Below are 113058 nucleotides of genomic sequence, written 5' to 3'. Positions count from 1 at the left end.
GCTCAATACGCTTAAGCACCTGCGGCGCATCCGGAGCCATATCGGGTGAAAAACGGGCGATAATGTTACCCTGTTTATCGACCAGGAACTTCTCGAAGTTCCACAGGATATCGCCGGGTTCTGCCGGCGCCCGGCCTTTCGCTATCATACGCTCAAGAAAACCGCTCTCCTCCGGACGTTCAGCTTCCGGCTGGGCGCTGACCAGCGTGCGATAGAGCGGATGGCGCTGCGCGCCGTTAACGTCCGTCTTATCAAACAGAGGAAACGTCACGCCATACGTGGTGCTGCAAAACGTCCGGATCTCTTCGTTAGTGCCCGGCTCCTGCTCCAGGAACTGGTTGCAGGGAAAGCCCAGCACGCTAAAGCCCCGCGCCTGAAACGCTTTATGGAGTGACTCAAGCTGCTCATACTGCGGCGTCAGTCCGCAGCGGGAGGCGACGTTCACTACCAGCAGTACGCGGTCACGCCAGGCCTCCAGCGTAGTGGCGGTACCATCAAGGGTTTTCAGCGGGATCTGATACAACGTCATGGTGTTCTCCTGTGTCCGTCAGATAACGCCAGCCGCAGCTAGCGTGAAGATTTTACTAAAAGCAGAATAAACAGCGGTGCGCCCAGCGTCGCGGTCACCACGCCTATCGGCAGCTCAGCAGAGGTCAGCAGCAGCCGCGCAAGAATATCCGCCGCCAGCAGCACTGCCGCACCCGCCAGTGCTGCTGCAGGCAGCAGATAGCGATGATCGCTGATGCCGCTCAGCCGCAGAAGATGCGGGACAACCAGCCCGACAAAGCCGATCGCCCCCGCCAGCGCCACGCTGACGCCTGTCAGCCAGCCCATGGCCAGCACCAGCAGGTTACGCCACAGCTGCAGCGGTAAGCCGAGCTGCCGCGCAGACGTCTCGCCCAGCGCCAGCAGATTCAGCGTGCGCGCACTGCACAGCAGCGCGGCGATTACCGGCATCAGGCTGAGTATCAGCCAGCCATAGCGCCAGTCAACGCCGCCAAAGCCTCCCATCATCCAGTACATCAGCTGACGCAGGTCGAGCGTGGTACTGAAGTAGACTGCCCACGTCATCACAGCGCTGCAGATAATACCCAGCGCCACACCGGTAAGCAGTAAGCGACTGCTGGCGAGCTGACGATGGGCAAAATGCAGCAGGATCAGCGTAATTGCCAGGGCGCCAGCCATCGCCGCCAGCGCCAGGCTCCACAGGGAGCCGCTGCCGAGCAGCACGCCCAGTACTACTCCCACGCCGGCACCGTTAGAGACGCCGAGCAGTCCCGGCTCAGCCAGCGGATTTGTAAACAGCGCCTGCATAACGGTACCGCAGAGCGCCAGCGCGGCGCCTGTCGCAATAACGGCCAGCGTACGCGGCAGACGGATCTGCCAGACAAACAGCTCGCCCTGCGGGGTAAACCATTCGGCAGGCAGCAGCCAGCGCTCGCCGGCACACAGGCTGAGCAGGCTGAGCAGCAACAGCAGCGCGGCGAGCAGCAGCAGTGTACGCCGGCTACGGCGACCGGTCTGACGGGCAAGCTGATCGAGCAGAGTCATAAGCGAGGCAGTTAAGCAGGAGAATGTCACGATTGTAGAGGGATTATGGCAAAAAGAAAGCCATCCCCTGCAGGCTGGCACAGTAATAAAAAAGGCCGCTGAGCGGCCTTTTTATCATACTGAAATCAGTCAGCATCCTTCGGTGACGCGTTTTCAACGCGGCTTTTCAGCTTTTGCCCCGGACGGAAGGTCACCACACGGCGCGCGGTGATAGGAATATCCTCTCCCGTTTTCGGGTTACGGCCCGGACGCTGGTTTTTGTCGCGCAGATCAAAGTTACCAAATCCGGACAGCTTAACCTGTTCTCCATTTTCCAGCGCGCGGCGAACTTCTTCGAAAAAAAGCTCGACCAACTCTTTGGCGTCGCGTTTGCTCAACCCGAGTTTTTCAAACAGATATTCTGACATTTCAGCTTTTGTAAGCGCCATAGGTTCAATCCCTCAAGGTTGCCTGGAATCGCTCTTTTAATGCTGCTACACATCTGGCAACGGTCGCAGCAATCTCCTCTTCTTCGAGTGTCCGGCTGGTATCCTGCAAAATCAGGCTAATCGCAAGGCTCTTTTCGCCTTCGTTCACGCCTTTACCACGGTACACGTCAAACAAGTTTACGCCAACTACCTGATTTACGCCAACTTTCTTACACTCTGCGATGATATCTGCTGCAGGGACGCTTTCTGCCACCACAACAGCGATATCACGGCGGTTAGCCGGGAAGCGTGAAATCTCACGCGCGTCAGGCAGGACGCGGTCTGCAACCTTATTCCAAAGCAGTTCAAACACTAAGGTACGACCGTTGAGATCCAGCTTGCGTTCCAGCTCCGGGTGAACCACCCCGATAAATCCGATTTGTTCATTGTCCAGCCAGATAGCCGCTGTTTGTCCGGGATGCAGCGCCGGATTGGCAGCCGCGCGGAATGAAATCGCTTCAGATTTGCCGGTTAATTCCAGCAGCGACTCTAAATCGCCTTTCAAATCATAGAAGTCAACCGGCTGACGCGCCAGATCCCAGTGCTCTTCGTCACGATGACCGCTGATTACGCCCGCCAGCATAAGATCCTGGCGAATGCCGAGATCGGCCTGCGTATCAGGCACAAAGCGCAGACCGCTCTCGAACAGGCGCACACGCCCCTGCTGGCGATTCTGGTTGTAAACCACTGAGCTGAGCAGACCGGTCCAGAGTGACAGGCGCATTGCTGACATATCGCTGGAGATAGGGCTTGGCAGGATAAGCGCCTCTTCCCCCGGATGCAGCAGCTGCTGCACTTTAGGATCGACAAAGCTGTAGGTGATCGCTTCCTGATAGCCTTTGTCTGTCAGCAGCGTTTTCGCCCGCTTCAGCGACAGGCTGGCTTCACGATGCTGCGTCATAATCAGGCTGGCTTTTACCGGCACATCAGGGATGTTGTTGTAGCCGTAAACGCGGGCAACCTCTTCAACCAGATCTTCCTCAATCGCCATATCAAAACGCCAGCTCGGTGCCACCGCTTTCCACTCGCCTTCGCCCTGCGTGACCTCGCAGCCGAGACGGGTCAGGATATCTGTCACCTGTTCGTCGGCGATAACATGGCCAATCAGGCGATCGAGTTTTGTACGGCGCAGCGTAATCGTGGCGCGCGGCGGCAGTTTACAGGCATCAGTCTGATCGATAACCGGACCGGCTTCACCACCGCAGATATCCAGCAGCAGGCGGGTCGCACGTTCAATCGCTGTATGCTGCAGCGCCGGATCGACACCACGCTCATAGCGATGTGACGCATCAGTATGCAGTCCGTGGCGGCGTGCGCGGCCGGTAATGGCCAGCGGATCAAAGTAGGCGCACTCAAACAGCACGTTACGTGTCGCTTCATTTACGCCTGAGTGCTCACCGCCAAAAATACCGCCCATCGCCAGCGCCTGCTGGTGATCGGCAATAACCAGCGTGTCATTCTGCAATTTTGCTTCGGTGCCATCCAGCAGGGTCAGCGTCTCATTCTCCTGCGCCATACGCACCACAATGCCGCCGCTGATGCGGTCGAGATCGAAGGCGTGCATCGGCTGACCCAGCTCAAGCAGCACATAGTTAGTGACATCGACCACCGGGTCAATTGAGCGAATGCCGCAGCGGCGCAGTTTCTCACGCATCCAGAGCGGCGTTTCAGCTTTGACATTGATACCTTTAATTACGCGTCCCAGGTAGCGCGGACAGGCGTCGGTAGCGTCGATGCGGATTGGGAATGTATCGGTAATGGTCGCCGCAACCGGTTCTGCTGCAGGCGCCGTCAGCGGCAGTCCGTTAACCACGGCCACATCACGCGCCACGCCGGCGATGCTCAGACAGTCCGCACGGTTTGGCGTCACGCTGATCTCGATAGTATTGTCATCCAGCTTCAGGTAGTCGCGAATGTCGCATCCTACTGGCGCATCGGCTGGCAGTTCGATAATACCGTTGTGATCGTCGGAAATACCCAGCTCTGAGAAGGAGCAGAGCATGCCTTCAGAAGGCTCGCCGCGCAGTTTGGCCGCTTTGATTTTGAAATCACCTGGCAGTACGGCACCCACGGTAGCCACTGCCACTTTCAGTCCCTGGCGGCAGTTAGGCGCGCCGCAGACGATATCCAGCAGACGATCGCCGCCGACATTGATTTTGGTTACGCGCAGTTTATCCGCGTTCGGGTGCTGGCCGCACTCCACCACTTCACCCACGACTACGCCATGAAACGCGCCGGCAACGGGATCAACACCATCAACCTCAAGGCCTGCCATGGTGATCTGTTCAGACAGCGCAGCGCTGTCCAGGGCTGGATTTACCCATTCGCGTAACCAGAGTTCACTGAATTTCATTGGATAACCTGCCCTTATTTAAATTGTTTGAGGAAACGTAAATCATTTTCGAAGAAAGCACGCAGATCGGTGACGCCATAGCGCAGCATGGTCAGACGTTCCATTCCCATACCAAAGGCGAAGCCGGAGTAAATTTCCGGATCGATGCCGACGTTACGCAGTACATTCGGATGCACCATGCCGCAGCCCAGTACTTCCAGCCATTTGCCATTTTTGCCCATTACATCCACTTCCGCTGAAGGTTCAGTAAAGGGGAAGTAGCTCGGGCGGAAGCGGAGCTGCAGATTCTCTTCAAAGAAGTTATTCAGGAAATCGTGCAGCGTTCCTTTCAGGTTGGTAAAGCTGATGTCTTTATCGACAATCAGGCCTTCCATCTGGTGGAACATCGGCGTGTGGGTCTGATCGTAATCATTACGGTAAACGCGGCCCGGCGCGATAATGCGGATCGGCGGCTGCTGATTTTTCATGGTGCGGATCTGCACGCCTGAGGTCTGCGTACGCAGCAGGCGCGTGGCATCAAACCAGAAGGTGTCATGATCGGCGCGGGCCGGATGGTGACCCGGAATATTCAGCGCGTCGAAGTTATGATAGTCATCTTCAATTTCCGGTCCGGTCACCACGGCAAAACCCAGCTCGCCGAAAAAGTTTTCGATGCGGTCAATGGTGCGCGTTACCGGATGCAGACCGCCGTTTTCGCTGCGGCGTCCGGGCAGTGAGACATCAATCGTTTCTGCCGCCAGGCGCGCATTCAGCGCCGCACTCTCCAGCGTATTTTTACGGGCGTTAAGATGATCCTGTACCTGCTGTTTTGCTTCGTTAATCACCGCACCTGCCGCCGGGCGCTCTTCAGCCGGCAGTTCACGCAGGGTGGTCATCTGCAGGGTAAGGTGCCCTTTTTTACCCAGAAATTCGACGCGTACAGCGTCCAGAGCGGCGATATCCGACGCCTCGTCGATGGCGGCCGTGGCACGGGCCACCAGGTCTGCGAGTTGGGACATGATTTCCTCTTCTTCCAGCCGGGCTGGTCAGTTCTTGTTGGGATCCGGGATCCGATTAAGTCTCGCCAGAAACAAAAAAGCCTCCACGAGGGAGGCTTTCAGCGCGATTTTTCGTTTCTTTTCTTATGCGCACAAGCCCCTGATGTTCAGGCGCTAAAGTAAAAAAAGAAACGGAAAAGAGCAGCGTGCATGCTTGCATTACCTTGAGAAAATTAAAAACCGCCCTATTGAAATGCCCGGCGGCGAAAATGTCAATCTTTTGCGTGAGTTGCAGGTAATAAAAAAGGGAGCAAGCTCCCTTTTTTACCTGACTTACGCCAGAGCTGATTTCGCTTTTTCTACCAGAGCAGCGAAGGCTGCTTTGTCGAATACAGCGATGTCAGCCAGGATTTTACGGTCAATCTCAATGGACGCTTTTTTCAGGCCATTGATGAAACGGCTGTAAGACATACCGTTCTGACGCGCCGCTGCGTTGATACGCGCGATCCACAGCTGACGGAACTGACGCTTACGCTGACGACGGTCGCGGTAAGCATACTGACCAGCTTTGATAACAGCCTGGAAAGCAACGCGGTAAACACGTGAACGTGCACCGTAGTAGCCTTTAGCTTGTTTTAAGATTTTTTTGTGACGTGCGCGAGCAATTACACCACGTTTTACGCGAGCCATGAGCTCTCCTTAATCATATTCTGTTTTGCCGGTGCTCTGCTGGCGATAAGCCTTACAGCGCGACGGGCGAATTAAAAAAAATTTACTTATGCGTACGGCAGGCAGGCAATAACCAGACCCAGATCGCCTTTAGACACCAGGCCTTTTGGACGCAGGTGACGTTTACGCTTAGTAGACTTTTTGGTCAGAATATGACGCAGGTTTGCGTGCTTACGCTTGAAGCCGCCAGAGGCGGTCTTCTTGAAGCGCTTAGCCGCGCCACGTACAGTTTTAATCTTTGGCATTTTTACAAATATCCACTTCGCATTGTTAAAAAAATGAACCAGACAGGCGAATAATCCCGCACAGCGCGAACGCTGCGCGGCATCATTACTTGAAAGCCTACTGTTTCTTCTTAGGTGCGAGCACCATAATCATCTGGCGGCCTTCGATCTTCGAAGGGAAGGACTCGACCACTGCCAGATCGATATCTTCACACAGATCTTTACGGACGCGGTTAAGCACTTCCATACCGATCTGCTGGTGCGCCATCTCACGACCGCGGAAACGCAGCGTGATTTTGGCTTTATCGCCCTCTTCCAGAAAGCGCATCAGGCTGCGGAGTTTTACCTGATAGTCGCCATCATCGGTACCAGGACGGAATTTAATTTCCTTAACCTGGATAACTTTCTGCTTCTTCTTCTGTTCCTTAGAAGACTTACTCTTTTCATAAAGGAACTTGCCGTAATCCATAATACGGCATACCGGCGGTTCGGCGTTCGGGCTGATTTCAACTAAATCTACGCCAGCTTCTTCAGCTTTCTCAATCGCTTCGCGTAGAGAGACAATGCCAAGTTGCTCGCCGTCAACGCCAGTGAGGCGCACTTCGGTGGCTCGGATTTCGCCGTTAATACGGTTTGGACGCGTCGGTTGTACTCGTTTTCCGCCTTTAATAACCTTATTCCTCTAATTGGTGAAGATGTCGGCTGCGAATCTCTTGTTGCAGCTTCTCAACAAACACATCTACGTCCATGCTCCCGAGGTCTTTACCACGGCGGGTGCGCACGGCAACTTTGCCTGCTTCCACCTCTTTCTCACCGCAAACCAGCATATAAGGGACGCGACGCAATGTGTGCTCGCGGATTTTAAAGCCTATCTTCTCGTTTCTCAAGTCTGCTTTGACACGAATGCCAGCATTTTGCAGTTTCTTTGTCAGTTCACTGACATATTCTGCCTGACTGTCAGTGATATTCATCACTACAGCCTGTACCGGTGCCAGCCAGCTCGGGAAGAAACCAGCGAACTCTTCAGTCAGAATACCGATAAAGCGCTCCATAGAGCCCAGAATCGCACGGTGAATCATCACCGGTGTCTGACGGTCGTTGTTTTCACCCACATAGGTGGCATCAAGACGTTTTGGCAGAGAAAAGTCTAGCTGAACCGTGCCACACTGCCAGGCACGATCGAGACAATCATACAGGGTGAACTCGATTTTCGGGCCGTAGAATGCCCCTTCACCCGGCTGATACTCAAAGGGGATATCATTCTCTTTCAATGCTTCGGCCAGGTCAACCTCTGCGCGATCCCACATCTCATCGGTACCGATGCGTTTTTCCGGACGGGTAGACAACTTCACGACGATTTTTTCAAAACCGAACGTGCTGTACATGTCGTACACCATACGAATACAGCTGTTTACTTCGTCGCGCACCTGATCTTCAGTACAGAATACGTGAGCATCATCCTGCGTAAAGCCGCGTACGCGCATCAGACCATGGAGCGCACCCGATGGCTCGTTACGGTGGCAGCTACCGAACTCTGCCATACGCAGCGGCAGATCGCGATAGGACTTCAGACCCTGATTGAAGATCTGCACGTGACCCGGGCAGTTCATCGGTTTAATGCAATATTCGCGGTTTTCTGAAGAGGTGGTAAACATCGCCTCTTTGTAGTTTTCCCAGTGGCCGGTTTTTTCCCACAGCACGCGGTCCATCATAAACGGACCTTTTACTTCCTGGTAATCATACTCTTTCAGTTTGGTACGGACAAAAACTTCCAGCTCGCGGAAAATCGTCCAGCCGTCATTGTGCCAGAACACCATGCCCGGCGCCTCTTCCTGCATATGGTAGAGATCGAGCTGTTTACCAATTTTGCGATGATCGCGTTTTGCTGCTTCTTCCAGGCGCTGCAGATAGGCTGACAGCTGCTTCTTATCTGCCCAGGCCGTGCCGTAAATACGCTGCAGCATTTTGTTATCGCTGTTGCCGCGCCAGTAAGCGCCCGCAATTTTCTGCAGCTTAAAATGGTGGCAGAAGCGCATGTTCGGCACGTGCGGACCGCGGCACATATCCACATACTCTTCATGATGATAGAGGCCAGGACGATCGTCGTGACTGATATTCTCATCAAGGATTGTGGTTTTATAGCTTTCGCCACGCGCAGCAAAGACGTCGCGCGCTTCCTGCCAGCTGACTTTTTTCTTTACCACGTTGTAATTGGTTTCAGCCAGCTGGTGCATACGCTTTTCCAGCTGTTCCAGATCTTCCTGCGTCAGCGTGTGGTCGAGATCGACGTCATAATAGAAGCCGTTATCGATGACCGGGCCAATCGCCATTTTGGTATCAGGCCACAGCTGTTTAATAGCATGGCCCAGCAGGTGCGCGCAGGAGTGCCGGATAATCTCCAGACCCGCTTCATCTTTTGCGGTGATGATTGCTACCTGAGCATCGTCGGTGATGGGATCAACCGCATCTACCAGCTCACCGTTTACGCGACCGGCGATACAGGCTTTCGCCAGGCCGGGACCAATATCCAGCGCAATATCCATTACGCTGACCGGGTGGTCAAAAACGCGCTGGCTGCCGTCAGGAAGAGTAATTACTGGCATTTTATATCCTTAAATTGCAGTGGTAAGCCACACGAAAGCCTACATGCAACACTGTGTTTGGTGTGTGTACCCGGCGTGATGTCAGACCCACATTGTCGGAATGACGCCAGGCGCATAAAGCGGCAAATATGATAACAGCTTTCACCCTGCAGCAAAACCCGCCTTGCGGGCTAATTCTAAGCAAACACAAAAAAAACCGCCGTGCAGCCTGAGCCGGACGGCGGTTTTCTGGTATGGCAGTTACATTGCGTAGGAGAGCTGAATCGTGGTTTTGGTATCGGTACGATCGGGCGCGGACTCTGGCGGATTGTTGTTCCAGGTCACGTTGTAGCCCATCTTCAGCGCAAAGTGCTCATTGATGGCGACCTGCAGGGCCGTTTCTGAGTTCACCGTAGTATCTTCGCCGAAGCTGCTCAGCACGGATACACCCTGAATGAATTTCGTGGTATCCGTCAGCTGCCACTGATAGCTGACTGCGCCATAGCCCAGCGCTTTGGTCTCATGCCCGCCGTCGTGAAAGTCGTCGTAACGTACGCCCGGACCAAATTCCGCGCGCAGAGAGTGCACCGGACCGTTGAGGATCTGGCGACCATAACCGGCCGTCAGGACGTCGCGGGAATCGTAACCATTCAGACGATCGCTCAGCCAGCTGGCCTGACCAAACAGATAATCAGCGCTGTTCATGTTGTAGCGGCTGCGGCCACCGATATTGTAGGTTTCAGATGAACGCTCATCGTTGGATGAGGTGTTCGCCGCGTTGCCCCACAGGCTGTAAGCCGTTGAGGTCTGATACCAGGTCATGCTGGTTGAAGCCGTCAGCGAAGAGCTGGTGGTGTTACCGGTTTGCGCCAGGTAACCGGCTGATGCGCTGCCTTCAAACGGCTGTTTGGCCGTTGAAGGATCATCCATTGAGGTGAAGACAGCGTTATCAGCAAAAGCCTGGTGACAAAATGCTCCGGCAGAGAGCAGAAAAATAGCGGACAGCTTATTAAGAACTTTCATTAAAGGGTGATCCGTGCGGCAATTTAAAAACAGGTGAGTCTGCAGCGTTTTTACCGGCAATCAATGCAATTTACTGTAAGTTTTGTAAAAAATTATGAGGCGGCATCAGGCCGTTCCCTGCATCAACCAGCATGATACGTTGCAGACGCGTTCACTAACGGCGCGCATTATAGGTGCCGTTCAGAGAAATAACAGCCCGCAATTATCAGGAATTTTGCCGCTGCTGACACAGCCTTAGGCTGCAACTGAACAAAATTCGCTCTCAGCTGTGGGGTGGACTACGCTGAAATCTGTTTGGTTACAGTGAGGTGAGAAAATGAGCACGCTGGACGTTATGAGTTACGTTGTCACTTTCCACTATCAGGAGTCGGGGCTAAGCGATCTTCAATCGCTGACCAGCGCTATGGTCAATAGCGGATATAGCACCACCCTGCACGATGCTGAAGGACATCCGCATGAACTGGGAACCAACAGCTTCGGCATTGTCAGCACGCTGACGCCTGAAGCGGTTTCGGAGCAGGCTGCGCGTATTGCAGAGGTGGCATTGCATCAGTCTCCGCAGACAAAGGTTACAACGCTGCAGCAATTTTTGCAGAACCCTGTCTGAGGCCGCCGGTAAAACTGGCCTTGCCTATTTTTTGCGCACTACAATTGCAGCGATATCGCGATTAACGAGGAGCCCGCCATGTGGTCAGCCATCAGCCGCCTGTTAAGCGAACAGACCCAGCCAGCAGAGATTACGCAGCGCGAGCCCCTGCCCGGCGGGGATATCCATCCCGCCTGGCGTATCCGCTACGGCGATATGGATGTCTTCGTCAAGTGCAACACCCATGACCGGCTGGACCTGTTCCGCTGGGAGGCCGATCAGCTCAGTCTGCTGGCGCGCACGCAGACAGTCCGGGTGCCGACCGTCTACGGCGTCGGCAGCACGCGCGACGCCAGTTTTCTTCTGCTGGAGTATATTCCGCCGCAGCCGCTCAGCGCGGAAGCGGGTTATCAGCTCGGGCAGCAGCTGGCGCGCCTGCATCAATGGAGTGAGCAGCGCCAGTTCGGACTCGATTTCGATAATAATATTACCACTACCCTGCAGCCCAATAGCTGGCTGCGGCGCTGGTCGCTGTTTTTTGCGGAGCAGCGTATCGGCTGGCAGCTGCAGCTGGCAGCGGAACGCGGTGTGACCTATGGTGACATGAATCATATTATTGACAGCGTTCAGCAGGCGCTGGCTCATCATCATCCGCAGCCTTCGCTACTGCATGGCGATCTCTGGCCTGCCAACTGTGCAGATAGCAGCAGCGGGCCATGGATTTTCGATCCTGCCTGCTACTGGGGTGACCGCGAATGCGACCTGGCGATGCTGAGTTATTACCATGAACTGCCGCGTGAGATCATGCAGGGCTATCACGCAGAGTGGCCGCTGGCAGAGGGATTTTCGCAACGCCAGCCTGTATATCAGCTCTATTACCTGCTGAACCGCGCGAACGTTTTTTCCGGCCAGTGGCAGGAGGAGGCGCAGTTTGCCGTCAGTCAGCTGCTTAGCGACGACAAACTGGCGCAGGATCGGGCCAGACCGGCCTGATGATTTAAAGCATGCCCAGCAGCGTCAGTAAAAAGTAGCCGGCAACAGCAATAATTACTGGCAGGATATAGAGCGGAAAAATCTGCAGCAGAATAGTGTGGTGCGGGACGCGGATTTTTTCCTCAAGCTGCGCGCGCGTGCGGCCTTCGCTGCCCTTTGCCTGCTCCAGAATCAGCTGATCTTCAATGCCCTCTTTAACATGCCGCGACTGGCGCCACATGCGCGCACCCGATGCCTGTAAAGCCATGCCGATAAAAATCAGCGCATAAACGATCCAGAAACCGATATTTGCCCCGCCGTGAAAATCGGGCACCGGCGAGTTGTGCCAGAACGGATTGAGAAACGACGTATTGAATTTAAGCATGTCCACCATGACATGGATAAAATCCAGCAATACGGCATCCAGTCCGGGCTGCTTTACGCTGTGCTGATATAAATAACCGAGCATGGAAACAATTGTCGACAGCAGTGCCGGAATGAAAATGATCCAGCCAGCCACGCGCTTAAGGATGGCGACCTGGCCAGCCTGTTGGTATGTCATGCAGACTTCCCTATACAGATAATTATTTTGCCCTAAGTCTACCTGCAGTCGGCGATTTTTTCCTGAAAAATGCGTTACCTGTCGCGTCCTTGTTTTCGCACTCTGGCGTGATAAGGTGGCGCAAACCGCTAAGAAGGATATTGTCATGCGCTATCGTCGTCCGGTGTACGCCGCTATTTTTGATATGGATGGTTTACTGATTGATTCTGAACCGCTGTGGGATCAGGCTGAGATGGAGGTACTGGCAAGCCTTGGCGTTGACGTCAGTCGTCGCGCGGAGCTGCCTGACACGCTTGGCCTGCGCATCGATCAGACCGTACGCATGTGGTATGAGGCACAGCCGTGGCAGGGTGCGACTCAGGCCGACGTCACGGCGCGTATTATCGATCGTACGCTATCGCTGATCGAAGCGCAGCAGCCGCTGCTGCCCGGTGTCGATCAGGCGCTGCGGCTCTGTCAGCAGCAGGGGCTGCGGATTGCGCTCGCTTCCGCTTCGCCGCTGGCCATGCTGGAGCGGGTGCTGGAGATGTTCCGGCTGCGGCCCTGCTTTTCCGCCCTCGCCTCTGCTGAAGCGCTGCCGCTGAGCAAACCTCATCCGCAGGTCTATCTGAATGCGGCAGCGGCGCTTGATATCGATCCGCTTAACTGTGTGGCGCTGGAAGACTCCTTCAACGGCATGATCGCCTGTAAAGCGGCGCGCATGCGTTCTATTGTGGTGCCTGCGGCTGCACACTACGCGGATGCCCGCTGGGCGCTGGCAGATGTGCGGCTGCCGAGCCTGACGGAACTGCGCGCAGAGCATCTGTTTAACTGACCGCAGGGTGTATGGCGCAGTCTGATACAGCGGTCAGCCAGCGCGAAAATAATTCACTCTTCGTTACAGCGTCACCGTTCTCATTTACTGGATAAATCCCTATACTGGATGCATTGACAGTTTTGTATCCGGATTTAATCATGACGGCCGAAGGCCATATAATTTTTGCTATCGCCAGCGCTATTTTTGCCAAGCGTGCTGAGCTGACACCGGTTCTGGCTGCAGCGGACTGGTGGCATCTGGTTCCCGCTACGCTGCTGACCTGCCTGCTGCCGGATATCGACCACCCCCGATCCACGCTGGGCCAGCGTTTTCGCTGGCTCTCTCAGCCCATCGCGCGGGCGTTTGGACATCGCGGTTTTACCCACAGTTTGCTGGCAGTGGCTATCAGCCTGTGGCTGTTTAAAGTGAACGTGCCGGCAGACTGGTTTCTGCCGGCGGATGTGCTGCAGGGACTGACGCTGGGCTACCTGAGCCATATCGTGGCTGACATGCTGACGCCAGCTGGCGTTCCGCTGCTGTGGCCCTGCCGCTGGCGCTTTCGTCTGCCTATTCTCAGAAGCCAGAGCGGTAATCAGCTGGAGCGGATACTTTGTCTGGGACTGGTGGTTGCGGCGCTCTGGTTTCCGGCTGGCATGCCTGCTTTTGGTGCAAACGGCTGGCCGCAGCAGCTGTTTGATACACTGCAATCCAGCGTGAACCGGTTAATTAATCCGCTAAACGGCTAATAATTACGCCATATTAAACAAAAAGTTATAACCCATACTTTTTGGGTATAAGCCTGCACTTAATTGTGCTGCTAACATCCCTGACATTCTCTGATAGAAATTTACGTTACGCTATGCCGCCTGCACTTTGCAGGACGGCATCTTTCTGGAGTTAAGTATGGATTTCCCTCTTATTATCAACATAGTGGTCTTTGCCGCTCTGCTGGTGCTGCTTAACCGCATTGGCAACCAGAGCTGGAGCCTGTCAAAGCGCGTACTGACCGGCCTGGTGCTGGGCGTGCTGTTTGGCCTGGCGCTTCAGGCGGTTTATGGCGAAAACAGCGCAGTGGTTAAGGATTCGATCGGCTGGTTTAATCTGGTCGGTAATGGCTATGTACAGCTGCTGCAGATGATTGTTATGCCGCTGGTATTCGCCTCAATACTGAGCGCGGTGGCGCGTCTGCATAACGCCTCCTCGCTGGGCAAAATCAGCGTGCTGACCATCGGTGTACTGCTGTTTACCACGGCTATCTCCGCGCTGGTCGGCGTGATGGTGACCGGCCTCTTCCACCTCAGCGCTGAAGGGCTGGTGCAGGGTGCGCAGGAGACCGCGCGTCTGAATGCTATTCAGAGCAACTATGCGGGTAAAGTCGCCGATCTCAGCACGCCGCAGCTGCTGCTCTCTTTCATCCCTAAAAACCCGTTTGCCGATCTGGCAGGCGCGAACCCGACCTCCATTATCAGTGTCGTTATCTTTGCTGCTTTCCTCGGCGTCGCTGCACTGCATCTGCTGCGCGATGATAAAGTGAAAGGTGAACGCGTACTGGCCGCGATTGATACGCTGCAGTCCTGGGTGATGAAACTGGTGCGCCTGATCATGAAGCTGACGCCATATGGCGTACTGGCTCTGATGACCAAAGTGGTCGCCGGCTCTAACCTGCACGATATCGTTAAGCTGGGCAGCTTTGTTCTCGCCTCCTATCTTGGCCTTGCGATTATGTTTGGCGTGCATGCGCTGCTGCTGTCGATCAACGGCATCAATCCGCTGCGCTTCTTCCGCAAAGTATGGCCGGTGATCACTTTCGCTTTCACCAGCCGCTCCAGCGCGGCCAGCATTCCGCTGAATGTGGAAACGCAGACGCGCCGTCTCGGCGTGCCGGAAGCGATTGCCAGCTTTTCCGCCTCCTTCGGTGCCACAATTGGTCAGAACGGCTGTGCCGGGCTCTATCCGACAATGCTGGCCGTGATGGTTGCTCCTACTGTCGGTATTAACCCGTTTGATCCGGTCTGGATCGCCACGCTGGTCGGGATCGTCACCCTGAGTTCCGCTGGCGTAGCCGGTGTGGGCGGCGGTGCTACCTTTGCTGCGCTGATTGTGCTGCCGGCAATGGGGCTGCCGGTGACGCTGGTCGCGCTGCTGATTTCCATTGAGCCGCTGATTGATATGGGCCGTACCGCGCTCAACGTGAACGGTTCAATGACGGCCGGTTCGCTGACCAGCCGCTGGCTGGGTCAGACCGACAAAAAAATCCTGGAGAGCGATGAGCACGCCGAACTGGCGCATCGCTAAGCGCTGACTTCAGCATGAAAAAGGGCCCGTCTCAGACGGGCCCTTTTTTATTCAGCAAAAAAGAGTTACTGCGCAACCTGCGGATCGGTGTCGTACTCTTTGCAGCTCTGGAAGCCGTAGTTCATCACGCGACCGGTATCGTTGTAGCTGACAAAATAGGTCTGCATTTTGCCATCGCGCTCGCCGATAACGTAAGTCTGGCAGGTGCCACGCGCGTGCGCCATGGTCACTTCGGTCGAAGCCGGACCCGCAATCTGACGCACCTGTTCACGCGTCATGCCTTTTTTAACATCTTTTACCACCGGTTTGGTGACATAACTTTCCGCGCGATCGTAAGTGGTACAACCAGACAGAGCAGCCAGCGTCATAGCGGCAGCGATACATCCCAGCACTTTATTCATTTTTTGTTCCTCATACTTTGTCCATGTCGGAATAAGCCTGGAACACAAATTCAGATTTATCAACCTGGTGGCGACGCTTTTAGATGCGTTCATCGCAATATATCCGGAGTAAAAAAGCTGTGCTGCTGCGCCCTGCTCCGTATAATCGCGCGGTTAACTTTTTACCCGGCTCAGAGGCCCCATGACATCTGCACACCCTAACCGGCTGGTTTACGCCATCACGCTCGGACTTCTGGCGGCGCTCGGACCGCTCTGTATCGACCTCTATCTCCCCGCGCTGCCTGAACTGGCGCGCGATCTGCACACGCAGACCTCCACCGCTCAGCTCAGTCTGACTGCTGGCCTGCTGGGCCTCGGGGCGGGACAGCTGCTATTTGGTCCCATGAGCGATAAATTTGGCCGCATCCGGCCCCTGCTGCTGTCGCTGCTGCTGCTGTTTATTGCCTCTGTCGGCTGCGCGCTGGCAAAAGATATCCATTCGCTACTGATTGCCCGCCTGTTTGAGGGGCTGGCTGGCGCTGGCGGTGCCGTGCTGTCGCGCGCTATCGCCCGGGATATGTATAGCGGACACGAGCTGACGCGCTTTTTTGCGCTGCTGATGCTGGTCAACGGCCTTGCACCGGTGGGAGCGCCGGTACTGGGCGGCGCGCTGATGACAATCATGAGCTGGCGCGGCATTTTTCTCGTACTGGCGGCGATCGCCATTCTGCTGATTCTGCTGGCGCGCTGGCAGCTGCATGAGACGCTGCCGCCTGCACGCCGTAGCCAGGGCTCTCTGTTTTCCGCCTGGGCGGCGCTGGGCCAGGTCGTTACGCATCGGCCCTTTATGGGTTTTTGCCTGACGCAGGGCTTTATGATGTCAGGCATGTTTGCCTATATCGGCGCCTCACCGTTTGTGCTGCAGCAGATCTACGGCCTCTCGCCTCAGGCGTTCAGCCTCTGCTTTGCTGCCAACGGGTGCGGCCTGATTATCGCCTCACAAACCAGCGCACGGCTCTGTCCGCTCTGGGGCGAATACCGGGTGCTTAAGGGCGGGCTGACGCTGGCATTTGTCGCCTCCGCCACCCTGCTGACCGCCGCGCTGAGCGACGCCGCCCTGCCGGTTATTCTGGTGGCGCTATTTTTCTCTATTGCCAGTAACGGTGTAATCGCAACCACCGCCGCATCGCTGGCGATGCAGAGTCAGGGGCACCGCGCCGGCAGTGCTTCTGCGGTTATCGGCGTCACCATGTTTACGCTGGGCGCCATCAGCGTGCCGGTTAGCGGCGTGGGCGGGACCTCGGTTATCAGCATGAGCGCCACCATTTTCGGCTGCTTTATGCTGGCAATCCTGATGTTTACCCTGCTGGCGCAGCGGCCTGAAAGCGCCTGATTCAGCAGCAAACCGTCTGCGCCAGTCGCCGTTTGGCTTGTTGTTTTGCGGCCAAGGCGTTAGCTTTAGCTGATGTTACGCATCATGCCGTCAGGCTTCTGACTTGAGGAGAGGTTCATGTCACTGCAGCAGGAAATTATTCAGGCCCTTGGTGTTAAACCCGCTATCGATCCGCAGCAGGAGATCCGCGTCAGCGTCGATTTCCTGAAAGCGTACCTGAAAGCGCATCCTTTTCTGAAAACGCTGGTGCTGGGCATCAGCGGCGGGCAGGACTCAACGCTGACCGGTAAGCTGGCGCAGATGGCGGTCAGCGAGCTGCGTCATGAGACCGGCGATAAAGAGTACACCTTTATTGCCGTGCGCCTGCCGTATGGTAAACAGGCCGACGAGCAGGATTGTCAGGATGCGCTGGCGTTTATTCAGCCCGATCGTACCCTGGTGGTGAATATCAAAGAGGCGGTGCTGGCGAGCGAGCGCGCACTGCAGGAAGCGGGTATCGCGCTGTCAGATTTTGTCCGCGGTAACGAAAAGGCGCGTGAACGCATGAAGGCGCAGTACAGCATCGCCGGCATGACCAAAGGTATCGTGCTGGGCACCGATCACGCGGCGGAAGCGGTGACCGGTTTTTATACCAAATATGGCGATGGCGGCAGCGACGTGAACCCGATCTTTCGCCTTAACAAAGGCCAGGGTAAACAGCTGCTGAAGGCGCTGGGCTGTCCGGAGCACCTCTGGATGAAACATCCCACGGCCGATCTTGAAGACGATCGTCCCGGCCTGCAGGATGAGGTGGCGCTTGGCGTAACCTATCAGCAGATCGATGATTATCTGGAAGGCAAAACCATCAATGCCGAATCGGCAAAAATTATCGAGGGCTGGTACACCAAAACCGAACATAAGCGCCGTATGCCGGTGACTGTGTTTGACGACTACTGGAAAAAGTAGCCCCTCCCTGCGACTCTCCCTCTGCGGAGAGAGAGTCGCGCCTCGCTTGCCACTGGCGATAAAATCAGCACGCTGATACACTGTATACAAAACCAGTAAGCGGAGCATTCTTTGGTCAGACGAGCAACCAGCCATCGCCTCGACTTTGACGCGGCGGCAATCTATCAATATCCCGAACACCTGCGCCAGTGGCTTGAAGGGCTGCCTAAAGTGCCCGGCGTCTATACCTTTCACGGCGAGAGTGAAAATCTGCCTCTTTATATCGGCAAAAGCATTAATTTGCGCAGCCGGGTGATGGCGCATTTTCGCACCACGGATGAAGCGAGCATGCTGCGTCAGGCGCGGCGCGTAAGCTGGATCCCCACCGCCGGCGATATTGGCGCGCAGCTGCTGGAAGCGCAGATGATTAAAACGCAGCAGCCGTTATTTAATAAGCGCCTGCGCAAAAATCGTCAGCTCTGCTCACTTCAGCTGGGAGAAGGCGCGCCGGAAGTGGTCTATGCAAAAGATGTCGATTTCTCTCGTTCACCCGATCTCTACGGGCTGTTTCGCAGCCGTTTTGCCGCGCTGGAGAAGCTTAAAAGCATGGCCGATGAGCTGCAGCTCTGTCACGGCCTGCTTGGGCTGGAGAGCCTGCGGCCAGGGCGCGGCTGCTTTCGCGCAGCACTGAAGCGCTGTGCCGGCGCCTGCTGCGGAAAAGAGAGTGTTGAAGCGCACCAGCAGCGGCTCCGCGAGGGGCTGGAACGCTTTCGCGTGGTGTGCTGGCCGTGGGAAGGCCCGGTTGGCATGGTGGAGCGCGGCGCTGAGATGACACAAATCCATGTGATCGATCACTGGTTCTGGCTGGGTTCTGTTGCCACTGAAGCGGAAGCGCGCCAGCTGCAGCGCGCGCGCCAGGGGTTTGATCACGACGGCTATAAAATTCTCTGCCGTCCGCTGCTTTCCGGCGAGTTCCCGCTGATAGAGCTATAAAAAAAACCGCCGACGCTGTTCAGGGCGGTACTCTGCCCTGAACAGCGCCGGCGGTCTTAATCCGGATCGATCACGGTGTGTGTTTACTCACCGTCAGCAGGCGGTGGTGGCATTTTACCATCGTGTGGCGCTTTTTCCGTCAGGCGCGTTTCGAAATTGGCGTTGTACTGCTTTTTCTGTTCCGGCGTCAGTACGTTGTAGATTTTGTTCTGGGTTTCCATCATGCGTACCGCATTCTCTTTGGCGTTTGCGGTCATCTTCTCAGCCTGTGCTTCCGCTTTGCTGCGATCGAAGCTGTCGGCGGCAATAATGGCATGGTTCGCGCGGCGCGCCTCCGGCGACGGGCGCTGCATCTCTTTATGACCATCCTGCATGATGGTGCGGATCTGTGTTTTCTGCGCATCGGTCAGAGTAATGCCTTTGAACATCTCCATACCGTGATGACGCATCGGCTTATGCATCGGCTTTTCAGTGCCGGCCGGCGGTGGCGTCAGGTTATCGGCCGCAGCGTGGACGATATTGGCGGCACCCAGTGCCATTGCGGTAGCCAGAAAAACAGAAGTCAGTTTACGCATAATATTGTCCTTTCTTGTCAGTTATATGACGACAGCCTGTGTCGCGTCTTCGGAAACAAGCATACGACGCTGAACGTCAACTACTCAGAACCTGAGTAAAGCCCTGAAAGCATAGAAGATAGATATCGTGCGATCGTGGAGAGATTGCGAAGAATTACGTGAGAAAATGCAAAAAAGTATGACAATAGCGGGAAAATGGCAGGAATTAAGGAGGAGTGTAATGAGTTTGCCCGCGCCGGGAAAGCAAAATGTTAAGCGATCGCTATCAGCATGGCTGACGCCATCAGGCGTCAGCCATGCTGCAGCCGTTTATTGCGCCGGCATCTGTGCGTTCTCTTCCGTCAGCATCAGCCCGGCGCGTAATCCCGGCGCCACCTGCGGATTGGGAAACAGTACATATTCCCGCGCCTGCTGTACGTAATAGCGAGTGTCGCCCTCTTCTGCCAGCAGCGTGCCCTGGGGAAACGCGGTGAAATTCAGCGTGTCCGCGCTCATATGCAGCGTAAATCCCTCTCCCTGACGGGTGATTTGTTGTGAAACGTGATAGCGCCGCGGCTGCGTATGCGGCTGCGGCCACGTTTCGCCCTCCAGCAGCGCAGCGAGTGCCCGCTGCACTGCCCTGAACTGCGTGAGATCATTTTCACCAAACGGCAGCGCCTTACCCAGTTCCAGCGTCGAACTCGCCGCATGATGATGCTCACAACTATAGTGGGTGAAGGTGCCGCCCGGCGCACGATGAAAAACCAGCGCCTCCAGCTCAGCTGCGGCCAGCCACTGCATAAACGTATCCGGCCACGGTCGCGCGTTCGCGGGCATAACGGCAAAGCGTGGATAATAAGAGCCACGAATAGCGGTATGCAGATCAAGATGCCAGCGCGACGTCTGCCTGTGGCAGCTGCGCCAGAATCGCTCCATCACCTGTTCCAGCTGCAGGGCGCGCTGTGCCTCACTGGTTTCACTGACCCGCTGCCAGCGGCCACCAAACAGCCGGTTGAGATCGTACTGCTGATAGCGACGGCCGCTGCGCAGCGCCGCCGGATTACCCAGTATCACCAGCAGCCGCACCGCCAGCGGTTTTTCTCCGCTAAGCAGCGGCGCCAGCAGCTGCTCCACTATCTCCACCGGCGCGGTTTCATTGCCGTGGATCCCGGCTGACAGCACCAGCGCCCGGTCGCAGTGCGTCAGCGGCGTCAGCGAGAGGATCCCTTCCGCCTGCCACTGCCAGCGCAGATAAGCTGTCTCGCCCTGCGTGACGGCAGGCGGCGTGCCCGCCAGCGTCTGCTGTAAAAAACTGCGCATATTTTCTCCTTAATCCTGCCTCAGCCTCAGCGCTGAAAGGCGTAGACGCTGCCCAGCTTCAGCAGCTGCGTCAGCGCATCCAGAGCGTCACGCCCCTCCTGCAGCAGCGCCGGATCGGCTAAATCCGCCTGCGTGAGATAGTCGCGATAGTGGCGTTCTGCCCACTGGCTGAGCTGCGTAAACAGCTGCTCGTTCATCATTACCGCCGGGTTGACCGCCCGCTGCTCTTCTGCCGTCAACACAACCCGCAGGCGCAGGCAGGCTGGCCCGCCGCCGTTGCACATGCTTTCACGCAGATCGAATACCGTGAGCTCCCGAATCGGTCCGCCGCTCTCTGCCAGCTCCGTCAGATAAGCCCAGACGCCCGGATGCTGCCGTGCCTCTTCGGGCAGTATCAGCCGCATACCGCCATCGGGGTGCTGCAGCAGCTGACTGTTGAAGAGATAGGTCGCCACCGCGTCGCTGACGGATACGCGCGCGCGCGGCACCACGATGGCGGTAAACCCCGGCACCCGCTCTGCCAGCTGCTCCAGCAATGCAGGCTGATTGACGAAAGCCTCTTCGTGACAGAACAGCACCTGCTGATTACTGACGGCAATCACGTCGTTATGGAAAACGCCCTGATCGATCACCGCCGGGTTCTGCTGCACGAAGAGCGTGCGCGCCTCGTCAAGCTGATGCAGACGCGCGACCGCTCTGCTCGCTTCCAGCGTCTGGCGCGCCGGATAGCGTTCCGGCGTGATGCCGGCGTGCTGCCCTTCGCGCCCATAGACGAACAGCTGCAGGCCGGCGTCGCCGTAGCGCGCTCCGAAGCGATTATGATTCGCGGCCCCTTCGTCACCAAACAGCGCCACCTGAGGCAGCGCGTCATGCACGCAGAAACGCTGCGGGTCGCGGAAGATCGCCCGCAGCAGATCAGCCGTTTCCGGTGCTTCAATGGACCGGTGAAACTTATTATTCAGATTGGCAACGGTAAAATGAACGCGTCCGTCACCGCTGTCTGCCGAGGGCGATACGGTGGCCGCGTTGGCAACCCACATCGCCGAGGCTGAACTGGCGGCTGAGAGCAGCTGCGGCGCCTGCTGCGCAGCGCGCGCCAGCACCTGCGCGTCACTGCCGTAAAAACCGAGCTGGCGCAGCAGCGGCAAATTAGGTCGCTCGTGCGGCGGGATCACGCCCTGCAGATAGCCGAGATCGGCCAGCGCTTTCATTTTGCGCAGTCCCTGCAGCACCGCCAGTCTGGGATTAGAGGGCTGCAGCTGATTGCGGGTTGACGCCTCATTACCAAATGAGAGGCCCGCGTAGTGGTGCGTCAGGCCAACCAGTCCATCAAAATTGACTTCAGCTGCGTTCATGGCGCGCTCCCTGAGCAGAGAAATCGAGACCCGGCGAGAGCGTATCGGGCAGGGCCAGACTGCTGCTCTCCAGGGTTGCCATCGGCCAGGCGCAGTAATCCGCAGCGTACCAGGCGCTGGCGCGGTGGTTGCCGGAGGCGCCAATGCCGCCAAACGGCGCGGTGCTGGCCGCACCGGTCAGCGGCTTGTTCCAGTTGACAATACCGGCGCGCGCCTCCAGCAGCAGCTGATCAAACTGCGCCCGCTGCGGTGAGATCAGACCGCATGAGAGGCCATAGCGCGTGGCGTTAGCCAGCGTAATCGCCTCACTGTAGTCGTCATAACGGATGATTTGCAGCAGCGGTCCGAACACCTCCTCATCCGGCAGCGCACTTACATGGGTCATATCGATAATGCCTGGCGTAATAAGTGCGCGCTGGCGATCCGGCCACTGCATATTCAGCAGCACTTCACCGCCCAGCGCCACGCGCTGCTGCCACGCCTGATAGATCTGTCCGGCCGCCGCAGGCGAAATGACGCTGCCCATAAATGGCTGTGGCTCAGCATTCCACGCTGCGGGCTGCAGCCGGGCGCTGACAGCCACCAGCCGCTGCAGAAACGCGTCCCCCGCCGCGCCACGTTTTACCAGCAGGCGACGTGCGCAGGTGCAGCGCTGCCCGGCAGAAATAAAAGCTGACTGGATGGCGATATGTACGGCGCCATCAATATCGGCCGGATCTTCCACAATCAGCGCATTATTGCCACCCATCTCCAGCGCGAGCATCTTCTCCGGCTGGCCGGCAAACTGCCGGTGCAGGTGATACCCGGTAGCCGCGCTGCCGGTAAACAGGACGCCATCAATCTGCTCTGCCTGTGCCAGCGCCTGGCCGCTTTCCCGTCCGCCCTGCACCATATTGATGACCCCCGCCGGGAGCGCTGCCTGCTCCCACAGCTGCACGGTGCGTTCCGCCGTCAGCGGCGTCAGCTCGCTCGGCTTAAACACCACGCAGTTTCCTGCCAGTAGCGCGGGCACAATGTGGCCATTTGGCAGATGCCCCGGAAAATTATAGGGCCCGAATACCGCCAGTACACCGTGCGGACGATGGCGCAGTGCGCTTTCACCCGACTGCTGTTCGCCGGTACGGGCGTGATACGCTTTCACTGAAATGGCAATTTTATTGATCATCGCCTGCACTTCCGTCAGCGTTTCCCAGCGCGGCTTGCCGGTTTCCTGTGAGATGATCTCCGCCAGCTCCACCTTATGCTGCTCCAGCAGCGCGGTAAAGGTTTCAATCCCTGCCTGACGTGCCGTGAACGGCAGGCGCGCCCAGTGCGGGAACGCTGCGCGGGCTGCCGCACAGGCGGCGCTGACCTGAGCCGCAGAGGCGGCGTTGCCCTGCCACAGCTGTTCGCCTGAGACCGGATCGGCTTTTGTGAAGAGGTCACCGTCGCCGCGCAGCCACTGATTATTAATAAAGTGCGTCATGCCTGTTTCTCCTCACGGCAGAGTGTTACAACCCGTAGCGCATCACCATATTCACAGCGCAGCGCCTGACGCTGGCTCTCACTGAGGCAGACGTGACCGGCGGCGATATCCACCGGCAGTAGCGTGGCGCGAAACTGCTGATAGTTGCTGTTAGCGACCAGGCAGAGCGGCCAGTGCGCCTGCGCGTCACCGGCGCCTGCCGGCAGCAGCGTACTTTTGCGAATGGCCCGGATACGATCAATTTCACACTCCAGCGTCGGTCCGCCATCAAAGATGTCGACATAGTTCTGATAGCGAAAACCTTCCGCTTCCAGCACCGCGCGCGCCGGCGCCGTTTTCGGGTGTACTTCACCAATGACGCGCTGCGCTGCCTCGCTGAGATAGTGAATATAGAGCGGATGTTTCGGCATCAGCTCTGCGATAAACGCTTTCTGACCGGTACCGCTGAGAAAATCAGCCTGGCGAAACGGCATAGAGAAGAAATGGCTGCCCACGCTCTCCCAGAAAGGGGAATGACCGCTGTCATCACTGACGCCGCGCATCTCTGCCACCACGTTGCGCATAAAGCGATCGCGGAAGTTCGCCATAAAAAGAAAGCGTGATTTAGAGAGTAAATAGCCGTTTCTGCCGTCGCGGTAGTCGGGATCGAGAAATAGCGTACAGAGTTCGCTGCTGCCGGTGTGATCGTTGCTGAGCGACAGCACTGGCAGGCTGGCATACACGTTCAGCTCTCTGGAGGCGTGTACCTGCGTGCCAACCCGGAAGTTGTACCACGGCTCCTGCAACCCGACCGCCACTTCAATCGCGCAGATCCCCACGGCCCGGTTATCGTCACTGTCGGCCAGCACAAAGACGTAACCCTGTTCAGCGCGCGGCAGCGCCCCCTGCCAGGTCAGCAGTGAACGCTCAATACGCGCCTGCAGCGTGGCGCTGTCTTCCGGCAGCGAGGTAAGGCCGCCGCCGGTTTTACCCGCCAGCAGAAGCAGCTGCGCCAGGTCATCATGTTCAACCGGGCGGATCACCATCATGATGTGGCTCCTCTGAGAATACGTTCACAGGCGCGCTCAAAACGCGCCAGCCCCTGCTGCACCTCCTCCTGGCTGATGTTTAGCGCGGGCGCAAAGCGCACGACGCTGGCACCGGCAATCAGGACCATGACGCCCTCTTCGGCGGCCGTCAGGTTGAACTGTTTGGCTTTTCCGGCGAAATCGTCGTTGAGTACGGCGCCAATCAGCAGCCCGAGGCCGCGAATAGTTTTAAACACTGGCAGCCGCTGGTTAATCGCCTGGAGCCGATCAACAAACCACTGATGCCGCTCGGTCACGCCAGCGAGGAAAGCGGGCCGGTTGACCAGCTCCAGTACTTTACCCGCTACCGCGCCTGCCAGCGGGTTACCGCCATAAGTGGTACCGTGGGTGCCCACCCCCATTACCTGCGCCAGATCCTCACGCGTCAGCATGGCACCAATCGGAAAGCCGCCGCCCAGCGCTTTTGCGGTACTCAGCACATCCGGCGTAACGCCATAGTGCATATAGGCGTAAAGCGATCCGGTGCGTCCCACACCGCTCTGCACTTCATCAAAAATCAGCAGCGCCTGATGGCGGTCGCACAGCTCCCGCAGGCCGCGCAGGAAGGCTGCATCGGCAGGTAAGACGCCGCCCTCGCCCTGAATCGGTTCAACAATCACGGCGCAGGTGCTGTCATTAATCAGCGCGGCGGCCGCTTCCAGGTTATTAAACTGCGCATGCTGAATGGCCGGCGGCAGCGGCGCAAAGTCGCGCGAATAGGCGGGCTGGCCGCCAGCCGACACCGTAAACAGGGTGCGGCCATGAAAAGCGTTAGTGAACGCCACAATGCCGCTTTTTTGATCGCCGAAACGGTCGTGTGCCACTTTGCGCGCCAGCTTAAGCGCAGCTTCGTTCGCCTCAGCGCCGGAGTTGCAGAAGAAAACGCGGTCGGCAAAGGTGGCATCAATCAGCTGTTTTGCCAGCCGCAATACCGGCTCGTTGGTATAGCCATTGCCGGTATGCCACAGCTTTGCCGCCTGCTCTGTCAGCGCCTGCTGCAGCGCCGGGTGTGCATGACCCAGCGCATTCACTGCGATCCCGCCAGCAAAATCGATATACTCTTTGCCCTGTTGATCCCACAACCGCGATCCTTCAGCCCGTACCGGTATAAAGGTTGCGGGTGCATAGACCGGCATCATCCATTGATCAAAATCGTGACGTGTAACCTGCAGTGACATAGCCGGATCTCCTGCCTCACCCCGGGTGAAGCTATTGTTTTAAAATTGTTAAGAGTGCGTAATCAGCAGCCCGACTATAAGGTGCAGCAAGCGTGCCAGCCAGAGGGAATAATGCATAAAAGGGAGTCAGCGACGAAATTTCAATGGGTTACGGCAGGCTGCTATTCACTTATTTTGCATAAAAAGTGAATATTACGGTTGCGCCGCCGCTAAGGCAGCAAATTATTTAGCGGATTTATGCATTTATGGAAGGAAATGTTGCTTTTGTGATCGCACAGCAAATATTTCGCCATAACAGGGCAGATGGCGCGCGCTGGCAGCGCAGCACGCGCTATCGTGGTGCGAAAAAGCGCCTTCGCGCACGGGGGCGATCAGGGCGCCATGATATCGAAGCTGTCCTGGTTTTGTGGCGCCAGTGCCACCGGCGGCTGCAGCTGAAGATCGATCCAGTTTGACGTCACCCGCTGCTGTTTGCTGTCTTCAACCGTTACCGACAGACGATAGTGATTCGTTGCGCCTGGCGACGTGTCCCAGGCGGGCATAATAATACTCCAGCCCTGCGGATCGTCAGGCCGGGTCCCCGGCGTCAGGCTCAGCGCCTGCGTGTCGCCCTGCCAGCTTACTTTACGTACCGGATTCGCGCTGCGGATCTGCACTTTCAGCGACAGACTCTCACCAGGATTCAACTGCCACGGCGGCGTGGCGAGAAAAACAGAGAAGGTTTTTCGCTGGCGAAAAGCCAGAACCGGCGTCGAGCTGCGCGTCACCGTATCGTAGCGGCTGCCGCGCAGCGAACGGGTGGCTGCAACGTTATCCGGGCTGAGCTGCTGACTGAGCGCCACGCCGAACCGGTAGTTAAGGTGCAGCCCGAGCTGATCCTGACTCTCCCCTTCGCTGCTGGTTTTGTGGCTGGCGGAAACGGTGACCAGCGGCACTGGCGTATAAGAGAGGCCCAGCGTCAGCGCAGAGGGGTTGTGATACGTGTTGCCGGAGTTAAACAGATCGACATTGTTGCCCAGATACTGCTGCCAGCTAACGGAGACGCCCAGCTGACGATAAAACGGCAGATAGCCGCGCGTGGTAACGTCATAACCGCGCGCCAGCCGCTGCTGCTGAAACGGATTGCGGTTGCGCCAGCCTGAGAGCGGCGTGTAGTAGTTGGCTGAAAAGCGCAAAAAGTCAGACCAGGCCTCCGTACCCACTGATGCCCGCTGCAGCCCGCTGTCGAACATACGATCGACAAATCCGTTATAACCAAGCAGCCAGTTGCCCGCCACCCAGCGCTGACCCAGGCCAGCATTACCAATCAGCCCGTCATCCGTCTGATGCACGCCCAGCTCGCTGAAGGTCAGATAGTTATAGCGATCGGCCCACGGCGTCAGCAGCGACGCCCCGCTGCCGCTGAAGTTACCTTCCATGTCGACATTAAGATCGATCTGCGCCTGACCGTAAGGCGACAGCAGCAGCTGGCCTTCATCCGCCACCCGGGTGGCCACCTCATCGCGAAAGTGATTAAACGCCCAGATCCCCGCCTGCTGCCCGAGCGACGTCTCACTGTCACCGTTCTGGCTCGCTTCGCCGATGCTCTTTGCGATGGTCGCCAGTTTTTTACTTAAGACGTCGCTATCAGCGTTATAGCCCAGCGCCGGCAGGTCATCGGCCATTTGCCGGAAGTGAGCGGGATCGGTAAAGGGCGCGTCAGCCACGCGGGTAGCGGTCGTCAGCGCCAGCGCAGGCAGCGCTACGCCAGTCAGGCAGAATGGCAGAAGTGTGCGGATAAGCAGTGGCAACATAAAATCAGCTATCGTTTCGGTAATAAAGTAGACGGCGATCACAAAACGGCAGATCTAACCTTATCACACTCTGCTGATTCTGCAGGCAATTTAGGAGGATTTACGGAAAGCGGTGCGGGCGTATGGCAGAGCAGTGCAGAGACAGACCGGGTGCCTGTCTCTGCGCTGCGGTTAAAAACCTAAGCTGTCCAGCAGATCATCAACCTGATCCTGACTGGAGACCACGCCAGGGGCATTAGCGTGGATCTGCGGGCCGTTCAGCAGGCTGGTGGCCTCTTTGCGCGCCGCCGCGTTTGCCTCTGGCATGTTCTCCAGCAGCACCATCAGCAGCTGCCGTTCAATTTCCTGGATGACATCCATCATGCGCTTGATCACCTGACCCGTGAGGTCCTGAAAATCCTGCGCCATCATAATATCCAGCAGCTGCTTGTTGGTGAATGACGTATGCTGCGGCACCTCAGCGAGAAACTCACGCGTATCCGAAACCAACTCGCGCGCATCAGCAAGCTCAATCGGGTTTTCAAACCACGCATCCCAGCGCCCTTTTAACTGCGTGGCACCCGCTTCCATCTTATCCTGATGCGGCTGTGACGCTTCCACGCTGTTCAGCGCACGTTCTGCTGCCTGCGCCGTCATCTGTACTACATAATCCAGACGATCGCGGGCATCCGGGATCGCTTCTGCGGCTTCGGCAATCGCCTGATCCAGCCCGAGTTCACGCAGGCTGTCGCGCAGCATACGCGTCAGCGAGCCAATTCGGACAATAATGTCGTGTGCCGAGGCTTCTTCAGTTGATTTCGGAAGGTCGCTCATCACATCTCCTTACATGCCCAGTTTTTCGAATATTTTACCCAGCTTCTCTTCCAGCGTGGCGGCGGTGAAAGGTTTCACTACGTAGCCGCTGGCGCCAGCCTGAGCGGCAGCAATAATGTTCTCTTTCTTCGCTTCTGCCGTCACCATCAGCACCGGCAGCTTGCTCAGCGTGGCGTCGGCGCGAATGGTCTGCAGCAGCTGCAGGCCATCCATGTTTGGCATGTTCCAGTCAGAGACCACGAAGTCGAAGCCGCCTGCGCGCAGTTTATTCAGCGCATCAACGCCATCCTCGGCTTCTTCAACGTTATTGAAACCCAGCTCTTTCAGCAGGTTGCGGACGATGCGACGCATGGTGTTAAAGTCGTCCACTACCAAAAAGCGCATATTTTTATCAGCCATATCTACTCCTGTGTTGTCTCGTCCGGCAGGACGGGCTCGTTAAATTCGCAATGCCTGTCCGGCGCTAATTTTTGCCAGCATATGCTGGCTGATGTGGCCCAGATCGACCACTTCACTGGTGCCGCCCATCGCTATTGCTTCGCGCGGCATGCCAAATACCACACAGCTGGCTTCATCCTGCGCGATGGTCCAGGCGCCTGCGCGATGCATTTCCAGCATCCCGGCCGCGCCGTCATTTCCCATCCCGGTCAGAATGACGCCCACTGCATTTCGTCCTGCATTGACGGCCACCGAGCGAAACAGCACATCCACAGAGGGTTTGTGCCGGTTAACCGGCGGGCCATCATTAAGTTTTACAACGTAGTTCGCTCCGCTACGCCCCAGCTCCATATGCATTGCGCCTGGCGCGATATAGGCGTGACCCGGCAGAATACGTTCGCCATCCTCCGCCTCTTTCACGGTGATCTGGCAGAGCTTGTTCAGCCGCTCGGCAAACGAGCGGGTAAATCCCGGCGGCATATGCTGCGTGATCAGCAGCGCCGGACTGGTCGCCGGCAGCGGCTGCAGTACATGGCGGATCGCTTCCGTACCGCCGGTGGACGAGCCGATCGCAATCAGCTTTTCACTGCTGAGCAGCGGACCCGCTTTCAGCGTGACCGGCGCCGGCGACACGGTGCGTGTATGCAGCTTCGCCCGCGCCGCGCCGCGAATTTTGTCGGCGATCATCTGGCTGTAAGCCAGCATGCCCTCGCGGATCCCCAGCTGCGGTTTCGTGACAAAATCCACCGCGCCCAGCTCCAGCGCGCGCAGCGTGACTTCCGAACCCTTACCGGTGAGAGAGGAGACCATCACCACCGGCATCGGCCGCAGACGCATCAGTTTTTCCAGAAAGTCGAGGCCATCCATACGCGGCATCTCAACATCCAGCGTCAGCACCTGCGGGTTGTACTGTTTGATTAAATCCCGCGCTACCAGCGGGTCCGGTGCCGTCGCAACCATCTCCATATCGGGATGGCTGTTGATGATCTCCGTCATCAGCTGGCGCATCAGCGCCGAGTCATCCACGCACATCACGGTGATTTTGCTCATCGTCTTTCCTTAGTCAGCCCATACACGGTCTGCCCGCGCAGCCAGAACTCTTTGCTGATCTGGCTGAAGTTTTCTGAATGCCCGGCAAACAGCACTCCGCCCGGCTTCAGCAGCGGAACAAAACGGCGCAGGATTTTTTCCTGAGTCTCTTTATCGAAGTAGATCATTACGTTGCGGCAAAAAATAGCGTCAAACGGGCCAGGCAGCGCCCACTCATTAGCCAGCAGATTAAGCTGCGAGTAGTGCACCATACCTGCCAGCTCAGGGCGGACGCGCACCATGCCTTCATGCGGGCCGGTGCCGCGCAGAAAGAAACGCTGCAGCTGCGATTGCGACAGCGTGCGCAGCTCCTCCTGGCGATAGACGCCCGCTACCGCTTTCTCCAGCACCTGCGTGTCGATGTCGCTGGCGTGAACCTGAAATTTGCCAGGTCCGGTGCCCAGCGTTTCAGCCAGCGTCATCGCAATGGAATAGGGCTCTTCGCCGGTTGACGCGGCCGTACTCCAGACGCTGTAGCTGCCGCTGCGTTTCCGGGCGTGTTCTGCCAGGATCGGGAAATGATGCGCTTCGCGAAAAAACGAGGTCAGGTTAGTGGTCAGCGCATTGATAAACGCCTGCCACTCCGCGCTGTTTGGATCCTGTTCAAGCAGCGCCAGATAGCGGCCGAAATCGTCGATATTCAGCGTCCGCAGCCGGCGAACCAGGCGGTTGTAGACCATCTCACGCTTATGATCGGCCAGGACAATACCCGCGCGCTGATAGATCAGCTGGCTGATACGACGAAAGTGCGTATCGGAAAGCGGCAGACGCTGTACCATCTGCGCAAGCAGCGTGGTCGGCTCATTTTGATCGAGGAACGTCGATTTCTTCATCTCGGGCCATCCGGCAACAAACTGTTAAGTGATAGTTCTCTGATTGCTACGCTGCTGCCGGTACTTACCGGGTAAGCGGGCCGCCCAAAGCGGCCCGGCTGCATTAAAAGGTTTCCCAGTTATCATCAGCGCCGCGTGCGCCAGTAGCGGGTGCCAGCGCTTTTTGCGCAACCGGCGATACCTTTTTTAACGCTGTAGATACGTTAACGGCCTGCGCGACAAATTCTTTACCAATATTGAACACGGCAACGGATTGTTTCAGGCGGCTGGCCTGCTCTTCCAGAGCGGCAGCGGCCGTCGCAGACTCTTCAACCAGCGCGGCGTTTTGCTGTGTTACCCGGTCCATTTCCGTCACCGCCACGCCCACCTGGTCGATACCTTTGCTCTGCTCATCGGAGGCGGAGGCGATTTCACCCATGATATCGGTCACTCGCGTTACGGCGCTGACGATCTCACTCATGGTTTCACCTGCGCTTTCGACCAGCACCGAGCCGGTGTTAACGCGGCTGACAGAGTCTTCAATCAGCGCTTTGATCTCTTTCGCCGCCTGAGCGCTGCGTTGTGCCAGACTGCGCACTTCACCTGCAACCACCGCAAACCCGCGTCCCTGTTCACCGGCGCGTGCCGCTTCTACGGCAGCGTTCAGCGCCAGGATATTGGTCTGGAATGCGATACCGTCAATAACGCTGGTGATGTCCGCAATTTTCTTCGAGCTGCCGGCGATATCTTTCATGGTGCTCACCACGCCATCCACCACTTTGCCGCCCTGCTGCGCGGTCTCTGAGGCGTTAAGCGCCAGCTGCGAGGCCTGACGTGCATTTTCTGCATTCAGTTTCACCGTGGCGGTAAGCTGCTCCATGCTGGCAGCCGTCTGCTCCAGCGAAGCTGCCTGCTGTTCGGTACGGGAAGAGAGGTCGTTATTGCCCATCGCGATTTCACTCGCGCCGGTATAGATAGCGTCAGATCCATCGCGTACGGTACGCACCGTGCGCGCCAGCTCCTGCTGCATCTCTGCCAGCGAACTGAGCAGATCGCCTACTTCGTTACGTACGCTGACGTCAATACTCTGGGTCAGATCGCCCCGCGCAATGTGGCGGATATGTTCAATGCTCTGCTTCAGCGGCCGGATCAGCGCTGAGCGCATTCCGCTCCAGACCAGCATAATCACCAGCAGCGTCACCAGCAGGGTGCCCAGCACCAGCATAATGGCGTGACGATATGCGCTCTCATTGGCGTCAACGCCCTGCTGCGCCAGGCCCAGATTAGTAGTGAGCCAGGCGTTGTAATCCTTTTCAAATTTGTCCTGCAGACTCTGCGTAGGCTGATCGACAAACCCTTTGAAGTTGCCTGAGCCGAGGAAAACCACCAGCTCAGCCAGCGCATCGCGGTAGGCTTTATAGTTGGCCTGCAGCGCCAGCACGTTCGCAGCGCTTTTGCCCTGCTCCGAAAGGCTGGCATTAAAATCGGCAAAGCCCGCATCGGCGGTTTGCAGCTCCTCATTGGCGAGCGCAACCAGCTCTTTCACCGTGGCCCCCGATCCTGCCATCTGGCTATCCTGTAAATAGCGAATACCGGCGCGGTTTAGCGTATTACGCGCCTGCACCAGCGATACCCAGGAGGTGCCCATGGCGCGCTGCAGGGTACTGAGGCGCTGGTTATAGGCAAAATTATCTTTATCAGCTTTTACCGTTGAGAAGAACATCCCACCGGAAAAGAGCTGCAGCAGCGCAAACAGCGCCAGCACGCAGAGCAGGCCGGAAACAACACGAATACGACTAAACATAAACACCTCATTGGTTGGCGGATCGCTGTAGTTATCGGCGTGGATGAGGGGATCTTTATGCACGCGGCGCGCAGTTTATGCGTTGGGTGCAGAGGTGGCAGTAAGGCAGACCGGGCCAGGAGCGCATCAATGCGCTCCCTGCGGGATTAACGGGCTGGCATTCATGCCGGTGTCTGATTAGCCGTGAATGCGCAGTGTATAAGCATGCAGGGTCGGCATTTATGCCGACCTGGTAAAATCCCTTAAAACGTTTCCCAGTTCGTATCGCTGGCCGGGGCGGCGGTAGCGGCTTTGCGCGCCGGGCTGCGCAGCGGCTGCGGTTTTCTGCTCTCTGTCAGACGCTGAGCGGCCGGCGCTGCAGTACGCGGAATATGAAACACGGCAACCGACTGACTCAGCCTGCTCGCCTGCGCTTCCAGTGATGCGGCGGCGGCGGCGGACTCCTCGACCAGAGCGGCGTTCTGCTGCGTCACGCGATCCATCTCAGTGACCGCGTGACCCACCTGATCAATACCGCGACTCTGTTCATCTGACGCCGAGGCGATCTCGCCCATGATATCGGTGACGCGCGTGACGGCACCGACAATATCGCTCATGGTGTCACCGGCGGTACCGACCAGCTGCGAACCGGCGTTAACTCGCGTGACCGACTCTTCGATCAGCCCTTTGATCTCTTTCGCCGCCTGAGCGCTGCGCTGTGCCAGACTGCGCACCTCACCCGCCACAACAGCAAAGCCGCGGCCCTGCTCACCGGCGCGTGCCGCTTCAACAGCAGCGTTGAGCGCCAGAATATTCGTCTGGAACGCAATGCCGTCGATAACGCTGATAATATCGGCAATCTTCTTTGAACTGCCGGCAATATCACTCATGGTGCGCACAACACCTTCCACCACGTCACCGCCTTTACGGGCAGTATCAGAAGCGCTCAGCGCCAGCTGCGACGCCTGACGGGCATTTTCAGCGTTCTGTTTTACCGTAGCGGTCAGCTGTTCCATGCTGGCAGCCGTCTGTTCCAGCGAGGCCGCCTGCTCTTCGGTGCGGGCGGAAAGGTCATTGTTGCCGGCAGAGATTTCGCTGGCACCGGTGAAAATCGCATCGGAGCCGTCGCGCACATCGCTGACGGTACGCACCAGCGACTGCTGCATCTCATGCAGGCTGGCCGCCAGCTGGCTCATCTCATTGCGTCCTTCCACCTGAATCGGCTGGGTCAGGTCGCCGGATGCGATATGTCGGATATGCCCCAGCAGCGCGTGCAGCGGACGGATCAGCACCACCCGCAGGCCAAACCAGCAACCTGCAATCACCGCGATCACCACGACCATCACCGCGGCCAGCAGCCACATCATGGTGGTAAAGGCGCGCTGGTTCTGGACGACGCCTTTCGCCGCGAGTTCCGCCTGGGCAGTACGCCACTCTTCATAGGTCGCTTTCATTTTGACCTGGCGCGCCTCAATATTCTGCGCAAACATACCCTGCAGATCGTTGGCTTTCAGGCGATCGAGCATCGCTTTCAGGCCGTCCTTAAACGCGTTGTAGTCAGACTCCAGCCGTTCGGTTAAGGCTTCCGGCAGGCCCGGTGTGGAAGGAAGGTTGTAGTAACGCTGGTAGTGCTCTGCGGCCACGCTCAGCTGCTTTTCCGTCTGGGCAATCAGCGCATTGAGCTGTCCGCCGTTGGTTTGCGCTGCCATACTGCCCTGCATACGCAGCATGGCGCGGTTGAGCACGGTGCGGGTCTGATTAAGCTCAATCCACGCATCCGACATAGCGGCAACATTATTGGTAGAGGTCTGTGCGACGGCAAACGCCTCTTTATCTTTGTTCAGCGCTGACCAGAACAGGCCGCCCGAGAGCAGCTGCAGCGCGCCAAAAATCAGCAGCACGGCGATCAGACTGGTAACGACGTTGATACGTTTTAACATGGTGTCTCCAGGAAGAATTTTGACACCCTGTTATCGACGCCAGCCGCAATTAATTGAGGCGGTTTACGCTTCTTTGCGCCAGTCCGGTCCTATTGAAGCTTTTGAGCCTGATTAATAACTAAAGAAACTGCCCTCCGTCACGCATGACAGAGGGCATAACGACACTCAGAAGGTTTCCCAGTGGCTCTCTGCGCCTGTGGTCGTGGCCGCACGACGCGGTGCGGCAGCAACTGCAACTGCAGGCGGGGCAATCTGCGGATGACGCACGCCAGTCACCTGCGCAGCGCCTCGCGTAATGCGGAACAGCGCCACCGACTGGCTGAGGCGGCTGGCCTGCGCCTCCAGTGAAGCAGCAGCTGAGGCCGACTCTTCAACCAGCGCCGCGTTTTGCTGGGTGACCCGATCCATTTCAGTGACCGCGTGACCCACCTGATCGATACCCCGGCTCTGCTCGTCAGACGCTGAAGCAATTTCGCCCATGATATCGGTGACGCGCGTCACCGCACTGACTATCTCACCCATGGTCTCACCGGCGCTCTCTACCAGCACGGAACCACTGTTAACGCGCCGGACTGAGTCTTCAATCAGCCCTTTGATCTCTTTGGCCGCCTGAGCGCTGCGCTGCGCCAGACTGCGTACCTCACCGGCCACAACGGCAAAGCCGCGGCCCTGCTCGCCAGCGCGGGCGGCTTCCACCGCAGCGTTAAGCGCCAGAATATTGGTCTGAAATGCAATGCCGTCAATGACGCTGATAATGTCAGCGATTTTCTTTGAACTGCCGGCAATATCTTTCATTGTCGAGACTACGCCCTCGACAACCGTGCCGCCTTTCTGCGCCGTGCCTGAAGCGGTCAGCGCCAGCTGCGACGCCTGACGGGCATTTTCAGCATTTTGCTTCACCGTTGCCGTCAGCTGCTCCATGCTGGCCGCCGTCTGCTCCAGTGATGCAGCCTGCTGCTCGGTGCGCGCCGAAAGATCGTTATTACCGGCGGAGATCTCACTCGCCCCGGTAAAGATCGCATCCGCGCCGTCGCGCACGTCGCTGACCGTGCGCGTCAGCGCCTGCTGCATCTCATGCAGGCTGGTGGCCAGCTGACTCATCTCATTGCGCCCGGTGATGGTAATCGGCTGGGTAAGATCGCCCTGCGCAATATGCCGGATATGCTGGATGCTCTGATTAAGCGGCTGGATGAGTATCCGGCGCAGCCCGAACCAGCACAGAACACCAACGGCAATCACGACGGTCATAACGGCACCAATCAGCCAGAGCATACGGGCATAAGCCGCGCTGTTTTCTTCTGCGCCAGCCTGCGTAAGACGGTTCTGGTCGGCCCGCCAGCGCGTGTAATCAGCGTAAAAGGCGCTCTGGCTGGGCGCTACCGGCGCTTTATAGGCCTGTACCATATCTTTATTTTGCAGCGCGGCCTGCATTGCAGCCAGCGCCTGACTGTAAGCGCTGTAGCTCTGCTCCAGCTGCTGATTAAGCTGTTTATCCAGCCCCGGCGTATCAGGCAGATTACGGAACAGAGTAAAGTTGTCCGCAGCTCGCTGCTGGAAATCCCGACTCTGTAAGTAAAGTTCGCTGACATCAGCCTCTTTCCCCTCCAGTTTACCGGTAGTGATGCGCAGCAGCATACGCGTCAACACCACCCGGCTCTGGTTAAGGCTCATATAAGCATCGGTGATCGCCGCAAGATTCTGCGCAGAGAGCTGTGAGGCAGAAAAACTGGTTTTGTCATGATGCAGTGCGCGGATAAACAGCGATCCGGACGTCAGCTGCAGGGCAGCAAAAAGTACCAGTACCACCAGCAGGCTGGTGACAACACGAATTCGGGTAAACATAATGGGGTCCATCGAAACAGGATAGTGGTAAAGAAAACGGGCCGCTCTGAGGCGGCCCGGCGGTAAGGTTTATACGCTGCGCAGCGTATCCATCAGCGCCATCTCTTCGCTGCTGAGCAGCTTTTCAATGTCGACCAGAATCAGCATGCGCTCGCCCAGCGCGCCGAGTCCGGTCAGATACTCGGTAGACATCGTCACGGCGAACTCCGGTGCCGGCCGGATCTGCTCATGCGTCAGCGACAGCACATCGGAAACGCCATCCACCACAATGCCGACCACGCGATGCTCCAGATTGAGCACAATCACCACGGTGTTATCGTTGTACTCGACGTCCGGCTGCGAAAACTTCACGCGCAGGTCGATAATTGGCACGATGACGCCGCGCAGGTTGGTCACCCCTTTGATAAATTCCGGCGTATTGGCGATGCGCGTGACCTGATCGTAGCCGCGGATCTCCTGTACTTTAAGAATATCGATGCCGTACTCTTCATCACCCAGGGTGAATACCAGAAACTCCTGGCCGACGGTTTCGCCAGCGATTTTGGTCACGGTTGCCATGTCAGTCATTTTTTTGCCCTTTATTTATCAGTTATGCTGCGGCACCGGCCACACGCTTTTCACGGTTCAGCGACTGCAGTGCGGAGACGTCCACAATCAGCGCTACGCTGCCATCCCCCAGAATGGTGGCAGCAGAGATACCCGGCACTTTGCGGTAGTTACTCTCCAGGTTTTTCACCACCACCTGATGCTGACCGATTAACTGATCGACCAGCAGCGCATAGCGGCGGCCCGCACTCTGCAGAATAACCACGATCCCCTGCGTCGCATCGGTTTTGGCATTCTGCACATCAAAGACGTTCCACAGCTCAACCAGCGGCAGATATTCGCCGCGCACTTCCAGCACGCGCTCTCCGCCAGCCAGCGGCTTCAGCTCTTCTGCCGTTGGCTGCAGCGACTCCATGACGGCGTTCAGCGGCAGGATAAAGACTTCATCCGCTACGCGTACCGACATGCCATCCAGGATTGCCAGCGTCAGCGGCAGCAGAATACGAATGGTTGTGCCTTTGCCCTGTTTTGACGCAATCTCGACATGGCCACCCATCTCCTGGATATTACGTTTCACCACGTCCATACCCACGCCGCGTCCGGAGACATCGGTGACCTGCTCAGCGGTAGAGAAGCCGGGAGCGAAGATCAGCATGCCGACCTCTTCATCACTCATGCTGTCGCTGACCGGCAGCCCTGAAGAGAGCGCTTTAGCCAGAATGCGCTCGCGATTCAGGCCAGCTCCGTCGTCGATCACCTCAATACAGATATTGCCGCCCTGGTGCTCAGCAGAGAGCGTCAGATTACCCGTGGCGGTTTTATTGGTTGCCAGGCGTTTTTCCGGTGTTTCGATACCGTGATCCAGACTGTTGCGCACCAGGTGAGTTAACGGATCGATAATGCGCTCAATCAGGCTCTTATCCAGCTCGGTTGAGCTGCCCAGCAGCGTCAGCTCAACTTCTTTACCGAGCTTGCTCGCGAGGTCGCGTACCAGACGCGGGAAGCGGCTGAACACATACTCCATCGGCATCATACGAATCGACATCACCGACTCCTGCAGGTCGCGCGCGTTGCGCTCCAGCTGGCCCATGCTGTTGAGAAGATCGCCATGGGCGACCGGATCCAGCGCACCGGAACGCTGCGCCAGCATCGACTGGGTAATGACCAGCTCGCCGACCAGGTTAATCAGCTGATCCACTTTCTCCACCGCCACGCGAATACTGCTGGATTCGCTCGCTTTGGCCGGCGCCGCGGCGCGCTTGCTTTCGCGTTTTACTGCCGGTGTGATATCCGTTACCGTCGCGCTCTGCGGCGGCGCGGTTACCGTTTCAGCTGCTGCTTCTGCAAGCGGGGCGGCGGCCTCTGCCTGCGGGAAGCGGATCTGCGCTTCATCGATGACAAAGCAGAGCACCGCAACGATGTCATCTTTATCCACACCTTCAATCGTGGCTTCCAGCGAATGCGTGCCTTTAACGACGTCGGTGACGCTGCCGAGGTTGCTCAGCTCCTCCAGCATCAGCTCTGGCTCCTTCTCTTTAAGATCGACCAGCTGCAGGCGCAGGCCGCGGCTGGCAGCCTTCGCCGCTGCAGGGATATCGACTACCGCAGCAGCAGGCGCTTCAGGCAGAATACCTTTCGCTTCCAGTGCCAGTTGACGCAGCGCCTCGCAGATGTAGTTAAAGCTCTCCGCATTAGGCTCCTGCGCAGTTTTATACGCATCGAGCTGTTCCTGCATAATATCTTTGGTTTCCAAAAACAGGTTGATGATGTCGGTGCTGAGCTGCATTTCGCCGCGGCGCGCACCATCCAGAATGTTCTCCAGGATATGGGTTGTCTCCTGTAAAACCGTAAAGCCAAACGTGCCCGCCCCGCCCTTGATAGAGTGAGCGGCACGAAAAATGGCATTTAACTGTTCGGCATCGGGCTCCTGGGGATCCAGTCCCAACAGGTGTTGCTCCATGTCCGCTAACAGCTCATCGGCCTCGTCAAAAAACGTCTGGTAAAAATCGCTGATGTCCATGCTCACGGGATCACCTCGGCTGTGAGGGTTGGTCTGGTGTTACCGCACCCGCAGCGGGCGCTGCGGTGACGGCGGGCGCTGCCGGAGCCGCCGAAGCGGTCGGTGCGGTCGCTGCCGACGCAGCCGGTCCGGCTGGTGCAGTGATAGTGGGAATCATATGTGCCGGATCGCTGACCTGAACGGCATCGCTTTCGGCATTCTCTTTTTCTATGGCGGCTTCAGTATCATGATTTAATACCAGCAGGCTGATACGGCGGTTGACCGCATCATCAGCGCCACGGTTTTTAAGCTTCATCGTGGCGGCCATCCCCACGACGCGCAGCATTTTGTTGCTGTCCAGCCCCCCGATAACCAGCTCCCGGCGGGACGCATTTGCCCGATCGGCGGAGAGCTCCCAGTTACTGTAGCCGCGTTCACCGCTGGCATACTGAAAGTCATCGGTGTGACCAGAGAGGCTGATTTTGTTCGGAATATCGTTCAGCAGCGGCGCAACCGCGCGCAGAATATCGCGCATATAGGGTTCAACCTCGGCGCTGCCGGTTTTAAACATCGGGCGGTTCTGGCTGTCGATAATCTGAATACGCAGCCCCTCCTCCACCATGTTAATAATCAGATGCGGCCGCAGCGCTTTCAGGCGAGGATCGGCTTCAATCAGCTGATCGAGCTTTTCGCGCAGCCGGTTAAGACGGATCTCATCCAGCTGGCGCTTTTGTGCATCCATATCCACCTGCTTTCTGACTTCGCCTTTCTGCTGGGTCGGATCGTCTCCGCCCCCCGGGATCGGGCTCTCGCTGTCGCTGCTGCGTGGTCCGCCCGTAACCGCAACTTTAAGCGGGGTTTTGAAATACTCGGCGATCTGAACCAGCTCCTGCGGATTGGCAATTGAGATCAGCCACATCACCATAAAGAACGCCATCATCGCCGTCATAAAGTCGGCATAGGCAATTTTCCATGAGCCGTGGCTGCCTTCATGCTTTTTATGTTTGCGCCGTTTAACCAGCACAATCGGGCGATTGTCGTGCTTCATGAACTCTGGTCCGAAGTCTGTTTAGCCGGGTTTTTAGCGTTGCGCACGTGCTCTTCCAGTTCAGTAAACGAAGGACGCTCTGTGGAATAAAGCGTTTTACGTCCAAACTCGACGGCGATCTGCGGGGCGTACCCGTTCAGGCTGGACAGCAGCGTAACCTTCACGCACTGCATCATCTTGGTGGTCTCGGCGCACTTCTGACGCAATACCGACGCGAGCGGTGAAATAAAGCCGTAGGCCAGCAGGATGCCGAGGAAGGTGCCCACCATGGCGTGCGCAATTAGCGCGCCCAGCTCTGCCGCCGGACGATCGGCTGACGCCAGCGCATGCACGACCCCCATTACCGCTGCAACAATGCCGAATGCCGGCAAGCCATCGCCGATGGCAGATAAACTTTGCGCTGGTACTTCGCACTCATGCTCATAGGTCTCGATCTCTTCATCCATCAGCGCTTCAATTTCAAAGGCATTCATGTTTCCGCTGACCATCAGACGCAAATAGTCGGTAATAAAATCCACTAACTGTTTATCGGTTAAAATACGCGGATAATTAGCAAAAATTTCGCTCTGCGAGGGATCTTCAATATCGCGTTCCAGCGACAGCATGCCCTGCTGACGGGATTTCGCCATCAGCCGATAAAGCAGCGCCATCAAATCCATATAGACCGCTTTATTATATTTAGAGCCGCGCATCAGCAGCGGCAGCGCCTTAAGCGTCTTCTTAATAGACTTACCGTTATTACCGACCAGAAATGCGCCGATACCTGCCCCGCCAATGATCAGCAGTTCAGATGGCTGATAAAGCGCCCCTAAATGGCCGCCGACCATCAGATAACCGCCCAGCACGGAACCAAGGACCACGATATAACCCAGAATAATCAGCACAAAAACATCCTTACGTCCGTAACGTGTTGGTGGAAGTTAAGCCAGAGGGCCGCAGGCGATATTCACAAATCGGAGGCAAAAAAAAGCAGCGGGGGTAACCCGCTGCTGGATGGCTTCCACAATGCGAACATACTTAAACGGCGCGTTTAACCTGTTCATCCAGCAGTTGTGGAAAGGTATCGGCAGTATCTGCAGAAAGTTTACGTCTTTTTACGGCACGTGAAGGCGGCTGGCACAGGCTGCAGACAAAGCTGCCCGCGGGCTGATGTGCATGATTAATAAAGCTGCCGTGACAGCTTTTGCAGTCAGAGAGTTCCAGCATCCCACTTTCAACGAATCGCACCAGGGTCCAGGCGCGCGTCAGCGCCAACAGCGGGCCCTCGTCCGATTGCGGACACTGCTCAAGGTAGAGACGGTAGGCCTGGATAACAGCCTCCACGCCGTTGCTTAAGCCGGTTTTGAGTAAAAACTGCCAGGCGTTACAGAACATCGAGGCGTGAATATTCTGTTCCCACGTCATGAACCAGTCGGTAGAGAATGGCAGCATACCTTTTGGCGGCGGCGCACCGCGCAGCTCTTTATATAATTTAATTAAGCGACCACGACTTAATTGCGTTTCACTCTCCAGCATCTGCAGACGGGCACCCAGCGTGATCAGCTCCATAGCCAGCTGAATATCACGCGCTTCCTGAACGATACTTTTATCGCTCATTATACCGCCCTCTTTTTGGTGCTGGTGTCAGTTTTTGAAACGCTGCGCAGCAGACGGCTGGATAACAGGATCCCGGTGTGAATTTGCTGCAGATCGTCGACACGTGATTCCTGCGTGAGACGATTAATTAAATTGTGATCGGTAAAGCGGAACTGACATACCAGCTGATTCGTTTCAGCCAGCTTTACCATTTCAGGTAAGGTTAACTGAGCGAGTGCATCTGCCATTGCTTCATCAATACCCAGACGAAACATAGCTGAAGGTTTTTCCTGGTTAATTAAGCGCTGCGCGAGCAGTAAATATGACAGATTGATGTCATATATATGTTTTAGTAATTCTGATGTTCCCATTTTTTCCATCCTGATAGACGCGGCATATATACGGCCACAGAATTTAATCTCTATGGTTCGGGTTGCTGGTTGGTAAATCTAAAGATGGCAAAAAATAAAATCAGGCATAAGCCAACATATATTTAATTGTTTCATTTCCTACCGGGACATTCAGTAGTAGCAGTCAAAATTCCAGGCCATTTTTTCCTGAGTCTTAACCTTCTTCCCTGATGTCTTTTTATCGTTTTTTAAGACTAATCTGAAAACAACGCAAATCTATATGGTCTCCATCCGACATACAACGTGACCGGACCGGAATTTTAGATAAAGTGTGATATGCGTCACGCTTTTAAGGCAAATTTTTTAACCGAAGCTTCAGGGATGCTTGCGTTTTGTCTATTTTTTGCTCAATTTTCAAATTTTTCGCTAATCTTTTGCCAAAAAATTCTCATATTTCCATTTAGTCGACACAGGTCACGTTATGCCGATCCTTTTGTTGCCATGTTGCGGTTATCTCATCACAACCCACTACCCCGGACCTCTGTTGCAGCACAAAACACCAGAAACACCCTTATTTTATAAGCTTTAAATTAATCACTTACAGGGAATATTGCCAGGTGGCATCACTCCCGCATCGTAAACAGCATGTAAAACGTGATGGCGCCTGACAAATGAAGTGTCAAGATAACGTCAGCAAAGGTGAGAAAACGGGTATGGATGTAACTGGCTGTTACATTAGCAAAATGAATGGGTGGTACAGAAAACGCACTGATGTATAACTATCATCGGCATGACCAGAGAAAACTTTAGCTCTGATAACAAAACTTACAAAATCACGGCTGTTTTTGCGCCAGATCCCGCATATTGCTCGCTCATCAACCGGTTAGCGGCACGACATATGAAATCGATTTCTTCTGTATTGCCGCTTCGGTTTCATCGCTTTTTACCGGAGCGCATGCGGATAAGCCGATCGGTAACAGTGAACGGGATGACAAATATGCTTAGCCGGGTTTCTCTTTTTAATAACGCTTTTTGGCGGGCGCACGGCAATAAAAAAGGGAGTGCATTAATGCACTCCCCCATAATCGCTTTCAGCTACCGGTTATGCCAGCTTCTGAAACGTGGCAACTTTATTTGCCGTCCCGTGATCGTCGCCGCGCGCGGGCAGCGCATTGAGATCGTGCAGGAACGTTTCGCGCCAGTGTGAAATATCCTGTTTACGCAGCACCGCCATCATATCGTTATAGCGGGTAATGCGTTCCGTACGTGACATGGTGAGCGCCTTATCCAGCGCCGCAGCCACTTCGTCACGATCGTAAGGATTCACAATAAGCGCCGAGGTCAGCTCGTTCGCTGCACCGGCAAAGCGTGACAGAACCAGCACGCCCGGGTCATCCGGATCCTGTGCCGCCACATACTCTTTTGCAACCAGGTTCATCCCGTCACGCAGAGGTGTCACCAGGCCAACATCGGTGAGACGGAAAATTTTCATCAGCAGACGGCGATCAAAATGCTGGTTGAGATAGTAAAGAGGCGTCCACCCCAGCGTGCCATATTTGCCGTTGATGCGGCCCGCTTCGGTCTCCAGCTGGTGGCGGATGTCCTGATAGGCCTGCACATCGCCCCGCGAGGTCGGCGCAATCTGCGAGTAACGTATTTTCCCGCGATGCTGCGGGAAGTTTTCCAGCAGCGCTTCATAAGCCAGAAAACGCTCGGGCAGACCTTTGGAATAATCGAGGCGCTCACAGGCGATGATGTTTTTGGCATCGCCCAGTTCACGCTTCATTGCAGCCATCTTAGGTGGCAGCGGCCCTTCCGCCATCTCTTTGATCGCGTCAGGTTCAATACCAATTGGATAGACTTCGGTCATAAACGTATTGCCGTAAGCCCGATGCTTTTTCTCGCCTTTGTTTTGCAGCTGCGTCTGCTGGCTCAGGCTGTCAAGAAACGCAACCCGGTCAGATTCGGTCTGGAAGCCCAGCAGATCATAATCGCTCAGCATCTCCAGCAGCTCCTGATGCGGCGGCAGCGCATTGAAGATTTCCGGCGTCGGGAAAGGAATATGTAAAAAGAAACCGATTCTGTTCGTCACGCCCAGCTTACGCAGCTCGGCTGCAAACGGCAGCAGATGATAATCATGGATCCACAGCACATCATCAGACTGAATCAGCGGTTTGAGACGATGAGCCAGCGCCGTATTGACCCGGCAGTACCCTTCCCAGGCTTCACGCTGATATTGCACCAGATCGAGCCGGTAGTGGAAAGCGGGCCAGATCACTGTGTTAGAGAACTGGCAGTAGTATTGATCATAATCGTTCTGGTTGAGCGGGAAAGAAGCATAGGTGATCCCATCGTGCTCCAGTTTTGCCAGCGGCTCTTCCTCTTCACCCGAATATTCGCTGATCTCTCCGTTCCAGCCAAACCACAAACCACCGGTATTTTTAAGCGCATCAAGAATACCTACGGCCAGGCCGCCTGCGCTGCTTTTGCTTCCGTCGGGGATAGCAATACGGTTAGATACCACGACTAAACGACTCATAACCTGAACTCCTTACCAATATTGTCATGCTCTAATTGTAATAATAGTTGCTCCAGCCACTGCCAGACAGCGTTGGTGTCCGGCAGCCGGTAGCGCGCTTCACTGGGGCCTTCGCCAACTTTGACAGAGATGCCCTGTAGCGCATTGACCGCAAGAAAGCCTTTTTCATCGGTGAGATCGTCACCCACAAACACCGGAATACGTCCTGCAAAAGGCGCTTCCTGCATAAAAGTGTTAATGGCCGCACCTTTATCGATTCCCTGAGGTTTGATTTCGACCACGCATTTGCCCGGCTGCAGCGTGAGCTCAGAGAAGCGGCTAACAATCTGTTCCGCCAGCTGCATAATTGCCTGCTCATGCTCAGGGGCGTTGCGGAAATGCAGCGCAAACGCCATGCCTTTAGCCTCCAGCACTGCCCCTGGCCACTGGCTGAATGCCTGTTCCAGCTCATCATGCAGCGCTGAGGCAACCGTATCCGGCAGTGCATGACGATGAATCTGACCGGTTGCATCGCGGCGCTCTGCGCCGTGCACGCCCGCCGCCGGCGCTTCAAGCGGCGCTGCCAGCTTATCCAGCTGGGATATTGGCCGTCCGGAGACCAGCGCCAGCGCACCGTGGCTGAGATTAGAGATCTGCTGCAGATGCTGACGAACGCGGGCGGGAATGGTGACCTGATCGGGCTGTGCTTCAATGGCTGCCAGCGTGCCGTCAACGTCAAAAAAGAAGGCGTAAAGGCCGCCGCTTAACGACGGCAGGGTATTGATCTCGCTTACCACAGATGTCACGTCTCCTCCTTTTAAGGGTAAAAATCAGGATGTTCAGAGGCGTGCTGCAGATAAAACGCTTAGGGTAAACCACTAATAAATGCGCAACCTTTCCGGGTTAACGCCATGTATAACTGCATAACCTGACGCACAATGAACATCGGCAGCAATAAGTGTAGACCTTATTACGCTTTTTGCCATAAAAGTTGCTGGCCGGAGAAAATAGCATCCGGTTTACCGCTCTGCCCTGCATTTTAATAATCAAAGAAACGACAATAAAAAAATAATAAATGTGTACGGCAGCGGTAAATATGTATGACTTTTTCCTCTGCACTAATTCAGATTATTCCTGTAGCCAGCAGCGGCGTCCTGTAAAAATTAACACAAGAATGAATCCCGGAATGAGAACCGCTTTATCCCGCATAAAGAAATTCTTAAAAAGAGCTGCGCATCCCGTTTTTTTACCGCTTCAGTTGCAGCGGAATTGACCTGAATGATGCATTTATGCACACTGACGCGGGTCAACGATATCGATGATAAAGAGCGATATAATGGTGCAAAACTACAGTCAGCGCGTCCATTTTTACTACTGCATTCTGGTTGCGCTTAAAATCCATGCTCAATCCAAAAAAAGCGCTCATCTGCGGGGGAAAAATAATTTCCTGCTGAAGTGGCTGCGTAATGCGCAGAACAATACGATTTTCCATCCGGATATTACCAGCGAAATTGAGTGGCTGCGTAGCAAGATCATCAGCGCCGGACCCGATGCCGATCTGGAGCCGATGCTGCAATACGTATATGAAACGGCGAAACGCGCGGAAAGTTTACGTTACGGCCTCTGAGGCCGCCTCCGGCCTGCGTTAAGAGAGACGCAATTTAATGAGTTTATTTGCCTGCAGAAGCTTATTCACCCGCGATAAAAACGCAGGCGAATAAAAGCGGTTTCAATATTTACGTCACTCCCTGTTTTGCGCTACCGCAGCGCTGACCAGCTACTCCTGCCAGTCATTATTTTCAGCCTGCCGTCGTGCAAAAAGTGATACCGCTTAAACCCTTATTGCGCGGTTTCAGCAGATCGCTATCACATCCCGCACGCCATTCGCGTATTATCGCCCGTCAGGAGTGTGTACCACTCTGCGTCGCACGTGGCGCAGACTTCATGGAGAATCCGCATAATGGCATTGACTATTCGCCACGCCCGGCCGGAAGACGCCGGCTTACTGCAGCAGCTGGGGCGTATGACCTACAGCGCGCACTTTAAACACCTGTGGGTCTCTGCAGATGAAATGGATGCGTTTATCAGCAAAGAGTACGGCATGGATGCGCTTGCCAGCAGCCTGACCGATGCCAGTGAAAGCTGGCTGATTGCTGAGTCAGCGCAGCCTATCGGTTTTGCCAAAGTAAAGTGGAGTGTGCCGGTGCCCGATTCCGGGATGCGGGGTGCTCAGCTTTGCAAGCTCTATCTCGATCCGCAGGAAACAGGCAAACACGTCGGAAGACGGATGTTTGAGAGCATCATTGCCAGCGCGCGCAGCCGGCAGGAAGGCTACCTGTGGCTGGAAGTGATGGACGCTAATGTCAGAGCCAGAAAATTCTATGAGGCGTTTGGCATGCAGCATATTAAAGATATTCCTTTTGTCACCGCCTCACAGCAGAGCGTGCTGCAGATTCTGGGGATGCTGATTTGATCCGCCTGCCCTGCGTATCTGACTCAGGGCGAAAAGCCTCTCTGGCTCACATATCTGATTAATTTTGCCAATTATTCCGGATAACCGCCTTAAACCGCTCCGACATCACTGGCCTGTTTAATTCGCTATGCTGCTAATTTAATGACGCTTTTTAATTCTGGCTGCAGCTTTTATATTTTGTGCGCCATAAAAAAATCTTTAAAAGTGCTTTAAAACAATTACTTAATTATATTTTCCGCTTCGCTTGCAGAGACTGCATTCACCATTATTCTTTAAAACGTACCACGCACATAACTGCAATGATTCATCATGTTATTAAACACTCTTCAAGAGGCTATATCATGACTCAGCACAGAGGCGGTTCAGGTAACTTCGCAGACGATAAGCAGAAAGCATCTGACGCGGGCAAAAAAGGTGGACAGAAAAGCGGCAGCGGAAGCGGCGGCAGCTTTAAAGATGACCCTAAAAAAGCATCTGAAGCAGGCAAAAAAGGTGGCCAGAGCAGCCGTAAAGGTTCCTGATTAGCCAGCAGCACAGGGATGTGCTGCAGTTCACCTCTTCGCTCTCTTCTCACTCTCCTCGCTTTAATCTGCCGTTACGCTTGCTGTTTCTCCTGCCGCAGACAACTCTTAAAGTCGTTTTACTTTCCCGGTTTTGCTCCAGACTTAACTTTTAATACTGAAAGGATTTACGCCCGTCATGAAACGTTTTTTATGCTCGCTGTTCAGCAGCCCTGAATCCTTACTGCAGGTCATGACACAACAGGATGTCACTGAGTCGATGGAGGATGGTGACAGAATTATAATCGATGAAGATGGCAACGCCTCGGTCAACCCGCTCAGTCCTGAAGTCCATAAAGATTTTGCTGAACACGTTTCAACTCTGAAGGAAATTTAAATGGGCACGGCGATTTTCATGGTTCTGATGGTATGCGGTTACTGGTATACCAGCCGCGATATGTCCAGCCGGCTAAAAATAAAGCGCTCATTCGGCTGGGACGTCTATTTTCTGATTGCCCTTTACGGCTGCATTTTTGTTGTACAAGGGGTGCTGGCAACGGCTATTGTCTGGCTCCTGCTGCTGGGCGCCTCGTTTGCGAATAACACGTTCGGCCTGAGTGCTGAACATCATGCTAACTGGCACGTCGATTTTATGACCTGGAGCTTTCTGGGCATCCAGGCACCGGTGGTCATTATGCTGACCTTTGCGGTGATATTTTGTGTTTACCGCTCCAACTGGGCCGGCAGCGCCCGCCTGACACCCGGCAGCCGTAAAGAGTTATATCAGCGCCTCTCGCGTTCTAACGGTATTGAACAGCTGCTGCTGCACTGCATGGAAGAGGGTGAACTGGCATGGGTTACGCTGAAGTCCCGCCGGATTTACATTGGCATGATCCACGCCGCCACGTTTGAATTTCCCGGCACGGCAAATATCGTGATGATCCCGATGCTGAGCGGCTATCGCGATGCGCGCACGCTGAATCTTGCGATTGAGCACAACTATAGCCGCTGGTATCACGAGCATGAGATCAGTTTCCTCTCCTCACCGAAAAGCGCCCTCGATTTTCGTAAGGTGCTGATGGTTGATCAGATTGAGAGCCTCTCCCTGTTCGACCCGGCCAGCGCCTCCGCGCTGGCTCTGGGGAAAAAACGCTATCAGCGCCGCCGTATGCCGCCTAAACACCCCTGAGAGATGACGCTGAGGACGCAGCGGCCCGCCAGCGCCAGTTGCGTACCTCAGGCACATCTTCACCATACTCCCGCACCCAGGCGTGATGCGCCGCAAGACGCGCCTGCAGATCGTCCAGCAGATCCGGATGATCTTCAGCCACGCCGGGCACATGCAGCAGCGCAGCCTGCGCCAGATGATAGCGATCGAGCCGGTTCAGCACGGTCATATCAAAAGGCGTGGTGGTAGTGCCCTCTTCGTTAAATCCATGCACGTGAAAATTACGATGATTATTACGCTGATAAGTCAGACGATGGATCAGCCCCGGATAGCCGTGGAAGGCAAAGATTACCGGCTTGTCAGCGGTAAACAGGTGCTCAAACTCCGCCTCGCTTTTGCCATGCGGATGCTGCTCATCACTCTGCAGCGCCATCAGATCAACAACGTTTACTACGCGCACGCGCAGCGACGGCAGTAACTCCCGCAGCAGATCGGCCGCCGCCAGCGTTTCCATAGTCGGTACATCGCCTGCACACGCCATCACCACGTCAGGTTCATCTGTGCAGCTGGCCCACTGCCAGATGCCCATGCCCGCTTCACAGTGCGCAATCGCGCTATCGATATCGAGCCACTGTGGTGAGGGCTGCTTACCCGCCACGATGACATTGATGCGATCCCAGGTACGCAGACAGTGATCGCCCGTCCAGAGCAGGCAGTTGGCATCAGGCGGCAGCCAGACGCGCACTATGTCTGCCTTTTTGTTCACAACGTGATCGAGAAAACCAGGGTCCTGATGGCTGTAGCCGTTATGATCCTGACGCCAGACGTGAGACGAAAGCAGATAATTCAGGGAAGAGACTGGCTGCCGCCACGGCAGTTTGCGCGACACTTTCAGCCATTTAGCGTGCTGGTTAAACATGGAGTCGACAATATGAATAAACGCTTCATAGCAGTTGAACAGGCCGTGACGCCCGGTAAGCAGATAGCCCTCCAGCCAGCCCTGACATTGATGCTCGCTCAGAATCTCCATCACGCGTCCGTCGCGTCCCAGCTGTTCATCCCACGGCTCCAGCGGCGCCATCCAGCTGCGGCTGGTGGCGTCAAATACCGGCGACAACCGGTTTGAAGCGGTCTCATCCGGACCAAAAAGACGGAAATTATCGCTATTGAGGCGAAAAATTTCGCGCAGATAGAGGCCAAACTGATGCGTCGCTTCGCCCTGCTCTGCGCCCGGTGCGCTGAGCCCGAGCGCAAACTGCCGGATATCAGGCGTGGCAAGCGGCCGCCGCAGCCGCCCGCCGTTGGCGTAAGGGGTCGCACTCATCCGTTTATCACCCGCCGGAGCCAGCGCCCGTAGTTCAGCGTTTAAACGTCCACTGGCGTCAAACAGCGTTTCAGGCTGATAACTGCGCAGCCACGCTTCGAGGATCTGCCTGTGCGCCTCATCCTCGCGGCATCCGGCGACCGGCACCTGATGCGCGCGCCAGAATCCTTCGACCCTTTTGCCATCAACCTCTTTGGGTCCTGTCCAGCCTTTTGGCGTGCGCAGCACGATCATCGGCCAGCGCGGTATCTCTTCACTATGGGTGCCACTGCGCGCCCGCTGCTGGATGGATGCGATAGTATCAAAAGCGCGATCCAGCGTAATGGCCATCTCCTGATGCATGCGCTGTGGATCATCGCCACAGACAAAGAGCGGCTCATAGCCATACCCGCTGAAGAGCTGCTGCAAATCTTCGTCGCTGGTGCGCCCCAGCAGCGTCGGATTAGCGATCTTGTAGCCATTGAGGTGAAGAACAGGCAATACGGCCCCGTCACGCTGCGGATTAAGAAAATGGATCCCGTGCCAGCTGGCGGCCAGCGGACCGGTCTCTGCTTCACCGTCACCAATAACGCAAGGCACAATTAAATCCGGATGATCGAATGCGGCGCCAAAAGCGTGCGAGAGCGAATAGCCCAGCTCTCCCCCTTCATTGATTGAGCCTGGCGTTTCAGGCGCCGCATGGCTCGGAATGCCGCCGGGAAAAGAGAACTGTTTGAACAGACGCTGCATACCCTGCTCATCTTCACTGACCTGCGGGTAGATTTCACTGTAGGTTCCCTCCAGCCAGCTATTGGCCACCATACCGGGGCCGCCATGCCCGGGGCCGCAGACGTAAAGCAGGTCAGCGTTGCGCTGGCGAATAACGCGGTTGAGGTGGGCATAGATAAAGTTGAGTCCGGGCGTGGTCCCCCAGTGTCCCAGCAATCTTGGTTTAATGTGCTCAGGCAGCAACGTTTCACGCAGCAGCGGATTCGCCATCAGGTAGATTTGGCCCACAGACAGATAGTTCGCTGCTCGCCAGTAGCGATCAAGCAGTTCCAGTTCAGCCGTGGTCACAGAGTCGGTCATCACCTCTTCTCCTCGTTACAGGGTAATAACTAACCTTAATCGAGAAAACAACATGCTGCGAATCAGCCCGCCGACAATATTCATCTGATGCTTCAATAAATTAATTGTTAACCGAAGCGCATAAATATATTTAAGCGATGCGTTAATTGTCGCTGCGCTTAAATATAATAAAGACTACAAAATCAGACTCTGCAGATAATTCTTATGAGCACATAATCAAACCGTCCCGCTTGCAGATTAAAGAAACGCGATTACTATTAAATACGCAGCTCGCACATGATTGGTCATTCAGATCATGTCATTATCAACTCATGAAGAGAAAATATATTATGACTCAACATCGAGGCGGTTCAGGTAATTTCGCAGACGACAAACAGCGGGCATCTGAAGCGGGTAAAAAAGGCGGACAGCATAGCGGCGGAAGTTTCGGCAACGACCGTGAAAAGGCGTCTGACGCTGGCAAGAAAGGGAGTCAGAGCGGCAATCGCGGCACCTGACAGCTTATTTCAGGGATGAACCCTGCGGCGCAGTGATTGCGCGTTTAATGACTATTCCGCATCAGAGAACGCTAACCTCTGCTGTCTGAAATCTCATATTAATGAATAAACTGCATACGTCATTCGACGTCTGCTTTGCTGTTTATTACTGCATGGAGAACGCTTATGAAAGTTGAATCTTTGCTCGACCTTTTTATTCACGATCTTTCAGATGTTTATAGTGCAGAAAAACAGATTACCCGCGCGCTGCCCAAAATGGCGCGTGCAGCTTCTGATGAAACGCTTAAAGCAGCTTTTAAACAACATCTGGAAGAGACCCAGGGACAAATTGATCGTCTTGATCAGGCAGTGGAAGCGCACGAAGAATTACGCATTAAACGCATGAAGTGCCATGCGCTGGAAGGTCTGGTAGAGGAAGCGCAGGAGCTGATTGACGCGACCGAAGCAGGCCCGGTGCGTGATGCTGGCCTGATAGGCGCGGCGCAGAAAGTTGAACACTACGAAATTGCCACCTACGGCACGCTGGTGGCCATGGCCAAAAAGCTGGGCCTCGATCAGGCCGCCAGTCTGCTGGCAGAAACGCTGGCTGAAGAAAAATCTACCGATGAAAAACTCACAACCATTGCGGAACAGCAGTAACGCATTATTACAAAGGCCAGCCTATCGGCCTGACTGTTAACACTGAGGTGAGCCATGTTTCGACACGTTAAAAAATTGCAGTACACCGTCAGGGTAAGTGAACCGAATCCCGGACTGGCCAATCTGCTTCTGGAGCAGTTTGGCGGCCCGCAGGGCGAACTGGCAGCTGCCATGCGCTATTTTACTCAGGGTCTGGGAGATGACGATCTCGGACGCCGTGACATGCTGATGGACATTGCGACCGAAGAGCTGAGCCATCTTGAAATTATCGGTTCGCTGGTAGGTATGCTTAATAAAGGGGCCAAAGGCAAGCTGGCTGAAGGCACGGAAGCGGAGGGCGAACTTTATCGCTCTATTACCGGTGCGGGTAATGACAGTCATCTTACCTCTATTCTCTATGGTGGCGGCCCGCCACTGACAAACTCAGGTGGCGTGCCATGGACCGCAGCGTATATCGATACTATTGGCGAAGTGACGGCGGATTTGCGCTCCAATATCGCCGCGGAGTCACGCGCTAAGATTATTTATGAACGCCTGATTAATGTGACTGATGACGTCGGCGTAAAAGATGCGCTGGGCTTTCTGATGACGCGTGAAGCCGCCCACCAGCTCTCTTTTGAAAAGGCGCTCTACTCTATCCGCAATAACTTTCCGCCGGGTAAACTGCCGCCAATCGAAGAGTATGCGCATACTTATTTCAGTATGTCTGACGGGGATGATGTACGCGGCAGCTGGAATTCAGATGAGAACTTCAACTATGTCGCCGATCCTCAGCCTGCCGTAGATGGCGGCGATGGTCACGCCTCAGTGGTGCTCTCTGCGGATGAAGCGGCAGCGCTGAAGGCTATGGCCACCAGAACCGCCTCGAATCCTGATGTTAATCCGGAAACCGGTGCTGAACTGGGTAGTGAAAAGCCACAGACGTAACCCGTAAGGAGAGATCAATGCATCATAAACCTCTACAGCGTGCTCACGCAGGTTATCAGCCTGGTAAAGATGAGCCTGAACTGCCTGATGATGATGCGGGCAGTGCGCCAGAATCGGGTGATAAGCAGCCTGAATAGACGCCCCTCCTTCTGACCGCCTTCGGGCGGTTTTTTCATCTTAAAAGCAATTTTTTTAACGGCGTAAGCCAGCCTCAGGCGCAAAAATAATAAGCGAGACGGTAAAAGCGCGTTAATTAACGCAGCAAACTCAGCACGTTAAAATTTTTATTTTTTTATTCTGGCGTTTTTCTGATTCTGGTCTATGTTCCTTTAGTCACGTTAGTACCAATAATCACTATAAGAAGTTAAGGAACTTTTATGGATTTCGCTCGATTTAAAACACGGTTACAGCAATGGGAGCATTTGCACTTTACCAGCGTAGAATTACAGCAGCGCGATGGCCGCTTTGAAATCTACGCTACTGCAGCAGAGCATCAGACGCTCAGCCAGCTCTTTATCTGCAATGTCAGCAATGAATCTGCCGCGCAGGAAGAGATAAAACAGCTGCAAAGCTGGCTGCAAAAAATTAAGTCCGGCAGAAGTAAGCGTCTGAATGCGCGCCCGGTTCGTCAGGTCACGGTAAATGTTCCTGGAGTGAGCCTGAGCCGTTAAGCAACCGAATAGCTATTTCAGCGTTAATCAGGCAGATGTACAACTTTAAACTGAATGACGTTAATTAAGCGCGCTGCTTTTAATTAACTGTACAACTCAGCTAAAAGTGTACAGAAAAGAAAGAAACGCATGAGCAGGATTGAAAGGAAAATGGGAGAAGCTCTTCACGGATGGAAGAGCAGAAAGCGTGGTCAGGCATCGTCTGGCGTATAGCCAACAACAATTTCCAGTGTGCGACGCAGAACGTCAGCTTCAGCGCTGCCACTGGCCGATTCCAGCGCCATAATCAGGTAAAGAATAATCGACTTATTAGTCACTCGTCCCTCAGTAGCAAGGATGCTGCGTATTACCCCATCCAGCACCTGTGACTCATCGCTTAACGCATGGCCGGCATCGCGAAAATGCGCAGCCAGCTCATTATCAGGCAGCACATTGTATAAGTTTTGAAAATCTGCCATTTTTCCGTCTCAAACTGTTAAAGATAAGGCCGCAGTATACCTTATCGGGCTGGATTAATGTTTACGGCTATTGCCGGATGACTGGTCATTGCCAAACAGGGGATGAACGTTATCTTTTTCCGGTTCGTTTCGTTGTTGCTGACCAAGAGAAATGCTGGTCCGGACCTCTTTCAGGGCCATGCTGATTGCGGTGCGATACTCTTCATCGGTGGCCTGCATCTGCATATTCTGCAGCTCTGCCATCAGCGCGTGGGTATTAACAGGCCCGGAGCGCTGAAGCAGCGTCAGGGCAGCTTCACCGATGATTTCGTCTATACTCTTCTGGTGTTTGCTCATCTTCATAGTGAATCTTTGTTTGCCGCCACTTCAAGATGAAGTACGACAGTAAAACAGCGCCACGCAGTGCGTGGCGCGATACAGCTGGTCACAGGTTATACATGAGGTTGTGCACTCTTCCCTGTTTACTTAGTCTGAATATAACCCGGTCGTAAATCTGGTATTAGCTTTCCCGCTCAAACAGCAAGCCGATAAGCTGATGATAATGCTGCTCTTCTTCTGCTTCTGTTGCCAGTTCAAGGCGACGTAACAGCTTAGTGCAAATGGATTTGCGATTCAGGTTGCGGCCTTCACGCAGAATCTCCACGACAATCTGTCCCAGCGTTTCCTGCTGAGACGGCAGCGATGCTTTACTAAAGTAGTTGGCAATCGCCTCAACTGAGTTCGGAGCATATCCGTTCTGGCGCATAAGTGACTCCCGTAAAATGTTAAAATTAACAATAAAAAAGTGGAAATCTAACCTGTTGTACAGGATTCCCAAAAAACTTGTACAGAGAATAATGAATGGTGAGGTAAGTTTTTTTTTGCAAAAAGTGCTATCAGATGAGGATGGAGACAAATTTACGCACATTTTCAGACGGGAGATCAGCGGGAAGTGCGCTCATCGCCGCCACAGGCTGACGATGAGCAGGGAGCTTAATGGCGGCGTGCACCGTTACCGGTGCCGGCAACGGTAACGCTATCCGATCGCTCTGACAGCGCTTTTAACGGCGAATCAGAACGACGGTCGGCCTGCTCTGTAGAGCGATAGTCCAGCAGCCGCTGCTGCGCCTCATGGATCTGGCTGTCGCGCACCGCATCTGTTTCGCGGCAAGCCATCTGATGCAGTTCAGCCGTGAGGGATGCCAGAGTCACATCTGCACGGCGCATCATTAACGCCCAGGCGGCTTCCCCAATAACCGGATACTCATTTTCATACTTTACCTCCTGAGAATGTGAGCTTGCGCCAGGTTCTCAGGTTTCAGTATAGACCACTACTGGCAAATGTCGTCCGTTATAGCTACACGCCCGGCGGCATTGCGCCATACGATATTTATCCCTTTGCCAGATCTGTTATTTATCGCCCTGCCCTAGCCCCGCTACGCTTATATTTTCATGCAGAATCTGTAATTACCATACGACAGAACCCCTGCCTGATTAATAATCAACCCCTTCGGATTGACCCGCCCCGCTTAATATATTCTTCTGCTGAGTTCATATTAACCAGATAAAACGGACTCACCATCTATAATAATTATCATCCGGCAACGTTTATTTAATCGAAGCGTGGCTGGCTGACATTTAAATAATAAATCGGGATGCATATATGAATCGGGAATTAATCGAAACGGCAACTATTCTGGGCGATCTTCTGCTTGAAAGAAAACTGACTGTCACCACCGCAGAATCCTGTACTTCAGGCTGGGTCGGCTCTACCCTCGCGGCCGTCGGCCAGAGCAGCCAGTTTTACAGCAGCGGCTTTATTACTTATACCGATCAGGCGAAACATCGGGTGCTGAACGTAAGTGAAGAGACGCTGGCACGTGACAGCGCCGTCAGCGAAGCCGCCGTGCGTGAAATGGCCGCAGGCGCAAAAGCGCTTTCCGGCGACGATAGCAGCATTGCAGTGAGCGGTTATGCCGGACCAGATGGCGGCGAGGATGGTACACCAGCCGGCACCGTCTGGTTTGCCTGGGGCCTGCCTGATGGCACTATTCAGACCTGTTGTCAGCGTTTTTCCGGCGAAAGCGAAGAGGTCGTCCGGCAGGCAACAAAATATAGTCTTGAGCAGCTGACGGCACGACTCCAGGCTCTGCTCAGCCAGTCCGCCCCGGACAGCTGAGTACGTTTTACCTGAACAGCCTGTGCGGTCTGCGATTATCGGGTTGAATTCCGCTCCGTTCACCCGCACTCTTAAGCTTTCGACCTGACAGGAGTAAATGTAATGGCAACCGAATATGCGATCGTTGCGGGCGGCTGTTTCTGGTGTACCGAAGCCGTTTTTAAAGATGTAATTGGTGTTGAATCGGTTGAAAGCGGCTATACCGGCGGGGAGCGCCCTGATCCGACTTATGAGCAGGTATGCAGCGGGGCAACCGGCCATGCTGAAGCTATCCGTATCGGGTTTGATCCGGCGCAGATAAGCTACGGCGATCTGCTGGATATCAGTTTTGCCACGCACGATCCTACCCAGCTTAATCGTCAGGGAAATGATATCGGAACGCAGTACCGCTCAGCGATTTTCCCTGCTAATGCTGAACAGGAAGCAGAAGCGATTGCAGCCATTGCGCGCGCGCAGGAAGATCATGATGTGCCGGTGGTGACAACCGTAGAACCGCTCAAAACCTGGTATCCGGCGGAAGCCTACCATCAGGACTACTGGGAAGGTGCGGGTCAGCGCAACGGCTACTGCATGGCAGTCATCCCGCCTAAACTGCAGAAGCTGCGTAAAAGCTTCGCCAGTCGTGTGAAAACCGCTTAAGTTCTGCATACCGTCTTATCTGCAGGCCATTATTCAGAGTGGCCTGTTATATTTTCCGCAACCGCGCCGCCATTATCCGTCATAATAGGCCCCTTTTCCGCTAAGTGAACGCCACCATGACGCCTTCAGTCCCTGCTACGCCGATGCGCCGGCGGACAATGAAACTTAATACGCTGGTCACGCTGATGCTGAGCGCCGTGATTGTCCTGGTGCTGTGTACCGTGCATATGTTCTATTTCTTTCAGATTGGTGCCTCTACCCGGTCACAGCTGGAAGATAAAGCGATGGCCGTCGCGCGTACGCTGGCCACATCGCCAGATGTTCAGCGAGCGCTGCTGCTCTCCCCCGCTGAAGCTCATCTGCAGCCGGTCGCAAAAGCGGTTGAGACCAGCAATAATCTGCTGTTTATCACGATCACTAATATGGCGGGCATACGCTACTCCCATCGTAATCCGGAACTGGTTGGTCAGCATTTCATCGGCAACGATATTCAGCCTGCGCTGCGCGGTCAGGAAAATGTCTCTGTTAATCAGGGCTCCCTGGTTCGGGCACTGCGTGTTTTTACCCCGGTGTTCAATGCCCAGCATCAGCAGATTGGGGTGGTGGCTATCGGTATCTCACTGGATGCCGTCACCGATCAGATTAACCAGAGCCGCTGGATCATCCTCTGGACTATTCTGATCGGCGCGCTGGCGGGCGCGCTGGGTACGCTGATCCTGGTGCGCGTGCTGAAACGTATTCTGTTCGGGCTGGAACCTTATGAGATTTCTACCCTGTTTGAGCAGCGTCAGGCCATTCTCAATTCCGTCAAAGAGGGCGTGGTGGCGATGGACGATCGGCATGAAGTGACGCTGATCAATCAGGCTGCCTGCCATCTGCTGAGCGACGCAGCACAGACGCAGCGCGCGCCTGATGAAAGCTGGCGCGCTGACACCACCGCCGTCGAACCGCAGCTGCGCAGCGTGCTGCAGAGCGGACGGGCGCGGCGCGATGAGGAGATTAACGTGAATGGCCGACTGCTGCTGACCAATACCGTTCCGGTACGCACGGCGGAGCGGATTATTGGCGCGGTCTGTACGTTCAGGGATAAAACTGAGATCAGCCAGCTGATGCAGCGCTTAAGCGGCATGGTAAACTATGTCGACGCCCTGCGTGAACGCTCGCACGAGTTTATGAACAAGCTGCATGTGATCCTCGGCCTGCTGCATATGAAAAACTATGCGCAGGTTGAAGCGTATATCCTGAAAACCGCCAATAACTATCAGACAGAGATCGGCTTTTTGCTGGATAAGATTAAATCCCCGGTGATTGCGGGGATCCTGTTAAGTAAAATCAATCGCGCCTCAGACTGCGGGCACCGGCTCACTATCAGCGACGCCAGCTACCTGCCAGACAGCGGCAGCGAAGCGCAGATGGCGGCGCTGATTACCGTAACCGGCAATCTGGTCGAGAACGCGCTTGATGCGCTGCGCGAGCAGACCGAAGGAGAGATCCACCTGATGCTCCATTATCAAAACGGCTGGCTGACCTGCGAGGTGAGCGACGACGGTCCGGGCATTGATGCTGCGCATCTGGCGACCATTTTTGATAAAGGTTTCTCCACCAAAGGTGAGAACCGCGGAGTCGGATTGTTTCTGCTTAAGCAGCAGGTGGAAAGCCTTGGCGGCAGCGTCAGCGCAGAGTCTGAGCCCGGCGTATTCACGCAATTTTTAGTCCAGCTACCCTGGGATAAAGGAAATTAAACCGCATGATTAATGTTTTAGTGGTTGACGATGATGCCATGGTTGCCGAACTCAACCGCAGTTTTATCGGTCAGGTACCCGGTTTTAACTGCTGTGGTACGGCGGCAACGCTGCAGCAGGCGCGCGATTTTTTATTCAATAGCGACACGCCGATCGATCTGCTGCTGCTGGATATCTATATGCAGCAGGAGAATGGCCTGGATCTGCTGCCTGAGCTGCGAAAAGCGCAAAGCCCGACAGAAGTGATTATTATCTCCTCTGCGGCTGATGCAGAAAATATCAAAACATCGCTGCACTACGGGGTGGTGGATTATCTTATTAAGCCGTTTCAGTTTCCGCGTTTTGAAGAGGCGCTGACCAGCTGGCAGCAGAAAAAATCGCTGATGGATAACCACCAGCACTATCAGCAATCTGACGTCGATCTGCTGATCCACGGCAATCCGGCAACGCATCACGACAATAAGCGTCTGCCCAAAGGCCTGACGCCACAAACGCTGCGCACGCTCTGTCAGTGGATAGATGCGCACCCCGCACAGGAATTCTCGACCGATGAGCTGGCTGCAGAGGTGAATATTTCACGCGTCTCCTGCCGCAAATATCTCATCTGGCTGGCGCAGATCAATATTCTGTTTACCAGCATTCACTATGGCGCCACCGGACGTCCGGTCTATCGCTATCGTCTGCAGCCGGAATATCGCTCGCTGCTGCAGCAATATTGTCAGTAGTGCAGTTTCCACGTGGTATCAGCTGGCCGGAATCGGTAGTGACGCGGTGAAGAGCAGACGATCTGCCGATCGCGGGTGACAAAAATGGCATCGATGTCGGACTGGCTGGCGAGCCAGTTCAGTCCCTGTTCTGTGCCCATGCCATACAGTAGCGTGGTATAGATGTCGCCATCCAGCGAGCGGTCACTTATCACCGTCACGCTTAACAGTTCATTATCCAGCGGATAGCCGGTACGCGGGTCAAAAATATGGTGCCAGCAGCGCCCCTGCTGTTCAAAGTAACGCTCATAGATCCCGGACGTGACGACTGATTTCTCCCGCACCTCGATTACGCCGAGTAACGCGTTATCGTCAGCAAAGGGCTTTTTCAGCCCAATTTGCCACCCCTGCGGTTCATGCGGGGGCGCACCCAGCGTCTGCACATTGCCGCCAAGATTGATCAGCGCCTGCGTCACTCCCTGCTGACGCAGCCACTGCTGCACCCGATCGGCAATATAGCCTTTGGCTATAGCACCGAGATCGATCTCCATACCGCGCTGCGGCAGATAAACCGACTGTGCCGCAGCGTCCAGCACGACCTGATGGGGGTTGGTAAGCGGCAACAGCGCGGTGATGTCAGCGGCAGCGGGCACGCTGTCGCCCTGAAAACCAATTTTCCAGCGCTTGACTATCGGACCAATGGCGAAGTTGAACGCGCTGTCCGGCAGCGTACTGACCGTATAGGCTACCTGAATCAGATTAAACACTGCGGGACTGACCGCCACCGGCCGCTCGCCGGCGGCATGGTTAATCGCCATGACCTCAGACTGCACCCGGTTGACGGTAAACAGATTCTCCTGCTGTGCAATCAGGCGAAAAACCTGCCGTGCCAGTGCGGCGTTATTTTCAAAGAGTTTCAGCAGCACAGGCGATCCCATCTGAACGGTTGAATAGCTGTAGACACCTGCCTCGTTAGCCATAGTTGCCTCATTATTACCGGTGCCCGCGCAGACGGGCACCGGTGCAGGTTAATTACCTAAGGCGAGTTTAGCGGCGTTATGCCCCGCTTTGATACCAAAAATGATGATGTCCGCTACGGCATTCCCGCCGATGCGGTTGGCGCCGTGAATACCGCCGACCACTTCCCCGGCAGCCCAGGCGCCGGTGATCGCCTGGTTCTGCGCATCCAGCACTGCGGTTTCCGTGTTGATGGTGACGCCACCCATGGTGTGATGAACGCCAGGCGCCACGCGAATAGCGTAGTAAGGCCCCTGATTAAGCGGATGGCGCAGCGCCGTTTTACGGCCAAAATCTTCGTCATGCTGGTTAATCACACACTCATTGTAGCGACCCAGCGTACTCTGCAGTGATTCCTGGTCCATATTGAGCTTAACTGCCAGCTCGTGCGGCGTAGGTGCGCTGATGACAAATCCTTTGGCGATATATTCATCAGCAGCTTTATTATTACGGCGCACCTGCTCATCGAAGATGATCCAGGCACTTTTCTCCGGCAGCGCAATAATCTCCGCAGAGACTTTGTCGCGCGTCTCCATTTCGTTATAGAAACGCTTGCCCGCCTGGCTTACCAGAATTGCCCCGCCGCCGCGCATCGCTTCTGAAATCAGATAGGAGGTGGTCTGTTCAACCGTAGGATGGATCTGAATCTCGCCCATATCAACCGTACCGGCGCCAATATGCTGCAGCATCGCGATGCCGCTGCCGGTGGCTCCTGCGTGGTTAGTCGTGACAAAGCCATCCAGTTCCGGTCGATATTTCACAACCATCTCCCGGTTGGCGCTGAAGCCACCGGTGGCAACAATCACACTTTTTGCGTTGAGAATGCGGCTGTCGTTATACTCATCCACCACCTTAACCCCGGTAACCACGCCGTTTTCACACAGAATTTCAGCGACAGAGGTCTCAAGCAGCACCTCAATGTTGCGCTGGTTAATATTTTTTACCAGCCCGCTGATCAGGAAGCCCCCTACTGCTGAGCGATCTTCAGGCCGGTGCGTACGGTCAATGCTCATTCCGCCCGTGATGGTGATATCGCTGAGCTCAATCTGCTTCGCTGCCAGCCACTCGATAGCTTCCGGCGCGCGTTCGACAAACTCATGCAGCAGTTGCGGATTATTTTTACCTTTACCGCCTTTCAGCGTCTCTTCATAAAACAGCGCTTTGCTGTCTTCAATGCCTTTCAGCCTCTGATAGCGCGTCTCGGCGGCGTTCATCCCCACTGACGCCTTAATGGTATTTCCGCCAATCGTGGGCATTTTTTCAATCAGTACCACGCGGGCGCCGTCGTCGTGCGCCTGAATAGCCGCCGCGAGACCTGCGCCGCCGGTGCCGATGACCACAACATCGTAATTGACCGGCGCGTTCGGGTTGCCCCCTTCCTCAATCACATACTCTTTGCTGGAGGTCGCCAGCGCACGCGATACCGCTTTTTTCAGCGCCTCGCTTTGCGTAGTGGCCCCGGTAACCGCATCGACGTGCGGACTGTTTGCAACCAGAATGCGCTCGCGCAGGCTTTCAAACGTACTGGTGAAGTCAACATCCAGCGCCGGATCCGGCACCAGTTCGATGTCGGTAATACGATCGGTATCCAGCGTGACGTTGATTTTCAGCTTCAGCGCTTCCGCCTCTACCTTCGCCTGATACACACCGGCTTTATATTTGCGATGGCCGTCGCTGACGTCGCGGATCATGGCGTCCACCAGCGAGAAGCGCCAGAGCGGCTCCGGAATTGTCAGCTCCTCGCGTTTGGTACTGTCGATGTAGAGTTCAAGGTGCTCATTGTTAATAATGCGATCCGCCCAGTTGGGCCAGGCGATACAGGCTTTCCCGACGGCAACCAGATCGAAGCCCGATTCCAGCGCCAGTTCGGCATCCTCTTTATTCACCACGCCGCCGACGCCAATAACCGGAATGCGGGCCAGCTGTGCTGAACGCTGCGCAATGTATTTGGTAATCAGAGGCGTGGGGTCGCTGGTGTCAACAATGGAAGGACGCAGCAGCTGACCGACGGAGAAGTGCACGTAATCAAGGCCGCGCGCGGCGAGCTTCTCCAGCAGATAGAGGGTGTCATCCCAGCGGATACCGGGCACTTCAATCTCTTCCGGTGAAAAGCGATAGCCGATAATAAAGTCTGCGGCAGCAAAGCGATCGGCCATCTGATGCGTGATTTCCAGGACCTCCAGCGGAAAGCGCGCCCGGTTATCGCGACTGCCGCCCCATTTGTCGCTGCGCTGGTTGGAGTTAGGCGAATAGAACTGCTGGATCAGATAGGTATTGGCACCGTGAATTTCCACGCCATCAAAACCCGCTTTGATGGCACGGTTCACCGCATCACCAAACTTTTTGATCATGACATCGACTTCATCTGCGGTCAGCGCCTGCGGTGTGGTGGCCCCTTCGCGCGGCGCCGCGATGGCGCTGGGCGCGACAGGCGTTTTCCCGCCAATCAGCGCCGGCTCAACCATGCGGCCACCGTGGTAAATCTGCAGGATAGCTTTAGAACCCTGAGATTTGATCGCGTGGGCTATTCTGGCCAGTCCCGGGATCTTGTTGTCGCTGTCGATGGCGATGGCGCCAGGAAATGCCGGACCACGATTATCGATAAACGCACACTCTACGATGACGGTGCCGATTGTGCCGGCACGCACCCGATAGTAGTCAACCAGATCGCTGGTGACGCCACCGTCGTAATAGCCGGTACAGGTTGTCATGGGTGCCATCACCAGACGATTTTTCAGCACGGCACCTTTAGGCAAGGTAAGGGGTTTTAGCAGCGGGGTAAGCGTGTTCATGATAAGCGACTCCGAAAATCAAAAATGAAATTCAATTCCTGGCAGGGTGACCGGTTAAATAATTAAAGTGGTCCGACTTCATGCTGTAAATATAACATTTAATTTAGTTACATAACTTATATCATTAGTTATATAAACTACCGATAAGGAAAGCCTATTTTCAGCAGGGAAGGAGCGTAACGCGTTCCGCTAAGTTTCGTTCAAAACTTGATTAAAATCAAAGTTAATTCAACTCACAAAAATAAACTATATATTTCATTGACTTAAAAATCACACGCCTGCCAGATATTGGAAAGAAAGCGCTTCACATCCTGCATTATATCGTGAGGCACGCCCTGAATAAGCGTCATAACACACTGAAAATAACGCAGATAAAAATAAGCGCTCCATTTTATTGACCTGGATCAAAATAGGTATTTTAATTAATCGCATCATAACGGCATAAATTAGATAATTCGCGAAACAAAATTGCTTTCTGCTTTAACACAAGCGTCATGAACTTCCTGTACTGATGCCGCAAAATGGATCATCCAGGTATAAAGGCACTGGTACTGGGTGATGCTGCCAACTTACTGATTTAGTGTATGATGGTGTTTTTGAGGTGCTCCCGTGGCTTCTGTTTCTATCAGCTGTCCCTCCTGTTCAGCTACTGACGGGGTGGTGCGTAACGGCAAAAGCACTGCCGGACATCAGCGCTATCTCTGCTCTCACTGCCGTAAAACATGGCAACTGCAGTTCACTTACACCGCTTCTCAACCCGGTACGCACCAGAAAATCATTGATATGGCCATGAATGGTGTTGGATGCCGGGCAACCGCCCGCATTATGGGCGTTGGCCTCAACACGATTTTACGTCACTTAAAAAACTCAGGCCGCAGTCGGTAACCTCGCGCATACAGCCGGGCAGTGATGTGATTGTCTGCGCTGAAATGGACGAACAGTGGGGCTACGTCGGTGCTAAATCACGTCAGCGCTGGCTGTTTTACGCGTATGACAGGATACGGAGGACGGTTGTGGCGCACGTCTTCGGTGAACGCACTCTGGCCACACTGGAGCGTCTTCTGAGCCTGCTGTCGGCCTTTGAGGTCGTGGTATGGATGACGGATGGCTGGCCGCTGTATGAATCCCGCCTGAAGGGAAAGCTGCACGTAATCAGCAAGCGTTACACTCAGCGAATTGAGCGGCATAACCTGAATCTGAGACAACATCTGGCAAGGCTGGGACGGAAGTCACTGTCGTTCTCAAAATCGGTGGAGCTGCATGACAAGGTCATCGGGCATTATCTGAACATAAAACACTATCAGTAAGTTGGAGTCATTACCCTGGTACTGATATCGCATTCTTCTCAACGTGCAGACAAAAACTATGAACCTATCAACGCAATCGCATGAACCCACCAAAGCGCCGCCTGCGGCGCCGGGTAAAAAAAATCGCCTGCTGATGCTCTGCCTGCCGGTACTGGTTGCACTCCTGTTGCTGCTGGTGCCGACGCCTGCCGGACTGGAGCCCTACGCCTGGCACTTCTTCGCCATTTTTGTCGGTGTTATTGTCGGCCTGATTTTTGAGCCGCTGCCGGGCGCCGTGATTGGGCTTACCGGCGTGGTGGTCATCGCTCTGTTTAGCCAGTGGGTGCTGTTTAGCCCGGCAGAGCTGGCCGACCCGGCATTTAAAACGGCAGCGCAGTCGTTCAAATGGGCAGTCAGCGGCTTCGGCAACTCTACGGTCTGGCTGATTTTTGGCGCCTTTATGTTTGCAGCCGGCTACGATAAAACGCAGTTTGGCCGCCGGCTGGCGCTGATTCTGGTAAAATATCTCGGTCGCCGCAGTCTGACGCTGGGCTACGCGATTACTTTCGCTGACCTGCTGCTGGCGCCGTTTACGCCGTCTAACACCGCCCGCAGCGGCGGGACTATCTATCCGATTATTGCCAACCTGCCGCCGCTCTATGGCTCTAAGCCTAATGACCCCAGCGCCCGCAAAATCGGCTCTTATCTGATGTGGGTGGCGATTACCGCAGCCTGTATCACCAGCTCGATGTTTCTCTCTGCGCTGGCCCCTAACCTGCTCGCACTGGCCCTGGTTAAGAGCGTTATTGGTTTCGATATCAGCTGGGGGATGTGGTTCCTCGCTTTCCTGCCGCTGGGGATCCTGCTGATTCTCACCATGCCGCTGCTGGCTTACTGGCTCTATCCGCCGGAAGTCAAAGTCAATGATGAGGTACCGCGCTGGGCGACCGCCGAGCTGGAAAAGCTGGGCCGCCTGTCGCGCAATGAGATCCTGCTGCTGCTGTTTGTCGTCGCGGCGCTGATGATGTGGATTTTCGCAACGGCATGGATAGAGCCCGCTATGGCCGCGCTGCTGGTGATTGTGCTGATGCTCTGGACCGGCGTACTTAACTGGAGTGATATCACCAGCAATAAAGCCGCCTGGAACACCTTTGCCTGGTTTGCCACGCTGGTGGCGCTGGCCGATGGTCTGGCACGCGTCGGTTTTATTGCCTGGCTGGGCAAAGAGGGGGCGGTGCTGCTACAGGGTTACGATCCTCAGGTCTCCGCAGTGGTGCTGCTGATTGCCTTTTATCTGCTGCACTATCTGTTTGCCAGCACCACGGCGCATACCACCGCCCTGCTGCCCGCCATGCTGACTATTGCCGCCTCAATTCCAGGCATTAATATGCCGGTGTTCTGCCTGATGATGTGTACCTCGCTGGGTGTGATGGGCATTATCACCCCTTACGGTACCGGCCCAAGCCCTATCTATTACGGCAGCGGCTATCTGCCGACCAAAGATTACTGGCGGCTTGGCACCATCTTTGGCGCCCTCTTCCTGGTGGCGCTGATGGTTATCGCTTATCCCTGGATGGTTATGATGTTCTGATGATGTTGCTTTGATGTTAAAAAACGCAGCCGCGTCAGCCTGTTTCAGTGTTACTATGCTCGCCAGTCAGCTCCTGATACGGGCTGGCGAGAGAAAATAGCACCACAGATCGCCTAATTTGCCGCCCGCCGCGCAGGCGGGCAACACGAAGCTAAGTGAGCCAACATGTCGAACAAACCCTTCTATTACCAGAACCCCTTTCCTCTCGCCAAAGATGATACTGAATATTACCTGCTGAGCCGCGAGCACGTTTCGGTCGCCAGCTTTGAGGGCGAGGAGGTGCTGAAAGTCGCACCAGAAGCGCTGACGCTGCTGGCGCAGCAGGCGTTTCATGACGCCTCTTTTATGCTGCGCGCCTCACACCAGCAGCAGGTTGCCGCTATTCTGGCGGATGATGAAGCGAGTCAGAATGACAAGTATGTCGCGCTGCAGTTTCTGCGTAACTCAGAAATCGCTGCTAAAGGCGTACTGCCAACCTGCCAGGATACCGGCACCGCGATTATCATGGGTAAAAAAGGCCAGCGCGTCTGGACCGGCGGCGGCGATGAAGCGGCGCTGTCGCAGGGCGTCTATAACACCTATATCGAAGATAATCTGCGCTACTCGCAGAACGCCCCGCTGGATATGTATAAAGAGGTCAATACCGGCACCAACCTGCCGGCCCAGATCGATCTCTACAGCGTGGATGGCGATGAGTATAAGTTCCTCTGCATCGCTAAAGGCGGTGGTTCAGCGAACAAGACCTACCTCTATCAGGAAACCAAAGCGTTAATCACGCCGGCAAAATTAAAAAACTATCTGATTGATAAAATGATGTCGCTCGGCACCGCTGCCTGTCCGCCCTACCATATTGCATTTGTGATCGGTGGCACCTCTGCGGAGAGCACGCTAAAAACGGTTAAGCTCGCCTCAACGCATTACTATGACTCGCTGCCAACGGAAGGCAACGAGCACGGTCAGGCGTTTCGCGATATCGTGCTGGAGCAGGAACTGCTGGAAGCGTCGCAGCAGCTCGGACTGGGCGCGCAGTTTGGCGGTAAATATTTCGCTCACGACATTCGCGTGGTCAGACTGCCGCGTCACGGTGCCTCCTGCCCGGTAGGCATGGGCGTCTCCTGTTCTGCTGACCGTAACATCAAAGCTAAAATCAACCGCGATGGCATCTGGATTGAGAAGCTGGAAGATAATCCGGGACGCTATATTCCGGAAGCGCTGCGCCAGCAGGGCGAAGGCGAAGTGGTGCAGGTAGATCTTAATCGCCCGATGCAGGATATTCTGGCCCAGCTCTCCGCTTATCCGGTGGCTACCCGCCTGTCGCTGAACGGCACCATTATTGTGGCGCGCGACATCGCTCACGCCAAACTCAAAGAGCGTATCGATAATGGCGAAGGGCTGCCGCAGTACATTAAAGATCATCCGGTCTACTATGCCGGTCCGGCCAAAACGCCGGAAGGACACGCGTCCGGTTCCCTCGGCCCTACCACCGCAGGCCGGATGGACTCTTATGTCGATCTGCTGCAGTCGCACGGCGGCAGCATGGTAATGCTGGCCAAAGGTAACCGCAGCAAACAGGTGACTGACGCCTGCCATAAGCATGGCGGATTCTACCTGGGCAGTATTGGCGGCCCGGCAGCGGTACTGGCGCAGCAGAGTATTAAAAGCCTTGAGTGCGTTGAGTATGCCGAACTGGGCATGGAGGCGATCTGGAAAATTGAAGTGGAAAATTTCCCGGCGTTTATTCTGGTCGATGACAAAGGTAACGATTTCTTCCAGCAGATCCACAATCAGTGCTCTGCCTGCGTAAAGTAAAGCGCTGAAGCAGACCCTGTAAAAAATCCGCGGCACCAGGCTGCGGATTTTTTTATTAATCTGAGAGCGCTTTCTTATGCGCGCAGCGACATTTCCCGCGCGGCGTCGCGCTCGGCACTCTGCTGGCGCGCATGCTGCAACGCATCATAAGTGGGCAGATTGACGCTGATAATGTCCTGTTCGACCGCATCCAGCACCTCATCGTGCTGCTCCATATAATCATATCCTGCGTTCATGATCTCTCCTTTGCGCAGAGGCGTTTCTCATATCCTGTCCTGCAAAGATGACAGGTTTATGAAAATATAGCCTCTGCAGCGACCGCCGGTACGAAAATCAGAAGAACCCGAGCGGCTGTGTGCTGTAGCTCACCAGCAGATTTTTAGTTTGCTGATAGTGATCCAGCATCATTTTATGCGTCTCCCGCCCGATGCCCGATTTCTTATAGCCGCCAAACGCAGCGTGAGCCGGATAGAGATGGTAGCAGTTAGTCCAGACGCGTCCGGCTTTGATTGCTCTCCCCATACGGTATGCGCGGTTGATATCCCGCGTCCAGACGCCAGCGCCAAGCCCGTAAATCGAATCATTAGCAATGGCCAGCGCCTCCGCTTCATCTTTAAACGTCAGTACGCCGACCACCGGTCCGAAAATCTCTTCCTGAAATACGCGCATGCTGTTGTTGCCTTTCAGCAGCGTGGGCTGAATATAGTAGCCGCCGCTGAAGGCTTCGCCAATCTGCTCAACGTTACCACCGTGCAGCACTTCCGCCCCTTCCTGCTGCGCAATCTCAAGATAAGAGAGGATCTTATCAAACTGCTGCTGCGACGCCTGAGCGCCAATCATGGTTTCCGTATCCAGCGGATCGCCACGTTTAATGGTTTTGATGCGCTTCATCACGGCCGCCATAAAGGGCTCAAAAATCGATTCCTGCACCAGCGCGCGCGACGGACAGGTACAGACCTCACCCTGGTTCAGGAAGCCGAGCACAACCCCCTCGGCCGCTTTCTCAATAAAGCTCTCCTCCGCCTGCATGATATCTTCGAAAAAGATATTTGGTGATTTTCCGCCCAGCTCCACCGTGGACGGGATCAGGCTTTTTGCCGCCAGCTCCAGAATATGGCCGCCGGTCGCTGTTGAGCCGGTAAATGCGATCTTGGCAATGCCCGGATGCGATGCCAGCGCTTCGCCCGCCTCTTTGCCGTAGCCGTGCACCACGTTAATAACGCCGGGCGGGACCAGATCTTTGATCAACTCAACAAACAGCGTGATGGAAAGCGGCGTCTGCTCGGCCGGTTTCAGCACCACGCAGTTACCTGCGCCCAGCGCCGGTGCCAGCTTCCAGGCGGCCATTAGCAGTGGGAAGTTCCACGGAATGATCTGCCCCACCACGCCCAGCGGTTCATGGAAGTGATAGGCAGCCGTGAACTCATCGATTTCGGCGGCGCTGCCTTCCTGCGCCCGGACACAGCCGGCAAAATAGCGGAAATGGTCCACCGCCAGCGGCAGGTCAGCGGCCAGCGTTTCGCGTACCGGCTTGCCGTTATCCCAGGTTTCATTAACGGCGATATATTCCAAATTTTGCTCCAGGCGGTCAGCAATCTTCAGTAACACCAGCGAGCGCGCCTGCGGTGAGGTCTTGCCCCACTGCTCTGCCGCCGCCTGGGCCGCCGCGACCGCATTATCAACATCTGCCCGATCGGAACGCGGGAATTCGCCGATTGCGCTGCCATTAACCGGTGAGGTGTTGGTAAAATAGTGACCGTTAACCGGCGCAGTAAACTCGCCGTTGATAAAGTTGCCATACTGCGATTGCAGAGTGATCAGAGAACCCTGTTCTCCCGGAGCAGCGTAACGCATGGTATTCCCCCTTACAGAGCGAATGGAAGTTAACAACTTTTAAACTGTTGATTAACATTGCGCGATCGTTTTTAGCCTGTCAGGTCTGCAGGCGGGAAACTGTGAGCCGACGCGGGAAATCGGTGTTAAAGCGGGACAGAATCATTTGTGCCGGAATGTTCTGAGTTTGGCTTTTTTGCCGCGCTAAAGCGAAACCTGAGCGTTATCTGTGGTCAATACCCTGCAGACCACAGATTCAGGAGAGAAAGATGCTGGCTTCAGCCATGATGCTAATGCGGGCCAAAGCGAACTTTGTACAGCAGTTTATTCGCGATCCGCGCACAATCGGCAGCGTCACCCCTTCATCTGCGGCGTTATGCCGCTGTATGTGCAATGCGGTAGAGTGGGATAGCAGCCTGCGGGTGGCTGAACTGGGCGCCGGCGATGGCGTGCTGACCCGCCAGCTGCTGTCGCGTATGGTACCGGCCGCGCAGCTTGACGTGTTTGAAATTAATCCGCAGCTGGCAGCAGAACTGCGTCAGTGGCACGATCCGCGCATGCAGGTCCAGGCACACTCAGCGGAGCTGCTGCAGGGTGAATATGACGCTATTTTTTCCGGCCTGCCGCTGCTGTCGCTGCCTGCGGCCACGCGTCACACCATTCTGAGCGCGGTGCATAATGCGCTGGCGCCCCAGGGCGTATTTGTCCAGTTTCAGTACACCTCGCTCACCCGGCACGATCTGTCGCGCTATTTTGTCTGGCAGCGGCAGCGGGTGCTGAAAAACATGCCGCCCGCCTGGGTCTATCGCTGTCAGCGCTGCGACGCTTCCTGATCCCGGGGCCGTACCTGCTGCCAGAAGCGCTGCAGCAGCGTACGCGCCCAGTCAGTATCCCCCATTACCGCGCTATCCGGCTGTACGTCAGCCGGTGTACAGGCCGTCATGATCTCGCGACTGAACTCCGGATGAAACTGAACGGAAAATGCCTGCGGCGAGTAGCGTAACACCTGACATGCATCCAGCGCTGAGCGCGCCAGAACCGTGGCCTGCGGCGGCGGGGCCAGTACCGACTGCCGGTGCGACAGCCAGGCGGAAAAGTGCGCCGGCAGTCCGTTCAGCCAGGCATCCGAAGCGGTCCGCGTCACGGTCTGAAGCCCGCGCTCCCAGCCGCGGGGATTATCGCCCACCTCACCCCCCAGCGCATACGCCATCAGCTGATGGCCGTAGCAGACGCCAAGCAGCGGCAGCTGCGCCTCTATTGCGCCGCGTATCCAGGCCGCAGTGCGCTCACTCCATCCTGCGTGGTCGGTTACCATCGCCCAGGAGCCGCTGAGGATCGCCCCGCTAATCTCCTGCCAGCCGGGAAGTGCGTCACCCCGGTGCGGACGCACGATAATATAGTCATCCGCCTGCAGCTGCAGCGCGTCAATAAACCACGCAGGCTGTTCGCCAATTTTCGCCACCACCTGCGGGGGCGGAACTTCAAGCTGTATTAATGCCAGGGGTAAAGTATAACGCTCCGTCATTGCCGGCATGCTCCTCTGCTGCGTCCGCTGTTAAGCTCTACTGTGACAGCAATTGCCAGCCGTGTCTTATGTTATTCCGCAACATGCTTATGCAGAAGCGGATGTCAGGATAGCGCTCAGATAATAGTATGTTGTAATTATAAGGTGGCGATTTTGCTGTTGAGTGCTAAACCGCCAGGTTGATGTGTCCTGTGCGGCAGGCTTCATGCCATTATTAAGCGTAAGTTCATTTTTCTGTGAAGGATAACAGCGTGGCCGTACGGCATTTTTTTCTGATTCTGTTTGTGGTTTCAATCTGGGCGTTTAACAACGTGGCGGTTAAATGGGGCCTTCTGGAGCTGCCGCCGCTGTTTCTGACGTGGATGCGCTTTGTCGTGGTCGCTCTGATTCTGGTGCCCTTTTGCCGTGTCACGCGCGCGCAGCTGCCGTGGCTCATTACCCTCGCATTTACCTTTGGCTTTATGCATTTCTCGCTGCTGTTTGTCGGCATGCGCTATACCGATGCCGGTACGGCGGCTATCGTTGTACAGCTGGGCACACCCATTGCGATGCTGCTGGCGATGGCAATCCTGAAAGAGAAGCTGCGGCTGGTGCAGCTGTGCGGCATTGCTATCTCTCTGAGCGGCGTGGCCGTGCTCTCCGGCAGCCCGACTATCCCTGCCTGGTGGGTACTCTGTATCCTGCTGTGCAGCGCGTTTGGCTGGGCGGTCAGCAACATGATTGTCAAAAAGTCGCCGCCTATTAGTCCGCTGACGCTGACCGGCTGGATCTCATTCCTCGCCGTGCCGCTGGTTGGCGCTGCCTCATGGCTGACAGAGTCGAATCAGTTCAGCGCCCTGCAGGCGGCGGGCTGGCACGGCTGGTTCGGCATTCTTTACAGCGCTATCGCCTCTTCGATTGTTGCCTATACGCTGTGGTACGCCCTGCTGAAAAAATATAATGTTAATCTGATCATGCCCTATTCGCTGCTGACGCCGGTGCTGGCTGTCATCATGGGCGTGACGGTGCTGGGCGACAGCATGAACAGTTTCAAAGTCTTTGGCGCATCGCTGGTGGTGCTGGGCACCGCCATTGCCGTGCTCAACCTGCGCAATCTGCGCATGCACGCACGTTTTCCGCGTCTGCGCCGGCGTTAGTCTCTCTTCGCTTAACCTGCATCCGCCGGAGTCTGCAGGCTTCAGCCGCACGTCACTGCTTGTTGTGCAGCTGCAGCGAACGTCTCCGGCAGCAGCTCCCCCTGCGGGGAGCGATTACGCCTGCGGCGTATCGTCTTCGCTCAGCTCATCATACATCGTCTGGATCGCCTCGCGGCTCAGCTCAGCCAGCGTACGATAAAACGCCGTGGTGGCGTGCGCTTCAACTTTGCCGAGGAACGCACCGCACCACGGCAGCAGATAAGATTCAAACAGCGCGCGCTGCGCGTCTGATTCATCTTCTGCAGACTGATCTTCCAGCCACGACGCCGCCAGCAGCAGTACGCCAAAGTGATCGGCAGGCGCGTCACTGAGCGGCATGCCGCGCGCGCTGAGAAACGCCCGGATCTCCGCTTCCGGCGCGCCTTCCGGCCACTGTGACGCGTAAGGCGGCACGCTGCACTCCTGTCCGACAAACAGCGCGTTGTAATCCGCTGCCAGCGCCTGCGGATCGCTGCTCTGCTGCAGACGCGTCAGCAGCGCATCCTGCTCCAGCGGCCACTGTGCCTGCATTTTGCCTTCGCGCAGCAGCGTAAACAGCGGCATCAGCAGCGGATCCTGGGGCTGACGGTTAAACAGGGAGCCGATCACCCGGCAAAGCATAGAAAATTCATTCATCTGGCAGCATTCCTCACTACAACATTAAAAATCCAGTAATTCCGCGATCCGTTTACCGCTGCGCTGCTCCAGAAAATCGAGCAGGCGGCGCGGCGTGACATTTAACACCCGATCTTCAGGGAAATCCACCTCGCGCGTAATGCGCAGGCAGTGCTCAAAATGCCCCAGCGTAAAGGCGGTATGGGAATCGGAGCCAAATGCCAGCTGTCCGCCCGCGTCACGCACCGCCTCCGCAATCGCGCGGCAGTTAGGTTCACTGCCCGGACGCGAATGGGTAAACGAGGAGTTATTGATCTCCAGCGCCACGTTGTAGTGGGCTGCGGCTTCGGCAATGGCGCGAATATCCACCGGGAATTTGGGGTTGCCCGGATGGCTGATGATATGCACCAGCCCGCCTGCCATCGCGGCGATCATCGCCTCGGTATGGTGTGCTTTATCGCGCGGCGTATAGACCGGCTCGTGAAAGCCCGCCACGATCAGATCCAGGGCATCCAGCATCGGCCCGCTGCAGTCGATCTCGCCCTGCTGATTCTTAATGTTCGCTTCAATTCCGTGCAGGATGCCGACGCCGTCAACAACCCGCGGCCAGATACGCATATTAATGAAATGCCAGTGATGCGGCGCATCCGCCATATCGGGGCCGTGGTCGGTAATGGCAAATAGCTTCAGGCCGTTCTGTTTCGCCTGGGCGACATAGTCATGCAGCGTGCTGTAGGCGTGCGTGCTGGCAACGGTGTGCATATGCAGATCAACGGGATACATATTTTGCTCCTCTGAGATAAGTTAATAGCCGCGCTGGCGATCCACGCGCCCCGGGGGCTGCTGCCCTGTTTCCAGCTGCTGAATGGCGCTGGCGATGGCGTCCATCGCCTGCTCCGGCAGCGTAATGGCGGCACTGTGTGGCGTGAGGGTAACGTGCGGATGCTGCCAGAGCGCATTTTCCGCCGGCAGCGGCTCCTGCTGAAAGACATCCAGCGCGGCGGCGGCAAGTTGCCCGCTGTTGAGCGCTGCCAGCAGGTCCGCTTCAACCACGTGCGCGCCGCGCGCCAGGTTAAGAAAGTATGCGCCGTGCGGCAGCGCGCGCAGGAAATCAGCGTTGATAAGATCGGTGGTTTCCGGCGTGGCGGGCAGCAGATCAATCACGACCTGACAGCCGGCAAGGAAGTCGTGCAGCGCGGCGGCACCGTGGAAGGCGTGCACGCCAGGCAGGCTCTTCGGCGTGCGACTCCAGCAGCGCAGCGGGAATCCCCACTGCTGCAGGCTCTCCAGCACGCTGCGGCCCAGTACGCCCGCGCCAAGCACGCCAATGGTGAAGGCGTCGCGCGCCGGCAGCGGCAGCGGCTGCCAGCAGTGCGCCTGCTGCTGGCGCTGATAGTCAGCAAAGCGGCGATACCAGCCCAGCACGCACCAGTTCGCATACTCCTGCATCTGCTGTGCCATGCCGGTATCCTCAAGGCGATACAGCGGCACCTGGGCGCTGAGCCTGTCAGAATGCTGACGCTGCTGCTGCAGAAGTTCATCGACGCCCGCTCCCATCGCGAACACTCCCTTCAGGCTTCGCTGCGCCAGCATCTCCACCGGCGGCGAACGTACAACGGCATAATCTGCACGACCACTATCGCCCGGCTGCCACAGCCGGACTTCCGCGTCCGGCAGCCGCCGGCCGAGGCCCGTGAGCCAGCGCTGCGCGTCCATTGACGGGTGATACCAGATAATCTTCATACGCCTCCTTATTTTCTTTCAGCCTCCGGTAAACCGCGCGGCGGAGCAAGTAAAAACCGTCAGCGGCAACAATTTCCCACGTAATTACCCGGCAGCGCTTCACATTTCCATCGCCCTGCAGCGCCAGCCAGCACGATAGCGACTAAAGTTGGTTGAGTGGTCAATACGTTAGCGCACCACGTTTTCGGACAAGGAGAAAAACCGATGAGAAAAAATGTCATATTGATGCCCGCGCGCCTCTCTCTGCTGCTTACCACTGCCCTGCTGGCAACCAGCACGCTGGCCCATGCCGAAACTGGAAGCCGGATGCTGAGCCAGCAGCCGCAGCCGCCCGATGTACGCCTGGGGCCGCTCTTCAGCGCCGTGCAGAAAGCGCAGTTCTATCCCGATCAGAAAACCTTTGCTGACGCGATCCCGAAATACGATCCCGCCTCGATTCTCGCTGACTGGCAGATGCAAAAGAAGCAGCGCAATTTCGATCTCAAACGCTTCGTTGACATGAACTTTACCCTGCCCAAAGAGCAGGATAAATATGTACCGCCCGCCGGGCAGAGCCTGCGTGAGCATATCAACGGTCTGTGGCCGGTGCTGACGCGCAGCACGCCTGATGCCAGCCAGTATGATTCACTGCTGCCGCTGCCGAAACCTTACGTTGTGCCGGGCGGGCGTTTCCGCGAGGTCTATTACTGGGACAGCTATTTCACCATGCTGGGCCTGGCGGAAAGCGGTAACTGGGACCGCGTGCAGGATATGGTCGATAACTTTGCCACCGAACTCGATCGCTACGGGCATATCCCTAACGGCAACCGCAGCTATTATCTCAGCCGGTCACAGCCGCCGTTCTTTAGCCTGATGGTGGACCTGCTGGCCACGCATAAAGGCGATGAGGTTTACCGGCACTATCAGCCGCAGCTGCAGAAAGAGTATGACTACTGGATGGCTGACAGCGACAGCGTGGCGGCCGGTCACGCCAGCAAGCGGGTGGTAAAGCTCTCCGATGGCACCCTGCTTAATCGCTACTGGGACGCACGCGACGTGCCGCGTACAGAATCCTGGCTGGACGATGTGAAGACGGCAGAAAAAACCCCGGAACGTGACAAACCGCAGCTCTGGCGCGATCTGCGCGCCGGCGCGGCGTCGGGCTGGGATTTCAGCTCGCGCTGGTTTACCGATGCGCATAGTCTCGCTTCGATCCGCACCACAGCGCTGGTGCCGGTCGATCTCAACAGCCTGCTGTTTCATCTGGAGCAGACGCTGTCAAAATCAGCCAGGCTGGCAAAACAGGATGACCAGGCAAAAGCGTTTGCCGCGGCGGCAGAAAAACGCCAGGCCGCAATCAATCGTTATCTGTGGGATGAGAAACAGGGCTGGTATGCTGATTACGATTTCAGTAAAAAACAGGTTCACAACCAGCTGACGGCGGCCGCTCTTTTCCCGCTCTATATGCAGCTGGCCGGAGATAAACAGGCTGAACGTACCGCCTCTGCAGTTGAAAAACAGCTGCTTAAACCTGGTGGTCTGGTGACAACCACGGTCAATAATGGCCAGCAGTGGGATGCACCTAATGGCTGGGCTCCGCTGCAGTGGGTAGCGGTAGAGGGGCTGGAGCATTATAACCAGCCGCAGCTGGCACGACAGATTGGCCAGCGCTTTCTGCAAAACGTCCAGCAGACCTATGACAAAGAGCATAAGCTGGTAGAAAAATATGTGGTTGAGGGCGCGCAGCTGGGCGGTGGCGGTGGCGGCGAATATCCGCTGCAGGATGGCTTTGGCTGGACCAACGGCGTGACGCTGATGCTGCTGGATAAATATTGCCCGAAAGAAAAAACCTGTAACAGCGCCAGTGATATCCCTGATATGCCGGCGCTGCAGCGCGCGAATTAATTTCGCACCGGCTACAGCCGAAAAAAAACCGCAGCCCCGGGGCCGCGGTTTTTTTTATGCGGGCAGAATTAACTGCGCACTTTACGGTAGATAAACAGCACGACAATGGCGCCGATCACCGCAACAACAAAGCTGCCGAAGTTGAACCCGTCAACTCTGCCAAAACCAAACAGGGTACTGATCCAGCCGCCGACAACCGCACCGATAATACCCAGTACCACGGTCAGGATAAAGCCGCCGCCATCTTTACCTGGCATAATCCACTTAGCGAGAATACCGGCGATCAGACCAAAAATAATCCATGAAAGAATACCCATTTGTTGCTCCTTACGTTATGAATCAAGGTGTTCACTGCGATAAGTATAGACGGGATTTTTTTCCCTGCAGCGCGACTGCCGCTTTAATCATCAGCCAGCCGCTAAAGCTTCAGAGCGTTACGCCGATAATCGTCGCATAACGATGATATGCGCAGCAGCGGGGAGCAGGATGTGAAAGATGCCGATAACGAACAGTATCTCAAGCGGGGTACGTTAGCGGTTTTGAATGTGATGAGGGATCTGTCGCGCTACCAAACTCCGCTAATGGTGACCTTTAATCGCGTGCAGTTTATCAGCCGCCTGCTGGTTGCCGATGAGGAGTGCATCATTTTCGATCTGGGCAGCAATGCGCTGAGCAATGAGTGGGTGCTGGAGAGTCCCGACTTCAGCGTCTGCGCCGAAACCTACGGCGCCAAAATTGAGTTCACCCTCGCTGCCCTGACGCTGGTTGAATATGAAGGCTTACCCGCATTCAGCGCACCGCTGCCGGCGTGCGCCTGGCAAATCCAGCGCCGCGAATTTTTCCGTATCAACGCCCCGCTGGAGCCGGTTTTCTGGTGTTACACCCGGTGGCCGGACGACAGCCCGGCGCGCTTTCGCCTGCAGGATCTTTCGCTGGGCGGGGTCGGGGTATTGCCGGAAGGGCCGCTGCCGGAGGGCCTTACCCGGGGGGATAAGTTCAGCCAGCTGCGGGTTGAGCTGGGTGAATTTGGTCAGTTTGAGGTCACCGCAGAGCTGCTGCATATTGGCGAGCGCAGCGTAGTCCGTAAAGGCGAAGCCTGCGTAATACCGCGGCTGAGCTTTCGTTTCACTGCCATTGAGCCCGTGCAGGAGCGCCAGCTGCAGCAGGTGATCTTCGCGCTTGAACGGCTGGCACGTGATAAGGCGAGCCGCTTTCAGTAACTGCCGTTACGCCTGCAGGATATCTCAGACAGGCTATGCTTCTCCTTGCCCTTTATTTTAACCAGCGCCCGGCAAGGAGAAACTCCCCCATGGAAAACTGGCTTTCAGCCTCTGGCTGGCAACGCATTTTTCTTAATCAAACCGTCTGGATCAACAGCGCCATCATCCTCTTTGGCACCCTTATCGTCTGGTGGCTGCTGCGCACCGCTATCCGCTTTGTGTCGAATCGTATCGCCCGCTACAGCGAACAGCGCCACGTGCGCTTCACCGCCATTCTTGTTGAGATCCTGCGCAGCACCAGCCAGTCGCTGCTGCTAATCTTCTCCCTGCTGATTTCGCTGAAGTTTGCGGACCTGCCGGCCAACTGGAGCGTGGCGATTGCCCACAGCTGGTTCCTCGCGCTGATTTTGCAGTTCACCCTCTGGATCGACTGCGGCATCCGTTTATGGCTGAAAAGCATGCTGCGCGATCCGCTGCACGTGCGTAATCCGGTCACCACCGTGATCCTCGGCATTCTGCTGCGGGTGGTGGTATGGGTAATGATGCTGCTGGCGATCCTCTCCAACATGGGGATCGACATTACCGCACTGGTGGCCAGTTTAGGCGTCGGCGGTATCGCCATTGCGCTGGCGATTCAGACCGTGCTGAGCGATGTGTTTGCGTCGCTGGCGATCGGCTTTGATAAACCGTTTGAGCACGGTGATTTTATAGTTTTCGGCGATATCGCGGGTTCCATTGAGCACATCGGCCTGAAAACCACGCGTCTGCGCAGCCTCGGCGGCGAACAGATTGTCTGCTCAAACACCATTCTGTTACAGCAGACGATCCACAACTACAAACGGATGCAGCAGCGGCGCATCGTGTTTAAGTTCGGCATTAACTACGGTACGCCGGCGGAGAAAGTGCGGCAGATTGGCGGCATGGTGAAAACGATTATCGAAGGCGTGCCCGACACCCGTTTTGACCGGGCGCACTTTCTCTCGTTTGATGAGTCGCAGCTGACGTTCGAAGTGGTCTATTTCGTGCTGAGCGCGGATTACAATGTTTATATGGATATTCAGCAGGAGATTAACCTGCAGCTGATGGCGCAGCTGGAGCAGAAGCAGATCCGCTTCGCCTTCCCGATGCGCCGCGTCGAGTTTACCGGTGGGGTACTGCCGCGTATCAATCTCAGCGATGCGTCCAACGAAGCACCGGCACAGAGTGCGCAGCGCTAAGCTGCGCACCGCGCGCTAGCCAATTGTGCGGTAGGCGGTGGTCACTTTCCACAGATAGCGCGGTGCCTGCGCGGCCGGATGTTTGTTTTGCACGTGCTGGTAAAACTCATCCGGCGACATCGCGTTAATCATCGCAATGGCGCGGTCGCGGTCGCGTGAGAAGGTGCGCAGTAGCGCACCGGCTCCATTGGCATAGGAGACAATGGTGGCGTAGCGCAGCGTCAGCGGATCGCGGATACCGGCCAGCGCCGACTCCTGCAGAATACGCAGATAGGCGACCCCGATATCGATGTTTTTAGCCGGATCGCGCAGCTCGGCCGTTGAGGGCTGCCCGTGACGGCCCTGCACGCGATAGACTTCGCGCCCCGCCGTCGAGGCTTTGATCTGCATCAGACCCACCGCGTTAGAGCGGCTTACTGCAGCAGGATTACCGCCCGATTCGACACTGATAATGGCGCTGATTAACTTCTCATCAACGCCATAATGAGTGGCAGCATCTTCTGTAAACAGCGCCCAGGCATCATTAATTTTTGAGGGCGGAGCCTGAGTGAGAGGCGTATTGCGCTCAGGCACTCTGGGTTTTTCCGGTTCACTGGCACAGCCTGCCAGCAGTAAAGCAGAGAGCATAAGTAGTCGAAATTTCACTGTTTTTCAGGTTCCGCTATAAGAGAGGCGCAGGCTATCATAGCCATGACGGCCGGCAGTAAAATTACCGTTATTCTGAAAATGACAAAATTCATTTTGCTGTCGTGACGCCGTTCACGCAGTTTGTCACTATGCACACTTAAGCAGAGAGCAGGAAAAGCGCAATGCACCCAGCCCGTTCCTTTCGTTTAATCGCCCCTTCTGGCTATTGCCACAACCAGGATGCTGCCCGGCGCGGCATTGAGCGGCTTCAGCATGCAGGCCACCGGGTGGAGAATGGCGCAGTGGTTGCCCGCCGCTTTCAGCGCTTTGCCGGTACGGACGCAGAACGTCTGGCGGATATCAATGCGCTGGCTGCATCAGACCCGCTGCCGGACATTATTCTGGCAGTGCGCGGTGGCTACGGTGCGACCCGCCTGCTGGACAAGCTGGATTACCGCAGTATCGCGCAGCGTCTCAGCAGTGAGCCAGTCGCGCTGTGCGGCCACAGTGACTTTACCGCTATTCAGCTGGCGCTGCTGGCGCAGACCGGCCTGATAAGCTTCAGCGGCCCGATGCTGGCCGGTAATTTCGGCGCGGATCCCGTTTCAGCGTTTACCGAACACCATTTCTGGCAGGCCATTTCCTCTCCGGAACTGAGAGTAAACTGGCAGAGTGAAAGCCCGGACTGCGGCAGCTGGCAGGGCCGCCTGTGGGGCGGTAACCTGGCGATGATCTGCGCGCTGATTGGTACGCCGTGGCTGCCGCAGATTGAAGGCGGCATTCTGGTGATTGAAGATGTCAATGAACATCCGTTTCGCATCGAGCGCATGCTGCTGCAGCTGCAGCAGTGCGGCATTCTGGCGCGTCAGCAGGCGATTATTACCGGTAGTTTTACCAGTACCTCCCTCAGCGCCTATGATAACGGCTTCGGTTTCGACACTGTCTGGCAGCGCCTGCGCGATGAGTATCAGCTGCCGGTGATAAGCGATCTGGCGTTTGGACATGCGCCTGATACCGTCACGCTGCCGCTGGGTGCGCATGCTACGCTTGATATGAGTGCCGGCAACGCGCGGCTCAGCATCACCGGACATCCGGTGCTGCGATAATATGACATGCAGGAGATCGCCCTCTGAAGCCGCTTTATGAAGACTTATGGATCTCCACACCGGAATTTCCCGCTGAAGAGACCGCTAATGACCTGATGATGCATGGCTTTATGCTGCGGCATCCGCGCGGCAACCTGCTGATTGGCCGGGTTGAGAATCCGCTTGATCATGAGTTTCTGGCAGAGGCGGGTGGCGTTATTCGTCACTATCTTACGCACTGGCATGAGGCGGCGCCGGGAGCACGGCTTATTCAGCAGCGCTTCAGCAGTGCGCTTTACTGCCACAGCCGCTCGCTGGGGCCGGTTAGCCTGGTGGTTGAGCCGGATGAAACCTTTAGCCGCAGGGAGGTGCATTTTGGCGACTTCCATCTGCTGCCAACGCCGGGCCATACGCCGGGCAGCAGCAGCTATCTTTACCACTCTCCGCTCGGGCAGACCTATCTGTTTGTCGGCGACACCCTCACCTGCGACTACAACCGCTGGATCAGCGTGCTCAAGCCTGACAGTAATCCTGCCGAGCTGCAGCAGTCGCTGGAACTCTACCGCACGCTGCGACCCGATGTGGTGCTGATGAGCACCACGCGGGGTCACCTTTCATGGGTAAAGACAGACCTGTCCGGCTGGCTGGCAGCGATTGACGAAGCGGAGCAGTCGCCACTGGATCTGCGACAGCAGCCGCTGCTGTAGTCAGAGAGCTTTGGTGAGATAGTGGCGCTGATGATGGCGCGGATAGTTATTCAGGCTGAACCGGAGCTGATAACCCTGTTTTTCATAGAACGGACGCGCCTGAAAGCTTGCCGTATCCACCTGCGCATAGACGCAACCCCGCGCCCGCGCTTCGTTCTCTGCTGCCGTTATCAGCCGGGTGCCGGCCCCCTGCCCGCGCAGCGCGTCACTGACCCACAGCATGTCGATACGCAGCCAGTTACCGCAGGTTGATCCTGTCAGGCCTGCTATTTTCCCGCCGTCTGCATCATGAATAAACACGCCCAGCACTTTGATCTCGCTGACGTCAATAAAGCGGCTGTTGAACGCGTTAAGACCCTGTCTGATATCGTCGAGATCCTGCGCAGTAACGCTGTCGGTAACGCTGAGTGACATGGTGTTGTTCCTGTCGGTGTTAAGAAGAGGCGTGCTGACGATCGTCATAACGATCGAGAGAGACGATGGCGGCATCGCGCTTCACTGAACGCTGACAGGGAACCAGTTTGTCGCTCTGCGCATAAACAAAAAAGGTTTCACCGCTCTCTTTATTGATGACCAGCCGGTCGCCGTTGCGAAACCGCGTGATGGCAACGCTGTCGCCCCCTTCAAGGTGGAAACGCTGTTGTCCGGCGGCCACCTGAAAATGCCGCTTCGGCCACATCAGCGTGCTGAGCCCGTAACTGGCGCGGGATACCGTCATCGTGGCCCGCCCCGGACAGGTGATCTGAAATTCACTTTCGCTCCATGCCGGCGCAATCTGACAGGCCAGCAGGCCCGCGGCTATAACCAGAATTTTCATGCTGTTTTCGCCTGAGTGTGATGTAAAGGTTCGCAGGGTAACATAGCGGGAAGCAGATTAATGCATGGCGTGCCGTGCATCAGAGCGGGCGCGCCGAACATCTACATAGTAATAAAGCAGAAACAAAGCCGATATTGCATCGGCCTGAAGCTTACTCTGCGGCCACCTGAGCGGCCACCAGCATCAATGCCAGTCCGGCATCTTCTGGATCGAATTTATGCATCACATTGTGGATCGCCGTAACACAGTTTATGACCTGTTTTTTCTTATCGGCGTCCAGCTGATCTATCGCCTGCTGAAGAATCATTAAGCTGGCTTCTTCTTCTCTCATTCAATTACCCTGTCTTTTTCCTGTCTGGTGCACTGCGCTGGCAAGAATACCGTTTATCTGCTACCAAAGTCACCCCCTTACCTGCTTACCGCTTAACAGTTAAACAAAATGCAAATGGGAAGTGCAGCCAGACCTGCTATGCTCATATAAGCGATACGCGTTATCGTGCCACTGTCAGACAGGGAAAGAACCAGGAACAGGACCATGTTAAGACTGACTTATTTCATCATTATTATTGCGCTGACAGGCTGCAGCTCGACGCCAAAAGGGGTGGATTGTCCCGGTGAGGTGACCACGATTTATGGTCAGTCGCTGGGAAACACTCACGCCTGGATTTTTGATCTGGCGACCGCTTTCTCCGTCAGACGTGACAACGTCACGGTTAGCAGTGGCCCGCTCCACTCGACCGATCGCTTCCGCTATATCCCCTCTGCCATTACGACCGAAGGTTTTTATGCCCAGCGCCTGAGCGATAAACAGTTCCGGCTTATCAATCCTTACGAAAACACCATGATCACCTGGCAGTGTCCATAGCCCGTGCACCCCGCCGCGGGATAGTTTATTGTCAGGGTTTACGCTTGCGGCAGATACCGATAATGGAAAAGAGTCTCGATAATAACGGCTACATCGATTTCCCCTTCCGGGCCACCACCAATGAAGATGGCTCAGTGAATCCCTGCGGGTTTGATCTGACGCAGCAGCCCGAGCGGATCGACGAAATTAAAGCGGGTAATGATTCTGAAAATATGCGCCGGCTGCTGGAAGAGGTGAATCTGCAGGAGGGACTCTTTATGACGCTCGCCTGCGATCGTCAGCAGCGTGAAGACAGCGTCTGCGGATTTATCGACATCGCTTTTCGTCCGGATGTACTGCATACGCATGATGAAGCTGAACAGCTGGAAGCACGCTTTGAGCACTACCTCGGCTGTCAGGAGAGTCAACATGAGATGCCTGCCGGCTCGCTGGTCAACTATGCGCGCGCCGTGCTGGACTGGGGCTGGTCGCCGCTGCACCTGCGTCAGCAGCGCTATGAAAAAGTGACCGTCCGGTTTTACTGCCAGCAGCCCGAGGATGCTGAGTGGTGTTTTGATCATTTACGCCACTTCCTGGTAAGCTGGTACCCCTCCTGGCGCTGCCGTCAGGGGTAAACCGTTCCTGAACAAGCGTCGTTAAACAGAGATTGTTACATAACCTTTACCGCTGTCGGGTTGCCGGTCCGCCATTCTCTGACTACGCTGAAAGTGACATTCACCACTATCAGGGAGTCAACATGACTGACAAAGCGGAAGCAAAATTGAATGAAGCAGCAGGTGTAGTTCAGGAGAAATTTGGCGAACTGACGGGTTCTTCCCGTCATCAGGCAAAAGGTGCAGCACGGCGCTATCCGGCGCAGGCGAGCTATGCCGTACAGGATGCAGCTGATTGCGTGGTGAGGTCGGTCCGTGACAACCCGACTACGGGTCTGGCCGTGGCTGCCAGCATCGGCGTGATCGTCGGTTTCCTGCTGGGCCGCAAATAATCTGGTCAGCGGGGCCAGCCGGCCCCGCTGTTCCTGCGCTTACGCCGCCGCGCGTCGTGCTTTATAGCGCGCTACCATGGTACGCAGCGCCTGATAGATTAATCCCGCATACAGACTCATTACCACTGCCATGCCCGGCTCTTTTCCCTGCGCCTGCCAGGAGACAAACCACATAAACACGCCCCACAGCAGTGAAAAAAGTAGCCAGCCTTTCACAAACTTCACGATACCCTGCATAGTCTCTCCCCCGATACTGAGCGCTGACGATAGCGGCTTCTGCTGCAAAAGGCACGGCTATCCGGTTCAGGATGTTAACTGCTTCAAACTATGAGACTAGCCAGCGCGCAGATGGCACGGGTAATTATCTGATGCCGCTCGTCAGTCAGGCGGGCTTAGTGGTATAACTGCAGCCGGCAGTCAGCGGTGCTGAACTATTTTCTGACTGACACCGCAATTGCGCACGCGTCGCTTATCGCCCCGTACGGCTTTATGCTTGAATTCCCGCCACCCCGGACCGGCTACTGATTAACATGAGCTACTTCTATACATTCCAGAATTTTCTTGCCGGTGACACGGCGCTTGCGGCAACGGTCAGCCTGCTGCTGCTGGTCGCGGCGGCGATGATTGCGCACTTTATCTGTAAATTTTTTGTGGTAAAGGTGGTGCGTAAAGTCTTTTTCAGCGCGCATAAAAATCAGGTACCGCTGGATAAAGATGTGCGCCTGTCGGAAAAACTCTCTAATTTTATTCCGGTCATTATCGTCTACTATCTGCTGCAGTTTATGCCGGGTCTGCCGCAGCATCTGCAGATTGCGGTCAAGACCATCTGCGGCATTCTGTTTTTTATCTATCTTTCGCTGTTCTTTACGGAAGTGCTGGAGATCATCAACATCTCCTATACCAAAAAGTCGCGGCGTAAAAATCACTCGATTAAAGGCTATATCCAGATCGGTAAGATTCTGGTGCACATCCTCTCTGCGATCATGATCCTGGCAATTATGTCGAATAAGTCGCCGGTGATTATTATTTCCAGTCTGGGTGCGGTGGCGGCCGTTCTCATGCTGGTATTTCAGCACACGCTGCTGTCGCTGGTGGCCAACATTCAGGTTTCATCCAATGATGTGCTGCAGCTTGGTGACTGGATTGAGATGCCGGATAACGGCATCAGTGGTGAGGTCATCGATATTGCGCTGCACACCATTACTATTCGCAACTGGGACAACACGCTGTCGCGCATTCCCACGAAGAATTTTCTGACCGAAACCTATACCAACTGGCAGGCAATGTTCTCCTCCGGTGCGCGGCGTATCATGCGCAGCTTCTATCTTGACCAGACCTCAATTCGCTTTCTGGACTATGAGCTGGTGCAGCAGATGATGCAGATACGCGGGGTCAGTGAGCAGCTTTCCGTGCTGATGGATGGACGTGAACCCAGCGCGCCAGGCGACCGCTGGTTTGCCGAAAATGGCCTGACTAATCTGACCATATTTCGTAAATATCTGACCGCCTGGCTGACGCAGCGCGATGATATTAAGAAAGATATGTATATCGTGGTACGGGCACTCAAACCCTCACCCGAAGGGCTACCGGTTGAGGTCTACTGCTTTACCTCTTCCGTCATGTGGGCTGATTACGAAGATTCACAGTCAGCGATATTTGAGTATATCTATGCCATCGTCGGACAGTTCGCCCTGCGGATTTATCAGCATCCGGGCGGCCACGATTTCTGGCGCCTGTCGCAGGCGCGCGATGAGACGCTGCGTCAGAGCGATACAGCAGGCGAATAAAAAACGGGAGCCAGTGGCTCCCGTTTTGCACTCTGCCTGAAGCAGGTTACATGTTGCTGATGATCGCGTCGCCAAACTCTGAACATTTCAGCAATTTAGCGCCATCCATCAGACGTTCGAAGTCATAGGTCACGGTTTTAGCCGCAATTGCGCCTTCCATACCTTTGACAATCAGATCAGCCGCTTCAAACCACTCCATGTGACGCAGCATCATCTCAGCAGACAGGATCACTGAACCCGGGTTCACTTTATCCTGACCCGCATATTTTGGTGCAGTCCCGTGCGTGGCTTCAAACAGCGCGCACTCGTCACCGATGTTTGCGCCAGGTGCGATACCGATACCACCAACCTGTGCCGCCAGGGCGTCAGAGATGTAGTCGCCGTTCAGGTTCATACAGGCAATAACGTCATACTCTGCCGGACGCAGCAGGATCTGCTGCAGGAAAGCATCTGCAATCACATCCTTGACGATGATCTCTTTGCCGGTATTTGGATTGTTGAATTTCATCCACGGGCCACCGTCAATCAGCTCACCACCAAACTCCTCTTTCACCAGCTGGTAGCCCCAGTCCTTGAAAGAACCTTCGGTGAACTTCATGATGTTGCCTTTATGAACCAGCGTCAGCGAATCACGATCGTTAGTGATGGTGTATTCTAGCGCCGCACGGACCAGGCGTTTGGTACCCTCTTCCGAGCACGGCTTCACGCCGATACCGCACTGCTGCGGGAAGCGAATTTTCTTCACGCCCATCTCTTCACGCAGGAATTTGATCACTTTATCCGCTTCCGGCGTACCCGCTTTCCATTCGATACCGGCATAGATATCTTCGGAGTTCTCACGGAAGATCACCATATCGGTCTCTTCCGGACGTTTGACCGGGCTTGGCGTGCCTTTGTAGTAGCGTACCGGACGCAGGCAGACGTAAAGGTCCAGCTCCTGACGCAGTGCCACGTTCAGCGAGCGAATACCGCCGCCAACCGGGGTGGTCAGTGGGCCTTTGATGGCAACGCGGTACTCTTTGATTAAATCCAGGGTTTCCTGCGGCAGCCAGACATCCTGGCCGTAAAGTTCTGTTGATTTCTCACCAGTAAAGATTTCCATCCAGGAAATTTTACGCTCGCCGTTGTAGGCTTTCTTCACGGCAGCATCAACCACTTTCAGCATGACCGGGGAAACGTCAACGCCGATACCATCACCCTCAATGTAAGGAATGATTGGGTTATGCGGGACATTCAGTTTGCCCTGATCAAGGGTGATTTTCTGACCTTCTGCCGGAACAACTACTTTGCTTTCCATTAACCTCTCCTTCGAGCGATTTTTTGTTAATGATTTGTAAGATGCGGGTCAATACTACTTGAATATTTCCCCTACGCCAATCACCGTAATTTCGCGTTATAATGCGCCGATTGTTACTTACTGCAAAGCTCATGCGAAAAACATCTCAGAAAATTCACCCACCTAAACGCACCGCGGCGTCACGCCACGCTGCGCGCCGCCCGGCACGTTCCGTCGGCCCGCGCCGCGTGATTTTATTTAACAAACCCTTTGATGTGCTGCCGCAATTCAGCGACGACGCCGGGCGCCGCACGCTGAAAGACTTTATTCCGGTCAGCGACGTCTACGCGGCAGGCCGTCTGGATCGCGACAGTGAGGGGCTGATGCTGCTGACCAACGATGGCGCGCTGCAGGCGCAGCTTACTCAGCCCGGCAGGCGCACGGGGAAAATTTACTTTGTTCAGGTCGAGGGCGTGCCGCAGGAATCAGATTTATCCCGGCTGCGCAGCGGCGTTGAGCTTAACGACGGCATAACGCTGCCGGCAGGTATCGAAGCGGTCAGTGAGCCGGAGTGGCTATGGCCGCGCACGCCACCAGTGCGCGAACGCAAAACCATCCCCACCAGCTGGCTGAAAATCACCCTGTATGAAGGGCGCAACCGGCAGGTACGACGCATGACGGCGCATATCGGTTTCCCGACCCTGCGCCTGATTCGCTTTGCGCTGGGAGAGCATCAGCTTAATGGGCTTGCTCCCGGCGAGTGGCGCGATATCAGCGCTGAGTTTCAATAACCGCAGGTTAATCAGAGCGAGCGAACGATGTTTAAACCTCATGTAACCGTCGCCTGTCTGGTACAGGCGCAGGGTAAACTGCTGGTGGTTGAGGAGCGTGTCGCCGGACGCGTGACCTGGAATCAGCCAGCGGGCCATCTCGAAGCGGATGAGACGCTGCAGGAAGCGGCGCTGCGCGAGCTGTATGAAGAGACCGGCATCCACGCAGAGCTGCACTATTTTCTTGGCGTGCAGCAGTGGATTGCGCCGGATAATACACCTTTTGTGCGGTTTCTCTTTGGTGTTGATCTGCCAGCGCCGTGCGTGACCACGCCGCTCGACAGCGATATCGATTGCTGCTGGTGGCTAACACCCGAGCAAATTCTTACGTCCGATCAGCTACGTTCGCCGCTGGTCGCGGAGAGCGTGCGGCTGTGGCAACAGGGCGTGCGCTACCCGCTACAGCTGGTGGCGCCGTTTAACTGGCCGTTTCACAAGGGTGCGCATACCGTGACTCCATGATAGAATGCGCCGCCTGTTTTACTGTAATCAAGAGTGCGTCATGTCTGACAACAGCCAGAAAAAAGTAATCGTCGGAATGTCCGGCGGCGTCGATTCTTCCGTTTCCGCGTGGCTACTGCAGCAGCAGGGCTACCAGGTTGAAGGCCTGTTCATGAAGAACTGGGAGGAGGATGACGGCGAGGAGTATTGCACCGCCGCAGACGATCTGGCTGATGCACAAGCCGTGTGTGACAAGCTCGGCATAAAACTGCACAAAATTAATTTTGCCGCTGAGTACTGGGACAATGTGTTCGAGCATTTTCTCGACGAATATAAGGCGGGGCGCACGCCCAATCCCGATATTCTCTGCAATAAAGAGATCAAATTTAAAGCCTTTCTTGAGTTCGCTGCTGAAGACCTCGGCGCAGATTATATCGCGACCGGCCACTATGTGCGTCGGGCCGACGTGGCGGGCAAAAGCCAGCTGCTGCGCGGACTCGATGGCAATAAAGATCAGAGCTATTTCCTCTACACCCTGAGCCACCAGCAGATCGCCCAGAGCCTGTTTCCGGTCGGTGAACTGGAGAAGCCGGAAGTGCGCCGCATTGCCGAAGAGCTGGATCTGATTACCGCAAAGAAAAAAGATTCTACCGGCATCTGCTTTATCGGCGAGCGCAAGTTTCGCGATTTCCTCGGCCGTTACCTGCCTGCGCAACCGGGCGAAATTGAGACGGTCGAGGGTGAAATTGTCGGTGAGCATCAGGGGCTGATGTACCATACGCTCGGTCAGCGCAAAGGTCTGGGCATTGGCGGCCGCAAAGAGAGCAATGACGATCCCTGGTACGTGGTGGACAAAGATGTCGCACGTAACCGGCTGATTGTCGCCCAGGGCGGCGACCATCCGCGCCTGATGTCTGTGGGCCTGATTGCCCAGCAACTGCACTGGGTCGATCGTCAGCCGGTGACCTCCCCGCTGCGCTGCACGGTTAAAACCCGCTACCGCCAGAGTGACATCCCGTGTGAAATCCTGCCGCTTGGCGACGATCGCATCGAGGTGCGTTTCGATGAAGCGGTTGCGGCGGTGACGCCGGGCCAGTCTGCGGTGTTCTATCTGGATGACGTCTGTCTCGGTGGCGGTATTATTGAGCAGCGTCTGCCGCTGCCTGAGGCGTAAAACGGCGCCGCTGATTTTTCTGCAGGAGTAGAGCGTGGCTAAAAATTTTTATGATATTACGCTGGCGCTGGCAGGCATTTGCCAGGCCACACAGCTGACGCAGCAGCTGGCGCATCAGGGCCAGTGCGACAGCGCGGCGCTGCAGGTATCCATACGCAGCCTGCTTGATCTCAATCCCGCCTCCACGCTGGCGGTATATGGTAATGACGAAGCCAATCTGCGCACCGGTCTGGAGACCTTGATGGCAGTGCTGAACAGCGGCAGCCGTCAGGGTGCCAGTGCGGAAGTGACGCGCTACACGCTGGGTCTGATGGTGCTGGAGCGCAAGCTCAGCGGCAACAAAACCGCGCTGGCGGCGCTGGCACAGCGTATCGGCCAGCTCGATCGTCAGCTGGCGCACTACGGTCCCGAATCTGACACCATTACCAGCGCCATGGCGGGCATCTATGTCGATATCATCAGCCCGCTGGGCCCGCGCATTCAGGTTACCGGCTCACCGCAGGTGCTGCAAAATACTCAGGTACAGAACAAAGTACGCGCGGCGCTGCTGGCGGGGATCCGTTCAGCGGTGCTCTGGCAGCAGTGTGGCGGTGGCCGCCTGCAGCTGATGTTTTCGCGTCAGCGCCTGCTGAATGAAGCCAAAGCTATTTTATCCCGGCTGGGTCCGGCGTATTAAACGCTGCCCTGCCCTCATCTGTTAACGTTTCAGGAGTTGCACTGATGGAATTATCCTCTCTGACCGCCGTCTCACCCGTTGATGGCCGTTACGGCGATAAAGTCAGCCCGCTGCGCGCCATTTTCAGTGAGTTTGGTTTACTGAAATTCCGCGTGGAAGTGGAAGTTCGCTGGTTACAGAAACTGGCTGCGACCGCAGAGATCAGGGAAGTTCCTGCATTTGATGCTGACGCAAACGCTTTCCTTGACGCGATTGTCAGCAATTTTGATGAAACTGACGCTGCACGCATCAAAACCATAGAGCGCACTACGAATCACGATGTCAAAGCGGTTGAATACTTTCTGAAAGAGAAAGTGGCTGATGTGCCTGCGCTGCAGGCGGTCTCTGAGTTTATCCACTTCGCCTGCACCTCTGAAGATATCAATAACCTCTCCCATGCGCTGATGCTGGAAACCGCACGCCGCGACGTTATCACGCCCTACTGGCAGAAAATCATCGCTGCGGTGAAGGGACTGGCGCAGGAGTATCGCGATATTCCGCTGCTCTCCCGTACGCACGGCCAGCCCGCTACCCCTTCAACCATGGGCAAAGAGATGGCCAACGTCGCCTACCGCATGGAGCGGCAGCTGCGTCAGCTGGGCAACATTGAGGTGCTGGGCAAAATCAACGGCGCCGTCGGCAACTACAACGCGCACATCGCTGCTTATCCGGAAGCGGACTGGCATCAGATCAGCGAAGAGTTTGTCACCTCGCTTGGCATTACCTGGAACCCCTACACCACGCAGATTGAGCCGCACGACTACATTGCAGAGCTGTTTGACTGTATCGCGCGTTTCAACACTATCCTGATCGATTTTGATCGCGATATCTGGGGCTACGTTGCACTGAACCACTTCAAACAGAAAACCATCGCGGGCGAAATTGGCTCCTCAACGATGCCGCACAAGGTCAACCCTATCGACTTTGAAAACTCTGAGGGTAATTTAGGTCTGGCAAACGCGGTACTGCAGCACCTCGCCAGCAAGCTCCCGGTGTCACGCTGGCAGCGCGATCTCACCGACTCAACCGTTCTGCGCAACCTCGGCGTCGGCGTCGGCTATGCCCTGATTGCCTATCAGTCCACGCTGAAGGGCATCTCAAAACTGGAGGTGAATCGCGATCGCCTGCTGGATGAGCTGGATCACAACTGGGAAGTGCTTGCCGAGCCGATTCAGACCGTGATGCGCCGTTACGGGATTGAAAAACCCTACGAAAAGCTTAAAGAGCTGACGCGCGGCAAGCGCGTGGATGCGGCGGGCATGCAGGCCTTTATCGACAGCCTGGCGCTGCCGGAAGAGGAGAAAGTGCGCCTGAAGCAGATGACCCCGGCTAACTATCTGGGCCGCGCGGTGCAAATGGTCGATGACCTGAAGTAATTCCGCCTGCACAGGCGCGCACCGCGCGCCTGTTGCGTTGTTCTCTGGTTTAGCTCCCTTCACGTATACTCACTTTATTATCACTGAGTTTGCAGGTAAGGAAAAAGTATGCGTGTTCTGGTTGTGGAAGATAATGCTCTGCTGCGCCACCATCTCGCCGTTCAGCTGCGTGATATGGGGCATCAGGTTGATGCCGCTGAAGATGCGAAAGAAGCTGACTACTTTCTTCAGGAACATCTGCCTGACATTGCGCTGGTTGATCTTGGCCTGCCCGACGAAGATGGCATGTCGCTGATTCGCCGCTGGCGCAGCGACGCGGTGCGCCAGCCGATCCTGGTACTGACCGCACGCGAAGGCTGGCAGGCAAAAGTTGAAGCCCTGGAAGCTGGCGCGGACGACTACGTTACCAAGCCTTTTCATATTGAGGAGGTTGCTGCCCGCCTGCAGGCGCTGATGCGCCGCAATAGCGGCCACGCATCGCAGATCATCTCCCTGCCGCCGTTTCAGGTCGACCTGTCACGTCGCGAGCTGGCGGTGAACGACGTGCCGGTGAAGCTGACAGCATTTGAATATACGATTGCGGAAACGCTGATCCGCAACGCGGGTAAAGTGGTCAGCAAAGATTCGCTGATGCTGCAGCTCTATCCTGACGCTGAACTGCGCGAAAGCCATACCATCGATGTGCTGATGGGCCGCCTGCGCAAGAAAATCCTTGCACTGCATCCGACCGAAGTGATCAACACGGTACGCGGTCAGGGCTACCGTTTCGATCTCTGACGCCATGAACTGGTTTCGCCAGCTGCGCCCGCTCTCGCTCCGTACCCGCTTTCTGCTGGCGACCGCCGCCGTGGTCCTGTTTATCTCTCTCTCCTATGGCATGGTCGCGGTTATCGGCTATGTCGTGAGTTTCGATAAAAATACCTACCGCGTGCTGCGCGGTGAAAGTAACCTCTTTTTCACTCTGGCGCAGTGGCAGGATAACAAACTCACCATCGCGCAGCCGGAGCGCATGACGCTGAATTTCCCGACGCTGGTCTTTATCTACGATGAGCGCGGCAAGCTGCTGTGGCAGCAGCGCGACGTGCCGGAGATCCGGGAAAAAATTCAGCCCGAGTGGCTGCTGAAGCCTGACTTTTATGAAATTGACACCAGCAACCGCACCAGCCTGACGGCATTAGGCGATAACATTCAGGCGCAGCAGCAGCTGCACGCGCTGGACAGCAACAGTAACGACACCTTTACCCATTCAGTTGCGGTGAATCGCTACGATGCGACAGTCAACCTGCCGGCGATGACCATTGTGGTGGTGGATTCCATCCCGCAAGAGCTGCAGCACTCAGACGTAGTCTGGTCATGGTTCAGCTATGTGCTGGCGGCTAACCTGCTGCTGGTGATCCCGCTGCTCTGGCTGGCCGCTCACTGGAGCTTGCGCCCGATTGGCGATCTCACCGCGCAGGTGCGCGAGCTGGAGACCGGTCAGCGGGAAAACCTGGGCGACAACCCGCCGCAGGAGCTGAAAAGCCTGGTGCGCAACCTTAACCTGCTGCTGACCAACGAGCGTCAGCGCTATACCCGCTACCGCACCACGCTCTCAGATTTAACCCACAGCCTGAAAACACCGCTGGCAGTGCTGCAGAGTACGCTGCGATCGCTGCGCAACGGCAAATCACTCACCATCGAACAGGCGGAGCCGGTGATGCTGGAGCAGATCAGCCGTATTTCACAGCAGACGGGTTACTATCTGCATCGCGCCAGCATGCAGGCCGACCACAATCCGCTGCAGCGTGATTTTCACTCAGTTTCCGCCCTGCTCGACAGCCTCTGCTCTGCGCTCAACAAGGTTTACCAGCGCAAGGGCGTGGAGATCACGCTCGACATTCCCCCCGAGCTGGTGTTTGTCGGCGATCAGAACGATTTTATGGAAGTGCTCGGCAACGTACTCGATAACGCCTGTAAATATTGCCTGGAGTTTATTGAAATCAGCACGCGCCAGACTGACCAGGCGCTGCATCTGTTTATCGACGATGACGGGCCGGGTATTCCTGAAAGCAAGCGCGATCTGATTTTTGTCCGCGGCCAGCGGGCCGATACGCTGCGGCCGGGACAGGGGCTGGGGCTGGCGGTGGTGCGGGATATTCTTGAACAGTATGCCGGAACCGTCAGCGCCTCTGCCAGCCCGCTGGGCGGCACGCGCATGGAAGTGGTGTTCAGGCGGCAGGAAGTTACACATCACCGCGAGTAGAACCGGCTGCGGACTGTTATACTTGCCAGCAATTATTGCTCCAACCGGAACGCTTCGTATGGATTATCAGCTCGATATCAACCAGACCGACTTTATTCAGCGCTACTGGCAGAAACGCCCGGTCGTGCTTAAGCGCGGCTTCAAAAATTTCGTGGATCCCCTCTCGCCGGATGAGCTGGCGGGACTGGCGATGGAAAATGAGGTGGACAGCCGCCTCGTCAGCCACCATAACGACAAATGGCAGGTCAGCCACGGCCCGTTTGAGAGCTATGACCATCTGGGTGAAAGCAACTGGTCGCTGCTGGTTCAGGCGGTTAACCACTGGCATGAGGGCTCTGCTGCCCTGATGCGCCCGTTCCGCTTTCTGCCCGACTGGCGCATCGACGATCTGATGATCTCGTTTTCAGTCCCGGGCGGCGGCGTGGGTCCGCATTTCGACCAGTATGATGTCTTTATCATTCAGGGTACCGGCCGCCGGCGCTGGCGCGTGGGTGAAAAGGTCCCGATGAAACAGCACTGCCCGCATCCCGATTTGCTGCAGGTTGCGCCGTTTGACGCCATTATCGATGAAGAGCTGGAGCCGGGCGATATTCTCTACATTCCGCCGGGCTTCCCGCACGAGGGCTACTCGCTGGAAAATGCGCTCAACTATTCGGTCGGATTCCGGGCGCCAAATGGCCGCGAGCTGATCAGCGGCTTTGCTGATTATATGCTGGCTCATGAGCTGGGCAGCTATCGCTACAGCGATCCGGAAGTACCTTCACGCAGCTGCCCGTCGCGGATCCTGCCTTCTGAAGTTGAAGGCATTCGTCAGGTTATGCTGGATGTGATCAACCAGCCGGAGCAGTTCAGCCAGTGGTTTGGCGAATTTATTTCGCAGTCGCGCCATGAGCTGGACGTGGCGCCACCGGAGCCGCCGTATCAGCCGGATGAGATTTACGATGCGCTGCAGCAGGGTGACACGCTGACGCGGCTTGGCGGCCTGCGCGTACTGACGCTGGGTGATGCCGTCTATGTTAATGGCGAGCAGATCACCAGCCAGCATCCGCAGGTACTGGCCGCGCTGGCGCACCAGCATGAACTTGCTCTGGCAGATTTTGGTGACGCGCTGGATGACCCGTCACTGCTGGCGCAGCTGGCCGGTCTGGTAAACAGCGGCTACTGGTTCTTTGCTGATTAAAACCATGCGCCTCTCCCGCTTCCGGGAGAGGCGCTCTTCTGCGTTATGTCCGCTTCTCTGCCGCCAGCGCAGAGAGCCGCACAATCACTTCTGTCGCTTTTTGCATCACATTCAGTGAGGCAAACTCATGTTTGCCGTGGTAGTTATAGCCACCGGTAAAGATATTCGGACAGGGCAGCCCTTTCCACGACAGCGCGGAACCGTCAGTGCCGCCACGGATCGGCTTCACGTCAGGCTCAATGCCGCAGTCGCGCATCGCCTGCAGCGCCAGCTCAATAATATGCGGATGCGGCTCCACTTTTTCGCGCATATTGCGATAGCTGTCGCTGATCTCGACTTTAACCGAACATTCGCTCTGCAGCCCTTTGCCCACCCGCTGTCCGATGTTCTCCAGCAGCTGTTTGCGCTGTTCATAGCTGTCTGCATCAAAATCGCGGATCAGATACATCAGCTCAGCGTGCTCCACCGTGCCTTTGATAGAGTGCAGATGGAAAAAGCCTTCGTAGCCGTCGGTAAACTGCGGCTTCTCCTGAGCAGGCAGCTCGGCGTGGAAGCGCATCGCCAGATCCAGCGCATTCACCATGACATTCTTTGCGCTGCCGGGATGAACGTTATTCCCGGTGATATAGACCATCGCAGTTGCGGCGTTGAAGTTCTCAAACTCAAACTCGCCGAGACCGCTGCCATCCATGGTGTAAGCCCAGTCAGCCGCAAACCCTTCCACGTCGAAGTGCGACGTGCCGCGGCCGATCTCCTCATCCGGCGTAAAGGCAACCCGGATAGCGCCGTGCGGCACGTCACCCTTTGCCAGCTCCGCCATCGCCGTCATAATCTCCGCAATGCCCGCTTTATCATCCGCACCCAGCAGCGTTTTGCCGTCGGTCGTGATCAACGTATGTCCGGTCAGCTTATGCAGCACCGGGAACATCACCGGCGACAGCACTTCATCCCCGTTACCCAGCGCAATGTCGCCGCCGCGATAGTTCTCCACGATCTGCGGATTGACGTTTTTCGCCGTGTAGTCGGGCGAGGTATCCATATGAGAAATAAAGCCGATAACCGGCACTGGCCAGTCGACGTTGGCCGGCAGCGTACCCATTACGCAGCAGTGGTCGCTCAGCGATACATCGACAAAGCCCAGTGCAATCAGCTCTTCCTGCAGCTGACGCGCCAGGATCCACTGCCCCTCACTGCTCGGCACCTGCCGCGCCTGCGGTTTAGCCTGCGTCTCTATCGCTACGTAGCGCAGAAAGCGTTCCAGTAACTGTTCCATCCGTTATCCCCCTGTTTAAGCCGGTGTTATTATTGCGGCGGCAGCTGCCCGCCGTGTTGCGCGATATCACTCTTCTTTAGGTTAGCCTGCCTGCCATAGCGTGTACCAGGTAAATTATTGCCGGCTGGCCTGTCACGCACAGTTCAGTAGTTTGCCCTCTTTTCCAGGTAATTCAGCGGTAAATTATGGCATTAGATAAATTTTCAGGTATTATCCCGCCTTCACTACGGCTCGCTGTCGCCGGCAGCGAGCCGCTATCCTGATCCCTTCAGACTGAGTGACTAAAATGACGCAAACATGCGCACAACAGGCGCTGGTTACGCTTTCTGGCATCAGTAAAGCTTTCGATGGGAAAACCATCATCTCTGATTTCAACCTGCATATCGGACACGGAGAGTTTATTACTCTGCTGGGCCCGTCAGGCTGCGGGAAAACCACCATTCTGCGCCTGCTTGCCGGACTGGAAACCACCGACAGCGGCCGCATCACGCTGGATGGCAGCGATATTACCGATACGCCCGCTGAGCAGCGTCATATCAATACTGTGTTTCAGAGCTACGCGCTGTTTCCGCATATGTCCGTGTTTGAGAACGTCGCATTCGGTCTGCGCATGCAGAAGCGCCCCGCCGGTGAGATCGTTCAGCGCGTTAATGAAGCGCTGGCCATGGTGCAGCTGGAGAGTTTCGCCGACCGGCGCCCGCATCAGCTTTCAGGGGGACAGCAGCAGCGGGTCGCTATCGCCCGCGCCGTGGTTAACCAGCCAAAAGTCCTGCTGCTGGATGAGTCTCTCTCGGCGCTGGATTATAAGCTGCGTCGTCAGATGCAGAACGAGCTGAAAGCGCTGCAGCGCAAACTGGGCATCACCTTTGTTTTTGTCACCCACGATCAGGAAGAGGCGCTCTCTATGTCAGATCGTATCGTGGTGATGCGCGACGGTCGCATTGAGCAGGATGGCACGCCGCGTGAAATTTATGAAGAGCCGGGCAACCTGTTTGTGGCGCGTTTTATCGGTGAAATCAACGTCTTTGACGCCGAGGTGATCGCGTGCGACCGCGCGCCCACCATCCGCGCGCGCGTTGAAGGCATCGCCTGCGATCTGCACTGCCCGTTTCCGGTAGCGCCCGGTGATAAACTGCACGTGCTGCTGCGCCCGGAAGATCTGCGCGTTGAAGAGATTGCTCATGACAGCCGCAGCGAGTATCTGACCGGTTTTGTTCGCGACCGCAGCTATAAAGGCATGACCCTGGAGTCCTCGGTGGAGCTGGAGAACGGCAAGCTGCTGACGGTCAGTGAATTCTTCAACGAAGATGACCCCGATTTTGACCACTCGCTGAATCAAAAAATGGCCATCCGCTGGGTGCCGGACTGGGAGGTGGTACTGCCCTATGAAACTGATGCGTAATCGTCTGCAGAAAGCGATTGTTGCCCTGATTGTCAGCTGGCTGACGCTGTTTGTGCTGCTGCCCAATCTGATGATTATCGTCACCAGCTTTCTGACGCGCGATGATGCGCACTTTGTCAGCATGGTACTGACCTTTGATAACTACCGCCGCCTGCTCGACCCGCTCTATGCCAGCGTGCTGCTGCATTCACTGAATATGGCGTTTATCGCCACCCTGTGCTGTCTGCTGCTGGGCTATCCGTTTGCCTGGTGCCTGACCCGCCTCTCGCCGCGGCTGCGTCCGCTGATGCTGTTTTTGCTGATTGTCCCCTTCTGGACCAACTCGCTGATCCGCATCTATGGGCTGAAGATCTTTCTCAGCACCCGCGGCTGGCTGAACGACTTTCTGCTCTGGCTCGGCGTAACAGATAAGCCCTTTCGCATCATGTTCACCTCTGAAGCGGTGATTCTGGGGTTAATCTATATCCTGCTGCCGTTTATGGTACTGCCGCTTTACTCCAGCCTGGAGAAGCTTGACCGATCGTATCTTGAAGCGGCGCGCGATCTCGGTGCCAGTAAGCTGCAGACGTTTGTACGCATTATTCTGCCGCTGACTCTGCCCGGCATTGTCGCGGGCTCCCTGCTGGTATTTATCCCGGCGATGGGCATGTTTTACGTTGCCGACCTTATGGGCGGCGCCAGAAATCTGCTGATCGGAAATATTATCAAAAGCCAGTTCCTGAACATTCGCGACTGGCCCTCTGGCGCAGCCACCAGCGTGGTGATGACGCTGCTGATGGGCATTATGCTGCTGTTTTACTGGCGGGCGGCGCGGCTGCTGAATAACCGTATGGATCTCTCATGATAGCGCGTCTGCTACGCGGCGGCTTTATGGCCGCAATCTATGCCTGGTTCTATATTCCGATGATTATCCTGATCGTGAACTCCTTCAACGCCTCGCGCTTTGGCATTAACTGGCAGGGATTCAGCACGCGCTGGTATCAGCTGCTGCTGAACAACGACAGTCTGATTCAGGCAGCGCAGCACTCACTTATCATGGGTGTGATCTCCGCAACCTGCGCCACGCTGATTGGCGCGCTTACGGCCGTCGCGCTCTACCGTTACCGTTTTCGCGGTAAACCCTTTGTCAGCGGGATGCTGTTTGTGGTGATGATGTCGCCGGATATTGTTATGGCGATCTCCCTGCTGGTGCTGTTTATGCTGCTGGGGATCTCGCTCGGCTTCTGGTCGCTGCTGTTTTCGCATATCACCTTCTGCCTGCCTTTTGTGGTGATCACCGTTTACTCGCGGCTGAAAGGGTTTGATGTGCGCATGCTGGAGGCGGCAAAAGATCTCGGTGCCAGTGAAGTGACGATTCTGCGTAAAATTCTGCTGCCGCTGGCGATGCCGGCCGTGGCAGCGGGCTGGCTGCTGAGTTTTACCCTCTCTATGGATGATGTGGTGGTCTCATCATTCGTTACCGGGCCGGGTTTCGAAATCCTGCCGCTGAAGATCTACTCCATGGTGAAAGTTGGTGTTTCACCCGAGGTGAACGCGCTGGCGACGATCCTGCTGCTGCTGTCGCTGCTGCTGGTGGCGATCAGTCAGCTACTGCTCCGTGATAAAACCCAATAGAGGATACCCCATGAAAAAACACGCTTGCTGGCTGATAGCGGGAGCGATGGCGCTGTATATGCAGAGCGCGCAGGCTGACAATAAAACGCTCTACTTCTATAACTGGACAGAGTATGTGCCGCCGGGTCTGCTGGAGCAGTTTACCAAAGAGACCGGGATCAAAGTGATCTACTCCACCTATGAATCCAATGAGAGCATGTACGCCAAGCTGAAAACCTGGAAAGATGGCGCTTACGATCTGGTGGTGCCTTCGACCTATTTTGTCGCCAAAATGCGCAATGAGGGGATGCTGCAGAAGATCGATAAATCGCAGCTGAGCAACTTTAAGAATCTCGATCCCGACCTGCTCAACAAGCCGTTCGATCCCGATAACGACTACTCCATTCCCTATATCTGGGGCGCGACCGCTATCGGTGTCAACAGCGATGAGATCGATCCTAAAACGATCACCCGCTGGGCCGACCTCTGGAAGCCGGAATATAAGCAGAGTCTGCTGCTGACGGACGATGCGCGCGAAGTGTTCCAGGTGGCGCTGCGCAAGCTCGGTTATTCCGGCAACACGCAGGACCCGGCGCAGATCGCTGCCGCGTCAGAAGAGCTGAAAAAGCTGATGCCGAACGTGCTGGCGTTTAACTCCGATAATCCGGGCAACCCGTTTATGGAGGGCGAAGTCAACGTCGGTATGATCTGGAACGGCTCCGCTTACGTGGCGCGTCAGGCGGGCACGCCGCTGAGCATTGTCTGGCCGGAAGAAGGCGGCATTTTCTGGATGGATAACCTGGCGATCCCGGCCAATGCGAAAAACCGGGAGGGGGCGCTGAAGCTGATTAACTTCCTGCTGCGCCCCGATGTGGCAGCTCAGGTGGCGGAAACCATCGGTTACCCGACGCCAAATCTGGCGGCAAAAAAGCTGCTGCCTGCGGCCGTTGCGCAGGATCCGTCACTCTATCCGCCTGCTGACGTCATCAGAAAAGGCGAGTGGCAGAATGATGTCGGAGCCGCCAGCATACAGTATGAAACGCTGTTTCAGCAGCTGAAAGCGGGCCGCTGAAAGGCGTAACGGGCGCCGCACAGGCGCCCGGTTTAGTGCTCCAGGCTCTGCAGCAGGCGCTGCACAAACGCCGGTACCTCTTCGCTCGCCAGGCCATATTTTCCTTCGGCAAACTCATTGCCCACCTGACTTGGCTCCAGGTTCAGCTCAACCGTATGCGCGCCCTGCAGCGTGGCTTCATGTACAAATCCGGCGGCAGGATAGACATGGCCTGAGGTGCCGATGGCGATAAACAGATCCACCTGCTGCATCGCCTCATAGATCTCTTCCATGCCGAGCGGCATTTCGCCGAACCACACCACGTGCGGCCGCAGCCGCGCCGGAAACTGGCAGCAGGTGCAGCGATCGTCGGCGGTCACGTCGCGATGCCACGCCACCACCTGGCCACTCTCCTCACAGCGCACTTTCAGCAGTTCGCCATGCATATGCAGCACGCGCTGGCTGCCGGCACGCTCGTGCAGATTATCGATGTTCTGTGTGACCAGCAGAAAGTTATCGCCCAGCGCCTGTTCCAGCTCTGCCAGCGCCAGATGTGCGGCGTTAGGCTGGATCTCCGGCTGCTGCAGCTGCTGGCGGCGGATATTATAAAAGCGCTGCACCAGCGCCGGATCGCGGCGAAAGCCCTCCGGCGTAGCAACATCTTCAATACGATGTTCTTCCCACAGGCCGTCGGAGGCGCGAAAAGTACGAATGCCCGATTCAGCAGAGATGCCGGCGCCGGTCAGTACCACCACGCGCGGCAGCGGATGCGCGGCGAGTTCAGCGCTGCGATCGCGCTCAAAGATGCGCTGGCGAAAGCGCTGATGCACTTTACGGCGGTTTTTCCGGTCGCGGGCGAGCCTCAGGCGGCGGCGCTGTATGCGCATAAAAACTCCTTGATCTGCGGCGCAGTACGCCGTGTTTCGGGTGTTGTAGTGGGCAATGCTGTCCCGGTAATAGCGACTGCGTGGCGACACCGCCGTACGCAGGCGCTGAAACCGGACGCAGCCGCCGGAGCGGCTGCGTCAGGGCGGTTACTGACCGCTCAGCACGCGGGCCGGATCGAGGCGGCTGGCGCGTCGCGCCGGGTACCAGCTGGCGATCAGGCTCAGCACGATAGCGGTTACCAGTACAATGACAACATCCAGCCAGTGCAGTTCCGACGGCAGAAAGTCGATAAAATAGATATCGCCTGCCAGCAGCGTATGCCCGGTCAGATGTTCGATGCCGCGCATCACCGGCGTCAGGTTCAGCGCCACCAGCACACCGGTGACAACGCCGCTGACGCTGCCCAGCAGGCCCGCCAGCAGCCCGTACCAGATAAAGATAGCGCGGATAAGCCCATCTTTCGCCCCCAGGGTACGCAGTACGGCAATGTCTGCGCTCTTATCTTTAACTGCCATCACCAGCGTGGAAACGATATTGAAACAGGCGACGCCAATCACCAGCACCATCGCCAGATACATAATGGCGCGGATCATCTGGATATCGCGATACATATAGCCGTAGGTGCCAATCCAGCTTTTGATATAAACATAGGCGTGGGCTACCTCACCGGCCGTGCGCACCAGCTTTTGCGCCTGAAACGGATCGCTCATCTTCAGTGCGATACCGCTGACGCTGTCGCCCAGGCCCAGATAGCGCTGCGCATCCGCCAGCGGAACCAGCGCCAGGCTGTGATCGAGCATGCCGCTCAGCTGAAGAATACCGCTGACCTGCAGCCGGATGCGCTTTGGCTGCTGCAGCTTATTATCCGCGCTGCTGTTAGGGATCATGATGGTGATCCAGCTGCCCTGCTTCACGTTCAGTGATTTGGCGATACCGCCGCCCAAAATAATCTGCTGCCTGCCGGCGGCAAACTGTGCCCAGGCGTCGCCGGCGACAAACTGCGGCAGTGCGCTGAGACGCGACTCCTGCTGCGGATCAACCCCTTTGACCTGCAGCGCCTGTAGCCTGGCGCCGCTCTCAATCAATCCGGTAAAATTAACGTAGGGGGCCGCCGCCGCGATGCCGGGCACCTGCTCCATCGGGGCGATCAGAGATTGCCAGTCGCGCAGCGGCCCTTCGACCGGCTCAATTTCACCATGCGGAACGACAGCCAGAATGCGGTTATTCAGCTCACGCTCAAAACCGTTCATGGCGCTGAGGCCGATGATCAGTACCGCCACGCCCAGCGCAATTCCCACGGTGGAGATCACTGAAATCAGCGATACCATGCCGCCGCGCCGCCGGCCCCGGCTGAAACGCAGCCCCAGCAACAGCGAGAGTGAAGAGGTCATGCCTCTGCTCCCAGCGTCAGGCGATCGCTCAGCTGTCCGTCACGCATCTCCATCTGCCGCGTCAGCCGTTTTGCCAGCTGCAGATCGTGAGTCACCACCAGAAACGCCGTGCCCTGACGCACGTTAAGCTCGCCCAGCAGTTCAAATATCGCGTCGGCGTTGCGCGCATCGAGATTGCCGGTGGGCTCATCCGCCATCACCAGACGTGGACGGTTAACCAGCGCCCGGGCAATCGCCACGCGCTGACGCTCGCCGCCTGAGAGCTCAGAAGGACGATGCGCGGCGCGCTTCTCCAGCCCGACCGCCGCCAGCATTTCGCGGGCGCGACTCTCAGCTTCCGCTTTGGCGGTTTTGCCAATCAGCAGCGGCATCGCCACGTTCTCCAGCGCGCTGAAGTCAGGCAGCAGGTGATGGAACTGATAGATAAAGCCCAGTTCGCGGTTGCGCAGCTCCGCTTTTGCGGCGGCGCTCATGCCATTAAGCGAGCGGCCATCAAACACCACGTCGCCCGAGGTCGGCGCATCCAGCCCGCCCAGCAGATGCAGGAGCGTACTTTTACCAGAGCCGGAGCTGCCGACAATCGCCGCCAGCTCGCCGGGCTGCAGGCTGAAAGCCACGTTGCGCAGCACGTCGGTCTGCACGCTGCCTTCCTGATAGCGTTTGCACAGGTCGCGACACTGCAACAAAGGGGTATTACTCATAACGTAAAGCCTCAGCGGGTTGAACGGCGGCAGCGCGCCAGGAGGGGTAAAGGGTTGAGAGCAGCGCAACCGTCATTGAAATCAGGGCGATCATCACCACCTGCCAGGGATTGATGTCCACAGGCAGCGCCGCGCCATCGAGAAACAGGCCGATGACCGGCATCAGCGTGTTCAGCTGGCTGGCAAGCAGCACGCCAAGCAGCGCACCCAGCAGCGCGCCAATAATACCGGCACTCGCGCCCTGCACCATAAAGACCGCGACAATCTGCCGCCGGGTTAAGCCCTGCGTCTGCAGAATCGCCACTTCGCCCTGCTTCTCCATAATCAGCAGACCCAGCGAGGTGATGATATTGAACGCCGCTACGGCGATAATCAGACTCAGCAGCAGCCCCATCATATTTTTTTCCATGCGTACGGCCTGGAAAAGATCGCCTTTGCGCTCGCGCCAGTCTTTCCACACCGTGCCCTGCGGCAGCGGCTGGGTACTCAGCGTATCCACGCTCAGCGGCTTTTCCAGCCAGAGCCGCCAGCCGGTGATGCTGCCTGCCGGATAGCGCATAACGCGCGATGCATCCTGCTGATTAACGAGGATCTGGTAACCATCTACCTCACTATTTGCCGCGTAAGTTCCGGCAACGGTAAAGATGCGCTGGCTGGGCAGGCGCCCGACCGGCGTAAACTGGCTGACCGAAGGCACCATCAGACGCAGCGCGTCGCCCCGCTTCACGCCGAGCTGTGCGGCGAGCTGCTCACCGAGGATCACATTATATTTGCCCGCCTGCAGCACCTGCTGCTGCGTGTTAACCAGGTAAGGCGTGAGCGGATCGGGTTCGTCCGGATTAACCCCCAGCATCACGCCGACCGAGACGTTGTGCGCACTCTGCAGCACCACATCGGCCGTGGTCAGGGGAGCAACGCGCGTGACGCCCTGCAGCTTCAGGCTGTCAGCCGGCAGCTGCTGCGGATCGATACTGCCTTTGTCACTGGTAATGAGCGCCTGCGGCATCAGCCCCAGGATATTCCCCTCCAGCTCACGCTCAAAGCCGTTCATCACCGACAGCACGGTCACCAGCGCCATTACGCCCAGGGTAATACCGATAGTTGAGAGCCAGGAGACGAAGCGACCGAAGCGGTCTGAAGCCCGTCCACGCATGTAGCGTAAACCGATAAATAGCGCAACTGGTTGATACATGAGTTTCGTTCTGGCCATTGCCTGATAATAAGGTAGAGGGATGATAATGGAGCCGCCTGCTTTATGAAACCTCTAACCCACTGAGTGATGAGCGAAGTTGCATCAAAATGCGTCCCTGCCGCGCCACAGGAGAGATTTCTTTCGCCGCAACGGTTCTGCCCCGCCGTGCGGCCGGATAAAAGCTGTACGAACGGTTGCCGCTGGCGGCGCGCGCATACCATCACTGGCATATCGGGACTATTATATCTGTCAGGCTGATAGCGCGGAGTCGCTGTCGCTCCCTTCCGGCCTGCCTGCGGGCACAATGGAGAGATGATCATCAGGGCGGTTTATGGAATGATGACGCCCTGAAATACAAGGAGAGCACGTCGAGACCCTATGTCGGAACAGCATCGTTATACCCTGCCTGCCAAAGCAGGAGACCATCGTCAGCTCGGCCAGCTGGTCGGCGCCGCGCAGGCGGTTGAGTGCGCCAGTATCACCGAACGCCATCAGGGTCCGGTGTTGATGATCACCCCGGATATGCAGTCCGCGCTGCGGCTGCAGGAGGAGATCCGTCAGTTTACCGACCTGCCGGTGATTAATCTGCCGGACTGGGAAACGCTGCCCTACGACAGCTTTTCGCCCCATCAGGATATTATTTCAGCGCGCCTCTCTACGCTTTACCAGCTGCCGATGCTGGCTCGCGGCATGCTGATTCTGCCGGTCAATACGCTGATGCAGCGCGTCTGCCCGCACAGCTTCCTGCACGGGCACGCGCTGGTGATGCAGCAGGGACAAAAACTGTCCCGCGACGCGCTGCGCGATCAGCTGGAACAGGCGGGTTACCGCCACGTCGATCAGGTGATGGAGCATGGCGAATACGCCACGCGCGGTGCCCTGCTCGATCTCTTCCCGATGGGCAGCGACCAGCCCTATCGCATCGACTTTTTTGATGATGAAATTGACAGCCTGCGCCTGTTCGACGTCGACAGCCAGCGCACGCTGGAGTCAGTGGATGCGATTAATCTCCTGCCGGCGCACGAATTTCCCACTGATAAAGCGGCGATTGAGCTGTTTCGCACCCGCTGGCGCGAGATTTTCGACGTGCGCCGCGAGCCGGAGCATATCTATCAGCAGGTCAGTAAAGGCACGCTGCCCTCCGGCATCGAATACTGGCAGCCGCTGTTTTTTGAGCAGCCGCTGCCCACGCTGTTCAGCTACCTGCCCGCCAGCACGCTGGTGCTGAACTGCGGCGATCTGCCTGGCAGCGCGGATCGCTTCTGGCAGGATGCGCACGCCCGCTTTGAAAACCGGCGCATCGACCCGATGCGCCCGCTGCTGGAGCCGGCCACGCTCTGGCTGCGGCCCGATGCGCTGCTCAGCGAACTGAAAGCCTGGCCGCGCATGCAGCTCACGGCAGAAACGCTGCCGGAAAAAGCCGCCAATACCAACCTGGCCTATGAACCGCTGCCGGAGCTTACCGTGCAGGCCCAGGCGAAAGCCCCACTCGACCTGCTGCGCCAGTTTCTGGAGCAGTTCAGCGGCCAGGTGATTTTCTCGGTAGAGAGCGAAGGCCGCCGGGAAAGCCTGCAGGAGCTGCTGGCGCGCATTAAGCTCCGCCCTCAGCCGGTTGAACACTTCAGCGAAGCGGCGGCTCAGCCTTACAGCCTGATGATTGGCGCCAGCGAGCGTGGCTTTATCGATACGCTGCGCGATCGCGCGCTGATCTGTGAAAGCGATCTGCTGGGCGAGCGCGTCAGCCGTCGCCGGCAGGATAATCGCCGCACCATCAATCCGGACGTGCTGATCCGCAACCTGGCGGAGCTGCATCCGGGGCAGCCGGTGGTGCATCTGGAGCACGGCGTCGGACGTTATATCGGACTCACCACACTGGAGGCTGGCGGGATTGTGGCGGAGTACCTGATGCTCTCCTACGCCGGCGACGCCAAGCTTTATGTACCGGTCTCCTCACTGCATCTGATCAGCCGCTACGCCGGTGGCGCCGATGAAAATGCGCCGCTGCACAAGCTGGGCAGCGACGCCTGGTCACGCGCGCGGCAGAAAGCGGCGGAAAAGGTACGCGACGTGGCGGCGGAGCTGCTGGATATCTACGCCCAGCGTGCTGCGAAAAGCGGCTACGCCTTTAAGCACGATCGCGAGCAGTACCGGCTGTTCTGCGAGGGCTTCCCGTTTGAAACCACGCCGGACCAGGCGCAGGCAATTAACGCCGTGCTGAGTGATATGTGCCAGCCGCTGGCCATGGATCGCCTGGTGTGTGGCGACGTGGGCTTTGGTAAAACGGAAGTGGCGATGCGCGCGGCGTTTCTGGCCGTGGAGAACACCAAGCAGGTGGCGGTACTGGTTCCCACCACCCTGCTGGCGCAGCAGCACTATGACAACTTCCGCGATCGCTTTGCCAACTGGCCGGTGCGTATCGAGATGCTGTCACGCTTCCGCAGCGCGAAAGAGCAGGCACAGGTGCTGGAGCAGGCGAGCGAAGGCAAAATCGATATTCTGATCGGCACGCATAAACTGCTGATGAGCGATCTCAAATGGCGCGACCTCGGGCTGCTGATTGTGGATGAAGAGCACCGCTTTGGCGTGCGGCACAAAGAGCGCATCAAGGCGATGCGCGCCGACGTCGATATCCTGACGCTGACCGCTACGCCTATTCCGCGTACGCTGAATATGGCGATGAGCGGCATGCGCGATCTGTCGATTATCGCCACGCCGCCTGCCCGTCGCCTGGCGGTGAAAACCTTTGTGCGCGAATATGACAGCCTGGTGGTGCGCGAAGCGATTCTGCGCGAGGTGCTGCGCGGTGGTCAGGTTTACTACCTCTATAACGACGTGGAAAACATTGAGAAAGCGGCGCAGCGGCTGGCGGATCTGGTGCCGGAAGCGCGTATCGCGATTGGTCACGGCCAGATGCGCGAGCGCGATCTGGAGCGGGTAATGAACGATTTCCATCATCAGCGTTTTAATGTACTGGTCTGTACCACCATCATTGAAACCGGTATCGATGTACCCAGCGCCAACACCATCATCATTGAACGTGCCGATCACTTTGGTCTGGCGCAGCTGCACCAGCTGCGCGGGCGCGTTGGCCGCTCGCACCACCAGGCCTACGCCTGGCTGCTGACACCGCACCCGAAAGCGATGACCACCGATGCCCAGAAGCGGCTGGAGGCGATCGCCTCGCTGGAAGATTTAGGCGCCGGCTTTGCGCTGGCGACGCACGATCTTGAAATCCGCGGCGCCGGTGAGCTGCTGGGCGAGGATCAGAGCGGTCAGATGGAGAGCATCGGCTTTACGCTCTATATGGAGCTGCTGGAAAATGCGGTGGATGCCCTGAAAGCGGGACGCGAGCCGTCACTGGAAGATCTCACCAGCAATCAGACCGAGATTGAACTGCGGATGCCGGCGCTGCTGCCCGACGATTTTATTCCCGATGTCAGCACCCGTCTTTCACTCTATAAACGGGTTGCCAGCGCCGCCGACGAGCAGGATCTGGCTGAACTGCGGGTAGAGATGATTGACCGCTTTGGCAAACTGCCTGACGCCGCGCGCAATCTGCTGGATATCGCCGCGCTGCGCCTGGCCGCGCGCGAGCTGGGCGTGCGCAAAATTGAAGCCAGTGACAAAGGCGGCTTCTTTGAGTTTGCCCCGCAGAACCAGATCGATCCCGGCTGGCTGATTAGCCTGCTGCAGAAAGATCCGGCACAGTGGAAGCTGGATGGCCCGACGCGGCTGCGCTTCACGCGCGATCTGGCTGAACGCAAGCTGCGCATGGAGTGGGTTCAGGAGTTTATCACCGAACTGGCAAAGCACCGGCTGCCGGCGGGCTGATGCAAAAGAAAAAAGCGCCTTACGGCGCTTTTTTTATCTGGTTTGCTGTGAAATAGCTTTGCCCAATCAGGCCTGATTCGAATTCAGGATGAGCTGACCGTTGCGATCAAGCGGGATGCGGGTGCCAGGGTCATTCTCCATACGGATTTTGCCCTGCTGGTCGCCTATTTTATAGGTCACATCATAACCCAGCATCTTTTCCTGTTTACTGTATACCGTTCTGCAGCGCTGTTCGCTGGTGGTGTAGGTGTCCCGCTCCTGCAGAGCGCCCTGCACCTGATTACCGCCGTAGCCGCCGGCCAGCGCACCCGCTACGGTAGCCACATCGCGACCGCGACCGCCGCCGAACTGATGACCCAGCACGCCGCCCGCGACGGCACCCAGCACCGAACCGGCAATGCGGTTCTCATCCTGTACCGGACGACGGTGCGTCAGCGTAACGTTACGGCACTCCTGACGCGGCTGTTTGATACTCTCTTTAATCGGGGTGGCTGACAGCACCTGAGCAAATTGCGGACCGCGATCAAACACGTTCATGCTGGCGACCGCCGCCACGCCCAGCGCTGCTGCTACGCCGATTCCGATACCCGCAAGCATTGATTTATTCACAGGAATATCCTCCTGACAGTGTTACCGCGCATTCCCGTCGCTACAGGCTGTAGCGGAGGCATAACCGGCGTGCGCGCCGCGCCGTGTTCCTGAAGATAAGTTTTGCAGATGGTCCGGAATTGCAACATCAGATTAATGGAGGAAACGCAGCGTAAGCGCAGCAGGGCCAGCTTTTAGGAGAGTTCCGAGCCGCGGATTCGGGGCGGGTAATGTTGCGGTGAACTGATGATTATCAGCAGCTTATTGCGGGCAAAACGGGAGCGGGCGACACTGTGTCGCCCGCTATTGATTAGTGCAGTTTAAGTCGCGGACGCAGTACGCGGTTCAGACTGCCAACCAGCATCATCAGGCCGGTCTTGAAGTATCCATGGAGCGCAATCTGGTGCATACGATACAGAGAGATGTAGACAAAGCGCGCAATGCGCCCTTCCACCATCATTGAGCCGCGCATCAGGTTACCCATCAGACTGCCCACGGTGGTAAAGCGCGACAGCGAAACCAGCGAGCCGTGATCTTTATAAACGTACGCTTTCAGCGGCTTGCCTTTACGCTGTGCGAGGATGTTATCCAGCACCCGTGACGCCATCTGATGCGCCGACTGCGCGCGCGGCGGCACGAAGCCGCCACCTGGCAGCGCACAGGAGGCGCAGTCGCCGAGCGCGTAGATATTTTCATCGCGCGTGGTCTGCAGCGTCTCTTTAACCACCAGCTGGTTAATGCGGTTGGTCTCCAGGCCGCCGATCTCTTTCATAAAGTCAGGCGCTTTGATGCCTGCTGCCCACACCATCAGATCGGCAGCAATATACTCACCCTCTTTGGTGTTAAGCCCTTTCGCATCGGCGCTGGTCACCATGGTCTGCGTCAGAACGCGTACGCCCAGTTTGGTCAGCTCCTGATGGGCCGCCGCAGAGATGCGCGGTGGCAGCGCAGGCAGAATGCGCTCACCCGCTTCCACCAGCGTGACGTTGAGCGCGCTGCTGTCGAGACCTTTGTAGCCGTAGCTGTGCAGCTGCTTCACCGCATTGTAGAGTTCAGCGGAGAGCTCCACGCCGGTGGCGCCGCCGCCAACAATGGCGATATTCACTTTCTGCAATTCGCCTTCGCTGGCAGAAAAACGCAGGAACTGATTCAGCATCTCATTATGGAAACGACGCGCCTGATGCGGATTGTCGAGGAAGATGCAGTGATCTTTTACGCCCGGGGTGCCGAAATCGTTGGACGTACTGCCCAGCGCCACTACCAGACGGTCCCACGCCAGCTCACGCTGCGGCACCAGAATCTCGCCCTGAGCGTCGCGGATTTCCGCCAGCTCAATGGTTTTGCGATCGCGATGGATCTGCGTCAGCGATCCCAGCTGAAACTGAAAACCGTGGTTACGGGCGTGAGCCAGATAGCTCAGCGCGTCAATGCCCTCATCCATAGAGCCGGTCGCCACCTCATGCAGCAGCGGTTTCCAGAGATGACTGTGGTTGCGGTCAACCAGAATAATCTCCGCTTTTTTGCTGCGCCCCAGCTTATGCCCCAGCTGCGTTGCCAGCTCCAGGCCACCGGCGCCTCCGCCAATAATGACGATCTTTTCCATGGTTGTAGTCAATGCAGACCCCCTCAAAGTTGTAAACCAAAAGTTAATTAATGGTTAAATAAAACCTTAATAAACATAGGGTTGGCGATGTTTAATCGCGCGCTGAGGGCAGAATATCACGCCGGTCTAACCAGATCATAAGGAAATTGATGCAGATCAATCTTTCGCGGGGATTATCAGAATGTTACACGTTTTGTGAATAGCATCACACGACAAACGCCGCATTCCCCCAGGGAACGCGGCGCTTCGCAACGCTTACTGCTGTGCGTTATGCGCCAGCCAGCGCGCCTGCAGATCGCTGAGCTGACGCTGATTCTGCCGCCAGCGCGCGCTGCTCTGCAGCTCATCCAGCGTATGCTGCCCGCGATGCCAGAGCCGTGCAATACGTTCTGCCGGACCCGCCTGCAGATTATCCAGCACGCTAATGGCGCCCGCCCGCTGGTTGCAGACCAGAATCATATCGCAACCGGCATCCAGCGACTGCTGCGCCCGTTCGGCGTAGCTGCCCATCACGGCGGCGCCCTCCATTGAGAGATCGTCGGAGAAGATCACGCCGTCAAAGGCGAGCTCCTGACGCAGCACTTGCTGCAGCCAGTAAGGCGAGCCGCTGGCGGGCAGCGGATCGACCTGGGTGTAGATAACGTGGGCCGGCATCACCGCATCCAGCAGCTCTTCACTGATGAGCTGCTGAAAAATAGCCATATCGTGCTGGCGCAGCGTGGCGGCGTCGCGCGTATCACGCGGTGTCTCTTTATGCGAATCCGCGCTGACCGCGCCGTGGCCGGGAAAATGTTTACCGGTGGTTTTCATACCGGCTTCGCGCATGCCGTTAATAAAGCGCCGCGCGATCTGCAGCGCAATGGCCGGATCGGCATGAAACGCCCGATCGCCGATTGCGGCGCTGATGTGGCCGATATCGAGCACCGGTGCAAAGCTGATATCGATATCGAGCCCGGTGATCTCCGCCGCCATCTGCCAGCCCGCCTGCTGCGCCAGCTCGCCTGCCGCAGTCAAATCGTGCAGGGCAGCAAAGGACTGCATTGCCGGCAGCTGCGTGAAGCCTTCGCGGAAACGCTGCACGCGCCCGCCTTCCTGATCCACCGCCACCACCAGCCGGTTACGGGAAGCGGCGCGGATCTGACGCACCAGCTCGCGGAGCTGAGCAACGTCATGAAAGTTGCGCGTAAACAGAATAAGTCCGCCCACCAGCGGGTGCTGCAATATCTCGCGCTCTTCTGCGTCCAGCGTATAGCCCGCCACGTCCAGCATCAGCGGGCCGGGTGCATTGATTGTCATAGCTCAGTTCCTGAATTAAATATCCTGCCAGCTGGTCTGCGCCAGCTGCTGTAAAGTTGCCTCGCCGCTCTGCTCGGCGCGCAGCTGATACCAGCTCGCCATCAGCAGCTGCAGCCACGGCTGCCAGCGCGCGATCTGACGCGCCAGCACGGCCGCATCCATGTGCGTCCGTGCGGCATACTCTTCTGTCCACGCCGCTGCCTGCGCCGGCGCCCATGCACAGATGGCAGCCAGCTCCAGCGCCACGTCGCCATCGGCTGCATACTCCCAGTCAATCAGCCTCAGCCCGGCTGGCGTCGCGATCACATTGCCCGGATGGACATCCATATGCAGCGGCGCAAGGCGCAGCGGGCGCGGTTCCCCCTGTCGCTGCAGCCGCTGCAGGCGCGCCAGCCAGCGCCAGTGCCGCTGGCGGCAGCGCTGCCAGTAGAGCTGCAACAGCGGCAGCAGCCGCAGGGGATAGCCGGTCAGCGGCTGCCGGTGCAGCGTGCTTACCAGCGCCACTATTGCGCTGCGCTGTGCGTCAAAGGCGGCAGGCGTCAGCGCCTCACCCGGCAGCCAGCGCTGTAGCAGCCACGGGGAGCGCCAGCTGAGCGGCTCCGGCCCCAGGCCGGCGTTACGCAGCTGGCGTAAAATACGGTATTCGCGCTGCCGGTTAACAAAAGGAATCGGCTGCAGAGGCGTGCGCCGGGCCAGCAGCGTCTCCTGCCCGCCCGCAATCTGAAAACTGTTGCCGCTCAGACCCGGCAGCGCGAAAAAATAGCCGGCGGCGGGTGCCGTCGGCCACTGTTGCTGCACCAGGTCAACCAGTGCGGGATCAGGGTTGTGTTGCACCATTACCTGACCAGATGATTTCGCCGGTCTGCACCAGCATCAGCTGCATCTGCAGCGTGGGTGACTTCACCTCGCCTTTCGCATTGCTGTAAAGCACATACTGCGCGTTTACGATGCGCGCCAGTCCAATCGCTTTGCTGCGCGAGTTCAGACTATCTTCCGGTGAGAGGCCCAGCGTCTGGCGAGCCTGATTCAGCTGATCATCAGATACCAGGGTAAACTTGCCGTTGTTCGCCAGCGCGCTCTGAATGGCACTGGTGGCTTTTTCGGTCTGCAGCGCGCCGTTGGTGCTGTTTTTAAGGCGATCGACCAGCAGCACGCTGCCCGGATTCACCCCGGCA

The 113058-nt window shown here is 56.4% G+C and carries 113 protein-coding genes and 1 other annotated feature (2 of these 114 only partly in view); of the genes, 48 read left to right on the top strand and 65 right to left on the bottom strand.

Annotated elements, in window-relative coordinates; all coding sequences use genetic code 11:
* The 11 genes from LAC65_RS06750 to LAC65_RS06700 form a co-directional block, all read right to left on the bottom strand.
* On the bottom strand, positions 1–529 hold the 5' portion of the coding sequence (locus tag LAC65_RS06750) for a glutathione peroxidase (RefSeq protein WP_039384072.1). It extends 17 nt beyond the left edge of the window; the window shows 529 of its 546 coding nt (coding positions 1–529); the start codon lies at positions 527–529; the stop codon falls past the left edge of the window.
* A 38-nt stretch (positions 530–567) separates the two neighbouring features.
* Positions 568–1551, bottom strand: coding sequence for a vitamin B12 ABC transporter permease BtuC (btuC, locus tag LAC65_RS06745; RefSeq protein WP_039384070.1), 984 nt, complete (start codon positions 1549–1551; stop codon positions 568–570).
* A 125-nt stretch (positions 1552–1676) separates the two neighbouring features.
* Entirely contained in the window at positions 1677–1979 is a 303-nt protein-coding gene (ihfA, locus tag LAC65_RS06740; RefSeq protein ID WP_021506246.1) for an integration host factor subunit alpha, read from the bottom strand.
* Between the two features lie 4 nt (positions 1980–1983).
* A complete protein-coding gene (gene pheT, locus LAC65_RS06735) occupies positions 1984–4371 on the bottom strand; it encodes a phenylalanine--tRNA ligase subunit beta (RefSeq protein ID WP_039384067.1) in 2388 nt (795 codons plus the stop codon).
* A gap of 14 nt (positions 4372–4385) precedes the next feature.
* Positions 4386–5369: a phenylalanine--tRNA ligase subunit alpha gene (gene pheS, locus LAC65_RS06730; protein WP_224144847.1), complete on the bottom strand. Its 984-nt coding sequence runs from the start codon at positions 5367–5369 to the stop codon at positions 4386–4388.
* A 70-nt stretch (positions 5370–5439) separates the two neighbouring features.
* Positions 5440–5565: a sequence feature (Phe leader region), on the bottom strand.
* Positions 5516–5560 (bottom strand): pheST operon leader peptide PheM, encoded by a 45-nt coding sequence (gene pheM, locus LAC65_RS06725; protein WP_139074214.1) that lies wholly within the window; start codon positions 5558–5560, stop codon positions 5516–5518. Its footprint overlaps the feature before it by 45 nt.
* Positions 5566–5681: 116 nt before the next feature.
* On the bottom strand, positions 5682–6038 hold the full coding sequence (rplT, locus tag LAC65_RS06720; RefSeq protein ID WP_039384062.1) for a 50S ribosomal protein L20: 357 nt from the start codon (positions 6036–6038) through the stop codon (positions 5682–5684).
* A gap of 86 nt (positions 6039–6124) precedes the next feature.
* On the bottom strand, positions 6125–6322 hold the full coding sequence (rpmI, locus tag LAC65_RS06715; RefSeq protein WP_010275699.1) for a 50S ribosomal protein L35: 198 nt from the start codon (positions 6320–6322) through the stop codon (positions 6125–6127).
* A 97-nt stretch (positions 6323–6419) separates the two neighbouring features.
* The gene (infC, locus tag LAC65_RS06710; RefSeq protein WP_039384061.1) at positions 6420–6971 is read right to left on the bottom strand and encodes a translation initiation factor IF-3; all 552 of its coding nucleotides are present in this window, start codon (positions 6969–6971) and stop codon (positions 6420–6422) included.
* Between the two features lie 4 nt (positions 6972–6975).
* Positions 6976–8904 carry a threonine--tRNA ligase gene (gene thrS / locus LAC65_RS06705; protein ID WP_039384058.1) on the bottom strand — a complete coding sequence of 643 codons (1929 nt, stop codon included), beginning with the start codon at positions 8902–8904 and terminating at the stop codon, positions 6976–6978.
* Positions 8905–9144: 240 nt separating this feature from the next.
* A complete protein-coding gene (locus tag LAC65_RS06700) occupies positions 9145–9906 on the bottom strand; it encodes a DUF481 domain-containing protein (RefSeq protein ID WP_039384056.1) in 762 nt (253 codons plus the stop codon).
* 316 nt (positions 9907–10222) lie between these two features.
* Here LAC65_RS06700 and ghoS point away from each other — a divergent pair, with 316 nt between their 5' ends.
* Both ghoS and LAC65_RS06690 read left to right on the top strand, forming a co-directional pair.
* A complete protein-coding gene (gene ghoS, locus LAC65_RS06695; protein WP_039384054.1) occupies positions 10223–10513 on the top strand; it encodes a type V toxin-antitoxin system endoribonuclease antitoxin GhoS in 291 nt (96 codons plus the stop codon).
* A 78-nt stretch (positions 10514–10591) separates the two neighbouring features.
* Positions 10592–11485: a fructosamine kinase family protein gene (locus tag LAC65_RS06690; RefSeq protein WP_039384052.1), complete on the top strand. Its 894-nt coding sequence runs from the start codon at positions 10592–10594 to the stop codon at positions 11483–11485.
* Positions 11486–11489: 4 nt separating this feature from the next.
* On the opposite strand, the gene LAC65_RS06685 is transcribed toward LAC65_RS06690, so the two are convergent.
* The gene (locus LAC65_RS06685) at positions 11490–12026 is read right to left on the bottom strand and encodes a YniB family protein (RefSeq protein ID WP_039384049.1); all 537 of its coding nucleotides are present in this window, start codon (positions 12024–12026) and stop codon (positions 11490–11492) included.
* Positions 12027–12171: 145 nt separating this feature from the next.
* On the opposite strand from LAC65_RS06685, the gene hxpB reads away from it, so the two are divergent.
* The 3 genes from hxpB (at position 12172) to LAC65_RS06670 (ending at position 15117) form a co-directional block, all read left to right on the top strand.
* Positions 12172–12840 carry a hexitol phosphatase HxpB gene (hxpB, locus tag LAC65_RS06680; RefSeq protein WP_039384047.1) on the top strand — a complete coding sequence of 223 codons (669 nt, stop codon included), beginning with the start codon at positions 12172–12174 and terminating at the stop codon, positions 12838–12840.
* A gap of 140 nt (positions 12841–12980) precedes the next feature.
* Positions 12981–13568 (top strand): metal-dependent hydrolase, encoded by a 588-nt coding sequence (locus tag LAC65_RS06675; protein ID WP_039384043.1) that lies wholly within the window; start codon positions 12981–12983, stop codon positions 13566–13568.
* A 157-nt stretch (positions 13569–13725) separates the two neighbouring features.
* Positions 13726–15117: an L-cystine transporter gene (locus LAC65_RS06670; protein WP_071668767.1), complete on the top strand. Its 1392-nt coding sequence runs from the start codon at positions 13726–13728 to the stop codon at positions 15115–15117.
* Between the two features lie 65 nt (positions 15118–15182).
* Here LAC65_RS06670 and osmE read toward each other — a convergent pair whose 3' ends face one another.
* A complete protein-coding gene (osmE, locus tag LAC65_RS06665; protein ID WP_039384034.1) occupies positions 15183–15518 on the bottom strand; it encodes an osmotically-inducible lipoprotein OsmE in 336 nt (111 codons plus the stop codon).
* 181 nt (positions 15519–15699) lie between these two features.
* Between osmE and LAC65_RS06660 the strand changes: the two genes are divergently transcribed.
* The 3 genes from LAC65_RS06660 to cho all read left to right on the top strand — a co-directional run bounded on the left by LAC65_RS06660 (position 15700) and on the right by cho (position 18807).
* Complete coding sequence (locus LAC65_RS06660; protein ID WP_039384031.1) at positions 15700–16890, top strand: multidrug effflux MFS transporter; 1191 nt, start codon at positions 15700–15702, stop codon at positions 16888–16890.
* A 117-nt stretch (positions 16891–17007) separates the two neighbouring features.
* A complete protein-coding gene (gene nadE, locus LAC65_RS06655) occupies positions 17008–17835 on the top strand; it encodes an ammonia-dependent NAD(+) synthetase (protein WP_039384028.1) in 828 nt (275 codons plus the stop codon).
* Between the two features lie 111 nt (positions 17836–17946).
* Complete coding sequence (gene cho, locus LAC65_RS06650; protein WP_039384025.1) at positions 17947–18807, top strand: excinuclease Cho; 861 nt, start codon at positions 17947–17949, stop codon at positions 18805–18807.
* Between the two features lie 83 nt (positions 18808–18890).
* Here the strand turns inward: cho and spy are convergent, their stop codons facing one another.
* The 22 genes from spy to otsB all read right to left on the bottom strand — a co-directional run bounded on the left by spy (position 18891) and on the right by otsB (position 45098).
* A complete protein-coding gene (gene spy / locus LAC65_RS06645; RefSeq protein ID WP_039384024.1) occupies positions 18891–19382 on the bottom strand; it encodes an ATP-independent periplasmic protein-refolding chaperone Spy in 492 nt (163 codons plus the stop codon).
* Between the two features lie 309 nt (positions 19383–19691).
* Positions 19692–20681 carry a succinylglutamate desuccinylase gene (gene astE / locus LAC65_RS06640; protein ID WP_039384022.1) on the bottom strand — a complete coding sequence of 330 codons (990 nt, stop codon included), beginning with the start codon at positions 20679–20681 and terminating at the stop codon, positions 19692–19694.
* Between the two features lie 26 nt (positions 20682–20707).
* The gene (gene astB / locus LAC65_RS06635; protein WP_039384020.1) at positions 20708–22036 is read right to left on the bottom strand and encodes an N-succinylarginine dihydrolase; all 1329 of its coding nucleotides are present in this window, start codon (positions 22034–22036) and stop codon (positions 20708–20710) included.
* Positions 22023–23501 (bottom strand): succinylglutamate-semialdehyde dehydrogenase, encoded by a 1479-nt coding sequence (astD, locus tag LAC65_RS06630; protein ID WP_039384018.1) that lies wholly within the window; start codon positions 23499–23501, stop codon positions 22023–22025. Before astD ends, astB begins: the two co-directional genes overlap by 14 nt.
* A complete protein-coding gene (gene astA / locus LAC65_RS06625; protein ID WP_039384017.1) occupies positions 23498–24529 on the bottom strand; it encodes an arginine N-succinyltransferase in 1032 nt (343 codons plus the stop codon). Before astA ends, astD begins: the two co-directional genes overlap by 4 nt.
* Positions 24526–25746 carry an aspartate aminotransferase family protein gene (locus tag LAC65_RS06620; RefSeq protein ID WP_039384015.1) on the bottom strand — a complete coding sequence of 407 codons (1221 nt, stop codon included), beginning with the start codon at positions 25744–25746 and terminating at the stop codon, positions 24526–24528. Before LAC65_RS06620 ends, astA begins: the two co-directional genes overlap by 4 nt.
* A gap of 371 nt (positions 25747–26117) precedes the next feature.
* Positions 26118–27539 carry a YchO/YchP family invasin gene (locus tag LAC65_RS06615; RefSeq protein ID WP_052246516.1) on the bottom strand — a complete coding sequence of 474 codons (1422 nt, stop codon included), beginning with the start codon at positions 27537–27539 and terminating at the stop codon, positions 26118–26120.
* Positions 27540–27710: 171 nt separating this feature from the next.
* Positions 27711–28352: a protein phosphatase CheZ gene (gene cheZ / locus LAC65_RS06610; RefSeq protein ID WP_039384014.1), complete on the bottom strand. Its 642-nt coding sequence runs from the start codon at positions 28350–28352 to the stop codon at positions 27711–27713.
* A 9-nt stretch (positions 28353–28361) separates the two neighbouring features.
* The gene (gene cheY / locus LAC65_RS06605; RefSeq protein ID WP_039384013.1) at positions 28362–28751 is read right to left on the bottom strand and encodes a chemotaxis response regulator CheY; all 390 of its coding nucleotides are present in this window, start codon (positions 28749–28751) and stop codon (positions 28362–28364) included.
* A 39-nt stretch (positions 28752–28790) separates the two neighbouring features.
* Positions 28791–29840, bottom strand: coding sequence for a protein-glutamate methylesterase/protein-glutamine glutaminase (locus LAC65_RS06600; protein ID WP_039384011.1), 1050 nt, complete (start codon positions 29838–29840; stop codon positions 28791–28793).
* Positions 29837–30712, bottom strand: a complete 876-nt coding sequence (gene cheR / locus LAC65_RS06595; RefSeq protein WP_039384010.1) for a protein-glutamate O-methyltransferase CheR — start codon at positions 30710–30712, stop codon at positions 29837–29839. Before cheR ends, LAC65_RS06600 begins: the two co-directional genes overlap by 4 nt.
* 103 nt (positions 30713–30815) lie before the next feature.
* Complete coding sequence (locus LAC65_RS06590; protein WP_039385812.1) at positions 30816–32495, bottom strand: methyl-accepting chemotaxis protein; 1680 nt, start codon at positions 32493–32495, stop codon at positions 30816–30818.
* Positions 32496–32737: 242 nt separating this feature from the next.
* A complete protein-coding gene (locus LAC65_RS06585; protein ID WP_039384008.1) occupies positions 32738–34414 on the bottom strand; it encodes a methyl-accepting chemotaxis protein in 1677 nt (558 codons plus the stop codon).
* A gap of 165 nt (positions 34415–34579) precedes the next feature.
* Positions 34580–36256 carry a methyl-accepting chemotaxis protein gene (locus tag LAC65_RS06580; protein ID WP_039384005.1) on the bottom strand — a complete coding sequence of 559 codons (1677 nt, stop codon included), beginning with the start codon at positions 36254–36256 and terminating at the stop codon, positions 34580–34582.
* Between the two features lie 69 nt (positions 36257–36325).
* Entirely contained in the window at positions 36326–36823 is a 498-nt protein-coding gene (gene cheW / locus LAC65_RS06575; protein WP_039384003.1) for a chemotaxis protein CheW, read from the bottom strand.
* 22 nt (positions 36824–36845) lie between these two features.
* A complete protein-coding gene (gene cheA, locus LAC65_RS06570) occupies positions 36846–38822 on the bottom strand; it encodes a chemotaxis protein CheA (protein ID WP_175540470.1) in 1977 nt (658 codons plus the stop codon).
* 10 nt (positions 38823–38832) lie between these two features.
* Positions 38833–39849, bottom strand: a complete 1017-nt coding sequence (motB, locus tag LAC65_RS06565; RefSeq protein WP_039383998.1) for a flagellar motor protein MotB — start codon at positions 39847–39849, stop codon at positions 38833–38835.
* A complete protein-coding gene (gene motA / locus LAC65_RS06560; RefSeq protein ID WP_039383995.1) occupies positions 39846–40733 on the bottom strand; it encodes a flagellar motor stator protein MotA in 888 nt (295 codons plus the stop codon). The genes motB and motA overlap by 4 nt, the downstream gene beginning before the upstream one ends.
* 133 nt (positions 40734–40866) lie before the next feature.
* Positions 40867–41445 (bottom strand): flagellar transcriptional regulator FlhC, encoded by a 579-nt coding sequence (gene flhC / locus LAC65_RS06555; RefSeq protein WP_203025459.1) that lies wholly within the window; start codon positions 41443–41445, stop codon positions 40867–40869.
* Entirely contained in the window at positions 41445–41795 is a 351-nt protein-coding gene (flhD, locus tag LAC65_RS06550) for a flagellar transcriptional regulator FlhD (RefSeq protein ID WP_039383990.1), read from the bottom strand. The genes flhC and flhD overlap by 1 nt, the downstream gene beginning before the upstream one ends.
* Before the next feature lie 1081 nt (positions 41796–42876).
* Positions 42877–44313 (bottom strand): alpha,alpha-trehalose-phosphate synthase, encoded by a 1437-nt coding sequence (gene otsA / locus LAC65_RS06545; protein ID WP_039383988.1) that lies wholly within the window; start codon positions 44311–44313, stop codon positions 42877–42879.
* Positions 44310–45098 (bottom strand): trehalose-phosphatase, encoded by a 789-nt coding sequence (gene otsB / locus LAC65_RS06540; protein ID WP_039383986.1) that lies wholly within the window; start codon positions 45096–45098, stop codon positions 44310–44312. The genes otsA and otsB overlap by 4 nt, the downstream gene beginning before the upstream one ends.
* 530 nt (positions 45099–45628) lie before the next feature.
* On the opposite strand from otsB, the gene LAC65_RS06535 reads away from it, so the two are divergent.
* The 5 genes from LAC65_RS06535 (at position 45629) to LAC65_RS06515 (ending at position 48454) form a co-directional block, all read left to right on the top strand.
* A complete protein-coding gene (locus LAC65_RS06535) occupies positions 45629–45919 on the top strand; it encodes a DUF2913 family protein (protein ID WP_039383983.1) in 291 nt (96 codons plus the stop codon).
* 333 nt (positions 45920–46252) lie between these two features.
* Positions 46253–46765, top strand: a complete 513-nt coding sequence (locus LAC65_RS06530) for a GNAT family N-acetyltransferase (protein ID WP_039383980.1) — start codon at positions 46253–46255, stop codon at positions 46763–46765.
* A gap of 341 nt (positions 46766–47106) precedes the next feature.
* Positions 47107–47286 carry a KGG domain-containing protein gene (locus LAC65_RS06525; protein WP_039383978.1) on the top strand — a complete coding sequence of 60 codons (180 nt, stop codon included), beginning with the start codon at positions 47107–47109 and terminating at the stop codon, positions 47284–47286.
* Positions 47287–47464: 178 nt separating this feature from the next.
* Entirely contained in the window at positions 47465–47662 is a 198-nt protein-coding gene (locus LAC65_RS06520; protein WP_039383975.1) for a hypothetical protein, read from the top strand.
* Positions 47663–48454, top strand: a complete 792-nt coding sequence (locus LAC65_RS06515; protein ID WP_039383973.1) for a hypothetical protein — start codon at positions 47663–47665, stop codon at positions 48452–48454.
* Here LAC65_RS06515 and LAC65_RS06510 read toward each other — a convergent pair.
* On the bottom strand, positions 48441–50825 hold the full coding sequence (locus tag LAC65_RS06510; protein ID WP_039383970.1) for a phosphoketolase family protein: 2385 nt from the start codon (positions 50823–50825) through the stop codon (positions 48441–48443). The genes LAC65_RS06515 and LAC65_RS06510 overlap by 14 nt on opposite strands.
* A gap of 329 nt (positions 50826–51154) precedes the next feature.
* On the opposite strand from LAC65_RS06510, the gene LAC65_RS06505 reads away from it, so the two are divergent.
* The 4 genes from LAC65_RS06505 (at position 51155) to LAC65_RS06490 (ending at position 53559) form a co-directional block, all read left to right on the top strand.
* On the top strand, positions 51155–51322 hold the full coding sequence (locus LAC65_RS06505) for a con-10 family general stress protein (protein WP_071882913.1): 168 nt from the start codon (positions 51155–51157) through the stop codon (positions 51320–51322).
* A gap of 165 nt (positions 51323–51487) precedes the next feature.
* Positions 51488–51961 carry a YciE/YciF ferroxidase family protein gene (locus LAC65_RS06500; protein ID WP_039383968.1) on the top strand — a complete coding sequence of 158 codons (474 nt, stop codon included), beginning with the start codon at positions 51488–51490 and terminating at the stop codon, positions 51959–51961.
* Positions 51962–52015: 54 nt separating this feature from the next.
* Complete coding sequence (locus tag LAC65_RS06495; protein WP_039383967.1) at positions 52016–52888, top strand: manganese catalase family protein; 873 nt, start codon at positions 52016–52018, stop codon at positions 52886–52888.
* Between the two features lie 377 nt (positions 52889–53265).
* Positions 53266–53559 (top strand): hypothetical protein, encoded by a 294-nt coding sequence (locus LAC65_RS06490; protein ID WP_052246483.1) that lies wholly within the window; start codon positions 53266–53268, stop codon positions 53557–53559.
* A 191-nt stretch (positions 53560–53750) separates the two neighbouring features.
* On the opposite strand, the gene LAC65_RS06485 is transcribed toward LAC65_RS06490, so the two are convergent.
* From LAC65_RS06485 to LAC65_RS06470, 4 genes are all read right to left on the bottom strand, one after another.
* The gene (locus tag LAC65_RS06485; protein WP_039383965.1) at positions 53751–54017 is read right to left on the bottom strand and encodes a biofilm development regulator YmgB/AriR family protein; all 267 of its coding nucleotides are present in this window, start codon (positions 54015–54017) and stop codon (positions 53751–53753) included.
* A 54-nt stretch (positions 54018–54071) separates the two neighbouring features.
* Complete coding sequence (locus LAC65_RS06480; RefSeq protein WP_039383963.1) at positions 54072–54359, bottom strand: hypothetical protein; 288 nt, start codon at positions 54357–54359, stop codon at positions 54072–54074.
* A gap of 157 nt (positions 54360–54516) precedes the next feature.
* Positions 54517–54762, bottom strand: coding sequence for a regulatory protein YcgZ (gene ycgZ / locus LAC65_RS06475; protein ID WP_039383960.1), 246 nt, complete (start codon positions 54760–54762; stop codon positions 54517–54519).
* Positions 54763–54989: 227 nt separating this feature from the next.
* A complete protein-coding gene (locus LAC65_RS06470) occupies positions 54990–55226 on the bottom strand; it encodes a hypothetical protein (RefSeq protein ID WP_039383957.1) in 237 nt (78 codons plus the stop codon).
* Positions 55227–55659: 433 nt separating this feature from the next.
* Between LAC65_RS06470 and LAC65_RS06465 the strand changes: the two genes are divergently transcribed.
* The 4 genes from LAC65_RS06465 (at position 55660) to dcuR (ending at position 59281) form a co-directional block, all read left to right on the top strand.
* Complete coding sequence (locus tag LAC65_RS06465) at positions 55660–56175, top strand: CinA family protein (RefSeq protein WP_039383954.1); 516 nt, start codon at positions 55660–55662, stop codon at positions 56173–56175.
* A 102-nt stretch (positions 56176–56277) separates the two neighbouring features.
* Entirely contained in the window at positions 56278–56814 is a 537-nt protein-coding gene (gene msrA / locus LAC65_RS06460) for a peptide-methionine (S)-S-oxide reductase MsrA (RefSeq protein ID WP_039383953.1), read from the top strand.
* Positions 56815–56930: 116 nt separating this feature from the next.
* A complete protein-coding gene (locus LAC65_RS06455; RefSeq protein WP_039383951.1) occupies positions 56931–58556 on the top strand; it encodes a sensor histidine kinase in 1626 nt (541 codons plus the stop codon).
* Between the two features lie 5 nt (positions 58557–58561).
* Complete coding sequence (gene dcuR / locus LAC65_RS06450; protein WP_039383949.1) at positions 58562–59281, top strand: two-component system response regulator DcuR; 720 nt, start codon at positions 58562–58564, stop codon at positions 59279–59281.
* Here dcuR and LAC65_RS06445 read toward each other — a convergent pair.
* Together LAC65_RS06445 and LAC65_RS06440 are read right to left on the bottom strand one after the other, a co-directional pair.
* Positions 59275–60240 (bottom strand): FAD:protein FMN transferase, encoded by a 966-nt coding sequence (locus LAC65_RS06445; protein WP_039383947.1) that lies wholly within the window; start codon positions 60238–60240, stop codon positions 59275–59277. The genes dcuR and LAC65_RS06445 overlap by 7 nt on opposite strands.
* 48 nt (positions 60241–60288) lie before the next feature.
* On the bottom strand, positions 60289–63069 hold the full coding sequence (locus tag LAC65_RS06440) for a flavocytochrome c (protein WP_039383945.1): 2781 nt from the start codon (positions 63067–63069) through the stop codon (positions 60289–60291).
* Positions 63070–63678: 609 nt separating this feature from the next.
* Between LAC65_RS06440 and LAC65_RS06435 the strand changes: the two genes are divergently transcribed.
* The 3 genes from LAC65_RS06435 (at position 63679) to fumA (ending at position 67755) form a co-directional block, all read left to right on the top strand.
* Positions 63679–64376, top strand: a protein-coding gene (locus LAC65_RS06435) for an IS1 family transposase (RefSeq protein WP_223429336.1) whose coding sequence is annotated in 2 segments (ribosomal slippage) — positions 63679–63928 and positions 63928–64376 — 699 coding nt in all. Because the reading frame shifts where the segments join, the coding sequence is not laid out codon by codon here.
* A gap of 58 nt (positions 64377–64434) precedes the next feature.
* Positions 64435–65946, top strand: a complete 1512-nt coding sequence (locus LAC65_RS06430) for an anion permease (protein ID WP_039383942.1) — start codon at positions 64435–64437, stop codon at positions 65944–65946.
* Between the two features lie 165 nt (positions 65947–66111).
* Positions 66112–67755, top strand: coding sequence for a class I fumarate hydratase FumA (gene fumA / locus LAC65_RS06425; RefSeq protein WP_071668755.1), 1644 nt, complete (start codon positions 66112–66114; stop codon positions 67753–67755).
* A 74-nt stretch (positions 67756–67829) separates the two neighbouring features.
* Here the strand turns inward: fumA and LAC65_RS06420 are convergent, their stop codons facing one another.
* Together LAC65_RS06420 and exaC are read right to left on the bottom strand one after the other, a co-directional pair.
* Positions 67830–67991, bottom strand: a complete 162-nt coding sequence (locus tag LAC65_RS06420) for a hypothetical protein (RefSeq protein ID WP_158086449.1) — start codon at positions 67989–67991, stop codon at positions 67830–67832.
* 97 nt (positions 67992–68088) lie between these two features.
* Positions 68089–69609: an acetaldehyde dehydrogenase ExaC gene (exaC, locus tag LAC65_RS06415; RefSeq protein WP_039383936.1), complete on the bottom strand. Its 1521-nt coding sequence runs from the start codon at positions 69607–69609 to the stop codon at positions 68089–68091.
* Positions 69610–69857: 248 nt separating this feature from the next.
* On the opposite strand from exaC, the gene LAC65_RS06410 reads away from it, so the two are divergent.
* A complete protein-coding gene (locus tag LAC65_RS06410) occupies positions 69858–70421 on the top strand; it encodes a class I SAM-dependent methyltransferase (RefSeq protein WP_039383934.1) in 564 nt (187 codons plus the stop codon).
* Here LAC65_RS06410 and LAC65_RS06405 read toward each other — a convergent pair.
* Positions 70400–71113 (bottom strand): glutamine amidotransferase, encoded by a 714-nt coding sequence (locus LAC65_RS06405; RefSeq protein WP_039385809.1) that lies wholly within the window; start codon positions 71111–71113, stop codon positions 70400–70402. The two genes, LAC65_RS06410 and LAC65_RS06405, sit on opposite strands and share 22 nt — an antisense overlap.
* A gap of 251 nt (positions 71114–71364) precedes the next feature.
* On the opposite strand from LAC65_RS06405, the gene LAC65_RS06400 reads away from it, so the two are divergent.
* Positions 71365–72249 (top strand): DMT family transporter, encoded by an 885-nt coding sequence (locus tag LAC65_RS06400; protein ID WP_039385807.1) that lies wholly within the window; start codon positions 71365–71367, stop codon positions 72247–72249.
* A 114-nt stretch (positions 72250–72363) separates the two neighbouring features.
* Here the strand turns inward: LAC65_RS06400 and LAC65_RS06395 are convergent, their stop codons facing one another.
* Genes LAC65_RS06395 through ghrA form a run of 3 tightly spaced genes read right to left on the bottom strand, consistent with a single transcriptional unit; the run spans position 72364 to position 74646 of the window.
* Positions 72364–72924, bottom strand: a complete 561-nt coding sequence (locus tag LAC65_RS06395) for a TorD/DmsD family molecular chaperone (protein WP_039383933.1) — start codon at positions 72922–72924, stop codon at positions 72364–72366.
* 24 nt (positions 72925–72948) lie between these two features.
* Complete coding sequence (locus LAC65_RS06390; protein WP_039383931.1) at positions 72949–73686, bottom strand: phosphatase; 738 nt, start codon at positions 73684–73686, stop codon at positions 72949–72951.
* A gap of 21 nt (positions 73687–73707) precedes the next feature.
* Complete coding sequence (gene ghrA / locus LAC65_RS06385; RefSeq protein WP_039383928.1) at positions 73708–74646, bottom strand: glyoxylate/hydroxypyruvate reductase GhrA; 939 nt, start codon at positions 74644–74646, stop codon at positions 73708–73710.
* A gap of 204 nt (positions 74647–74850) precedes the next feature.
* On the opposite strand from ghrA, the gene treA reads away from it, so the two are divergent.
* Positions 74851–76530 (top strand): alpha,alpha-trehalase TreA, encoded by a 1680-nt coding sequence (treA, locus tag LAC65_RS06380; protein ID WP_052246482.1) that lies wholly within the window; start codon positions 74851–74853, stop codon positions 76528–76530.
* Between the two features lie 68 nt (positions 76531–76598).
* Here treA and LAC65_RS06375 read toward each other — a convergent pair whose 3' ends face one another.
* Entirely contained in the window at positions 76599–76847 is a 249-nt protein-coding gene (locus tag LAC65_RS06375) for a GlsB/YeaQ/YmgE family stress response membrane protein (RefSeq protein ID WP_039383925.1), read from the bottom strand.
* Positions 76848–77018: 171 nt separating this feature from the next.
* Here LAC65_RS06375 and LAC65_RS06370 point away from each other — a divergent pair, with 171 nt between their 5' ends.
* Positions 77019–77750 (top strand): flagellar brake protein, encoded by a 732-nt coding sequence (locus tag LAC65_RS06370; RefSeq protein ID WP_039385803.1) that lies wholly within the window; start codon positions 77019–77021, stop codon positions 77748–77750.
* Positions 77751–77839: 89 nt separating this feature from the next.
* Positions 77840–78967, top strand: coding sequence for a mechanosensitive ion channel family protein (locus LAC65_RS06365; protein ID WP_039383923.1), 1128 nt, complete (start codon positions 77840–77842; stop codon positions 78965–78967).
* Between the two features lie 15 nt (positions 78968–78982).
* On the opposite strand, the gene emtA is transcribed toward LAC65_RS06365, so the two are convergent.
* Positions 78983–79594: a membrane-bound lytic murein transglycosylase EmtA gene (gene emtA, locus LAC65_RS06360; protein WP_039383922.1), complete on the bottom strand. Its 612-nt coding sequence runs from the start codon at positions 79592–79594 to the stop codon at positions 78983–78985.
* 182 nt (positions 79595–79776) lie between these two features.
* Between emtA and ldcA the strand changes: the two genes are divergently transcribed.
* On the top strand, positions 79777–80700 hold the full coding sequence (gene ldcA, locus LAC65_RS06355; protein ID WP_039383921.1) for a muramoyltetrapeptide carboxypeptidase: 924 nt from the start codon (positions 79777–79779) through the stop codon (positions 80698–80700).
* Positions 80701–80723: 23 nt separating this feature from the next.
* On the top strand, positions 80724–81386 hold the full coding sequence (locus LAC65_RS06350) for an MBL fold metallo-hydrolase (protein ID WP_039383919.1): 663 nt from the start codon (positions 80724–80726) through the stop codon (positions 81384–81386).
* Here the strand turns inward: LAC65_RS06350 and LAC65_RS06345 are convergent, their stop codons facing one another.
* The 3 genes from LAC65_RS06345 to LAC65_RS06335 all read right to left on the bottom strand — a co-directional run bounded on the left by LAC65_RS06345 (position 81387) and on the right by LAC65_RS06335 (position 82534).
* Positions 81387–81800 (bottom strand): GNAT family N-acetyltransferase, encoded by a 414-nt coding sequence (locus LAC65_RS06345; RefSeq protein ID WP_039383918.1) that lies wholly within the window; start codon positions 81798–81800, stop codon positions 81387–81389.
* A gap of 19 nt (positions 81801–81819) precedes the next feature.
* Complete coding sequence (locus tag LAC65_RS06340; protein WP_039383917.1) at positions 81820–82203, bottom strand: hypothetical protein; 384 nt, start codon at positions 82201–82203, stop codon at positions 81820–81822.
* Between the two features lie 151 nt (positions 82204–82354).
* A complete protein-coding gene (locus LAC65_RS06335; protein ID WP_039383915.1) occupies positions 82355–82534 on the bottom strand; it encodes a hypothetical protein in 180 nt (59 codons plus the stop codon).
* A gap of 204 nt (positions 82535–82738) precedes the next feature.
* Here LAC65_RS06335 and LAC65_RS06330 point away from each other — a divergent pair, with 204 nt between their 5' ends.
* The 3 genes from LAC65_RS06330 (at position 82739) to LAC65_RS06320 (ending at position 84053) form a co-directional block, all read left to right on the top strand.
* Positions 82739–83068 (top strand): hypothetical protein, encoded by a 330-nt coding sequence (locus LAC65_RS06330; RefSeq protein ID WP_039383913.1) that lies wholly within the window; start codon positions 82739–82741, stop codon positions 83066–83068.
* Between the two features lie 62 nt (positions 83069–83130).
* The gene (locus LAC65_RS06325; RefSeq protein WP_039383911.1) at positions 83131–83682 is read left to right on the top strand and encodes a hypothetical protein; all 552 of its coding nucleotides are present in this window, start codon (positions 83131–83133) and stop codon (positions 83680–83682) included.
* Between the two features lie 122 nt (positions 83683–83804).
* A complete protein-coding gene (locus LAC65_RS06320; RefSeq protein WP_039383909.1) occupies positions 83805–84053 on the top strand; it encodes an ElaB/YgaM/YqjD family protein in 249 nt (82 codons plus the stop codon).
* 39 nt (positions 84054–84092) lie between these two features.
* Here LAC65_RS06320 and LAC65_RS06315 read toward each other — a convergent pair whose 3' ends face one another.
* Complete coding sequence (locus LAC65_RS06315) at positions 84093–84290, bottom strand: DUF6404 family protein (protein WP_039383907.1); 198 nt, start codon at positions 84288–84290, stop codon at positions 84093–84095.
* A 293-nt stretch (positions 84291–84583) separates the two neighbouring features.
* On the opposite strand from LAC65_RS06315, the gene LAC65_RS06310 reads away from it, so the two are divergent.
* Positions 84584–85840 (top strand): mechanosensitive ion channel family protein, encoded by a 1257-nt coding sequence (locus tag LAC65_RS06310; RefSeq protein ID WP_039383905.1) that lies wholly within the window; start codon positions 84584–84586, stop codon positions 85838–85840.
* 46 nt (positions 85841–85886) lie between these two features.
* On the opposite strand, the gene icd is transcribed toward LAC65_RS06310, so the two are convergent.
* Complete coding sequence (icd, locus tag LAC65_RS06305; RefSeq protein WP_039383903.1) at positions 85887–87137, bottom strand: NADP-dependent isocitrate dehydrogenase; 1251 nt, start codon at positions 87135–87137, stop codon at positions 85887–85889.
* 131 nt (positions 87138–87268) lie between these two features.
* Between icd and rluE the strand changes: the two genes are divergently transcribed.
* From rluE to LAC65_RS06265, 8 genes are all read left to right on the top strand, one after another.
* Complete coding sequence (rluE, locus tag LAC65_RS06300; RefSeq protein ID WP_052246481.1) at positions 87269–87907, top strand: 23S rRNA pseudouridine(2457) synthase RluE; 639 nt, start codon at positions 87269–87271, stop codon at positions 87905–87907.
* Positions 87908–87934: 27 nt separating this feature from the next.
* Entirely contained in the window at positions 87935–88408 is a 474-nt protein-coding gene (locus LAC65_RS06295; protein WP_039383899.1) for an NUDIX domain-containing protein, read from the top strand.
* A gap of 40 nt (positions 88409–88448) precedes the next feature.
* On the top strand, positions 88449–89561 hold the full coding sequence (gene mnmA, locus LAC65_RS06290) for a tRNA 2-thiouridine(34) synthase MnmA (RefSeq protein WP_039385800.1): 1113 nt from the start codon (positions 88449–88451) through the stop codon (positions 89559–89561).
* A 34-nt stretch (positions 89562–89595) separates the two neighbouring features.
* Positions 89596–90237 carry a high frequency lysogenization protein HflD gene (hflD, locus tag LAC65_RS06285; RefSeq protein WP_039383897.1) on the top strand — a complete coding sequence of 214 codons (642 nt, stop codon included), beginning with the start codon at positions 89596–89598 and terminating at the stop codon, positions 90235–90237.
* Between the two features lie 44 nt (positions 90238–90281).
* Positions 90282–91652, top strand: a complete 1371-nt coding sequence (gene purB / locus LAC65_RS06280) for an adenylosuccinate lyase (RefSeq protein ID WP_039383895.1) — start codon at positions 90282–90284, stop codon at positions 91650–91652.
* Between the two features lie 108 nt (positions 91653–91760).
* Positions 91761–92429, top strand: coding sequence for a two-component system response regulator PhoP (gene phoP, locus LAC65_RS06275; protein ID WP_039383893.1), 669 nt, complete (start codon positions 91761–91763; stop codon positions 92427–92429).
* Positions 92430–92433: 4 nt separating this feature from the next.
* Positions 92434–93894: a two-component system sensor histidine kinase PhoQ gene (gene phoQ / locus LAC65_RS06270; protein WP_039383891.1), complete on the top strand. Its 1461-nt coding sequence runs from the start codon at positions 92434–92436 to the stop codon at positions 93892–93894.
* A 58-nt stretch (positions 93895–93952) separates the two neighbouring features.
* Positions 93953–95074: a ribosomal protein uL16 3-hydroxylase gene (locus LAC65_RS06265; protein WP_039383889.1), complete on the top strand. Its 1122-nt coding sequence runs from the start codon at positions 93953–93955 to the stop codon at positions 95072–95074.
* Positions 95075–95117: 43 nt separating this feature from the next.
* Here LAC65_RS06265 and pepT read toward each other — a convergent pair whose 3' ends face one another.
* Positions 95118–96347: a peptidase T gene (pepT, locus tag LAC65_RS06260; RefSeq protein WP_039383887.1), complete on the bottom strand. Its 1230-nt coding sequence runs from the start codon at positions 96345–96347 to the stop codon at positions 95118–95120.
* Positions 96348–96633: 286 nt separating this feature from the next.
* On the opposite strand from pepT, the gene potA reads away from it, so the two are divergent.
* The 4 genes from potA to potD are packed head-to-tail and all read left to right on the top strand — an operon-like array spanning position 96634 to position 100414.
* Positions 96634–97749, top strand: coding sequence for a spermidine/putrescine ABC transporter ATP-binding protein PotA (potA, locus tag LAC65_RS06255; protein WP_039383885.1), 1116 nt, complete (start codon positions 96634–96636; stop codon positions 97747–97749).
* Positions 97742–98593, top strand: coding sequence for a spermidine/putrescine ABC transporter permease PotB (potB, locus tag LAC65_RS06250; RefSeq protein WP_199181684.1), 852 nt, complete (start codon positions 97742–97744; stop codon positions 98591–98593). Before potA ends, potB begins: the two co-directional genes overlap by 8 nt.
* Positions 98590–99363 (top strand): spermidine/putrescine ABC transporter permease PotC, encoded by a 774-nt coding sequence (gene potC / locus LAC65_RS06245; protein WP_039383882.1) that lies wholly within the window; start codon positions 98590–98592, stop codon positions 99361–99363. The genes potB and potC overlap by 4 nt, the downstream gene beginning before the upstream one ends.
* Positions 99364–99373: 10 nt before the next feature.
* Positions 99374–100414 (top strand): spermidine/putrescine ABC transporter substrate-binding protein PotD, encoded by a 1041-nt coding sequence (gene potD / locus LAC65_RS06240; RefSeq protein ID WP_039383881.1) that lies wholly within the window; start codon positions 99374–99376, stop codon positions 100412–100414.
* Between the two features lie 32 nt (positions 100415–100446).
* Here potD and cobB read toward each other — a convergent pair whose 3' ends face one another.
* The 4 genes from cobB to lolC form a co-directional block, all read right to left on the bottom strand.
* Positions 100447–101280: a Sir2 family NAD+-dependent deacetylase gene (gene cobB, locus LAC65_RS06235; protein ID WP_071668743.1), complete on the bottom strand. Its 834-nt coding sequence runs from the start codon at positions 101278–101280 to the stop codon at positions 100447–100449.
* A gap of 147 nt (positions 101281–101427) precedes the next feature.
* On the bottom strand, positions 101428–102672 hold the full coding sequence (gene lolE / locus LAC65_RS06230; RefSeq protein WP_039383878.1) for a lipoprotein-releasing ABC transporter permease subunit LolE: 1245 nt from the start codon (positions 102670–102672) through the stop codon (positions 101428–101430).
* Positions 102669–103373 (bottom strand): lipoprotein-releasing ABC transporter ATP-binding protein LolD, encoded by a 705-nt coding sequence (lolD, locus tag LAC65_RS06225; RefSeq protein ID WP_039383877.1) that lies wholly within the window; start codon positions 103371–103373, stop codon positions 102669–102671. The genes lolE and lolD overlap by 4 nt, the downstream gene beginning before the upstream one ends.
* On the bottom strand, positions 103366–104565 hold the full coding sequence (gene lolC, locus LAC65_RS06220; protein ID WP_039383875.1) for a lipoprotein-releasing ABC transporter permease subunit LolC: 1200 nt from the start codon (positions 104563–104565) through the stop codon (positions 103366–103368). Before lolC ends, lolD begins: the two co-directional genes overlap by 8 nt.
* A 378-nt stretch (positions 104566–104943) precedes the next feature.
* Between lolC and mfd the strand changes: the two genes are divergently transcribed.
* The gene (mfd, locus tag LAC65_RS06215) at positions 104944–108396 is read left to right on the top strand and encodes a transcription-repair coupling factor (RefSeq protein ID WP_039383874.1); all 3453 of its coding nucleotides are present in this window, start codon (positions 104944–104946) and stop codon (positions 108394–108396) included.
* Between the two features lie 66 nt (positions 108397–108462).
* Here the strand turns inward: mfd and LAC65_RS06210 are convergent, their stop codons facing one another.
* From LAC65_RS06210 to lpoB, 5 genes are all read right to left on the bottom strand, one after another.
* A complete protein-coding gene (locus LAC65_RS06210; RefSeq protein WP_039383872.1) occupies positions 108463–109005 on the bottom strand; it encodes a glycine zipper 2TM domain-containing protein in 543 nt (180 codons plus the stop codon).
* 289 nt (positions 109006–109294) lie between these two features.
* The gene (locus LAC65_RS06205) at positions 109295–110599 is read right to left on the bottom strand and encodes an NAD(P)/FAD-dependent oxidoreductase (protein ID WP_071668742.1); all 1305 of its coding nucleotides are present in this window, start codon (positions 110597–110599) and stop codon (positions 109295–109297) included.
* A 243-nt stretch (positions 110600–110842) separates the two neighbouring features.
* Positions 110843–111883 carry a beta-N-acetylhexosaminidase gene (gene nagZ / locus LAC65_RS06200; RefSeq protein WP_039383870.1) on the bottom strand — a complete coding sequence of 347 codons (1041 nt, stop codon included), beginning with the start codon at positions 111881–111883 and terminating at the stop codon, positions 110843–110845.
* A gap of 15 nt (positions 111884–111898) precedes the next feature.
* The gene (thiK, locus tag LAC65_RS06195; protein ID WP_039383868.1) at positions 111899–112720 is read right to left on the bottom strand and encodes a thiamine kinase; all 822 of its coding nucleotides are present in this window, start codon (positions 112718–112720) and stop codon (positions 111899–111901) included.
* Positions 112701–113058, bottom strand: partial view of a penicillin-binding protein activator LpoB gene (gene lpoB, locus LAC65_RS06190; RefSeq protein WP_071668740.1) — the 3' portion only. The gene runs 242 nt beyond the window's last position; only the last 358 of its 600 coding nucleotides appear in the window; the start codon falls outside the window, past its right edge — the gene reads right to left on this strand; its stop codon occupies positions 112701–112703. Before lpoB ends, thiK begins: the two co-directional genes overlap by 20 nt.

Origin of the sequence: Pantoea eucrina (assembly GCF_020079945.1) — a bacterium.
Classification (GTDB): Bacteria; Pseudomonadota; Gammaproteobacteria; order Enterobacterales; family Enterobacteriaceae; genus Pantoea; species Pantoea eucrina.
Note: the sequence above shows the minus strand (reverse complement) of the source record. Positions and strands in the feature narration are given on the sequence as shown.

Bases quoted from the DNA above. Each gene is read 5' to 3' on its own strand.
- btuC (WP_039384070.1), bottom strand. From the start codon at position 1,551: ATGACTCTGCTCGATCAGCTTGCCCGTCAGACCGGTCGCCGTAGCCGG.
- ihfA (WP_021506246.1), bottom strand. From the start codon at position 1,979: ATGGCGCTTACAAAAGCTGAAATGTCAGAATATCTGTTTGAAAAACTC.
- pheT (WP_039384067.1), bottom strand. From the start codon at position 4,371: ATGAAATTCAGTGAACTCTGGTTACGCGAATGGGTAAATCCAGCCCTG.
- pheS (WP_224144847.1), bottom strand. From the start codon at position 5,369: ATGTCCCAACTCGCAGACCTGGTGGCCCGTGCCACGGCCGCCATCGAC.
- rplT (WP_039384062.1), bottom strand. From the start codon at position 6,038: ATGGCTCGCGTAAAACGTGGTGTAATTGCTCGCGCACGTCACAAAAAA.
- rpmI (WP_010275699.1), bottom strand. From the start codon at position 6,322: ATGCCAAAGATTAAAACTGTACGTGGCGCGGCTAAGCGCTTCAAGAAG.
- thrS (WP_039384058.1), bottom strand. From the start codon at position 8,904: ATGCCAGTAATTACTCTTCCTGACGGCAGCCAGCGCGTTTTTGACCAC.
- LAC65_RS06700 (WP_039384056.1), bottom strand. From the start codon at position 9,906: ATGAAAGTTCTTAATAAGCTGTCCGCTATTTTTCTGCTCTCTGCCGGA.
- ghoS (WP_039384054.1), top strand. From the start codon at position 10,223: ATGAGCACGCTGGACGTTATGAGTTACGTTGTCACTTTCCACTATCAG.
- LAC65_RS06690 (WP_039384052.1), top strand. From the start codon at position 10,592: ATGTGGTCAGCCATCAGCCGCCTGTTAAGCGAACAGACCCAGCCAGCA.
- LAC65_RS06685 (WP_039384049.1), bottom strand. From the start codon at position 12,026: ATGACATACCAACAGGCTGGCCAGGTCGCCATCCTTAAGCGCGTGGCT.
- hxpB (WP_039384047.1), top strand. From the start codon at position 12,172: ATGCGCTATCGTCGTCCGGTGTACGCCGCTATTTTTGATATGGATGGT.
- LAC65_RS06675 (WP_039384043.1), top strand. From the start codon at position 12,981: ATGACGGCCGAAGGCCATATAATTTTTGCTATCGCCAGCGCTATTTTT.
- LAC65_RS06670 (WP_071668767.1), top strand. From the start codon at position 13,726: ATGGATTTCCCTCTTATTATCAACATAGTGGTCTTTGCCGCTCTGCTG.
- osmE (WP_039384034.1), bottom strand. From the start codon at position 15,518: ATGAATAAAGTGCTGGGATGTATCGCTGCCGCTATGACGCTGGCTGCT.
- LAC65_RS06660 (WP_039384031.1), top strand. From the start codon at position 15,700: ATGACATCTGCACACCCTAACCGGCTGGTTTACGCCATCACGCTCGGA.
- nadE (WP_039384028.1), top strand. From the start codon at position 17,008: ATGTCACTGCAGCAGGAAATTATTCAGGCCCTTGGTGTTAAACCCGCT.
- spy (WP_039384024.1), bottom strand. From the start codon at position 19,382: ATGCGTAAACTGACTTCTGTTTTTCTGGCTACCGCAATGGCACTGGGT.
- astE (WP_039384022.1), bottom strand. From the start codon at position 20,681: ATGCGCAGTTTTTTACAGCAGACGCTGGCGGGCACGCCGCCTGCCGTC.
- astB (WP_039384020.1), bottom strand. From the start codon at position 22,036: ATGAACGCAGCTGAAGTCAATTTTGATGGACTGGTTGGCCTGACGCAC.
- astD (WP_039384018.1), bottom strand. From the start codon at position 23,501: ATGACGCACTTTATTAATAATCAGTGGCTGCGCGGCGACGGTGACCTC.
- astA (WP_039384017.1), bottom strand. From the start codon at position 24,529: ATGATGGTGATCCGCCCGGTTGAACATGATGACCTGGCGCAGCTGCTT.
- LAC65_RS06620 (WP_039384015.1), bottom strand. From the start codon at position 25,746: ATGTCACTGCAGGTTACACGTCACGATTTTGATCAATGGATGATGCCG.
- LAC65_RS06615 (WP_052246516.1), bottom strand. From the start codon at position 27,539: ATGTTGCCACTGCTTATCCGCACACTTCTGCCATTCTGCCTGACTGGC.
- cheZ (WP_039384014.1), bottom strand. From the start codon at position 28,352: ATGAGCGACCTTCCGAAATCAACTGAAGAAGCCTCGGCACACGACATT.
- cheY (WP_039384013.1), bottom strand. From the start codon at position 28,751: ATGGCTGATAAAAATATGCGCTTTTTGGTAGTGGACGACTTTAACACC.
- LAC65_RS06600 (WP_039384011.1), bottom strand. From the start codon at position 29,840: ATGAGCAAAATCACCGTGATGTGCGTGGATGACTCGGCGCTGATGCGC.
- cheR (WP_039384010.1), bottom strand. From the start codon at position 30,712: ATGAAGAAATCGACGTTCCTCGATCAAAATGAGCCGACCACGCTGCTT.
- LAC65_RS06590 (WP_039385812.1), bottom strand. From the start codon at position 32,495: ATGTTTAGTCGTATTCGTGTTGTTTCCGGCCTGCTCTGCGTGCTGGCG.
- LAC65_RS06585 (WP_039384008.1), bottom strand. From the start codon at position 34,414: ATGTTAAAACGTATCAACGTCGTTACCAGTCTGATCGCCGTGCTGCTG.
- LAC65_RS06580 (WP_039384005.1), bottom strand. From the start codon at position 36,256: ATGTTTACCCGAATTCGTGTTGTCACCAGCCTGCTGGTGGTACTGGTA.
- cheW (WP_039384003.1), bottom strand. From the start codon at position 36,823: ATGACTGACATGGCAACCGTGACCAAAATCGCTGGCGAAACCGTCGGC.
- cheA (WP_175540470.1), bottom strand. From the start codon at position 38,822: ATGGACATCAGCGATTTTTACCAGACGTTTTTTGACGAGGCCGATGAG.
- motB (WP_039383998.1), bottom strand. From the start codon at position 39,849: ATGAAGCACGACAATCGCCCGATTGTGCTGGTTAAACGGCGCAAACAT.
- flhC (WP_203025459.1), bottom strand. From the start codon at position 41,445: ATGAGCGATAAAAGTATCGTTCAGGAAGCGCGTGATATTCAGCTGGCT.
- flhD (WP_039383990.1), bottom strand. From the start codon at position 41,795: ATGGGAACATCAGAATTACTAAAACATATATATGACATCAATCTGTCA.
- otsA (WP_039383988.1), bottom strand. From the start codon at position 44,313: ATGAGTCGTTTAGTCGTGGTATCTAACCGTATTGCTATCCCCGACGGA.
- LAC65_RS06535 (WP_039383983.1), top strand. From the start codon at position 45,629: ATGGTGCAAAACTACAGTCAGCGCGTCCATTTTTACTACTGCATTCTG.
- LAC65_RS06530 (WP_039383980.1), top strand. From the start codon at position 46,253: ATGGCATTGACTATTCGCCACGCCCGGCCGGAAGACGCCGGCTTACTG.
- LAC65_RS06525 (WP_039383978.1), top strand. From the start codon at position 47,107: ATGACTCAGCACAGAGGCGGTTCAGGTAACTTCGCAGACGATAAGCAG.
- LAC65_RS06520 (WP_039383975.1), top strand. From the start codon at position 47,465: ATGAAACGTTTTTTATGCTCGCTGTTCAGCAGCCCTGAATCCTTACTG.
- LAC65_RS06515 (WP_039383973.1), top strand. From the start codon at position 47,663: ATGGGCACGGCGATTTTCATGGTTCTGATGGTATGCGGTTACTGGTAT.
- LAC65_RS06510 (WP_039383970.1), bottom strand. From the start codon at position 50,825: ATGACCGACTCTGTGACCACGGCTGAACTGGAACTGCTTGATCGCTAC.
- LAC65_RS06505 (WP_071882913.1), top strand. From the start codon at position 51,155: ATGACTCAACATCGAGGCGGTTCAGGTAATTTCGCAGACGACAAACAG.
- LAC65_RS06500 (WP_039383968.1), top strand. From the start codon at position 51,488: ATGAAAGTTGAATCTTTGCTCGACCTTTTTATTCACGATCTTTCAGAT.
- LAC65_RS06495 (WP_039383967.1), top strand. From the start codon at position 52,016: ATGTTTCGACACGTTAAAAAATTGCAGTACACCGTCAGGGTAAGTGAA.
- LAC65_RS06490 (WP_052246483.1), top strand. From the start codon at position 53,266: ATGGATTTCGCTCGATTTAAAACACGGTTACAGCAATGGGAGCATTTG.
- LAC65_RS06485 (WP_039383965.1), bottom strand. From the start codon at position 54,017: ATGGCAGATTTTCAAAACTTATACAATGTGCTGCCTGATAATGAGCTG.
- LAC65_RS06480 (WP_039383963.1), bottom strand. From the start codon at position 54,359: ATGAAGATGAGCAAACACCAGAAGAGTATAGACGAAATCATCGGTGAA.
- ycgZ (WP_039383960.1), bottom strand. From the start codon at position 54,762: ATGCGCCAGAACGGATATGCTCCGAACTCAGTTGAGGCGATTGCCAAC.
- LAC65_RS06470 (WP_039383957.1), bottom strand. From the start codon at position 55,226: ATGATGCGCCGTGCAGATGTGACTCTGGCATCCCTCACGGCTGAACTG.
- LAC65_RS06465 (WP_039383954.1), top strand. From the start codon at position 55,660: ATGAATCGGGAATTAATCGAAACGGCAACTATTCTGGGCGATCTTCTG.
- msrA (WP_039383953.1), top strand. From the start codon at position 56,278: ATGGCAACCGAATATGCGATCGTTGCGGGCGGCTGTTTCTGGTGTACC.
- LAC65_RS06455 (WP_039383951.1), top strand. From the start codon at position 56,931: ATGACGCCTTCAGTCCCTGCTACGCCGATGCGCCGGCGGACAATGAAA.
- dcuR (WP_039383949.1), top strand. From the start codon at position 58,562: ATGATTAATGTTTTAGTGGTTGACGATGATGCCATGGTTGCCGAACTC.
- LAC65_RS06445 (WP_039383947.1), bottom strand. From the start codon at position 60,240: ATGGCTAACGAGGCAGGTGTCTACAGCTATTCAACCGTTCAGATGGGA.
- LAC65_RS06440 (WP_039383945.1), bottom strand. From the start codon at position 63,069: ATGAACACGCTTACCCCGCTGCTAAAACCCCTTACCTTGCCTAAAGGT.
- LAC65_RS06430 (WP_039383942.1), top strand. From the start codon at position 64,435: ATGAACCTATCAACGCAATCGCATGAACCCACCAAAGCGCCGCCTGCG.
- fumA (WP_071668755.1), top strand. From the start codon at position 66,112: ATGTCGAACAAACCCTTCTATTACCAGAACCCCTTTCCTCTCGCCAAA.
- LAC65_RS06420 (WP_158086449.1), bottom strand. From the start codon at position 67,991: ATGAACGCAGGATATGATTATATGGAGCAGCACGATGAGGTGCTGGAT.
- exaC (WP_039383936.1), bottom strand. From the start codon at position 69,609: ATGCGTTACGCTGCTCCGGGAGAACAGGGTTCTCTGATCACTCTGCAA.
- LAC65_RS06410 (WP_039383934.1), top strand. From the start codon at position 69,858: ATGCTGGCTTCAGCCATGATGCTAATGCGGGCCAAAGCGAACTTTGTA.
- LAC65_RS06405 (WP_039385809.1), bottom strand. From the start codon at position 71,113: ATGACGGAGCGTTATACTTTACCCCTGGCATTAATACAGCTTGAAGTT.
- LAC65_RS06395 (WP_039383933.1), bottom strand. From the start codon at position 72,924: ATGAATGAATTTTCTATGCTTTGCCGGGTGATCGGCTCCCTGTTTAAC.
- LAC65_RS06390 (WP_039383931.1), bottom strand. From the start codon at position 73,686: ATGTATCCCGTTGATCTGCATATGCACACCGTTGCCAGCACGCACGCC.
- ghrA (WP_039383928.1), bottom strand. From the start codon at position 74,646: ATGAAGATTATCTGGTATCACCCGTCAATGGACGCGCAGCGCTGGCTC.
- treA (WP_052246482.1), top strand. From the start codon at position 74,851: ATGAGAAAAAATGTCATATTGATGCCCGCGCGCCTCTCTCTGCTGCTT.
- LAC65_RS06375 (WP_039383925.1), bottom strand. From the start codon at position 76,847: ATGGGTATTCTTTCATGGATTATTTTTGGTCTGATCGCCGGTATTCTC.
- LAC65_RS06365 (WP_039383923.1), top strand. From the start codon at position 77,840: ATGGAAAACTGGCTTTCAGCCTCTGGCTGGCAACGCATTTTTCTTAAT.
- emtA (WP_039383922.1), bottom strand. From the start codon at position 79,594: ATGCTCTCTGCTTTACTGCTGGCAGGCTGTGCCAGTGAACCGGAAAAA.
- ldcA (WP_039383921.1), top strand. From the start codon at position 79,777: ATGCACCCAGCCCGTTCCTTTCGTTTAATCGCCCCTTCTGGCTATTGC.
- LAC65_RS06345 (WP_039383918.1), bottom strand. From the start codon at position 81,800: ATGTCACTCAGCGTTACCGACAGCGTTACTGCGCAGGATCTCGACGAT.
- LAC65_RS06340 (WP_039383917.1), bottom strand. From the start codon at position 82,203: ATGAAAATTCTGGTTATAGCCGCGGGCCTGCTGGCCTGTCAGATTGCG.
- LAC65_RS06335 (WP_039383915.1), bottom strand. From the start codon at position 82,534: ATGAGAGAAGAAGAAGCCAGCTTAATGATTCTTCAGCAGGCGATAGAT.
- LAC65_RS06330 (WP_039383913.1), top strand. From the start codon at position 82,739: ATGTTAAGACTGACTTATTTCATCATTATTATTGCGCTGACAGGCTGC.
- LAC65_RS06325 (WP_039383911.1), top strand. From the start codon at position 83,131: ATGGAAAAGAGTCTCGATAATAACGGCTACATCGATTTCCCCTTCCGG.
- LAC65_RS06320 (WP_039383909.1), top strand. From the start codon at position 83,805: ATGACTGACAAAGCGGAAGCAAAATTGAATGAAGCAGCAGGTGTAGTT.
- LAC65_RS06315 (WP_039383907.1), bottom strand. From the start codon at position 84,290: ATGCAGGGTATCGTGAAGTTTGTGAAAGGCTGGCTACTTTTTTCACTG.
- LAC65_RS06310 (WP_039383905.1), top strand. From the start codon at position 84,584: ATGAGCTACTTCTATACATTCCAGAATTTTCTTGCCGGTGACACGGCG.
- icd (WP_039383903.1), bottom strand. From the start codon at position 87,137: ATGGAAAGCAAAGTAGTTGTTCCGGCAGAAGGTCAGAAAATCACCCTT.
- rluE (WP_052246481.1), top strand. From the start codon at position 87,269: ATGCGAAAAACATCTCAGAAAATTCACCCACCTAAACGCACCGCGGCG.
- LAC65_RS06295 (WP_039383899.1), top strand. From the start codon at position 87,935: ATGTTTAAACCTCATGTAACCGTCGCCTGTCTGGTACAGGCGCAGGGT.
- mnmA (WP_039385800.1), top strand. From the start codon at position 88,449: ATGTCTGACAACAGCCAGAAAAAAGTAATCGTCGGAATGTCCGGCGGC.
- purB (WP_039383895.1), top strand. From the start codon at position 90,282: ATGGAATTATCCTCTCTGACCGCCGTCTCACCCGTTGATGGCCGTTAC.
- phoP (WP_039383893.1), top strand. From the start codon at position 91,761: ATGCGTGTTCTGGTTGTGGAAGATAATGCTCTGCTGCGCCACCATCTC.
- phoQ (WP_039383891.1), top strand. From the start codon at position 92,434: ATGAACTGGTTTCGCCAGCTGCGCCCGCTCTCGCTCCGTACCCGCTTT.
- LAC65_RS06265 (WP_039383889.1), top strand. From the start codon at position 93,953: ATGGATTATCAGCTCGATATCAACCAGACCGACTTTATTCAGCGCTAC.
- pepT (WP_039383887.1), bottom strand. From the start codon at position 96,347: ATGGAACAGTTACTGGAACGCTTTCTGCGCTACGTAGCGATAGAGACG.
- potA (WP_039383885.1), top strand. From the start codon at position 96,634: ATGACGCAAACATGCGCACAACAGGCGCTGGTTACGCTTTCTGGCATC.
- potB (WP_199181684.1), top strand. From the start codon at position 97,742: ATGCGTAATCGTCTGCAGAAAGCGATTGTTGCCCTGATTGTCAGCTGG.
- potC (WP_039383882.1), top strand. From the start codon at position 98,590: ATGATAGCGCGTCTGCTACGCGGCGGCTTTATGGCCGCAATCTATGCC.
- potD (WP_039383881.1), top strand. From the start codon at position 99,374: ATGAAAAAACACGCTTGCTGGCTGATAGCGGGAGCGATGGCGCTGTAT.
- cobB (WP_071668743.1), bottom strand. From the start codon at position 101,280: ATGCGCATACAGCGCCGCCGCCTGAGGCTCGCCCGCGACCGGAAAAAC.
- lolE (WP_039383878.1), bottom strand. From the start codon at position 102,672: ATGACCTCTTCACTCTCGCTGTTGCTGGGGCTGCGTTTCAGCCGGGGC.
- lolD (WP_039383877.1), bottom strand. From the start codon at position 103,373: ATGAGTAATACCCCTTTGTTGCAGTGTCGCGACCTGTGCAAACGCTAT.
- lolC (WP_039383875.1), bottom strand. From the start codon at position 104,565: ATGTATCAACCAGTTGCGCTATTTATCGGTTTACGCTACATGCGTGGA.
- mfd (WP_039383874.1), top strand. From the start codon at position 104,944: ATGTCGGAACAGCATCGTTATACCCTGCCTGCCAAAGCAGGAGACCAT.
- nagZ (WP_039383870.1), bottom strand. From the start codon at position 111,883: ATGACAATCAATGCACCCGGCCCGCTGATGCTGGACGTGGCGGGCTAT.
- thiK (WP_039383868.1), bottom strand. From the start codon at position 112,720: ATGGTGCAACACAACCCTGATCCCGCACTGGTTGACCTGGTGCAGCAA.